Raw genomic sequence first — 111713 nt, 5'->3', positions numbered from 1 at the left:
CCGGGTGCGCGAGGCGCTGGCTCGCTGCGAGCTGCTGGTGGTCTCCGAGGTGACCGCCAACACCGACACGGCGCATCTCGCCCACCTGCTGCTGCCCGCCGCCGCCTGGGGGGAGAAGAGCGGCACCGTCACCAACTCGGAGCGCACCATCAGCCGCCAGCGCGCCTTCCTGCCCCCGCCGGGGGAGGCCAGGCCCGACTGGTGGGCGCTGACCCAGCTGGCTCGCCGGCTCGGCTTCGGCGAAGGGTTTGCCTATGAGCACGAGCACGACATCTTCTGCGAGCACGCAGCCCTGTCGGGTTTCGAGAATCAGGGGCAACGCCAGTTCGACATCTCGGGGCTGGCCCGCCTCAGCCGCGCCGAGTTCGAGGCGCTGGCGCCCCTGAGCTGGCCGGTCAACGCTGCCTGGCCTAGCGGCCGGGCCCGGCTGTTCGAGGATGGGCGCTTCGCCACCCCGGATGGCCGTGCCCGTCTGCTGCCCCTGGCTCAGTTCTTTCCCCCCGAGCCAGAAGCGGTGCAGCCGCCGGCGGGCCTCTCCTTGTTGCTTAACAGCGGTCGGCTGCGGGATCAGTGGCACACCATGACCCGCACCGGCCACGTGCCGCGTCTGCAGGAGGCCGAGCCCTGGCCCAGGGTGCGGCTCGGCGCCGCCAGCCTGCTGGCGCTGGGGCTCAAGGAGGGGGATCTGGTGCGCCTTCACAACGAGCTGGGGGAAGCGCGGCTGCTGGTCGGGCTGGACGAGGGGCTCAGGGAGGGGGAGGCCTTCCTGCCCATGCACTGGACCGACAGCCAGTGCAGTCAGGGGGCGGTCAATCGCCTCATTGCCGCCGTGGTGGATCCCCTTTCCGGCCAGCCCATGTTCAAGCAGGGCCGGGTGCGGGCCGAGCCGCAGCCGACCCGTTGGCAGGGGCTCTGGCTCGGTCGGCGAGACTGGGACGAGCCGCTGGACTGGTGGGCCAGGCGCCCGTTGCCGGAGGGCAGCTGCACCCTGCTGGCCTCCTGGTCAGAGGCGCCCGAAGCCCTGTGGCAGCGGCTGGCAACCCAGGGGCGCTGGCTGCGACTGCCGCTGGCGTCGGGTTGGCTCGCCGTGGCGCTGGCCGGGGATCGCATCGATGGCCTGTTGCTGGTGGGGGAGCGGCGCCCGGACATCAAGGTTGAGCTGCTGGCGAGCCTGCTCGGCACCCCGCTGCAGGCGGGGGCCCTGAGCCAGACCCTGAACGTGGCCCTGCTGGGGGAGAGCCGGCTGATCTGCTCCTGCCTGCGGGTGTCGGAGCAGCGCATCGTCGATGCCATCGTGCGACAGGGGGTGAGCGAGCTGGCGGGGCTGCAGGCCCTGCTCGGCTGCGGCAGCAACTGCGGCACCTGCCTGCCAGAGATCGACAAGCTGTTGATCAAACATGTTTTTATCGCCACCGCTTAAGACGGGATACAAGGAGTCTGTGATGAGCCAAATCAGTCTGGTAGGGGCCGGTCCAGGCCCGCTCGAATTGTTGACCCTGCGTGCGCTGCAGCGGATCGAGGCGGCGGAGGTGGTGGTCTATGACCGCCTGGTGGGGGAGGAGATCCTGGCCCGCATTCCCCAGGGGGCGGCCCGCTTCGACGTGGGCAAGCGCTGTGGCGAGCCGAGCCCGAGTCAGGCGCAGATCAACGCCCTGCTGCTGGCGCTGGCTCGCACCGGTAAGCGGGTGGTGCGGCTCAAGGGGGGCGATCCCCTGGTGTTTGGCCGTGGTGGCGAGGAGGCACTGCACCTGGCGCGCCACGGCATCGCCGCCGAGCTGGTGCCCGGCATAACGGCTGCGCTTGGCTGCGCCGCCAGCAGCCTGATCCCGTTGACCCACAGGGGGCTGGCCCGCTCCCTGACCCTGGTCACCGGCCACCTGATGGACGAGGGCGACTATCAGGGCTGGCAGGGGCTGACCCGGGCCGGTCACACCCTGGTGTTCTACATGGGGCTGGAGCGGGCGGCCGAGATCCGGCAGGGGTTGCTGGCGGCCGGTGCCTCACCGGATCTGCCGGTGGCGCTGGTGGTGGCCGGTTGCAGCGCCCGCCAGCAAGTCCATGAGACCCGGCTGGACGGGCTGGCGCAGGCCGCCTTGGCCCTGCTCGGCCAGAGCCCGGTGCTGATGATCATGGGGGAGGTGGTGCGCCTGCGGGCCGAGCTGCAGGGCCTGCTGGGACAGGCGCTGGAGCGGGTGGCCTGAGCCGCCGTTCCCTCTCTACCTCTACTACCTCCAGAGGAATAAAAAGGGGGTATATTCAAACAGTTGGCGCTCATGTTGCCTCTGTGGTGACAGACCACAGTGGTGGCAGACCAATCGAATGCCGTTGGCAAGGAGCGCCATGACCATTCTCACTTCAGGGGGCCCCGCTGGCCCCGTTTCCCGCCTGCTGATCCACGCCGACGAACCGGGTCAGGCCAACCGGCTGGCCCTCTTGGTCAGCCAGTATGGCCATCAGCCCAGGATCCTCGACGCTCGCCAGCTACTGAGCCCGGACGGGCAGGGAGATGCCCTGCTCATCAGCAGTCGCCAGTTCGGTGCCGAGGTGCGGCTCGGCCTCTCTCTCTGGCCCGGGGTACCGCGCCTGCTGTTTTGCGAGCGGATCGGCACCGAGCCCCAGATCGCCCTGTTGCAGCAGGGGGTGCTGCTGGTGCCCCATCCGTGTGGCGAGCGGGAGCCGGTCGAGCAGTGGCTGCGCCTCGCCCGCAGCCAGCTGGCCATGGTGCAGGCGCTGGCGCAGACCGAGAGCGAACTGCGTCGGCAGCTGGTGGAGCGGCGGCTGATCGAGCAGGCCAAGGGGCGGCTGATGCGCCATCAGGGGCTGGACGAGGAGCAGGCCTACCGGCTGATGCGCAGCACCGCCATGAGCCGCCACCTGAGCCTAGGGGAGCTGGCACGGCAACTGCTGTTGGCACTGCCCGCCTGAGAACCGGGTCCACGCTCCTACTGCGAGGCCGTGATCAAGGCTCATGTGCTGCTCGGAATCCTCATTTATGTCTATAAACTCCGGTTCCTGCGCTGCTCTTTACCTTGCTGACGACCTCTCGTGACAGATCGCGAACCGGTTCTGAAGGGACTGGCAAACCGTTTTGGTGCAACTGCGCCTCATTGAGGCGCATAAACGGGCAGAGGATGCGCCCCGAGCCGCTCAGGGCCCGCCAGCGGTGGTTCGGCCAGATTGGCACGGAAAGTGAATTAACGAACAGACAGAACAAGACGCAGTGGTGAGGCCGCAAGGCTTCACCGGCAACAGGGCAAAGAGGCCTCACCGATCCCGGATCGGTGGGGCTTTTTTTTGGTCGTCATCCTGCAACGAGGCAGGCGGGCGAGAGCCCGGAACAGGAACCGAGCGAGGGAATGGCATGAACAGACGACAAGGATGTGCGGGGATGCTGCTGGCGGTGCTGTCACTGCCGGCGCTGGCCGCGGTGGGGGCGCCCGAGCAGGAGGAGATCAAGCTCGGCTTCATCAAGCTGACCGACATGGCGCCACTGGCGGTGGCCTATGAGCGCGGCTACTTCGAGGACGAGGGGCTCTATGTCACCCTCGAGGCCCAGGCGAACTGGAAGATCCTGCTGGATCGGGTGATCGACGGCGAGCTGGACGGTGCCCAGATGCTGGCGGGCCAGCCCCTGGCGGCCCATATCGGCATCGGCACCCAGGCAGAACTGGTGACGGCGTTTGCCATGGATCTCAACGGCAACGCCATCACGGTGGCCAAGCCGGTGTGGGCAGCCATGGCGGCCCAACTGCCCAAGCCGGTGGCAGGCAAGGTGCCGGCGCCGGTGAGCGCCGCCGCCCTCAAGCCGGTGGTGGAGCAATACCGGCAGGCGGGCAAGCCGTTCAACATGGGGATGGTGTTCCCCGTCTCCCCCCACAACTACGAGCTCAGGTACTGGCTTGCGGCTGGCGGCCTCAACCCCGGTTTCTACGCACCCAAGCTCGGGGACAACTCGGGCCAGCGCCAGGCGGACGTGCTGCTGTCAGTCACCCCGCCACCGCAGATGCCCGCCACCCTGGAGGCGGGCACCATCGCCGGCTACAGCGTGGGGGAGCCCTGGAACCAGCAGGCGCTCGCCAAGGGGATCGGGGTACCGGTCATCACCGATCAGGAGATCTGGCGCAACAACCCGGAGAAGGTGTTTGGCGTCACCCGGGAGTGGGCAGAGCGCCACCCCAACACCCATGTCCGGCTGGTGAAGGCGCTGCTGCGGGCCGCCTGGTGGCTGGATGCAGAACAGAACGGCAACCGGCGCGAGGCGGCCAAGATGCTGGCGAGACCCGAGTACGTGGGGGCCGACGAGCAGGTGATCGCCAGCTCCATGACCGGCACCTTCGAGTACGCCAAGGGGGACAAACGCCAGCTGCCTGACTTCAACGTCTTCTTTCGCCACCACGCCACCTATCCCTACTACTCGGACGCCATCTGGTACCTGACCCAGATGCGGCGCTGGGGCCAGATCCCCGAGGCCAAGCCGGACGCCTGGTTCGAGCAGGTGGCCAAGGCGGTGTATCAACCCGAGGTCTATCGCCAGGCCGCCGAGGTGCTGATCGCCGAGGGCAAGCTCAAGGCGCAGGACTTCCCCGATTTTGCCAGCGAGCAGGGCTATCGCGGCCCTCAGGATGGCTTCATCGACGGCCTCATCTACGACGGCCGCCACCCCAACGCCTATCTGCAGCAGTTCGCCATCGGCCTCAAGGGCGATGAGCGGGTGCAATGAGCGAGGAACGCGCAATGAAACGACATCAGTGGAAAATCATGGATTGGAAAACCCTGGTGCAGCCCCTGCTGGGCGTGCTGCTGTTCCTCGGCCTCTGGCAGTGGGGGGCGAGCCAGGTGCAGACCAGCCTGGGCACTTTGCCGGGGCCGCTCGCTACCGCCAGTCAGCTCTGGTCGCTGGGTCAGGATCACCTGGCCGAGCGGGAGAAGGCGAGCGCCTTCCTCGAGCGCCAGCGGGTGCGCAACGCCGAGCGGCTGGCCGCGGATCCGGCGGCCGAGGTGAAGCTGCGCCCCTACACAGGGCGCCCCACCTTCTTCGATCAGATAGGGACCAGTCTGCTCACCGTGCTGTGCGGCTTTGGCCTCGCGACCCTGATCGCCATCCCGTGCGGGGTACTGCTCGGCATGAATCAGGGACTCTATCGCGCCGCCAACCCTGTGATCCAGCTGCTCAAACCGGTGTCGCCGCTGGCCTGGCTGCCGCTCATCACCCTGGTGGTGAGCGCACTCTACGCCAACCCCACTCCCTGGCTTGCCAAGTCCTTCCTCACCTCGGCGCTGACGGTGACCCTCTGCTCCCTCTGGCCAACCCTGATCAACACCGCGGTCGGGGTGGCGGGGCTGGACCGGGATCTGCACAACGTCAGCCGGGTGCTGCGGCTCTCTTTCCTGACCCACGTGCGGCGCATCGTGCTGCCCGGCGCCCTGCCCATGATCTTCACCGGCCTTCGCCTGTCCCTGGGGGTGGCCTGGATGGTGCTGATCGCGGCGGAGATGCTGGCCCAGAACCCGGGGCTCGGCAAGTTCGTGTGGGACGAGTTCCAGAGCGGCGGCTCGACCTCGCTGGCCCGCATCATGGTGGCGGTGATCACCATTGGCCTCATCGGCTGCGCCCTGGACAGGGGCATGCTGGCCCTGCAGCAGTGGTTGTCCTGGGACAAGCGCCAGGTGCTGCGTTAACAACAAATTCCATATTCAGGCGGGAGAAGAGCCAATGAAGAGTTATCTGCAGTTAAGCGACGTCGGCATCTCGTTCGAGACGGAGCAGGGGCGCTTCGAGGCCCTCAGCCGGGTCAACCTGCGCATCGAGCGGGGGGAGTTCGTCTCCCTCATCGGTCACTCCGGCTGCGGCAAGAGCACCGTGCTCAACCTGGTGGCCGGGCTGCTGGAGCCCACCACGGGGGGCATCATTCTCGACGGGCGCGAGGTGGCGGGGCCGGGCCCGGAGCGAGCCATGGTGTTCCAGAACCATGCCCTGCTGCCCTGGCTCAGCGTCCAGCAGAACGTGGCGCTGGCGGTGGGGCAGGTGGAGCCGAACCGGCGGGCGGCTTCGGAGCGGGTGGACTATTACCTCTCCCTGGTGCAGATGGAGCACGCCAGCCAGAAGATGCCTCATGAGCTGTCGGGGGGGATGAAGCAGCGGGTCGGCATCGCCCGTGCCCTGTCGCTCTCCCCCAAGGTGCTGCTGATGGACGAGCCGTTCGGTGCCCTCGATGCCCTGACCCGTGCCCATCTGCAAGATGCGCTGATGGCGATCCAGGCGGAGCTTGGCAACACCGTCATCATGATCACCCACGACGTGGACGAGGCGGTGCTGCTCTCCGATCGCATCGTCATGATGACCAATGGCCCCAGTGCCACTGTCGGGGAGATCCTGACCGTGGACCTGCCGAGGCCCAGAGACAGGGTGGCTCTGGCGGACGATGGTCACTATCACAAGCTGCGCCAGCAGGTGCTGCGCTTCCTCTACGAGAAGCAGCGCAAGGTGACTCCCCTCAAGGTGGCCGAGCCAGTTCGCAGTCAGCGCCGGGCCTGAGCCCATCGATTCAAGGAAGAGAAATATGGACAACAAGCAGAGAGTGCAGGTGGTGGGTAACGGGGGTAACGGCATGGATTTGCTCGATCATCACTTCGTCGAATCGTCCGAGAGGATTGAGAAACAGCGGTTGCTGGTGGTGGGCAATGGCATGGTGGGTCATCACTTTGTCGAGCAGCTGGTGGCAGCCGGCGGCCTCGAGCGCTTCGAGGTGACGGTATTCGGCGCCGAGCCGGACTCCGCCTACGACAGGGTGCACCTCTCCGAGGTATTCGGCGGCAAGGCGCCGGAGGCGCTGCGGATGGCGGATCCCGCCTGGTACGAGGCGCAGGGCATAGCGTTGCGGCTGGGGGCCGAGGTGGAGGTGCTGGACAGAGACACCCGCACCCTGACCCTGGCCTGTGGCGAGCAGTTCGGTTACGACCGACTGGTGCTGGCGACCGGCTCGGTCCCCTTCGTGCCCCCCATTCCCGGCCATCGGCGGGAAGGCTGCTTCGTCTACCGTACCCTGGGAGATCTCGCCGCCATTCGCGATGCCTGCGCCGGCGCGCGCAGCGGCGTGGTGATCGGCGGTGGCCTGCTCGGGCTGGAGGCGGCCAACGCACTGCGGCTGCTCGGGCTCAGCACCCGGGTGGTGGAGTTCGCCCCCAGGCTGATGCCGGTGCAGCTCGACGAGAGCGGCGGCGCCGTGCTGCGGGACAAGATCCGGGCGCTCGGGGTCGAGGTGCTGGTGGAGAAGGCCACCGAGTGCATCGAGGATGGGGAGCAGGCCCGCCACCGGCTGCGTTTCAAGGATGGCTCTCATCTGGAGACCGACGTGCTGCTGTTCTCGGCCGGCATCCGCCCCGCTGACGGCCTGGCCCGGCAATCGGGGCTGGCGGTCGGGGAGCGCGGCGGCATCTGCATCGACGACGGCTGCCACAGCTCGGATCCCGCCATCCTCGCCATCGGCGAATGCGCGCTCTGGCAGGGGCGCATCTTCGGGCTGGTGGCCCCCGGCTACCAGATGGCCCGGGCCGCCGTGGCCAGCCTGTGCGGCGGCGAGAGCCGCTTCGCGGGGGCGGACATGTCCACCAAGCTCAAGCTGATGGGGGTGGACGTGGGTTCCATCGGCGATGCCCACGCCAGCACCGCCGGCGCCCAGGAGCTGCTGTTGCTGGACAGGGTCAACGGCATCTACAAGAAGCTGGTGACCGACGGCGAGGGGAGCCGGCTGCTCGGCGCCATCCTGGTGGGGGACGGCGCCGATTATGAGCGGCTGCTGCAGTACTACCAGAACGGGGTGGCACTGCCCCAGCCGCCGCTCTCCCTGCTGGTGGGGGAGGCGGGCGGCGCGGCGGCGCCCCTGGTGCTGCCGGACAGCGCCATCCTCTGCTCCTGCCACAACGTCAGCAAGGGGGCCGTGGTGGCCGCGGTCAAGGCGGGCAATCACGAGCTGGCGGCGGTGAAGAGCTGCACCAAAGCGGGCACTGGCTGCGGCGGCTGCGGCAACCTGCTCAAGCAGGTGGTGGAGCAGACCCTGGAGGATCTCGGGGTCGAGGCGGACAAGGGGCTGTGCGAGCACTTCGCCCACAGCCGCCAGGAGCTCTATCACCTGGCCAGGGTCGGCGAGCTGAAGAGCTTCGAGGCGCTGCGCGACAAGCACGGCAAGGGGCTGGGTTGCGACATCTGCAAACCGACGGTCGCCTCCATCCTGGCGTCGCTGTGGAACGAGCACGTGCTGGCGCAGCCCCACCGCGCCCTGCAAGACAGCAACGATGCCTTCCTGGCGAACCTGCAAAAGGATGGCACCTACTCGGTGGTGCCGCGTATTCCGGGCGGGGAGATCACCCCGGACGGTCTCATCACCATCGGCGAGGTGGCGCGCAAGTACGGCCTCTACACCAAGATCACCGGCGGCCAGCGCATCGACCTGTTCGGTGCCAGGGTCGATCAGCTACCCGCCATCTGGGGCGAGCTGGTGGCGGCGGGGTTCGAGACCGGCCAGGCCTACGGCAAGTCGGTACGCACCGTGAAATCCTGCGTGGGCTCGACCTGGTGCCGCTACGGGGTGCAGGACTCCATGACCCTGACCCAGACTCTGGAGCACCGCTACAAGGGGCTGCGGGCCCCTCACAAGCTGAAGTTTGCGGTCTCCGGCTGTACCCGGGAGTGCGCCGAGGCCCAGAGCAAGGACATAGGCGTCATCGCCACTGAGCGCGGCTGGAACCTCTATGTATGCGGCAACGGCGGCATGCGGCCGCGCCACGCCGACCTGTTCGCCACCGATCTCGATGAGCAGACCCTGATCCGCTACATCGACCGGCTGCTGATGTTCTACGTGCGCACCGGCGATCGGCTACAACGCACCTCGGTCTGGATGGAGAGCATGGAGGGGGGACTCGACTACCTCAAGTCGGTGATCATCGAGGACCGGCTCGGCATCGGCGCCGAGCTGGAGGCCATGATGGAGGGGATAGTCGGCAGCTGGCAGTGCGAGTGGAAGAGCACCCTGGCGGATCCGGACAAGCTCAAACTGTTCGAGGCCTTCGTCAACCGGCCCGAGGACCAGACGCCGCCACGGCGGGAGGAGCGGGGTCAGTGGGTGCCGGATATCGCTGTCAAGGCGGTGGTATGAACCGGGTCAGTGGGTTGCACACCAGCCATCGGCATCAAGGAGAGGGTATGAGTGGGGCCAGCGGGTTGCAAGCCAGTCATCACTATCAAGGAGAGGGTATGAACGGGAGCTGTGAGTTGGGCAGCAGCCATAAAGAGCAGGAGGTTGAGATGAACAGACTCAAGGACGATATGTTGCCATCGGAGCATGGTGAATGGTTGCGGGCATGCGAGCTGGCGGCCCTGCCGGAGCAGGCGGGGCGTAGCGCCTGGCTAGGGGGCAGGGCGCTGGCGTTGTTCCGGCTCGGCGAGCGGGTCTATGCGCTGGACGCGGTGGATCCCCTGACCGGAGTAGCGGTGCTGGGCCGCGGCCTGGTGGGGGATTGCGATGGCGAGCCGGTAGTGGCCTCGCCGCTCTACAAGCAGCGTTACGCCCTGGCGGATGGTCGCTGTCTGGACGACCCGGCATTGCGGGTCGCCTGCTGGCCGGTGATGCACAGTGCCGGCGAGGTCTGGGTGTTGCTGGGGTGAATGGCACCATCTGAAAACCGTTTTCCTGTCACCGGGTTTTGCCCGGTGATTTTTTGTGCGCAAGCCGACAATTTTTGCACGAGGCGATGGCGGGTAAACGTTTTTCGGAAATAATGGACAAACGTTTGTAACTGGATGTTTGTCTATGACGGAACGTGAGCAAGAGATCCTCGCCCTGCTGCGCCAGGACCCCATGATTGCCCAGCAGGAGCTGGCAGACAGGCTCGGCATCAGCCGTTCGGCGCTGGCGAGCCATATCTCCAGCCTGATGCGCCAGGGCTATGTGCAGGGGCGCGGTTATGTGCTGCGGGAAGGGCCCTACGCCGTGGTGATCGGCGGCGCCAACATGGATATCTGCGGCTGCAGCCACGACAACCTGCGCATCGGTGACTCCAACCCCGGCAAGGTACGTACCTCGGCCGGCGGGGTGGGGCGCAACATCGCCGAGAACCTGGCGCGGCTTGGCACCGACACCCGGCTGCTGAGCGCGGTGGGCAATGATCAATACGGCCATCACCTGCTGGACGTGACCCAGCGCGCCGGCGTCGACGTGCGCCAGGTGCTGATGCTGGATGGCCAGGCGACCTCCTGTTACTTGAGCCTGCACGATGGCAGCGGCGAGATGAGCTGCGCCGTCAACGACATGGCGATCATCGAGCAGCTCACCCCGGCCCGGCTCACCCCCTTGAGCGGTTTTCTCGGCGCGGCCCGGCTCTGGGTGCTCGACACCAACCTCGCCACTCACACCCTCGACTGGCTGTTCGAGCGCCAGGGGGAGCACATCATCTTCGTCGACACCGTCTCGGTGGCCAAGGTGGAGAAGATCCGCCCCTGGCTGCACCGCATCCACACCCTCAAACCCAACCGCAGCGAGGCGGAGCAGCTGTGCGGCTTCACCATAGCGGGGCCCGACACCTGGCCCATGGCGGCGGCCTGGTTCCACCGCGCCGGGGTGCAGCGGCTGTTCCTGAGCCTCGGCGATCAGGGAATTTTCTATAGCGACGGGGAGTGCCAGGGCCATCTGCCCGTGCTTGGTAGCCCGGTCGTCAACGTGACCGGCGGCGGCGATGCCTTCATGGCAGGGCTGGCCCACGCCTGGTTGCAGGAGCAGGGCATCATGGAGACAACCCGGTTCGCCCTCGGTTGCGCCGCCCTCACCGTCAATTGTTCCGATACCGTCTTTTCCGGCCTATCCAAGGCCGCCGTTGAACGCATGCTGGAGGAGTACCCATGTTGAACGCTTACCTCGATATCCAACCGGTCGTCGCTGAAGCCCTTGCTGCCGGCAAGCCGGTGGTGGCCCTGGAGTCCACCATCATCTCCCACGGCATGCCCTATCCGCAGAACGTGGAGACGGCGCGCCAGGTCGAACAGGTGGTGCGCGACAACGGCGCCGTGCCGGCCACCATCGCCATCATCGATGGCCGCCTCAAGGTGGGTCTGGATGAGGGGGCGCTGGAGGCGCTGGGCCGGGCCGGTCATGCCGCCACCAAGTGCAGCCGCCGCGACATTCCCTTCGTGCTGGCCAACAAGGGGCTGGGGGCGACCACGGTGGCCTCCACCATGATCATCGCTGCCATGGCCGGGATCCGGGTGTTCGCCACCGGCGGCATCGGCGGCGTGCACCGCGGCGCCCAGGAGACCTTCGACATCTCGGCCGACCTGCAGGAATTTGCCCAGACCCCGGTGGCCGTGGTCTGCGCCGGCGCCAAGTCGATCCTCGACATCGGTCTGACCCTGGAGTACCTGGAGACCCAGGGTGTGCCGGTGATCGGCTACCAGACCGAAGAGCTGCCCGCCTTCTACACCCGCGAGAGTGGCTTCAAGGTGGATTACCGCCTCGAGAGCCCGGCGGCGATCGCGCAGGCGCTGCGCCTCAAGTGGGAGCTGGGGCTGGCGGGTGGCGCCGTGGTGGCCAACCCGATCCCGACCCAGTTTGCCATGCCCAAGGCCGACATCGATGCCGCCATTGCCCAGGCACTGCGAGAGGCGGACGAGCAGGGAGTGAAGGGCAAGGAGTCCACCCCCTTCCTGCTGGCCCGGGTGTGCGAACTGACCGGCGGCAACTCGCTGGCGGCCAACATCCAGCTGGTGTTGAACAATGCCGCGCTGGGGGCGCGCATCGCCGCCAGCCTTTGATCCGCTGTTGCAACAAAAAAAGAGGGCCCGTGGGCCCTCTTTTTTTCATCTCGGCTTTGTGAGTGGCCGGGGGCGTTATTGCAGTACCAGCCGACCGTGCAGCGGCTGCACGGGTCTGTTGTTGGGGTGGTGCATCACCGCCTTGAAGGCGTCGATCTGGCCCTGACTCACCTGCACCGGCTGCTTCATCACCAGCCAGCGCACCCCTTCCGAGCAGGGTGGGGTGGTCAGCGAGCCGCTGAAGCGGTAGTAGTCGCGTTTAGCGGGCAGCAGTTGTTCGGCCGAGATCGGTTCCTTGAAGGCGTGACTCTCTCCCGCCTTGGCTGGCAGCAGCTGCCAGGCCTGGCTCAGGGCAGCATTGGCCTGGCCCGGCTCGAACATCACCGCCACCACCGCCAGCTCACCCTTGGCGTTGGCATGCACCAGGTGCCCCTCCAGCGGATAGGAGTGGCCCTTGATGAGGTTTTCGCTGGGGGCGTGGAAGTGGAACTGCTTGAGCTCAAAGCGCATGCCGTCGAGCTCAAGGCTGCTGCCCAGGGCATAGTCGACCTGCACCGTGTGGCCGTTGTTGGTGACACTGCGGCCCCCCGCCAGGTAGTGAAACTGCAGCGGGGCCAGCTCGGCCTCGACCAAACCGTCGAGGTTGACCGGCGACTGGTTGCTGCCCGCGCACTGGCCAAATTCCGGGGTCAGTCTGGCCCACTGCGCCGGGCCGGCCTCACCGCTGTATTCCCAATGGGGGGTGGCGGCGAAGGCGGCGGGGCAGAGCAACAGGGCGGCGGCCAACAGGGACTTTCTCATCATGCATCCTTATCTTGATTGAAAAGCACGGCGATCCGTTTCCTGCATTGACGAGGAAATAACGGAAGGCATCATCTGAATTGCGGGATACAGAAGGTCAGACGGTATTTTTATTATTGGTTGGGTGATCGCCGACGATATTTATGATGTATTTAATATGAATCTAAATAATGGGCGGTCACGCCTGCATATTGAATAATCGCTTTATTCAATGACAGCAATCTAATTAATTGGCTGTTATCGCAGATGAATTTGCTCATAATTCACTCATCGGAATTCAGCTCTTTTTTGCCGCGCAAGTCCCCGCCACCAGTCCGTCTGTAATATATTAATTCATTGTTTTTAATGTGGTTTTTGTTGGTCTCATTTGATCTTGAGCAAATAACGCACAGACTTTCCCGGGCAGGCTGAGGCTGCTGTTATGCACAGCCACAAGGGAGAGAGAAAAAATGAATAAATATTGTCTGTTGCTGGCGCTGGGCCTGCCAGGGATGGGGTGGGCGAACGAGCCGATCCAGCCGGTGGAAGCGGCCAAGGTGAGCGCACCGGAAAAAGTCGAGCTGGGCAAGATGCTGTTCTTCGAGCCGCGGCTCTCGAAATCCAACGCCATCTCCTGCAACTCCTGCCACAACCTGGCGACCGGCGGGGTAGACAACCAGGTCAGTTCCCTCGGCCACAAGTGGAAGGAGGGGCCGATCAACTCGCCCACCGTGCTCAACTCCAGCCTCAACTTCGTGCAGTTCTGGGATGGGCGCGCCAAGGATCTGCAGGCGCAGGCAGCGGGCCCCATCGAGAACCCGCTGGAGATGGCCTTCACCCACAAGCTGGCGGTGGAAACCCTGCACACCCTGCCCGAGTACCGGACCCGGTTCAGCGCCGTGTACGGCAAGGCAGACTTCGGCATCGACGAGGTGACCGATGCCATCGCCGCCTTCGAGGAGACCCTGGTAACCCCCAATGCGCCGTTCGATCGCTGGCTGAAGGGGGATGCCAAGGCGCTGACCGCGCAGCAGCTGAAGGGCTATCAGCTGTTCAAGGAGAAGGGCTGCACCGCCTGCCACAACGGGGTGGCCATCGGCGGCAACTCCTACCAGAAGATGGGGCTGGTCAAGCCGTTCAAGACCGACAACCCGGCCCAGGGACGCGGCGCCGTGACCGGCGAGAAGCAGTTCATCGGCTGGTTCAAGGTGCCGACCCTGCGCAACATCGAGCTGACCTACCCCTACTTCCACGACGGCTCGGTGTGGGATCTGAAGGAGGCGGTGCAGATCATGGCTGACATCCAGCTCGGCCAGACCCTGAGCGAGCAGGAGGCGGACGACATGACCGCCTACCTCAAGAGCCTGACCGGCGAGCAGCCGCAGATAGTGTTGCCTATTCTGCCGCCCTCCCAACCCGATACCCCCAGGCCTCAGGTCAAGAGCTGAGCGGGAGTGATGATTGCAGCGGAGCCACCGGCTCCGCTTTTTTGTTCCTATCTATCTGATAAGCCTCTCGAAGTTACTGCACTACACAATGACAAAGGGATGACAATCCCCCAGCTGGCGGCGGCGATTTTACCGATTTGCAGCCCTCTTCACATTTCCGACACGCTCACAATTTGTTCGATTGCCTTACTCATCCGACCTGGTGTCAAATCACTCCGCCTAATACAAGGAGTGGCATAATAATGAACAATATCAATAAATTAGTTCTGGCTATCGGATTCACTCTCACCACCTTCCCGAGCCTGGCGGCGGGCTTCCAATGCAAGGATCACGTCAAGCTCGGGGTGCCCAGCCAATCCAGTCAACTGCTGTGCCGTGACGGCTATGCCGCCGGTTACAACTACGACACCAAGGTCTCTGACTGGGTCTCTTACCGGATGACGGCCGCCAGCGCCCAGGGCCAGGTGCCGCGCAAGGATGCCTTTGCCGAGGACAAGGAGGTGCCGGTGCAGTTCCGCGCCACCCTGGCCGACTACAAGGGCTCTGGCTATGACCGTGGCCACCAGGCGCCGGCGGCGGACATGCGCTCCACCGCCACCACCATGAAGCAGAGCTTTCTGCTGACCAACATGACCCCGCAGCTGCCGGCGCTCAACCAGGGGGCCTGGCGCATCCTGGAGGAGAAGACCCGGCAGTGGGCCATCGCCTATCAGGATGTCTATGTGATCACCGGCCCCATCTTCACCAACTCCGATGCCTCCATCGGCAACGGCGTGACCGTGCCCCACGCCTATTACCGGGTGGTGATGGATGTGGCCAACAAGGAGGCGATCGCCTTCATCTTGCCGCAGCAGAACGTGTCGGCCAGCAAGCTGGCAGACTACATAGTGACGGTGGATGCGGTGGAGGAGCAGACTGGACTGGACTTCTTCGCCGAGCTGCCGGATGAGCAGGAAGAGGCCATGGAGTCTCAGCTGATGGCCATGTGGGGCAACTGAGCCAGGTCATGAGCACCATGAAAACAGGGGCCGCGGCCCCTGTTTTCATTTGCTCAGTTCATCCCCGACCTTCTTGACGGTATCCCGGGTGCCGTGGCCGATCTCCCGGGTCACGTCGCGGGTGGTGTGGCCAATCTCGCGGGTCACGTTGCGAGTGGTGTGCCCCACGGTTCTGCCCGCCTCCTTGATGTCGGCGCAGCCGCCGAGCAGGCTGCCCAGGGTCAAGCCGAGGGCCATCAGGGTCATGCAGTCACGCCTCATGCCGTGCTCCTTCTCGTTTCATCATCATCTCCATGCCGATGGCGGCATTATGGCCTCGTGTGCAACGGGCGGGCAACCAGCAGGGTGTGGCCCGGCCCCGGGATCTCGTGCTCGGCCTCCACGTGAAAGTGGGCCTCGCGCAGGCACTGGTACAGCTGTTTGGAGTGGTAGAAGCGGCTGTTGCCGTTGGCCAGACAGGTGAAGTAGAGGGAGGTGGCGTTGAGACTGAAACTGGCGGCTTCAAAGGATTGTCTGTCCCAGAACAGCTCCAGGATGCAGACCCGGGCGTCCGGTTTCATGGCCAGCCGGACCCGGTTCAGGATGGCGACGATCTGCGCGTGGCTGAAGCAGTCGAGAAACTGGCTCATCCACCAGATATCCGCCTCGCCGGGCAGGGGGCCTGCCTGCAGCAGATCCACCGGGTGGCCATGCACCCGCGTCGCCAGCCCCGCCTCCTCGATGTTGCAGCGGGCCAGCGCCAGCTGCTCGGGCAAATCCAGGATGGTGACCTGCAGCGCCGGATCCCGCCTGGCGCAGGCGATGGCCCACTTGCCGGTGTTGCCGCCCAGATCGTAGAGGTGGCGCGGCTCGTAGCCGAACACCTTGTCCTGGGCCTGCTGGAAGGCCCAGTCGGAGTAGAAGTGATCGAAGGCGAACCAGCTGCGGCGGGCCGGTTCGGGCAGCTCGCTCAGGTGCGGATAGAGGGTCTGCCAGGGGCCGAACTCCTGCAGACCGGCCGGGGTGCCGTCACGGATGGCGTCGAGCAGGTGGGCGAGGGGCTGATAGCAGACGTGCTGGGTGAAGTCGAGATTGACCCGGCTCATGGCGTCGTGCAGCAGGTATTTGCCGACCCGGCCCAGCACATAGTGCTCCTCGCTCAGATAGCAGAGCCCGCCGCCGAGCCCCATGTCCAGCAGCACGCCGGCGCCGTATTCGCTGAGCTGACACGCCTGGGCGATGTCGGCCAGCGCGGCACCCTGCGAGCCGCGGGTCTCGAGATAAGCCAGCACCCCGGTTTCACGCAGGCACCAGCTGGCCTGAAACAGCATGGGCCCGAAGGCAATTTTCTGGGCCTCGCTGATGGCTTCCAGCGCGTTGTAGGGATCCGCCTGATAGTGATTCACGGGGTGGCTCCTGCCGGATCAGCGGCTCTGGGTGCGGGCGAGTTCCGCCTGAATGGCCTGGTTCAGACCCAGTACCCAGCGGTTATAACTGCGGTGGATGCTGCCCTTGCCTTTGTCGTCCAGATTGACGCTGCTCACATAATTAATGGAATAATCGCGAGCGCTATAAGGAATATTGATCACCGCCTGATGCTGGCGCACATTGACCTGGCCTCGAATTAGTCCTGGCTGCTCCTGGCGCATTACCCAGCTCTTGCTGATGCCGGCCGTAATAATGGCATTGGCTACCTGTTCTTCGGTCAGATTGAAGGGCACCGGATTGGCTGCCATATTGCGAATTGGCTGGCTGGTGGAGCAGGCGGCAAGCAGGGCACAGGCCAGCAGCAGGGATATTTTATTAATGAGTTTCATAATATTTTCCTTGGGAAGGATATTCATCAATTTGGGCGTGGCAATGAGACAACACAAATAGTTTATTTTCAATCACCAAGGCGGTTGATAATCTGCGCTGGCTATTATTTTTGATGAATAATGGTATTATCCGCCGGTATTAAGCCGATGACGCCATTCAATGTCGTGGAGCAGGCACTGCCCGCCGGGTGAGTGCCTTTTATCGTCTTCGCGTCCACCCATCGATCCGTCATTCCGCACCTGATTTTGCTATTTTCAGTGCTTGACGGCGATCGGCCGTTCTGATCTATTACTCTCTTTTGCAGGTAGATCATCATGGCCGCACCCGCTATCTCGATCCGTAACCTCGATCACCTTGGTTTGGTCGCCGCACTCTGCCAGGAACTGGGCATTGCCCGCATGATCGATGCCTTGCTCCCCAAAACCCCGCCTTTCAAGGTCTCACATGGTGAAGCCTTGGTCGCCATGATAGTGAACGGCCTCGGCTTTCACAGCAGCACCCTGCACATGTTCCCGCAATTCTTCGCTAACAAGCCGGTTGAGCGCCTGATTGGCCCCGGGATCTGTGCTGATGACCTCAATGATGATGTGCTCGGTCGCTGTCTCGATGCCCTCTTTGAGGCCGATGTCAGCGCCTTGTATCAGGTGATGGCGGCGCAAGTTGTCGAGCGGCTGGGGCTCAAAAGCACCGCAGTGCACCTCGATATTACCAGCTTCCACGTCGATGGCGCCTATGACTGTGCCGATGGGGATCTGGTCGGTAAGCTGCAACTGGTGCGTGGTTATAGTCGTGATCACCGGCCAGAGCTGAATCAAGTGATCCTTGAGCTCATCTGTGAAAATCAGGCTGGCCTACCTGTCTATATGCAGGCCCTGAGCGGCAATAGTAATGACACCAAAGCCTTTGCCCAGACCGTTCGTCGCCATTTGAGCAGTCTCAAGGCCGCGCAGGAGTGCCGTTATCTGGTCGGCGATGCCGCACTGTACTGCGCCGATACCTTGCAATTACTGGCGCAACAGCAGCAACTATTTGTGACCCGGGTGCCCGTCACTCTCAATGAGGCAAAGCAGGCCGTGGCAACCATAGGTGCACAACCGCTGACCGCTCTGGGCAATGGCTATCATGGCCGTTGGCAACACGCGAATTATGCCGGGGTCGCGCAACGTTGGTTGCTGGTGCGCAGCGAACAAGCCAGCCACCGCGAGCAGCAGACATTGGCCAAAAACCTGCTCAAAGACAGTACCCGCGAGCTCAAAGCCTTCGCCAAATTGTGTGCCCGACGCTTTGCTTGTGAGGCGGATGCCCAAGCTGAGTTGAGCTGTTTTACCGCCAGCTTGATGCTGCTGCAACTGGATGCCGAAGTGGTAGGTGAACCCGTTTATACAGGACGTGGCAGACCCAAGCGTGGCGAAGAGCCAATTGGCCATCAGTTTCAAATCACTGGGTTGGCGGCAACTAGCCTGGCTTGTGTTGAAGAGGCCCGCAACCAGACCGGGGTGTTCATCCTGGCGACCAATGACCACAGCGATACGCTGACCATGGCCGAACTTTTGGCCACCTATAAAGCGCAGCAGAATGTCGAACGGGGCTTTCGTTTTCTCAAGAGCCCGGAGTTTTTAACCTCCTCACTGTACCTGAAAAAGCCGGAGCGGATTGAAGCGTTGCTCATGGTGATGACCTGTAGCCTGATGATTTACGCAGCGTTGGAGCACCGGATCCGGCAGGGATTAGTGGAGCAGAATCGCAGTGTGGCGGATATGAAAAAGAAACCGACCCAGCAGCCGACGGCCCGTTGGATCTTTTTGCGCTTTGGTGGCATCCATGAATATCGACTGGGAGAAGCTCCGCCACAAGTAACGGAGCTAACAGGAGACCAGCAGATCATTTTGGAGGTATTGGGTGAGCGCTATCGGCAAATTTATTCCTAAATCAGGTGCGGAATGTCGGATCGATGTAAGGACAGGTTGCCCGAAACATGCTCTCTTTCTCGCTGCTGGATAGTCAGGCCCTGTCACCCGGTCTGGCCGATGAGGCTGCCTGGCAGGCGTGGGCGCAGCAGGGCCGCTGGCCGGTCGACCCGCCGTTTCCCGCCACCCCCTTGCTGCCGATGATGATGGCGCGCCGCCTGAGTCAGGGGGCCCGGCTGGCGGTGCAGGTGGGGCTGAGCCTGCTGGCCCGCCACCAGACAGACAGTGCCGTCTTCGTCAGCCGCCACGGCGAGCTGGCCCGCTCCATGACCCTGCTGCAGGCGTTGGCGGACGGGCAGGCGTTGTCGCCCACCGATTTCTCCATGTCGGTGCACAACACTGCCGCCGGACTCTGCTCCATTCAGGGCAAGGCCGCCATCCCCATGACCTCGCTGGCCGCGGGGGAGAACAGCCTGATGGCGGGTCTGACCGAAGCGGTCTGCGCCCTGCAGGCCGGTGCCCGTCGGGTGTTGCTGGTGGCCTTCGAGGGGCCGGTGCCCGCGTTTCACCGCCCTTGGCTGGCGGAGGAGGCGCCACCCCATGCGCTGGGGCTGGTGCTGACGGCGGGCGACCAGTGGCACTGTGCGGGGGCACGTCGCACCGCCGCGTCGGCCGCCCGCCCGCTGCCGCAGAGTCTGGCCTGCTGGCGTGCCCTGCTGCGAGGCGAGCCGACCCTGATCCTCGCTGATGACCGTCAGGAGTGGAGATGGCAGCGTTGCTGAACCGGGGCTGGCGACTTATCGGCACGGCTCTGGGCTTCACCCTGTTCGGGGTGGGGGGCTTGCTGCTCTCCCTGTTCTGGTTTCCGCTGCTGGCGCTCTGTCTGCGCGGCGAGCGGCGCCGTACCCTGGCCCAGCTCACCATTCGCCACAGCTTTCGGCTGTTTCTCGGCGTGCTGCGCGGCTGGGGAGTGCTCGATTACCGCGTGAGCGGCATGCCCACCCACTTGCGCGGCGCCCTGGTGGTGGCCAATCACCCCAGCCTGCTCGATTACGTCATGCTGGCGGCCGAGATGCCGGTGTGCGACTGCATCGTCAAGCAGTCCCTCTGGCGCAACCCCTTCATCGGCGGCGTGGTGCGGGCCGCCGACTACCTGCCCAACGTGGCAGGGGAGGATCTGCTGGCCCTGTGCCAGGCGCGGATCCGGGTGGGCGGCCTGCTCTTGGTGTTCCCGGAAGGAACCCGCACCACCCCGGGCGAACCCATCAAGCTGCAGCGCGGTGCGGCCCAGCTGGCGGTGCGCAGCCAGGTGCCGTTGCAACTGGTGCGGATCCACTGCAGCACCCGATTTCTTACCAAGCAGGACAAATGGTTCAAGATCCCGGAAAATAAGCCGATTTTCACCATAGAATTCCTGCAGCAAGTGGCGGCGGACGAGGTGGTCGCCACCGGCCAGAGCAGTGCGCTGGCCGCCCGCCAGTTGACCCGGTTTCTCACCCAGGCCCTGCAACCGGGGCCCCAATGACAGTATGTGGAACAGTTATGCAAGACCTGCATCTAGAGATAAAACAACTCATCATCGACAGCCTCAACCTCGAGGGGCTCACCCCTGACGACATCGACAGTCAGGCGCCGCTGTTCGGTGACGGCCTGGGGCTGGACTCCATCGATGCGCTGGAGCTGGGCCTTGCCATCAAGGGCCGCTACGGCATCGTGCTCTCCGCCGAGGATGAAAACACCCGTCGTCATTTTGCCTCCGTCACGGCCCTGGTCGCCCTGGTGCAGGCCCAGTCGAAAGGGGAGGCCTGAGCCATGACCCGTGACGACATCTTTGCCCAGATCAAGGCTGCCCTCGTCGAGCTGTTCGAGGTCGACGAAGAGGCCATCACCCCCGAGGCCCGTCTCTATCAGGATCTCGAGCTCGACAGCATCGACGCCATCGATCTGGTGGTGCACCTGCAGAAGTTGACCGGCAAGAAGATCAAGCCGGAAGAGTTCAAGTCGGTGCGCAGCGTAAACGACGTGGTGGATGCGGTCGAGCGTCTGCTGGCCGACGCCTGATGCCGGTGCGTGCCCTGCCATGATGCGCTGGCTCTCCTGGCTGGCCGGTGGTGCCCTGCTGCTCTACCCGCTGGCGGTCTACTGGGGGCTGACCCACGCCGGTCAGACCCCGCTGCTGCTCGGTCTGCTGCTTATCTTCTCGCTGCGGCTCTTGCCCGGCCTGCTCAAGGGGCGGGTTCGGCTCGGCCCCTTGCCGGAGTGGCTCTGGCTGGGCCGCCTGCTGGCCTGCATCGGCTTGGGGCTGACCCTGCTGTCGGCCCTGTTCAGTGCCCGGCACTGGCTGCTCTACTACCCGCTGGCGGTGAGCCTGGCGCTGCTCTGCCTGTTCGGCTGGAGCCTGACCCGTCCCATGAGCTTGGTGGAGCGGCTGGCCCGCCTGCAGGATCCCGCTTTGCCGCCGGCAGCCATCGGTTATACCCGGCGGGTGACCCAGGTCTGGTGCGGTTTCTTCGTCATCAACGGCGCGCTGGCGGCCTTCACCATCTGGCACGGGGATCTGGCGCTCTGGAGCCTCTACAACGGCCTCATCAGCTACGCCCTGATGGGCGGTCTGATGGGCGCTGAGTATCTGGTGCGCCGCCGCCTGCTCAAGAGGCAGGCCCCATGACCCTGCTGCAAACTATCTGGCAGCGGGACGGCGAAAGCGTGGTGGCGTTCGGCCCGGATGGCGAGGTGACCCTGGCCGAGCTGCGCCGCGGCAGCCAGCAACTGGCGTGGGCCATGGCCCGTCTGGCCGGCCCAGAGCGGCCAAGCATGCGCTGGGCGCTCTGTTTCGATGACAGCCTGCTGTTTGCCCAGGCATTGCTTGCCTGCGCCCTCGGCGGGCACCAGGCCATCCTGCCGGGTCATCAGCGGCTGGCCGGTCTGCAGGCGCTGCAGAGTCAGTTCGACGGCCTGCTCACCGACGGCGAGCTGCCGGGGACGGCGCTCACGGCGGCGCAGCTCAGGCTGCCGCTGCTGGTGGCGGATGACGAACCGGAGGCAGACGGGGCGGTCCAGCCGCCCGAGCTCCTCGAGCTCACCCTGTTCAGCTCCGGCTCCACTGGCGAGCCCAAGGCGATCCCCAAGGCCTGGCCCCAGCTGGAGGCGGAGTTGCGGGTGCAGATGGCGTTGTGGGGCGAGCGGCTGGCGGGCACCCGGGTGCTGGCCAGCGTCAGTCACCAGCACATCTACGGCCTGCTGTTTCGCATTCTGTTGCCGCTCAGCCTCGGTCTCCCCTTTGATCGCCGCAGCATCGACTACCCGGAGCAGCTGGCGCTGCAAACGGCCCCCTGGTGCCTGATCGCCTCGCCAGCGTTTCTGAGCCGGCTCGACCCGGCCATTGCTGCCGCGGGCTGCCGGCTGATCGTCTCCTCCGGCGGTCCCCTGCAGCCGGGCGATGCCCAGCAGGCCAGACAGCTGCTCGGTCAGCTGCCGGTGGAGATCTTCGGCAGCAGCGAGACCGGCGGCATCGGCTGGCGCCAGCGCCACCTGGTACATACCCCCTGGACGACGCTACCCGGAGTCGAGGTGCGGGTCGGCCCGGATCAGAGCCTGCTGCTGCGCTCCCCCTTCCTGCCGACGGCGGAGTGGCTGGCCTGCGCCGATCGCATCGCCTTGCACGAGGGCGGTTTCGAGCTGCTGGGCCGCCAGGATCGGGTGGTCAAGCTGGAGGAGAAGCGCATCTCCCTCGACGAGGTGGAGGCGCGCCTGCAGGCACTGGCGGAGGTGGAGGCAGCCGCCGTGCTGCCGCTGCAACAGGGCCAGCGCCAGATCCTCGGCGCCGTGCTGGTGCTGAGCGAATTGGGCGCCGCCCGCTGGGCTGAGCTGGGGCCCGGGCGTTTCCTGCTGGCCCTGCGCCAGCAGCTGCGTCCCTGGCTCGAGCCGGTCGCCCTGCCGCGCAGCGTGCGCCGGGTCGAGCAGATGCCCGTCAACACCCAGGGCAAGCGCCCCTGGCCACAACTCAAGGAGCTGTTCGATGCGCCTCTCGGTTGACTCTCTGCCAGCGAACACCTTGCCCACCGTGCTGGCCTGCGAGACGCTGGCCGACGGGGTGCGCCTGCAACTGCGGCTCGATCCCGATTTGCCCTGGTTTGCAGGCCATTTTCCCGGTGCGCCCCTGCTGCCCGGGGTGACCCAGATCCACTGGGTGATGCACTATGCCGCCAGCCTGCTCAAGCTGGCGCAGCCGTTTCACGGGGTGGATCAGCTCAAGTTCCAGCGCCCCCTGCGCCCCGGGGCCGAGTGCAGCTTGCACCTGCAGTGGCAGGCGGACAAGGGCCAGCTTCTCTTTCATTATCTGCTCGGCGATGAGCCGGCGAGCAGCGGACGGGTGCGACTGATCCCATGACGCCCTGCATTCTCATCCCCTGTTACAACCACGCCGGGCCGTTGGCCGCCGTGCTGGCACGGCTGGCCGAATACGGGCTGCCCTGCCTGCTGATCGACGATGGCAGCGAGCCGGTCGCCGCCGCCGAGCTGGCTGCGCTGGCTGCGCGTTACCCCTGGGTCACCCTGCTGCGCCACCCCCACAACCAGGGCAAGGGCGGCGCCGTGATGACGGGGCTGCGCCGCGCCCATGCACTCGGCTTCAGCCACGCCCTGCAGGTGGATGCCGACGGCCAGCACGATCTGGCGGACATTCCGGCCCTGCTGGCCGAGGCGGGCAAGCACCCGGCGGCGCTTGTCTCCGGCCGCCCGCTCTACGATGATTCCGTGCCCAAGGGGCGCCTCTACGGCCGCTACATCACCCATGTCTGGGTCTGGATCGAGACGCTGTCGTTCGCCATCAAGGACAGCATGTGCGGCTTTCGGGTCTATCCGCTGGCGGCCACCTGCGCGCTGCTCGATCGGGTGGCGCTGGGTCGGCGGATGGATTTCGACACCGAGGTGATGGTGCGCCTCTACTGGGCCGGGGTGGCGGTGCGTTTCGTACCGACCCGGGTCATCTATCCCGCCGATGGCAGCTCCCACTTCCAGCTCTGGCGCGACAACCGCGACATCTCCTGGATGCACACCCGGCTGGTGTGCCGCCTGCTGTGGGATCAGCTGCTGCGCATCGGCCGCTGGCCCCGCCGCCTCTGCGCCCGGGCGGCGCAGCTGTGGCGCGAGCGGCGCACCCACTGGTCGCGCACCCCGGAGCGGGGATCGCTGCTCGGCATGCAGATCATGCTGACCAGCTATCGCCTGCTGGGGCGGCGCGGCTTCTCCCTGCTGCTTTACCCGGTCATCGGCTACTTCTGGCTGACCGGTCGGGCCCAGCGCCAGGCATCCCAAGCCTATCTGACCCGCCTCGAGTCCTTCGCCGATGCGAGCGGTGTGACGTTGCCCCCTGAGCCGAGATCGAGCTTTCGCCACTTCCTGCGCTTTGGCGAGGCGGCGCTCGACAAGCTGGCGGGCTGGCGCGGCGACATCACCGAGCAAGAGGTGGAACTGGTGGGGGCGGAGCACTACCAGGCGGCCATCAACAGCGGTCAGGGGGTTTTGCTGCTGGGCTCCCACCTCGGCGATCTGGAGCTGTGCCGCGCCCTGGGCAGCCGCAAGCAGGGGCTGCGCATCAATGCGCTGGTGTTCACCCGCCATGCGGCCCGCTTCAACGCCCTGCTCAAACAGATCAATCCGGATTCGCACCTTAATCTCATCCAGGTGCAGGAGCTGGGGGCCGATACCGCCATCCTGCTCAAGGAGAAACTGGAGCGGGGGGAGTGGGTGGTGATCGTCGGCGATCGCACCTCGGTGACCCGGGAGAAACGGGTGATCTGGGCCGACTTTCTCGGCGCGCCGGCGCCCTTTCCGCTCGGGCCCTTCGTGCTCAGCAGCGTGCTGGGCTGCCCGGTCTACCTGATGTTCGGCCTCAAGGAGCAGGGCCGCTTTCGGGTACATTTCGAGCCCTTTGCCGACGGCCAACCCCTGCCACGGCAGGGGCGCCAGCAGATTCTTGCGTCCCGCGTGCAGGCCTATGCCGATCGCCTGCAGCATCACTGCCTGCAGGCCCCGCTGGACTGGTTCAACTTTTTTGATTTCTGGCAGCTGACCGATGAACAAGAGTGAGATGAGAAGGGTCACCTTCGGCGCCGAGCCGCTGACCATAGAGGACGTGGTGGCGCTGGCCGAAGGGCGCGCCACCCCCGCACTGAATCCGGATCCCGCCTTCATGGCCCGCATCCAGCGGGGCGCCGACTTTCTCGACCGGCTGCTGGCCGAGGAGGGGGTCATCTACGGGGTGACCACCGGCTACGGCGACTCGGTGACCCGGCCAGTGCCAACCGAGCTGGTGCCTGAGCTGCCGCTGCACCTGACCCGTTTTCACGGCTGCGGGCTGGGAGCGGATCTCGAGCTCGATGCCGCGCGCGCCGTGCTGGCGACCCGGCTCTGCTCGTTGGCGCAGGGGGTCTCCGGGGTCAGCCCGGCCTTGCTCGAGCGGCTCTGCTGGCTGCTGGAGCAGGATCTGGTGCCGCGCATTCCCGAAGAGGGGTCGGTGGGCGCCAGCGGCGATCTGACGCCGCTCTCCTACGTCGCCGCCGTGCTGGTGGGGGAGCGCGAGCTCCATCAGCAGGGCCGCCTGCGCCCCGCCGCCGAGGTCTATCAGGAGCTGGGGGTCACCCCCCTTACCCTGCGACCGAAAGAGGGGCTGGCGCTGATGAACGGCACCTCGGTGATGACGGCGCTGGCCTGCCTCGCCTATGCCCGCACCGATTACCTGATGCGGCTGGCGACCCGGATCACCGCCCTGGTGAGCGTCGCCATGGGTGGCAACGCCTTCCACTTCGACGAGCGGCTGTTTGCCGCCAAGCCGCATCCCGGCATGCAGGGGATCGCGGCCTGGTTGAGGGAAGACTTGGTGGCCGGCGAGCTGCCGCGCCACAGCAACCGGCTGCAGGACAGATACTCGTTGCGCTGCGCCCCCCATGTCATCGGGGTGGTGGCCGACAGCCTGCCCTGGTGGCGTCAGCTCATCGAAAACGAGCTCAACAGCGCCAACGACAACCCGCTGATCGACGGCGAGGAGGAGCACGTGATGCACGGCGGCCACTTCTACGGCGGCCACATTGCCATGGCGATGGACAGCATGAAGGCGGCCGTCGCCAACCTGGCTGACCTGCTGGATCGCCAGCTGGCCCAGCTGGTGGACAGCAAGTTCAACGGCGGCCTGCCGAGCAACCTCTCCGGCGCGCCGGATGAGCGGCAGATGATCAACCACGGCTTCAAGGCGGTGCAGATCGGTGTCTCGGCCTGGACTGCGGAGGCGCTCAAGCAGACCATGCCTGCCAGTGTCTTCTCCCGCTCCACCGAGTGCCACAACCAGGACAAGGTGAGCATGGGCACCATAGCGGCGCGTGATGCGCTGCGGGTGCTGACCCTGACCGAGCAGGTGGCGGCCGCCTGCCTGCTGGCGGCGGTGCAGGGTGTCGAGCTGCGTCTCGCCCGGCCTACCCCCTTCACCCGCCCGCTCGGTACGGCGCTGGCCGCCATGGTCGCGCAGGTGCGGGCCGAGTTTGCCCCGCTGCTGGAAGATCGGGGGCTCGAGCCCGAGCTGAGGGCGCTGATCGCCCGCATTCGCCAGCGTCACTATCCCCTCTATCAGGAATCTTCACTATGAGCCGTATCCAGACTACGCCTGAACCCTGGCAGATCAGCGCCGAAGTCGAGGTGACCATCCCATTCCACGATGTGGACATGATGGCGGTTGCCTGGCACGGCCACTACTTTCGCTACATCGAGCTGGCCCGCTGCGCCCTGCTCGATCTCATCGACTACAACTACCCGCAAATGGAGGCCTCCGGCTACCTCTGGCCCATCATCGACACCCGGATGAAGTACCTGGCGCCGCTGCGCTTCGGCCAGCGGGTACGGGTGCGCGCCACCCTGACCGAGTACCAGAATCGCCTGAAGATCGACTACCTGCTGAGCGACGCCGCGAGCGGCACCCGCACCAGCAAGGGTTACAGCATCCAGGTGGCGGTCAGCAAGGCGAGCGGCGAGATGTGTCTGGCCTCGCCCCAGGTGCTGCTGGACAAGCTGGGGGTGAGCCAATGAGCCGGCTGACAAGGCCGCTGCTGGCCAGTCTGATCCTGCTGCTGACATGGCCGCTGCTGGCGGCGCCCCTGAGCCGGGCCGAGGTGCAGCAGCTGCTCGCCCTGAACCAGGCCAAGCAGGCCAGTTTCGAGCAGGAGAAGCAGGTGGCGGGGCTGAGCCAGCCGCTCAAAGCCTCCGGCGAGCTGCTGCTGGTGCGCGATCAGGGGCTCTGGTGGCAGCAGCAGAAACCCTTCCCGCTGACCCTGGTCCTGACGCCGACGCGCATGGTGCAGCAGATGGCGGGCCAGCCCGCCACCGTCATCGACAACCCCCAGCTGCTGGAGTTCAGCCAGATGCTGCTGGCGTTGTTCGGCTCGGACGAGGCGACTCTGAGCCGCTACTTCAGCATCGATTTTGACAGCACGGAGGCGGGCTGGCAGCTGGTGCTGGTGCCGACCCTGGCACCGCTCGACAAGGTGTTTGCCAGCCTCACCCTGAGCGGGCAGGGGCAGCTGGATCAGCTGCTCATCGCCGACAAGCAGGGTGACAGCACCCGCATCCGCTTCACGGCCTGGCAAGATCGCTCCCTGCCATTAACCCCTGAGGAGCAGGCCCGCTTTGCTGCCCACTAGCACGATGACGCGCCAGCGCGGCGCCCCCGCCGGGACGAGGAGAGCCCCTCTTGCTGCAAGCTGAAACCACCTGGCGCTGGCTCTCCTGGCTCTGGCTGCTGCTCAGCGCGTTGGCGCTGGCGCTGCTCGGTTGGCAACTCTCCCACAGCCGCATCAACACCAGCCTGATGGATCTGCTGCCCCACGAGGAGCGATCCGCGCTGGATCCCGCCTTGCGTGAGGGTTTGTTGCGTCAGGTCGATAGGCAGCTGGTCTGGATGCTGAGCCTGCCGGCAGGGCAGGATGGGCTGGCCGCGGCGCAGGCGTGGGCAAAAGACCTGCAGTCCCTGCCCGAGCTCAGCGCGGTGCGCGCCGCCCAGCCGGAGCTGGCCGCCGCCTGGCAAGGTTTCATCTATGACTATGGCTGGCAGCGCCTCGACGAGGGCAGCCGGGCGCGCCTGGCCGCGGGGCCAGAGGCCTGGAGCCAGTGGGTGCTCGGCCAGATCTACAGCCCCTTTGGCGGCGTCTCCCGCACCGAGTGGCAGGCCGATCCCCTGCTGCTGACCCGGGCCGCGGTGCAGGGGCAGATGGCCAGCCCCCTGCGCCTCGATCACGGCTGGCTGATCAGCCGGGACGAGGCCGGGCGGCAGTGGTACCTGCTGCGCGCCGAGCTGGACTTGTCGGCCTTCGACCTTGCCCGCAACAGCGAGCTGCTGAGCCGGCTCAACGAGGCGGAACAACGCCTCAAGACCGAGTTTCCGGGGGTGGAGCTGCTGCGCCGTGGCACCCTCTTCTACAGCCAGCATGCCAGCGAGCTGGCCCAGCAGGACATCTCCACCATAGGGCTCGGCTCCACGGTCGGGGTCTTGCTGCTGATGTGGCTGGCGTTTCGCTCGTTGCGGGCGCTCTGGATCTCCCTGCTGCCCATCGCCGTCGGCCTCGCCTGGGGGGTATTGGCGGTGCTGCTGTGGTTTGGCGAGGTGCACATGTTTACCCTGGTTATCAGCTCCAGCCTGGTCGGCATCATAGATTACGGGATCCACTTCCTGACCGAGCGGCGCCTGCATGGCCGGCGGGAGAGCCCGCACCAGACCCGTGTCCGCCTGCTGCCCAGCCTCTCGATGGCGCTGTTCGCCACCCTGGTCGGCTATGGCCTGCTCTGGCTTGCCCCCTTCCCCGGCCTGCAGCAGATGGCCCTGTGCGCCCTGGTGGGGCTGACGGCGTCGTTCATCACCGTGCTCTGCCTGTACCCGCTCTGGCTCGGGGAGTTGCCCCAGCGGGAGGCCCGTGTGCTGGTGCCGATGGCGCTCTGGCTCAGATGGTGGCGCGAGTGGCGTCTCTTGCGCTGGGGCGTGCCCCTGCTCTGGCTGACCCTGATCGGCGCGGGCTTGAGCCGGCTGGCCGTCGATGACGACATCGCCCGCCTGCAACCGCTGCCCGTCGAGCTGCAGGCCCAGGAGCGGCAGATCCAGCGCCTCACCGGCCAGCAGGGGGGCATGACCGGCTTCCTGGTGACGGCGGCCGACGGTGAAACGGCGTTGCAGCGGCTCGAGACCATGAGCCGCAAACTGGCCGAGGCCAAGGCAGAGGGTCAGTTGACGGGCTTCGTGTCACTGGCCCAGTGGCTACCCTCGCTGGCGCGGCAGCAGGCGGATCACGCCGCCCTCACGGGCCTGTTGCCGGAGGTGGTGACGCGGCTCAACCAGGCCGGGGTGCCGGTCAAGGCCGAGCCTCGCCCCTGGCATCCTCTGACCCCGCAGCAGTGGCTGGCCAGCCCGGTCAGCGAGGGCAGCCGGCTGCTGTGGCATACCATGGCCGATGGCCGGGTGGCGCTCTGGCTGCCGGTCAACGGCGTGACCGATGCAGTTGCCGTGGCGGCCCTGGCCGAGGGGCAGGAGGGGGTGTTCTGGCAGGATCCGCGCAATCAGTGGAGCCAGCTGTTCGCCCACTACCGGGTCAAACTGACCGAACTGCTGCTGGTGGCGATCGCCCTGGTGGGGGGGCTGCTGTGGGCCCGCTTCGGTTGGCGCAAGGGGGGGCGGATCCTGCTGATCAGCGGGTTCTCGCTGGGGTCGGGGTTGGCCCTGCTGGCTGCCTGCGGCCAGCCGCTCACCCTGTTCGGCGTGCTGGCCATGAGCCTCATCTTCGGCATCGGCATCGACTACAGCCTCTTCTTCGCTTACAGCGGTGGGGATCCCCTGCGCCAGCGTTCGACCATGTTCGCCATCCTGCTGGCCAACCTGACCACCCAGCTCTCGTTCGGTTTGTTGGCGCTGAGCCACACCTCTGCCATCGCGGGCTTTGGTCTGGTGCTGAGTGGCGGTATCTTTACCGCCTTCCTGTTGTCGCCTCTGGTGCTGGATAAACAGGGATTGGACAAGCCGGCATGCCAGGGCCACCGGGAGCAGGAGCAACCATGAGACCACTGTTCGCCTTTATCATTCTCTTGCTGGCAGGCTGCAGCAGCCAGCCGACCCCCACCGCCTATCTCGACAAGGGGACCGTCATGACGCTGCCGGCCCCCGTGCTGGCCGCCCCCTTCTATCGCCAGCAGCTGTTGACCGCCAGCGTGGGGGAGAGCACTCACCAGCTGATGACGGTGCTGGAGGCCGACGGCCGCCAGCTGACCCTGGTGGGGCTGACCCCGAGCGGGGTGCGGCTGTTCCTGGTGCGCTATGACCAGCAGGGGATTTCAACTCGCCAGCTCAGCCCGCTGCTCACTACCGGCATGCCGCCTGTGAGCCAGGTGCTGGCGGACGTGATGCTCTGCTACTGGCCGCTCGCCAGCTGGCAGCCACAGCTGCCACCGGGCTGGACGCTGCGCGACGAAGGGCCGCTGCGCCGGCTGCGCGCCCCCGACGGCACTCTGGTCACCGAGATCCGCTACCGCGACGTCGACGGCGTGCGCGAGCCGGTCGGCCTGCAGCAGCACGTATTCCACTATCGCCTGCAACTGGAGACCCTGAGCCAATGAGCTGTTATATCGCCGCCTATGGCCTCGTCTCGGCATTGGGAATCGGGCGTGATGCCAGCGCCGAGGCGCTGCTGGCCTGGCAGCTGTCGGGCGTGAGCCCGCTGGATCGCCACCGGGCGCCGCTGCTGGATGGCCGCCAGACCCCGGTGGGACGGGTGGAGGGCGAGTTGCCGGCCATACCGGCGGCGCTGGCCCCCTACGCCTCGCGCAACAACCAGCTGCTGCTGGCGGCGCTGGCCCAGGTGCGGCCCGCCCTCGACGAGGCGCTGGCGGCACATGGCCCTGCGCGGGTGGGGCTGGTGCTTGGCACCAGCACCGCCGGGATCGGTGAGGCCGAGCTGGCGGTGGCGGCTGCCCGGCGCGGGGAGGCCGTGCCGCCCGCCTTTGACTATCGCCAGCAGGAGCTGGGCTCGCCGTCGGAATTTTTGGCCCGCCACCTCGGCCTGACCGGGCCGGCCTGGACTATCTCCACCGCCTGCTCCTCCAGCGCGCGCGCCTTCATCAGCGGCCAGCGGCTGCTGGCGGCCGGGCTGGTGGACGCCGTGCTGGTGGGCGGCGCCGACAGCCTGTGCGGGCTCACGCTCAACGGCTTCGACAGCCTGGAGTCCCTCAGCTGTGCGCGCTGCCAGCCGTTTGATGAGGTGCGCCAGGGGATCAACATCGGCGAGGGGGCCGCACTGTTCCTGCTGAGCCGCATGCCTGCGCCGCTGGCGCTGCTGGGAGCCGGGGAGTCCTCCGATGCCTGGCACATCTCGGCGCCCCATCCAGACGGTATCGGCGCCGAGGCGGCCATGCAGATGGCGCTGGCCCAGGCGGGCCTGACGCCGGCGCAGGTGGGCTACGTCAACCTGCACGGCACCGCCACCCGTCTCAACGACGCCATGGAGAGTCAGGCGGTGCATCGGCTGTTTGGTGCCGAGGTGCCCTGCAGCTCCACCAAGCCGCTCACCGGCCATGCCCTGGGGGCGGCGGGGTGCATCGAGGCGGCACTCGCCTGCCTGCTGCTGGAGCGCGCTCTGCCGCTGCCGCCCCAGCGGGTGACGACGCCGGATCCGGCGCTGGCGCCCATCCGGCTGGTGAACGGCGAGGTGCCGCTGGCGGCGCCCCGGGTGCTCTCCAACTCCTTTGCCTTCGGTGGCAACAATGTCAGCCTGCTGCTTGGGAGCGTCCACCATGAATGAGCCAAGTTCACTGCCCGCCATCGAGACCCTGTTGCCCCACCAGGCCCCCATGTTGCTGCTGGACCGGCTCTGCGCGGCGGATGCCCAGCAGGCGCGCTGCGAGACCCGCATCGGTGCCCGTCATGCCCTGCTGCTGGATGGCGAGGGCAACCTGCCCGGCTGGGTCGGCATCGAGCTGATGGCCCAGACCATCGCCGCCTGGGCCGGCATGCAGGGGCGGCTGCGCGGCGAGCCGGTGCGTATCGGCATGCTGCTCGGCAGTCGCAAATATCGCTGCCTGCGCCCCGCCTTTGCGGCCGGTAGCCTGCTCACCATCGAGGCGTGCTGCCTGTTGCAAGACGGCGGCATGGCCAGTTTTGATTGCCGGATCCTGCTGGCGGGGGAGGAGTGCGCCCAGGCGCGACTCTCCACCTACCAGCCGAGCCCCGGCGAATTGTCCGATTTGTTAGCCTGAGGAAGCTTCATGATCTCTAGCGTATTGGTCACGGGCGCCAGCAAGGGGATAGGCCGCGCCATCTCCCTCAAGCTGGCGGCCGACGGTTTTTCCATCGTGGTGCACTACCACAGCGATCGGGCCGGGGCCGAAGCCACCCTGGCCAGCCTGCAGGCGGCCGGTGGGCAGGGGCGCCTGCTCCAGTTCGACATCGCCGATCGGCAGGGCTGCCGCGCGCAACTGGAGGCCGACATGGCCGAGCACGGCGCCTATTACGGCGTGGTCTGCAACGCCGGCATCATCCGTGACGGCGCCTTCCCCGCCCTCACCGACGAGGAGTGGGACGGGGTGCTGCACACCAATCTGGACGGCTTCTACAACCTGCTCAAGCCCTGCATCATGCCGATGATCGGCCTGCGCCGTGGCGGGCGCATCGTGACCATCTCCTCGGTGTCCGGGCTGATGGGCAACCGGGGCCAGGTCAACTACAGCGCCGCCAAGGCGGGCATCATGGGCGCCACCAAGGCGCTGGCGCTGGAGCTCGCCAAGCGCAAGATCACGGTCAACTGCGTGGCCCCCGGTCTCATCGACACCGGCATGGTGGACGAAGAGGTGAAGGCGGAGGCGCTGAAGCTGATCCCGCTCAAGCGGATGGGGCAGGCCGACGAGGTGGCCGGGCTGGTCTCCTACCTGATGTCCGACATTGCCGGCTATGTCACGCGCCAGGTCATCTCCATCAACGGAGGCATGGTATGAAGCGGGTCGTGGTGACCGGCATGGCCGGGGTGACCGCCTTCGGGCAGGATTGGCCGAGCGTGCGGGCCCGCCTGCAGGCGGGGCGCAACGCCGTGGTGAACATGCCGGAGTGGGCCATCTACGACGGCCTCAACACCCGGCTGGCGGCCCCCATTCCGGACTTCACGCTGCCGGCCCACTATCCGCGCAAGAAGACCCGCGCCATGGGGCGGGTGTCCCAGCTGGCGACCGTCGCTACCGAGCTGGCGCTGGCGCAGGCGGGGCTGCTGGACAACCCGGCGCTCACTGACGGGCGCACCGGCATCGCCTATGGCTCTTCCACCGGCAGCACGGACCCCATCCGCGCCTTCGGGGTCATGCTCAACGACAAGAGCACCGCCAGCATCACGGCCACCACCTATGTGCAGATGATGCCGCACACGGCGGCGGTCAACACCGGGCTGTTCTTCGGCCTGCGCGGGCGGGTCATCCCCACCTCCAGCGCCTGCACCTCCGGCAGCCAGGGCATCGGCTACGCCTATGAGGCGATCAAGCACGGCTACCAGACCCTGATGGTGGCCGGCGGGGCGGAGGAGCTCTGCCCGTCGGAGGCCGTGGTGTTCGATACCCTGTTTGCCACCAGCCAGATGAACGACAACCCCGAACTGGCACCGCGTCCGTTTGACCGGCAGCGGGACGGGCTGGTGATAGGCGAGGGGGCCGGTACCCTGGTGCTGGAGGAGCTGGAACATGCGCAGGCGCGCGGCGCCACCATCCTCGCCGAGCTGGTGGGCTTTGCCACCAACTGCGATGCTGCCCACGTGACCCAGCCCCAGCAGGAGACCATGCAGCTCTGCATGGAGATGGCGCTGGCCCAGGCCGGGCTCACGGCCGCCGACATCGGCTACATCAGCGCCCACGGCACCGCCACCGAGCGCGGTGACATCGCCGAGAGCCACGCCACCGCCGCCATCTTCGGTGACCGTACCCCCATCTCGTCGCTCAAGAGCTACTTCGGCCACACCCTGGGGGCCTGCGGTGCCATCGAGGCCTGGCTGGCGCTCGAGATGATGCAGGAGGGGTGGTTTGCCCCCACCATCAACCTGACCGAGCCGGACCCGGCCTGCGCCCCGCTCGATCACGTGGTGGGCAGCGGCCGCACGCTGGCGGTGGAGTACCTGATGTCCAACAACTTCGCCTTCGGCGGCATCAACACCTCCCTCATCTTCAAACGCTGGTCCTGAGTATCGGTGCCCTGCCTGGCAGGGCGCCGGTACAGGCTGGGTTTAGCCTTGATGAATTAATATGTCCCCCGTTTTTTTCGGGAGGCATCATGTCTTTGTTATCTGGTTTTTCTTGTGCCGCCGCGCGGCTGCGCGTTCTGCAGGGCGTTCTGTTATCCGGCTTGTTGTGGGCGCTGGCCGCCCCCGCCATGGCCGATGATGAATTTCGGCTGGGCAAGACCATTCTGCTCGGGGTCGGCGATCATCCCGCCATCATTCCCATGCTCGCCTGCCGGCCGACCAAATCCATCATGGTCAAGGCAGGGCGGGAATTGACCCTGGAGCGGGTCAAGGTGTTTTATGGCAATGATCGCAGCAAGACCCTCTATTTCGACAAGGATCTGAAAGAGGATCAGGAGTCGGGGTGGAAATCCCTCGGCAGCCGGCTCTGCATCAAGCGGATCGAGGTGTACGGCAATTCGGAAGGGAGCAAGGCCGGGGTCAAGGTATACGGCCGCAAATAAGCAAAGGGCGGGGCAAATCCCCGCCCAGCTTTTATTTCTTCGGACGAAACGGCTTGATGACGGTCTCGTCGCACTCGAGATAGGGGCCTTCCATCAAATCGATGCAGTAGGGGATGGCGGGGAAGACCGCATCCAGGCACTCGCGGATCGACTTGGGCTTGCCCGGCAGGTTGACGATGAGCGAGCTGCCGCGCAAGCCGGCAGTCTGGCGCGACAGGATGGCGGTCGGCACAAACTTGAGGGATTCGGCCCGCATCAGCTCGCCAAAGCCCGGCATCATCCGATCGCACACCGCCTCGGTGGCCTCCGGGGTGACGTCCCGCTTGGCCGGCCCGGTGCCGCCGGTGGTGACGATGAGGCTGCACTGCTCCTGGTCCGCCAGCCGGATCAGGGTCGCTTCGATCAGCTCCTGTTCATCTGGGATCACCTGATAGACGGGCTCCCACGCCGAGGTCAAATATGCGTTCAGCGTGTCGATGATGGCCTTGCCGGACAGGTCTTCATAGATGCCTGCACTGGCGCGATCGCTGACGGTGACGATACCGATTCTTGCCTTGCTCATGGTCTGCTCTTGGTTGCCGCTATAAGTGGCAAATAAAATAACATAATCAGCAAGATATGTTAAACCAGCCGGATGGTGGCGCGAAGGCGAGCGTCAAATGGCAAACCATATTGGCAGCCTCCTTTCAATAAGACATAACATCGGCATATTGCCGTGCCAAAAATGTATAAACGAACCCACCATTGATATTCAGGAATAATCGGTTGATCCATAACGAATAACCCGCCAGAGGTCCCGCCGTGCCGTCATCTTTTGGCGCAAGAGGAGGGGAAAGCGGGCTGGGCAGATTGAACCGCGGCGGGGTTCGGCTTATATAACTCCATATGCGATTGGTGAAAATATGAACCGATTGTTGTTGTTTGAGTATCACCATGCAGCGGCTGGCCGCGGGAGGGCATATGGAGTTGCCTGATTTTGATACCTTGAAACGGTTGGCGGTGGCGGAGCCCGAGCGGCTCGACGAGTTGCTGCAGCAGCAGATTGAGGGGCTGATCGACCGGGTCAGCCCGCAGCAGCAAATGCGTCTGCGCGGTCTGCAATTTCGCATCGACTGTCAGCGTCAGCTGGCCAAAAACAACCTGGACAGCTGCATCCGGATTGCCGCCATGATGCACGACTCCTTTTATTCCATGCGTTGTGAAATGGTTCATCTCAATAGTCCTGATTACGCTGAACCACTGCCGGAATATAAGGAGGACAATGTCCTCTATTTCAGCGATTATTACCGCAAGAAAAAATAATATTATTCCAGAGTGATTATTGAAATATATTCCCGTTATTCTGCGCAGTTGCCGGGTGAGGCCGGCTGACGAACGTTGAACAGTTTGGCGTGATTTGTAATCCATTTGATGTATTTTTGTGTCGCCTTTTATTTTATTTGAGTTTGGTTATTGGCGTGATATGTGTAGATGTATGGCGCCGATTGTTAGGCTAATATGGCGAGACTTTTTTAATTTGCTACGACTCGAAGGGATTATGAGAAGTATCACACCAAGACGGGTGCTGTCGCGGGAGCAGCAGACGGAAATCACCCGCATTATCGTCAAGGTGGGCCAGATGCTGGCCCAGTTCGGCGCCGAGAGTCGCATAATCGAGCAGACCACGGTCCGGCTCGGCATGGCGCTCGGGCTGGAGAGCGTCGAGATGGCCATCTCCTCCAGCGCCATCGTGCTCACCAGCCTCTATCAGGGCAGTTGTGTCACCACCACCCGGCGGGTGCGCGAGCATGGCATCAACATGCAGGTGGTGTGCGAGATCCAGCGCATCTGCATCATGGCGGAGAAGGAGCTGATCGGGGCGCGGGAAGTGCGTCAGCGGCTCGATGCCATAGTGCCGTTTCACTATCATCCCTGGCTGGTGGTGCCCATGGTGGGACTCTCCTGCGGCGCCTTCAGCCTGCTGTTTGGCGGTGACTGGCCCATCTTCCTGGTAACCTGCTTCTCGGCCTCGGTCGCCATGCGGGTGCGTCAGCTGATCGCCCGCCATCACCACAGCCCCCTCATCAACTTTGCCGCCACCGGTTTCATTGCCACCCTGCTCGCCTCCAGCGCCACCTTCTTCAACTGGGGGGCGCAGCCCTATCTCGCCATGGCGGCCAGTGTACTGCTGCTGGTGCCGGGCTTTCCGCTCATCAACGCGGTCTCCGACATGGTGAAGGGTTACTTCAACATGGGGCTGGCCCGCTGGGGCACGGCGACCCTGCTGACCATCAGCGCGGCGATAGGAATTATTCTCGCCATGTCGGTGACCGGCATCTGGGGGTGGAAGGTATGATGGATTTCATCTGGCTGCTGGCCAAGGATGCCTTCTGGTCGGCCATTCCGGCGGTGGGGTTTGCCATGCTGTTCAACGTGCCGCCACGGATGTTGAAGTACTGCGCCATGGGCGGCGCGCTGGCTCACAGCCTGCGCACCCTGCTGATCCATCAGGGCATGCCCATCGAGTGGGCCACCCTGGCGGCGGCGACCACGGTCGGCTTTGTCTGCGTCTACTGGTCGCGCCGGCTGCTGGCACCGCGCCCGGTGTTCAGCGTTGCCTCCATCATCCCCATGATCCCGGGCAGCTATGCGTTCAAGGCGATGATCGCGGTGGTAGAGCTCAATATCTCCGGGGTGACCATGGAGCTTATCCAGAGCGCGGTGGAAAACGGCCTCAAGGCGCTGTTTATCGTGGGGGCCCTGAGTTTCGGTTTGGCGATCCCCTCTCTGGTCGTGTACCGTAACCGCCCCATTATCTGACCGACGGTTCGAGAGGTTGACCCCATGATGATTTCCATGATTGCCGCCATGGCCCACGATCGGGTGATAGGGCTGGACAACCAGATGCCCTGGCACTTGCCGGCGGATCTGGCCCACTTCAAGCGGGTGACCCTGGGCAAGCCGGTGCTGATGGGGCGCAAGACCTTTGAATCCATCGGACGGCCGCTGCCTGGCCGCCGCAATCTGGTGATCAGCCGCAACCCCGACTACCGGGCCGACGGCGTGGAGGTCATCGATTCGGTGGAGGCGGCGCTGGCGTTGCTGGCCGGCAGCGACGTGGCCGAGCTGATGGTGATCGGGGGCGGTCATCTCTACGGTCAGCTGCTGCCACGGGCCGACAGACTCTATCTGACCCGCATCGATCTGGCGGTGGAGGGGGATACCCGTTTCCCGGCCTTCGACGAGGGCGACTGGTCCTGCATCGAGCGTGAGTCACATCAGCCCGACGAGAAGAACCCCCACTCCTACTGTTTCGAGACCTGGCAGCGGCGCTGACGGGCGACGTTACCGCTCTGGCAGATAAAAGGCCCCTTGTGTTGCACAAGGGGCCTTTTTGTTGCCCTTAGCTGCCGCGCGAGGGATGAATGGAGCCGTTGGTCAGGGTATCGATTGACCTGCGCCCTGTCTGTTTTTCTCCCTAAAGTGGACCTAAAAAATCATTAGCCATCTAATTATTTTTTGCCATTGTCAGATGCGCGAGGTGCCTTCCTTGTTTGGCGCATATTCTTGGCCTTTTCCCGGCTTTATTTCTCAATCGTTCAGGTGTTTAGATTGAATTCATTTGCATTTCATGGCTTGATACAGGGTCTTTTACCATCTTTTGATGAATTTTTATGGTGTTAAATAACCCTTAAAAATCAATGAATTATGATTTTATCTTTTTGTTTGGACTCTTTTGGTTCTTTTGTTTTGGCTGAAAATTACTTAGTGTTAAAAGTAATTGGCTCACGTTCGACGGTTTGCCAGGCAAGTCGTCGGCCAAGAAAAAAGGACAATATGACAGTCAAACTCGAGGTTAAATCACTCTACAAAATCTTCGGCGATCAGCCGGAAAAAGCGTTCAAATTGCTGGCGAAAGGGCATGACCGCGCCAGTATCCTGCAAAAAACCGGGCAGACTCTGGGGGTCCAGGATGTCAATCTGGCCATCGACGAAGGGGAGATCTTCGTGGTGATGGGCCTCTCCGGCTCGGGCAAATCTACCCTAGTGCGTCTCTTCAACCGGCTGATCGAGCCGACCCGCGGCCAGGTGCTGATCGATGGCGAGGACATCGCCGCCATTTCCGACAGCGAGCTGCGTCAGGTACGGCGCAAGAAGATCAGCATGGTATTCCAGTCCTTCGCCCTGATGCCGCACCTGAGCGTGCTGGAAAACACCGCCTTCGGGCTGGAGCTGGCCGGTGTGCCGCTGGCGGAGCGCCAGCAGAACGCCCGTCAGGCGCTCCATCAGGTGGGTTTGGGTCAGTGGACTGATGCCTTCCCCGATGCCCTCTCCGGCGGTATGAAGCAGCGGGTCGGCCTGGCCCGGGCACTGGCCAACGACCCCGACATCCTGCTGATGGACGAGGCTTTCTCCGCGCTGGATCCGCTGATCCGCACCGAGATGCAGGACGAGCTGCTCAAGCTGCAGGCCAGCCAGCAGCGCACCATCGTCTTTATCTCCCACGATCTGGACGAGGCGATGCGCATCGGCGATCGCATCGCCATCATGCAGGACGGCCAGCTGGTGCAGGTTGGTACCCCGGACGAGATCCTCAACCAGCCCGCCAACGACTATGTGCGCGCCTTCTTTCGCGGGGTGGATCTGGCCAACGTGTTCAGCGCGCGCGATGTGGCCAGCCGCAAGCAGATGCCGCTCATCAAGAAGCACACCACCGACGGGCCGGGTAACGCCCTGCGCCAGCTCAAGGAGCAGGAGCGGGAGTTCGGTTACGTGGTGGATCGCCGGCGTCGCTTCATCGGGGTCGTCTCGGTGGAGTCGCTCGGTCAGGCGGTCAGGGCCAAAGGCAGCCTGGAGCAGGCGCTGCTGGCAGACATCCAGCCCATTCTGGCGGACACCGCCCTCAACGAACTGATCAGCCAGGTGGCGGCCGCCCCCTGTCAGGTGCCCGTGGTCGAGGAGGATGGCACTTACCTGGGCCTCATCTCCAAGGCCAACCTGCTGAACACCCTGGACAGGAGTACCCCGGCATGAAGCGGATGAATCCCCATTTTTTACTGAGCGGGCTGCTGGCCCTGGTGCTGCTGGCGAGCCCCTCCCTGCGTGCGGACGAGGCTGCAGCCGACCCCTGGGGGGCCAGTGCGGCCGCCACCGAGGTTGCCGATCCCTGGGGTAGTACCGACACTGAGGCGACCGACTGGCAGAACCAGATCGAGGCGGTCGACACCACTGCCGCCGTCGACTGGCTGGACCCCTTCCAGCAGGCGCTGGTGCCGCTGGATAGCTGGGTCGAGGGCGGTATCGGCTGGCTGGTGGACAACCTGCGTCCCGTGTTTCAGCTGATCCGTGCGCCGGTGGAGCTGGCGCTGGGCGGCATGACCCATCTGCTGCAGACGGTGCCCTCCACCCTGATGATCGGCCTGCTGACCCTGATCGCCTGGCAACTGGTGAACGGTCGCATGGCGCTGGGAACCCTGTTCTCGCTAGTGGTGGTGGGGCTGATCGGCGCCTGGTCCGATGCCATGGTGACCCTGTCGCTGGTGCTGACCTCGCTGTTCTTCTGCGTGCTGATCGGGCTGCCGGTCGGCATCCTGCTGGCGAGGAGCGAGCGACTGTCGCGCTGGACCCGGCCGCTGCTGGATGCGATGCAGACCACGCCGGCCTTCGTCTACCTCATCCCCATCGTCATGCTGTTTGGCATCGGCAACGTGCCCGGGGTGGTGGTGACCGTCATCTTCGCGTTGCCGCCGATGATCCGACTGACCATGCTGGGCATTCGCCAGGTGCCCGCCGATCTGGTGGAGGCGGCCCACTCGTTCGGCGCCAGCCCCTCCCAGCTGCTGTTCAAGGTACAGCTGCCGCTCGCCATGCCCACCATCATGGCCGGGGTCAACCAGACCCTGATGCTGGCGCTCTCCATGGTGGTGATCGCCTCCATGATCGCGGTGGGGGGCCTCGGCCAGATGGTGCTGCGCGGCATTGGCCGGCTCGACATGGGGCTCGCCTCCATCGGCGGCCTCGGCATCGTGCTGCTGGCCATCGTGCTCGACCGCCTGACCCAGGCCATGGGACAGCCGGATCGCAGCCGTACCGGCCGCTGGTATCAACGCGGCCCCGCCGCCCTGCTGCTGCGCCTGCTCGGCCGCGACAAGTCTATCGATTACAAAGGAGTAAATGCATGAGACTCATCACCAAGACGCTGACCCTGGGGTCCCTGCTGTTGAGCTCCCAACTGCTCGGCCCGCTCGCCATGGCCAGCACCGAGCTGCCGGGGGAGGGCGTGCGTGTCCAGCCCCTGCAGAGCTCGTTGCCGGAGGAGAGCTTTCAGACCCTGCTGGTCAGCAAGCTGATGGCGCGCCTCGGCTATGACGTCCAGCCGGCCCAGGAGGTGGATTACAACGTGGCCTACGCCTCGGTGGCGCAGGGGGATGGCACCTTCCTCGCTTTCAACTGGATCCCGCTGCAGAACAACAAATATGAGCAGGCGGGGGGCGACAAGGTGTTCTTCCGTGAGGGCACCTATGTGGCCGGGGCCGCCCAGGGCTATCTCATCGACAAGCAGACTGCGACCCGCTACGGCATCACCAACCTGGGTCAGCTCAAGGATCCCAAGCTGGCGGCGCTGTTTGACGGCGATGGCGACGGCAAGGCCGATCTGGTGGGCTGCAACCCGGGCTGGGGCTGCGAAGAGGCGATCAACCGTCATCTGGCCGGCTTTGGCCTGACCCCGACAGTCACCCACAAGCAGGGCAACTACGCGGCGCTGATCGCGGACACCCGTGCCCGTTACCAGGCCGGCAAGCCGGTGCTCTACTACACCTGGACCCCCTACTGGCTCAGCAGCGAGCTGGTGCCGGGCAAGGACGTGGTGTGGCTGGAGGTGCCCGCCGACGGCCCTGATGCGGCCAAGACCCGGCTGCCGAACGGCAAGAACTACGGCTTCCCGGTCAACACCATGCACATCGTCGCCAACAAGCAGTTCGCCGAGGCCAACCCGGCAGCCGCCAGGCTGTTCTCCATCGTCAAGCTGCCGCTCAATGACATCAACGTCCAGAACGGCCTGATGAACAAGGGGCAGAACAAGCCGGCGGACGTGGAGCGTCACGCCGACGCCTGGCTCAAGGGCCACGAGGCGCTGGTGAACGACTGGCTGACCCAGGCGCGCGCCGCCGCCAAGTAATGAGGGGTGGAATGCCACCCTTTTGCGAAAATTAAAACGCCCGGCAGTTGCCGGGCGTTTTTTATGGAGGCCGTGCGGGTGGACCCTCTGGCTCAGATGCCGGAGCCGTCGTTCTCGCCGTTCTCCTCGTGCAGGCCGCATTCGCGCTTGAGGCCGAAGAAGCGGGTCTGCTCCTCGCTCATGCCGGGCTCCCACTTGGTGGTGGTGTGCACGTCGCCCACCGACAGGTAGCCCTGCTCCCACAGCGGGTGGTAGGGCAGGTCGAACTCCTTGAAGTAGTAGAAGACGTCCTTGTTGCTCCAGTCGATCACCGGCAGGAACTTGAAGCGGCCGCGCTGGATGGCCAGCACCGGCAGCTTGCCCCGGCTGCCGGATTGCTCCCGGCGCAGGCCCGAGAACCAGGTGCGGGCACCCAGCTCGTTCAGGGCGCGGTCCATCGGCTCTACCTTGTTGAGCTGGTTGTAGCGGGTGATCCCCTCTACCCCCTGCTCCCACAGGAGGCCGAAGCGGGCCTCCTGCCAGGCCGGACTGAGCTCGGCCCGGTAGATTTTGAGGTTGAGGGCGAGCCGCTCGGTCAGCTCGTCGATGAAGCGGTAGGTCTCGGGGAACAGATAACCGGTATCGGTCAGCACTACCGGCACGTCGGCCCGCTCGCGGCTCATCAGGTGCAGCATCAGCGCCGCCTGGATGCCGAAGCTCGATGACAGCACGTGCTCCCCCGGCAGGTTGGCCAGCGCCCAGCGCACCCGCTCGGGGGCGCCCATGGCATCCAGCTGCCGGTTGAGGGGGGCCAGCGCCTCGACCTGCTCCTCGCGACTCAAGGCCAGCAGGGCGTCGAGGTCGAGCCGGCCGTCGGCGGTGCGCGCCAGCCGCTCTGTATCGGTCTGATCAGGCTGCATAGAAGTCCTTCGCGGAGTCGATGACCGGGGCTATGATGCCGGCGCGGATGACGAAGTCGCCGAAGCACTCGCCCGCGGTGCGATCCTTGGCCCAGCGGCCGATCAGGGCATCTAGCTCGGCCAGGATCTGCGGCTCGGTGATGTTCTCCAGGTGCAGGCGCGGGATGCGGGTTCCCTCGAGGTTGCCACCCAGGTGCAGGTTGTAGCGTCCCGGCGCCTTGCCCACCAGACCCACCTCCGCCAGCATGGCGCGGCCGCAGCCGTTGGGGCAGCCGGTGACCCGGAAGATGATGGCGTCATCGGCCAGGCCGTGCTTGGCCAGCAGCCCCTCGATGTCGGTGACGAAAGCGGGCAGCATGCGCTCGGCCTCGGCCATCGCTAGCGGGCAGGTGGGCAGGGCCACGCAGGCCATGGACTGCTTGCGCTGTTCGCTCACGCCGTCATCCAGCAGGCCGTACTGGCGTGCCAGCGCTTCGATGCGGGCCTTCTCGCCGGCAGGTACGCCTGCGATGATCAGGTTCTGGTTGGCGGTGAGACGGAAATCCCCCTGGTGCACCTTGGCAATTTCCAGCATGCCGGTCTTGAGGGGCTTGCCTGGGAAGTCCAGCAGACGGCCGCTCTCGATAAACAGGGTGAGGTGGTGTTTGCCGTCGATCCCCTCAACCCAACCGAAGCGATCGCCACGGCTGGTGAACTCATAGGGGCGTACCGGCCCGAATGGGATGCCGGCGCGGCTCTCCACCTCGGCCTTGAAGGCCTCGACGCCGACGCGCTCGAGGGTGTACTTGGTCTTGGCGTTCTTGCGGTTGACCCGGTTGCCCCAGTCACGCTGGGTGCTGACCACGGCGGCCGCCACTTCCAGCACGTGGGAGAGCGGCACGAAGCCGAAATCGCTCGCCTTGCGCGGGTAAGTGCTGGTGTCGCCGTGGGTCATGGCCAGACCCCCGCCCACCAGCACGTTGAAGCCCACCAGCTTGCCGTGATCACTGATGGCCACGAAGTTGAGATCGTTGGCGTGGATGTCCACGTCGTTGTGGGGCGGGATCACCACAGTGGTCTTGAACTTGCGCGGCAGGTAGTTGGAACCCAGGATCGGCTCTTCGTCACCCCCCAGCTTCTCGCCGTCCAGCCAGATCTCCACGTAGGCGCGGGTCTTGGGCAGCAGGTGCTCGGAGATCTTCTTGGCCCACTCGTAGGCCTCCTGATGCAGCTCGGACTCCACCGGGTTGCTGGTGCAGAGCACGTTGCGGTTCACGTCGCCAGCGGTGGCTATGCTGTCGATGCCGGTGCTGTTGAGGGTCTGGTGCATCATCTTGATGTCGCGCTTGAGCACCCCGTGGAACTGGAAGGTCTGGCGGGTAGTCAGGCGGATGCTGCCGTACAGGCTGTGATCCTCGGCGAACTTGTCGATCACCTGCCACTGGGCCGGGGTGATGATGCCGCCGGGCAGGCGGGCGCGCAGCATGACGTTGTGCAGCGGCTCCAGCTTCTGGGCGGTGCGCTCCGGACGGATGTCGCGGTCATCCTGCTGGTACATGCCGTGAAAGCGGATCAGCTGGAAGTTGTCGCCGTTGAAGCCGCCGGTGAGCGGATCTGTGAGATCCTGCGCTATGGTGCCGCGCAGGTGATCGCTCTCGCGTTTCAGACGTTCGTTGTCGGCCAGCGGTCCTTCCACCGGTCCCGGAATCACTTGTTTGCTCATCAATAGACATCCCTTTGATAACGTTTGGCACGACGCAATTCGCTCAAATACTCTTCTGCTTCCTCACGGCTCTTGTGGCCATGTTCCGCAATCACATCCAGCAGGGCTTCCTGCACATCTTTCGCCATCTGGTTGGCATCGCCGCACACATAGAAGTGAGCGCCTGCTTCCAGCCACTGGTAGAGCTCCTGGCCCGCTTCCCGCAGGCGGTGCTGTACGTAGACCTTCTCGGCCTGATCCCGGCTGAAGGCCAGCGAGATCTTGCTGAGCAGCCCGCTCTTTACATAACGCTGCCACTCCACCTGATAGAGGAAATCCTGGGTGAAGTGCGGGTTGCCGAAGAACAGCCAGTTGTTGCCTTCGGCCCCCTGGGCCTCGCGCTCCTGCAGGAAGGCGCGAAACGGGGCTATGCCGGTACCCGGGCCCACCATGATGACGGGGGTGTCGGGGTTTGACGGCAGGCGGAAGTTGTCGTTGTGCTCGACGAATACCCGTACCTCGGCATCTTCGGCCAGCCTGTCCGCCAGGTAGGAGGAGGCGGCGCCGCTGCGCACCGTGCCATCTTCCTGCGGGTAGCGCACCACGCCGACGGTCAGGTGCACCTCCTCTTCCACCTCGCTCTGGCTGGAGGCGATGGAGTAGAGGCGCGGGGTGAGCGGGCGCAGCAGGCCCAGCAGCTGTTCGGCAGTGAGCGCGGTCGGGAAGCGTTTCAGTACATCCACCACCTGGGCAGAGGCCACCAGCGCGTTGACCTGGGCCTTGTCGCCAGCCAGATCTTTGAGCGCCGCGTTGCCCGAGATCTCGGCAAGACCGGTGATGAAGCCGCCGTGCAAGCGGGTCAGCTCCAGCTCGCGGCTGAGCACTTCACGCAGGCTGCCGCGGGCGGTGGCCTCGTCGCCGGAGAGACCGGCCAGCGCCAGTATCTCGTTCACCAGTGCGGGGTCGTTGTCAAACCAGATGCCGAGGGCATCGCCCGGCTGGTAGCGGAGGCCGGACTCTTCAAGGCTGATCTCGATGTGGCGGATATCCTTGGTCGAGTCGCGGCCGGTGATCTTCTGATTGACCGAGAGTCTGGCCGGGAAGGGGTTCTCCTTGCTGTACTGGCTGTGGCCGACCGCCTGCTGTACCGCACTGGCCACGCTGCTGCCGGCGGGACCGGCGGAGAGGGTGGCGGCGATGGCATTGAGCGCCTGTTCACCCCACGCCTTGGCGGCATCCTGATAATCCACGTCCAGGCTGGCGAGTTCATGCACCCGATCGGCGCCGGCCTTGGTCAGCAGGCTGTCAAAGTCCTTGCCGGTCTGGCAGAAGAATTCATAGGAGCTGTCACCCAGCCCCAGCACGGCGAACTTGAGCCCTTCCAGCTTGCCGACCTTGCCCTTCTTGAGCTGCTCGAACAGATCGACTGCGCTCTCCGGCGGTTCACCCTCCCCGTAAGTGCTCACTACCACCAGCAGATGGGTCTCTTTCTTGAGCTGCTTGGGTTTGTAGTCCGCCATGGAGGTGAGGGTCACCGGCAGGCCACGGGCCTCGGCCTGCGCCTTGATGGCGCTGGCCACGCCCTTGGCGTTGCCGGTCTGGGAGCCGTAGAGAATGGTCAGATTGCCGCTGGGGGCAGTAGCGGCTGCGCCGGTCACGGCAGGCTGGCTGCCTGCCTGGGAGAGACCGTAGAGATAACCGCTGACCCAGGCCAGTTGCTGGGTGTTGAGGGTCGATAGCGCCTGACTCAGCTGTCGCTGCTGCTCGTCGGAGAGGGGAGTCAGGTTGGTCAGGGAGTCCTTCAATTGCATCACACACGTCTTCCATGGTCTGATTTTTGGTCAGGTTAAGGGGTGTGATGGATAACAACAAAGAATAAAAATGTCTTTTTTATTCTATTACTGCATTAAAACGGTGATGGAGAGGGGCGCAAAGCGACTCAGGTCGACAGGACTCTCATGGTATAAAGGGCGATGAATGAACCCGTATTACCCACACAGGAAGCGTGAATGTCGACCATCAGCTTGTTTCATGTCAATGCCTTCAGCCGGCAGCCCTTTGGCGGCAACCCGGCGGTAGTGGCGCTGGGGCCGAGCCAGCCGGATGTCACCCTGCTGGCCATGGCGGCCGAGTTCAACCTGTCGGAGACTGCCTTTCTGGTGCCCCTTGGCCATGCCCGCTACCAGTTGCGCTGGTTCACTCCCGAGCTGGAAGTGGATCTCTGTGGTCACGGCACCCTAGCGGCGGCACACGTACTGTGGCAGACGGGGGCGGTGGCAGAGGATGAGGTTATCCACTTCGAGACCCGCAGCGGCGAGCTGCTGGCCCGGCGCGAAGGGGAGTGGATCTGGCTTGATTTCCCGCGCATTGCCCCGGCGCCGCTCGAGCTGGATCCGGCCTATGCGGCGGCGGTTGGTTGCCAGCCGCTGCAAATCCTGGCGGCCGGCGCCAAGTTCTTGCTGGCGCTGGCCAGCGAGGAGGAGGTTCGTGCGCTCACCCCAGATTTTCACGCTCTGCGTGCGCTGCCCGGTCGCGGCCTGATGGTGACGGCGCCCTCGAGCGACCCGGACCATGACTTCGTCTCCCGCTACTTCGCCCCCTGGGTCGGGGTGGAAGAGGATCCGGTGACCGGCTCCAACCACTGCGCCCTGGTGCCCTTCTGGGCCGAGCGGCTCGGCAAACGGCAACTGCGGGCCCGTCAGATCTCGGCCCGCGGTGGCGAGCTGCGACTAGCACTGCAGGAGAATCAGGTGCTGATGGCGGGTCAGGCCGTCACCTTGTGGCAGGGGGAGTGGCTGCTGTCAGTGGCCTCATAAGCGGCAAGCTGGCGGCGTCTTGAAGGTTCGTCACCGGCTTGTGCCCACCATAAAAAACGCCCCGCGGTTGCAGGGCGTTTTGATTGTCATGGACGGCAGCTGTGCAGCTGCGGCCCTGTTTCTTCGGCTCTTACTTTTGTGGACGCAAGGCCGGGAACAGGATGACGTCGCGGATGGTGTGGCTGTTGGTGAACAGCATCACCAGACGGTCGATACCGATACCCTGACCGGCAGTCGGCGGCAGACCGTGTTCCAGCGCGGTCACGAAGTCGGCGTCGTAGAACATGGCTTCGTCATCGCCTGCGGCTTTCTGGTCAACCTGAGCCTGGAAGCGTTCGGCCTGATCTTCCGCATCGTTCAGCTCGGAGAAGCCGTTGGCCAGCTCGCGGCCGCCGATGAAGAATTCGAAGCGGTCGGTGACGTCCGGGTTCTGGTCGTTGCGACGGGCCAGCGGGGAAACGGCGGCCGGGTACTCGGTGATGAAGGTCGGTTGCAGCAGCATGTGTTCCACGGTCTCTTCGAAGATCGCGGTGATCACGTGGCCCAGTTCCCAGCTCTTCATCAGCTCGATGTGCAGGCGTTTGGCGACGGCGGTGGCCTTCTCCAGGGTCGCCAGATCGTCACGGGTCACATCCGGGTTGTACTTCAGGATGGAGTCAACCATGGAGAGACGCTGGAACGGCTGACCGAAATCGATGGTCAGGCCCTCTTCGCCCTCTTTGGCGTAACGGATCTTGGTGTCGCCCAGGATGTCTTGCGCCAGGGTGCGCAGCATCTCTTCGGTGAGATCCATCAGATCGATGTAGTCGGCGTAGGCCATATAGAACTCGAGCATGGTGAACTCGGGGTTATGGCGAACAGAGATACCTTCGTTACGGAAGTTGCGGTTGATCTCGTACACACGCTCGAAACCACCGACCACCAGACGCTTCAGATAGAGTTCCGGAGCAATACGCAGGTACATGTCGATGTCCAGCGCATTGTGGTGGGTGATGAACGGACGGGCAGAGGCGCCACCCGGGATGACCTGCATCATGGGGGTTTCCACTTCCATGAAGCGCTTGTCGTTCAGGAACTTGCGGATACCGGCCACGACCTTGGTACGGGTCACGAAGGTCTTGCGGGACTCTTCGTTGGCGATCAGATCCAGGTAACGCTGACGGCAGCGGGCTTCCTGGTCGGTCAGACCTTTGTGCTTCTCGGGCAGCGGGCGCAGGGCCTTGGTCAGCAGGCGAATGTCGGAGACATGAACGGAGAGTTCGCCTGTGTTGGTGCGGAACAGGGTACCTTCGACACCCACGATGTCGCCCAGATCCCACTTCTTGAACTGCTCGTTGTAGAAGCCTTCCGGCAGGTCGTCACGGGTGACGTAGACCTGGATCTTGCCAGCCATGTCCTGCAGGGTGGCGAAAGATGCCTTGCCCATGATCCGGCGGGTCATGATGCGACCGGCAATCTTCACCCGTTTACCCAGTGCGGCCAGTTCGTCGGCGCTCTTGTCACCAAACTCGGCGTGCAGATCGCCGGAGAGGCTGTCACGACGGAAGTCGTTGGGGAAGGGGTTGCCCTGGGCGCGCAAGGCGGCCAGCTTGGAACGACGCTCCTGCATCTCGTTGTTCAGATCGAGAGTTTGGTCGACTTCCGGAGTAGTGGTTTGTTCAGACATGGTGATTCCTGCTGTTCTGTTTTTTTACAGGCCTGATTTCAGGCTAGCTTCGATAAACTTGTCCAAGTCGCCGTCGAGTACCGCCTGGGTGTTGCGGGTTTCGACGCCGGTACGTAGATCCTTGATGCGCGCATCATCCAGCACATAGGAACGGATCTGGCTGCCCCAGCCGATATCGGACTTGGTCTCTTCGAGGGCTTGCTTCTCGGCATTCTGCTTCTGAATCTCCAGCTCGTAGAGCTTGGCTTTCAGCTGCTTCATACACTGATCTTTGTTTTTGTGCTGGGAACGATCGTTCTGGCACTGTACCACGACCCCAGTAGGAATGTGGGTAATACGTACCGCGGATTCGGTCCGGTTGACGTGCTGACCACCGGCGCCGGAGGCACGGTAGACGTCGATACGCAGGTCGGCCGGGTTGATCTCGATGTCGATGTCATCGTCGATCTCGGGGTAGACGAACACCGAGCAGAACGAGGTGTGGCGACGGCCACCGGAATCGAACGGGGATTTGCGCACCAGGCGGTGGACGCCGGTCTCGGTACGCAGCCAGCCGAAGGCATACTCACCGGTGAACTTGATGGTGGCGGACTTGATGCCGGCCACGTCGCCTTCGGAGCATTCGATGAGCTCGGGCTTGTAGCCGTGGGCATCGCCCCAGCGCAGGTACATGCGCAGGACCATGTTGGCCCAATCCTGCGCTTCGGTACCACCGGAGCCGGACTGGATGTCGATGTAGCAGTCGGAGGGGTCGTGCTGACCGGAGAACATGCGGCGGAACTCGAGATCCACCAGCTTGGTTTCCAGCACGTCGGCTTCGGCCACGGCTTCGTTGAAGGTGTCTTCGTCTTCACCTTCCACGGCCAGCTCGACCAGCATGGCCACGTCGTCGGCGCCCTGGGTCAGGGTGTCGATGGTGCCGACCACGTTTTCCAGCGCCACGCGCTCCTTGCCCAGCGCCTGTGCGCGCTCGGGTTCATTCCAGACGTCCGGCTGTTCCAGCTCGGCGTTGACCTCTTCTAGACGCTCTTTCTTGGCGTCATAGTCAAAGGTACCCCCTAAGCAGCTCGGTCCTCTCAGACAGCTCCTTAAGCTTGTTTAATACAGGATTGACTTCAAACATCGTGAAAACTCTCGGGGTCGATGTGATTTAAAAACGGGATATTCTAGCCAATTGTGGAAGGAATAAACAGGGTCGGCTGTCCTTGTGCGTGCCTCGTAGTCAATTTCTGGTGCAGTTTTCCCCAACTCGGTGGAAAATATCGCCCGCCGGCCCATTTTCCGGTTTAGTTTTGCGCCGACGGGTCGTTAATAACTACGCAGTGCTGTGCACTTTTTGGGAAATCCTGTTCCTGACCTCATAAGAAGAACGCATGATGAAAAACCTATCACTCAAGCAGAAGATACTGTTGTCGGTGGTGATCGCCCTGTCGCTGGTGATCCTGCTGCTCTCCTGGCAGAGCTATACCAGCCAGAAGTCCCTGTTGCTGCAAGGCAGTCAGGAACAGGTACAACGCCTCGGCAGCCAGCAGGCCGCCAGTGTCAGTGACTGGCTCGCGGCCCGTCGCGACGTGATTCAGGCGCTCGGCAACAAGGCCGGTGCCGAACCCCTCAACGCCCTGCAACAGGCGCAAGTCTCCGGTCGCTTCCAGCTCACCTATTTTGGCGAGAGCGGCGGCAAGATGAATGACTCCGATCCTTCCATCAACCGTGACGGTTACGATCCCCGCTCCCGTGGCTGGTATCAGGAAGCCATGAGCAAGGGCGGCCTGATCGTGACCAAACCCTATCTGGATGTGGCCTACAACATCATGGTGGTGACCCTGGCCCAGCCGGCTCAGGGCGGCGTGGTCGGCGGCGACCTCTCCATCGCCTCGCTGGTGGAAGACGTCACCAAGATGAAGCTGCCGGCCGACGGTTTCGCCATCATGATGCACAAGGATGGCACCGTCATAGCCTACAAGGACGCCGCCAAGGCGATGAAACCAGCCACCGAGATCGACAACGATCTGACCAATGCCCTGATCGAGCAGAGCAAGACCAGCAACAGTCTGGTGCCGGCCTACTTCGACAACGAAGGGCGCGACAAGCTGCTGTGGGCGGTGGACATCCCCGATACCGACTGGGAGCTGGTGCTGGTGCTGGACAAGGAGACCCTGGAGGCGCCGCTCTCTTCCCTGCTGATGACCCAGCTCGGCCTGGCCCTGCTGGTGCTGGTGGGCAGCATCCTCGCCATCTCCTGGCTGGTCAGCATGCTGCTCGGCCCGCTCAGCAAGGTCTCCCAGGCCTTGGCGCGCATCGCCGACGGTAACGGCGATCTGACCCAGCGCATCAAGATCGACACCAACGACGAAGTGGGTCAGCTGGCCAACAGCTTCAACCGCTTCGTCGGCAGCCAGCATCAGCTGATCGGCAATATCCGCAAGCTGGCCAACGAGCTGAACGCCGATGCCGAGCGCAGTCTGGTGACCAACCAGGCCGCCGTGGACGAGCTGCAGCGCCAGCAGCAGGAAGTGACCATGGTCGCCACCGCCGTCACCGAGATGGCGAGCGCCACCATGGAGATCGCCGGCAACGCCGAGAACACCGCCGCAGCGGCCCAGCAATCCGCCCAGAGCAGTGAGCAGGGCAAGATGCTGGTGAACCAGACCCGTCAATCCATCAACGGTCTGGCCGAGGAAGTGGGGCAGGCGACCGAGGTGATCGGCGAGCTGAGCCGCCACGCCCAGGCCATCTCCGGCATCCTCTCCACCATTCAGGGTATCGCCGAGCAGACCAACCTGCTGGCGCTGAACGCGGCCATCGAAGCGGCCCGCGCCGGTGAACAGGGTCGCGGTTTCGCGGTGGTGGCGGACGAGGTGCGGGTGCTGTCGCGCCGTACCCAGGACTCCACCCAGGAGATCCAGTCCACCATCGAGACCCTGCAGCAGACCACGGCCCGTGCGGTGAGCCTGATGCAGACCAGCCAGGGGCTGGCGGACAACAGCGTGAAAGACGCCGATGCCGCTGCCGCCGCGCTCGAAGAGATCACCCAGGCGGTGTCGCTCATCTCCGACATGGCAGGTCAGATCGCCACCGCCGCCGAGGAGCAGACCCAGGTGACCGGCGAGATCACCCAGAACACCACCGCTATCAAGGATGTGAGTGACGAGATCACCGCCGCCGCCATGCGCGATCTGGATCAGGCCGAGAGCCTCAAGGGCCGGGCCACCGACCTGAACCAGCAGGTCTCGACCTTTATCCTGTAAGTGTTTGAACGCGGCGAGCACGGCCGCCATGACAAAGCCCCGTACTCTGCCGAGTGCGGGGCTTTTTGTTTATGCGTCTCGCAGCGGGCAGCCATGAAGGGTGGGGTGTAGTGCCGCTGGCGAGCAGCAATGGCAGAGCCCACCAAGGGGTGGGCTCTGTTCATAGACGTCTGACGGGAAAGGAATTACAGGAAGGGCAGTGCCAGGAACAGCTTGATCACCATGGCGTTGATGATGTCGATGAAGAAGGCGCCCACCATGGGCACCACCAGAAACGCCAGGTGGGAGGGGCCGAAGCGCTGGGTGATGGCCTGCATGTTGGCAATGGCGGTGGGGGTGGCCCCCAGACCAAAACCACAGTGGCCTGCCGCCAGCACGGCCGCATCGTAGTTGCTGCCCATCACCCGGAAGGTGACGAAGATGGCGTAGAGTGCCATGGCCACGGTCTGGGCCGCCAGCAGGACGAAGATGGGCAGCGCCAGGTTGGCCAGATCCCACAGTCGCAGGCTCATCAGCGCCATCGCCAGGAACAGCGACAGGCTGACGTTGCCGAGCAGGGAGACTTCGCGGTCGCTCACTTCATGCCAGTTCAGCAGGGTCAGCACGTTGCGCAGCAGCACGCCGACGAACAGCACGCAGACGAACACCGGTAGCTCGAAGGCGCCGCCCTTGAGGTAGGCGGAGAGCATCTCTCCCCCCTTCAGGCTGATGGCGATCAGCGCCAGGGTCTCGATCAGGCTGAAGGTGGTGAGCGGGCGCTCCATGTCCGGCATCTCGAAGCCTTGCGGCGCGTCATCCCGGTTGTGCTCCTCGCCGGGTACTTTCACCTTTTTCACCAGATAGCGGGCGACCGGACCGCCGATGAGGCCGCCCAGCACCAGGCCGAAGGTGGCACAGGCGATGGCCAGTTCGGCGGCGGATTGCACCCCGTACTTCTCGGTAAAGGTGGCGCCCCAGGCTGCCCCGGTGCCGTGGCCGCCGGAGAGGGTGATGGAGCCAGCCAGCAGCCCCATGTGGGGATCCAGACCGAGCAGGGTCGCCAGACCCACGCCCAGGCTGTTCTGCACCAGCAGCAGACCGGTGACCACCAGCAGGAAGGTGAGCACCGCCTTGCCGCCGCGCTTGAGGCTGGCAAGATCGGCGGAGAGACCGATGGAGGCGAAGAACGCCAGCATCAGCGGGGTTTGCAGGCTGGTGTCGAACTGCAGCTCCATCTGCAGGGTGGAGCGCAGCAGCAGCAGCACCAGGGCGACCACCAGGCCGCCGGCAACCGGCTTGGGGATGTTGAAGGTTCGCAGCAGCCCGACTCGGGTCACCAGCAAACGACCGAGCAGCAACACCAGGGTGGCTGCGACCAGGGTGGCGTAGGAATCAAGTTGTAGCATTCAGTACTCCCATGTTGATTGGCTGTGTCTTTCGTTGATGCAGACTCACAGATTCAGCCGGGATAAAAACAGTGTGGCTCAGGTGCCAACAAAGAAGGGGCGACATGCCCCCGCCCCACGTAAAAATGGGACCAGTGCGGGCCTGAACGGATCAGGCTTCCAGATGAGATTTATGAAAAATCGAGCGGATAGTAGCAAAAAGCACCACTTATATCCACATTTGTCAGATAAATGGTCACTCTTGGTGTATCTTGTGACATTTAACACTATTGGGTTAGTCGCCGTTTAATACCGGCCGCAGGCCATTGTTTGGCTGTTATTTGGGGAGCCAGTCCCTATAATTCGGCGGTTTTAGGCCCGCCGGACGGCACTGGTGGGATGTGAGCCGGCGGCCCGGCGCGCTATCATGAGCGGGCTTTTGGCCCATGGCGAACGCGGCGGGCAGTCGATGCCGCCGTTTCGCCCCGGCTTAGCCACGATTCGCGGGTGTTGTGCCCATCAAAGAGGAGAGGGTGTGAAGAAGTCCATCTACATCGCCTACACAGGCGGCACCATAGGGATGCAGCGTTCCGACCACGGTTATGTGCCGATGGCGGGCTTCATGGAAGACTGTCTGGCGCGGATGCCCGAGTTCCATCGTCCCGAGATGCCGGATTACCATATTCACGAATATGCGCCCCTCATCGACTCTTCCGACATGACGCCGGCGGACTGGCAGCGCATCGCCGAGGATATTAAAGGCAACTACGACAAGTACGACGGTTTCGTCATTCTGCACGGCACCGACACCATGTCGTTCACCGCCTCGGCGCTCTCCTTCATGCTCGAAGATCTGCACAAGCCGGTGATCATCACCGGCTCCCAGATCCCGCTCGCCGAGCTGCGCTCCGACGGGCAGCAGAACCTGCTCAACGCCCTCTACATCGCGGCCAACTACCCGATCCACGAGGTGACGCTGTTCTTCAACAACCAGCTCTATCGCGGCAACCGCAGCAAGAAGGTGCACGCCGATGGCTTCCACGCTTTCGATTCCCCCAACTACCCGCCGCTGCTCAACGCCGGCATCGCCATCTCGCTGGAAGCGGGCGAGCTGGGCGTGCCGTCCGAGCGGCCGCTGGTGCTGCACGACATCACCCCCCAGCCCATCGGCGTGGTGACCCTCTACCCCGGCATCTCGGCCGAGGTGATCGCCAACATCCTGCAGCAGCCAGTGCGGGCGCTGATCCTGCTCTCGTTCGGGGTGGGCAATGCGCCGCAGAATCCGGCCATGCTGGCGCTGCTCTCCGAGGCGTCGGCCCGCGGCGTCATCATCGTCAACCTGAGCCAATGCCTGCACGGCAAGGTCAACATGGGGGGCTATGCCACCGGTAATGCCCTGTCCCGGGCCGGGGTCATCTCGGGCTTCGACATGACCGCCGAGGCGGCGCTCACCAAGCTGCACTTCCTGCTGAGCCAGGATCTGCCGGCGCCGCGCATCCGCGAGCTGATGCAGCTGTCGCTGCGTGGTGAGCTGACCCCCTGACTGGTTTCCCCCTCACCCTAACCCTCTCCCAGCGGGAGAGGGGATAGATCGAGGTGGCGAGGTTTGCCATGAAGATCGCCGGCAGGTGGCCCGCTTACTATTCACAGGTGCGAGCCTGCTCCCTTCTCCCCTGGCGGGAGAAGGGCCGGGGATGAGGGGGATATGTCAGGAAAAAGAGAAGGGAGCCATATTGGCTCCCCTCTCTGCTGTGGCCGCCGCGGGCGGCCTGGCGGGTCAGACTCAGTGGTTGAGGTCGACCCGCACTATCTCTTCCTCATCGCGATACTGACGCTTGAGCTCGCTCTTGCTCTTCATCACGATCTCGCCGTCACGACCGATGTTCATGTGCTCGGGGTTGTCGAGGTGCATCGCCTGCCAGGCCATCACCGCCTGCAGGGAAGTGGCCTTCTGCTCGTCGGTGAGCGGCTTGCCGTCCGGCCACTTGCCGAGCTCGACCGCCGTCTTGAGGCGCTCGTACACCTCTGCGGGCATCTGCCTGATTGCTTGTAGAAACTCACCTTGTTGAAACGACATCCGGCCTTCTCCTTGCACATTGAGCCATGACGAATCGGGATCAGGCCGGCAGATCCTGGCGAACTGCGCCAGCCATCTGCTCCATCACCCGCACTACCTGACAACTGTACCCGAACTCGTTGTCATACCATACGTAGAGCACGCAGTTATCCCCTTCGGCGATGGTGGCCTGGGAGTCGACGATGCCCGCAAAACGGGAGCCCACCATGTCGGAAGAGACCAGCTCGGTGCTGGCGCTGAAGTCGATCTGGCGATGCAGGGCCGAGCTCAGCGCCATCTGCTGCAGATAGGCGTTGAGGCTCTCCCGATCGGTGGTCTGTTCCAGCGACAGGTTGATGATGGCCAGTGAGACGTTGGGGGTGGGCACCCGGATGGCGTTGCCGGTCAGCTTGCCCTTGAGCTCGGGCAGCGCCTTGGCCACCGCCTTGGCGGCGCCGGTGCTGGTCATCACCATGTTGAGGGCTGCGCTGCGACCGCGTCGCTCGCCCTTGTGATAGTTGTCGATCAGGTTCTGGTCGTTGGTGTAGGAGTGGACCGTCTCCACGTGGCCGTGGCGGATGCCGTACTTGTCCTGCATCACCTTGAGCACCGGAGTGATGGCGTTGGTGGTGCAGGAGGCGGCGGAGATGATCTTGTCATCGGGACCTATCACCTCATGGTTGACCCCGAATACCACGTTCTTCATCTCCCCCTTGCCGGGAGCGGTCAGCAGCACCCGGGAGGCGCCGCGCGCCTTGAGGTGTTCAGACAGCCCCGCCTCGTCGCGCCAGACCCCGGTGTTGTCGACGATCAGCGCATCGTGAATGCCGTAGGCGGTGTAGTCGATGTCGGCCGGGCTGTTTGCATAGATCACCTGGATGAAGGTGCCATTGGCGATGATGGCGCTGCGTTCCACATCCACCTCGATGGAACCGTTGAAGGGGCCGTGCACCGAGTCGCGGCGCAGCAGGCTGGCACGCTTCTCCAGATCCCCGTCACGACCACCGCGTACCACGATGGCGCGCAGCCGCAGGGAGTTGGCGGCGCCGGTGCGCTCGATCAGCAGCCGGGCCAGCAGACGGCCGATGCGGCCAAAGCCGTACAGCACCACGTCGGTGGGGGCCGGCACGCCGCGACCCAGGGCCGGTGCCAGCTTGGCACGCAGGTAGTCGTCGATGCCAGCTTCATCCTGGTGATCCTGCCAGTAACCCACGGCCAGCTTGCCCAGATCGATCTCGGCGGCGGTCGGGTTCAGGGCCAGGATGGCTTGCAGCAGGGGAAAGCTCTGTTGGATCGGGAGGGGGGCTCCCTGGTGGCGGCGAACGACCCGGTGGGCCTTGAGGATATCGATGGTGGAGGCGTTTTGCAGCGGGCGGCCGTAGAGGGTGATCTCGATCCCCTGCTGGCGGTAGAGGCGACCGATCAAGGGTTGCATGGCTTCGGCGAGCTCCTGGCTCTCCTGCCACGCCTGCAGATAGTGCTCGTGGGTCATTAACCAGATCCTTTATTTCACGTTGTTGGGGCAAATAGAAATTCGTCGAATGCAGATCAGTGTAGGGGTGTATATTTCGTTATATTATTCTGCAGTCGCGGCCTTATACGGCGCGCGCATTGTAATGGATATGTAATCTGTTTGCTAGCCAAGGGTGGCCATGGCGGGCTGCAATTGTTACCAACAAGATATGAACCATGACCCCTTTTCCAGCTCGTTCCCTGTTGTTTGGCCTCTGTTGCGGCCTGTTGCTCACTGCCTGTGACGATGACAGGATCCACAACATCTGCGCCAATTACCCGGCCCTCTGTGAGGATCTGGTGGACGACGGCTGGTGTCGTTACGAGCGCAGCGACATCATCCGGGCCCGCTACTACCTGCAGGCGGAGGGGACGCAGCGGCGCCAGTACGAGTTGATGCGCAGCCTGGAGCGTTATCTCAAATGCGCCGAACGCTCCACCAACATCGAGTACAAGCGGGCCCGCGAGCAGAAGAGCCCGCGGGTGGAGGGGATGCTGGCGGCCGGCGAACAGCTGGCCCAGCTCGATGCCGCCACCCGCAACGCCAACGATCCCTACCTGCTGCTCTGGCACTGGACCAACAACACCAACGAGCTGGCTCGCCAGCAGTTTCTGGCGCTGGAGGGGCAACCCGTGCTGGAGGAGCCCGAGCTGCAACTGGCGCTCGGCGGCATCTATGCCAAGAGCGAGCCGCAAAAAGCCATCGCGCTGATGCAGCACGCCCTCTCCCTCTACCGGGAAGGGGATCAGGTCAACGGCCGGATCCTCACCTCCCTCAGCACCCTCTACATGGGCCAGAAGCAGTTCGGGCAGGCCTATCTGTGGGGCAAGGTGAGCGAGTCGTTCCAGAACGCGGCCGAGGTGTCGGCCACCCGTTTCAGCCTCTATCACTCCCTGAGCAAGCAAGAGCAGGAGAGCCTGGACAGCCAGGCCGCCACCCTGGTCGAACAACTGAAAAGCGGGACCTATCGTCCCTGAACCCTGATGAATCACATTGAATCTCTGGCCAGCGACTGGCCACACCCCTTCGACATCCGGCTTACCCACGGCCGGGTCAACACCGATGGCCGCCAGCTGGAGCGGGTCACCGTCAGGGCCGTCGTGCTGCGCGGCGATCAACTGCTGCTGGTGCACTCCCGGGTCAACGGCGATCTGATGTTTCCCGGTGGCGGCATCGAGCACGGGGAGTGTCATCGCACAGCCCTGGCGCGCGAGCTGCGCGAGGAGTGTGGCGCCGAGCTGGTGGCAGTCGGTGCCCTGCTCGGCGAGACGCGGGAGTACCGGCCGGCCCGCGAGGCTGACTACGACGCCTACTGCATCCGCTCCTTCTACTACCTCTGTCAGGTGGGGGAGGCGTGGTGCGAACCCCAGCCCCAGCCCTACGAGATAAGGCTCGGTTTCACCCCTGGCTGGTTCGAACTGGCCGAGGCGCTGCAGACCAACAAGACCCAGCTGGCGGGCCCTTGCCCCCAGTGGACGGTGCGGGAGACCCGGGTGCTGGCTGAGTTGCACCACTGGCACGAATCCGGCCTGCTGGCGTGACTCGGGCCCCTTGAGGCAGATGTAAAAAAACCGCCCCAAGGCGGTTTTTTGCGTTGGCTGCCGATCAGGGCGTACAGACCGGGCAGAGGGCGTAGGTGCCCTGCGGATCGTTGAAGCGGGTCAGCGGGTCCAGGCTGCGGTTTACCTCCACCAGCGCCTTGCCAAGCCCGGCCGGCAACCAGCTCTGCAGGTGGGAAGCCAGCACCTGGGCGCTGCTGTCGAACAGCTGGCGCAGGAACTTGTCTTTGGCCGACTCTTCCTGCTCGATGGGGGTGACCTGCCACTCCTTGAGGTTGGCCAGCTCGGCTGCCGCCTTGATGGCCGCCTCCTGATCGCCAAACTCGTCCACCAGTCCCAGCGCCTTGGCATCCTGACCGGTCCAGACCCGGCCCTCGGCCGCTTTCTCGGTCTCTTCCGGGCTCAGGCCACGGCCCTTGCTCACCAAGCCGACGAAACGCTGATAGGTATCTTCCACGCTCAGCTGGATCGCCTGACCGACGTGTTCCGGCAGGGCGCGGGTCAGGCCGACGCCGACATAGTCGGTGGTGCCGACACCGTCGGTGTGCACCCCGTACTGGGAGAGCGCCTTGTCGATGGTGGCGAACATGCCGAACACCCCGATGGAGCCGGTGAGGGTGGTGGGGGAGGCGAAGATCTTGTCTGCATCGGCGGAGATCCAGTAACCGCCGGAGGCGGCGTAGCTGCCCATGGAGATCACCACCGGCTTGCCGGCCTGCTTGAGGGCCAGCAGCTCGGCGCGGATCTGCTCGGCGGCGAAGGCGCTGCCGCCCGGGCTGTCGACCCGCAGCACCAGGGCTTTCACCTTGTCGTCGCGGCGGGCATCGGCCAGCAGGTCGGCGAGGCTGTCGCCGCCGATGGTGCCGGCAGGCTGAACGCCATCCATGATGGCGCCGCTGGCGACGATGAGGCCCACCTCATCCTTGCCGCTCTGGGGATACTGGCTCGGAATGGCGGCCAGGTACTCCTTGAGGCCTACGCCCTTCCAGCCGTGGTCATCGCTCTCGCCCACTTCCTTGATCACCGCCTGGGTCATCTCGTCGCGGGTCGCCAGCTGGTCCACCAGACCGTTGTCGAGGGCGTAGTTGGCGGCGTTGCCGCCGGCCTTGCGCAGCAGCTCGAGGAAGCGATCCTTGCCCGGTGCCACGGCGTCCGGTTCGATCTCCCGCTGCTCGGCCACGTCAGCCACATAGGATTGCCACAGCTGATCCAGCCAGCGCTGGTTCGCCTCCTTGCTCTCGGGGGACATCTCGTCGCGGGTATAGGGTTCGACGAAAGACTTGTAGGTGCCGACTTTGAACACGTGTGGGGTGATGTTGAGCTTCTCCAGCGCCGACTTGTAGTAGGTCTGGTAGACGCCGAGCCCCTCGATCACCACGGCGCCGCTCTGGTTGAGCAGCACGTGATCGGCGTGGGCGGCCAGCAGATATTGGCCCTGGGTGTAGAAGTCGGCCATGGCGATGACCGGCTTGCCGCTCTCCTTGAAGGCATCGATGGCGCTCGCCACCTCCTGCAGTTTGGAGAAGCTGGTGCCCTGCAGCCCCTGGGGCTTGATCACCAGCGCCTTGATGCGATCGTCATCCTTGGCACTTTTGATGGCCCACAGCAGATCGGAGAGGACGATCTCGCTGGGCAGCTCGTCGCTGTTGTCCACCTGGCGCAGCAGTTGCACGGTGGGATCGGTCTGCGAGCGCTGTTCCACCAGCACGCCGGAGAGATTGAGGGTGAGGGCCCCTTCGATGGGGGCGCTGGGCGCCTCTTTCTGGCTGACGCTGAAGACGATGATCAAGACCACGACGAGAAACAGCAGATTGACCAGCATCAGCCGGGTGAAATTGAGCAGGCGCCACAGGCTGCGAAACAGCCAACCCAGACCTTTGAAAATAGACATAGTCGCGTTATCGCCCTGTTAATGGGGAGGGAAGCGCCATTATTAACCAGTTGGCCGGTGAAATGCCATTTCCGCTTGGACAGGATCGGAGCCCGGTTGTTCGGAATACGTCTGTTCGCCGAAAAATTGTCCAAACATTTGTTTGAAAAAGCATTTTCGATTCTTTACTCTAGCCTCGGTTTGATAACAAAAAATTAACTGGAGGCCCTGTGAGCCGCCCACCCATCCTGCCGTCGTGTTCCGGGCTTGAGTCCGGACGGTGGAGAATGGGCGTGGTGCCATCCAGCCCGGCCCCGACAAGGAGTTCATGATGAGCCGTTACCCGACCCTGCTGACCCCCCTCGATCTCGGCTTTACCCAGCTGCGCAACCGCGTGTTGATGGGATCCATGCACACCGGCCTCGAAGAGGAGAAGGGGGGCTTTGACAAGTTGGCCGCCTTTTATGGCGAGCGGGCCCGGGGCGGGGTCGGCCTCATCGTGACCGGCGGCATCGCCCCCAACCTGCGTGGCCGGCTGGTGCCCCACGGCTCCCAGCTGAGCTTTCCCTGGCAGGTGGCCAAGCACAAGAAGGTGACCAGTGCGGTGCATCAGGAGGGGGGCAAGATAGCGCTGCAGATCCTCCATGCCGGCCGCTACGCCTATCATCCGTTCAGCCTGGCGCCGAGCGCCCTCAAGGCCCCCATCTCTCCGTTCAAGCCGCGCGCCATGAGCGAGCGCCAGATCCTAGGCACCATCCGCGACTTCGCCGCCACCGCGCAACTGGCCAGGAGCGCGGGCTACGACGGGGTCGAGGTGATGGGCTCGGAAGGCTATCTCATTAATCAGTTCATCTGCGAGCGCACCAACAAGCGCACCGATGGCTGGGGTGGCAGCAGTGAAAACCGCATGCGCTTCCCGGTGGAGATTGTCCGCGCCATCCGCGAACGGGTCGGGCCGGACTTCATCATCATCTTCCGCCTCTCCATGCTGGATCTGGTGGAGCAGGGCTCCTCCCTTGAGGAAGTGATCGCCCTTGGCAAGGCGCTGGAACAGGTGGGGGTCACCCTCATCAACACCGGCATCGGCTGGCACGAGGCGCGCATTCCCACCATCGCCACCAGCGTGCCGCGCGGCGCCTTCAGCTGGGTGACCGCCGAGTTGAAAAAACACCTCAAGGTACCGCTTATCACCACCAACCGCATCAACACCCCCGAGGTGGCCGAGCGCATTCTGGCGGGCGGTGAGGCGGATATGGTCTCCATGGCGCGCCCCTTCCTGGCGGACCCCGAATTTGTCATCAAGGCCGCCGAGAACCGGGCGGACGAGATCAACACCTGCATCGCCTGCAACCAGGCTTGTCTTGACCACGTCTTCAAGCAGAAGCGGGCCTCCTGCCTGGTCAACCCGCGCGCCTGCTTCGAGACTGAGTTGACGTTTGGTCGGGTGCCCCAGCCCAAGAAGCTGGCGGTGGTGGGCGCAGGCCCCGCCGGGCTGGCGTTTGCCTGTTATGCCGCCGAGCGCGGCCATCAGGTGAGCCTGTTCGATCAGGCCAGCGAGATTGGCGGCCAGTTCAACTTCGCCAAGCAGATCCCGGGCAAGGAGGAGTTTCACGAAACCCTGCGCTACTTTGCCAAGCGGCTGGAGAAGTGCGGCGTCGAGCTCTATCTGGGCCAGCGCCAGAGTGCCGAGAGCCTCTTGGGCGGCGGCTTTGACGAGGTGATCCTCGCCACCGGCATCCGCCCGCGCACCCCAAACATTCCGGGTATCGAGCATGCCAAGGTGATGAGCTACCTCGATGTCTTGCGGGATCACAAACCGGTGGGCGAGAAGGTGGCGGTGATCGGCGCCGGCGGCATCGGCTTTGACGTGGCCGAATACCTGGTAGAGGGCAAGGGGGATCGCAGTCGCGATCACTGGCTCAAGGAGTGGGGCATCGACAAGCAGCTCGGCGAGCGCGGCGGCCTGATGGCCCCGGTGATCGACGCCCCCGAGCGCCAGGTCTGGCTGCTGCAGCGCAAGGAGAGCAAGGTGGGTGACGGCCTGGGCAAGACCACCGGCTGGATCCACCGCACCGTGCTCAAGAACCGCAAGGTGGAGATGCTCTCCGGCGTGCAGTATCTGCGCATCGACGATGAAGGGCTTCACATTCAGGTGGGCGAACAGCAGCAATGTCTGCCGGTGGATCAGGTGATCATCTGCGCCGGCCAGGAGCCGCTCAAGGAGCTGCAGGCCGGTTTGCAGGCGGCGGGCAAGCCGGTACACATCATCGGCGGAGCCGACGTGGCCGCCGAGCTGGATGCCAAGCGGGCGATCCGACAGGGCGCCGAACTGGCGGCGGTCATCTAATCTCTCCCCGCCATCATGAATGAGATAAACCCCTGAGCATCAGGGGTTTTCTTCATTCGGCGCTGTGCTAAGGTAGCGCCATCATTGCCCAAGAAGGAATTGCCCATGGATGCCCTCACCCTGCTGCTCAACCGCCACTCCTGTGGCCGTCTCGCCGATCCCGCTCCTGCTGGCGAGGTGCTCGACAATATTTTGAAGGCGGGGCTGCGCGCGCCGGATCACGGCACCCTGACTCCCTGGCAGTTCATTCTGTTTGAAGGGGAAGGCCGCGAGCGGCTGGGCAAGCTGCTGGCCGAGGCGGCCCGTGCTCGTGGCGAGGATGAAGAGAGCATCAAGAAGTGCAGCGAGGCGCCGCTGCGGGCACCGCTGGTCATCGCGGTGGCAACCCGTTATCAGGAGCACCCCAAGGTGCCGAAGCTGGAGCAGGAGCTCTCGGCCGGTTGCGCCCTGATGGCGATGCAGATGGCGGCACAGGCGCAGGGTTTCAACGGCATCTGGCGATCCGGCTGGTTCATTTTCGACGAGCAGATCAATGAAGGGTTGGGACTGACACCGGAGGATCAGCTGGTGGGCTTCCTCTACCTCGGTACCCCCATGCTGGAGGCCCGCAAGCTGCGCGAGCTGCCGGTGAGCGAGTTCGTGCGCCGCTTCTAGTCTGCCTTATTACCGGCAAGGCCCTGACTCGTCAGGGCTTTTTTGTTTCTGGTGGTGGGCTGTACTGATATTTGGAAGATTGCCAAGAGGGCGGCCGTGGCAGGCAGGGAATTTTTTAAATAGTGAGATGCCGTTCTCAATCCTGGTTTATTACGCTATGTAAAACGTTTGCGCCTCGTTAATATCCCTGTGCCAGTTTAGAAGGTGACCCCTTCTAATTTTCTGCGATGAGAGTCGCAATTCCGTAGCACCTTTTTACAGCCCAACGTCTTGATGACATTGGGCTTCATTTTTATGGGTGTTTTTCAGATGTCGGTTCCCTTAACTCCCTGATACCGGCAAACCCACCTTTTTACAGGCCATCATGGTCTTGATGGCGTTGGCCTTCATTTTTATGGGCGTTTTTTCAGATGCCAATCCCCTTAGCCGGCAAACCCACCTTTTACGGATGGTTCTCGGTATGTGTTGCTAGCTCACCTGCGCCTTGCCTTTGACGGGCAGCACGCGGGCCGGGTTGCCCACCACCCGGGCGCCGGCCGGCACGTCTTTGGTGACCACGGCTCCAGCACCCACGATGGCCTCCCGCCCTATGGTGACGCCGGGTAGCAGGATGGCGCCGCCGCCAATCCAGACCCTGTCCTCGATGGTGACCGGCAGTGCTGTCTCGACCCCCTGTGTCCGTTCATCGGCATCCAGCGCGTGGGCGGCGGTGTAGATCTGCACGTTCGGCCCAATCATTACCTCGGCGCCGATGCGAATGGGGGCGTTGTCCAGCAGGGTGGCCCCCATGTTGATGTAGCTGCGCTCGCCAAGGTGGATGTGGCGGCCATAGGTGCAGTAGAGGGGCGGGCAGATGAAGGCACCCTGGGCCAGCTCGCCGACGATCTGCTGCAGCAGCGCCAACTGTTCATCCTCCTCGTCGCTGCGATTGAAGTGGCGGTACAGACGGGCCGTCTCCCGGCGCAACAGATCCAGTTCCGGCGCCATGCAGTTGTAAGGCTGGCTGGCGATCATCTTGTCGTACTCGGTCATGGCGGCTCCTGTGGCTTGTCTTGGTGGCGCATGGGGTTTACATGTTAGCGGTCCGGCCGCCGGATAACCGTGATCAGCGGCCCGCTACGGGCAGCACCAGATTGGTCGGACTGCCCTCGGCAAAGGCAATCAGGTTGTCAAAGGCGGCCTGAAAGTAGAGCTGGTAGCTGTTGCGCTCCACATAGCCGAGATGAGGGGTGGCCAGCACATTGGGCAGGCGCAGCAAAGGCTCGCTTTGCGCCGTGGCAGGCTCTGCATCGAACACGTCGAGCGCTGCGCGCCGGGTGGGGTTGGCGGAGAGTTCAGCATAAAGGGCGCCCGGCTCGACAAGCTCCGCCCGACTGACGTTGACCAGCAGGGAGTCGGCCTTCATCCGCGCGAGATCGGCGCGGGTCACACTGCCACGGGTTGCCTCGTGCAGGCGCAGATGCAAAGAGAGGATGTCGGCGTCACGAAAGAAGGCCTCCTTGTCGGAGGCGCTGGCATGGCCATCCCGCTCGGCCTGCTGGCGGGAGCCCTCGCTGCCCCAGATCAGCACCGACATGCCAAAGGCCCGGCCGTAACCGGCCACCAGTCTGCCAATCTTGCCGTAGCCCCAGATGCCGAGCGTCAGCCCCTGCAAGGTACGGCCCAGCCCCAGGGTGCCGGATTGCTGCCACTGCCCCTGGGCGAGGGCATGGCAATAGGCCGGGAGGTGGCGGGAGGCAGCCATGATGAGCGCCCAGCAGAGCTCGGCGGGCGCCACCGGGCTGCCGATGCCTTCGGCGACGGCCACCCCGTGGCGTTGGCACAGGAGGGGGTCGATATGCTGGCTGATCTTGCCGGTCTGACTGATGAGCCGAAGGGAGGGGAGCCTGCGCAGCAATGCCTCGTCGATGCGGGTGCGCTCGCGGATCAGCACCAGCGCCTCCACCCCTGTCAGTTTGGCGGCAAGGCACTCGGGGTCAGGTTCGCTCTGGGTGAGGATGGTGACGTCGTGGCCCGCCAGGCGGGTAAAGCAGGGCAGATGACGCACCTGATCCTGATAGTCATCCAGTATGGCAATCCGCATAAGCACTCCGTGTCACAAGGGGGGCTGGCGGCCTATCCTACCGGAAACGGGGGAGTCTGTGTGGTCAAATGAGCACTGATTGCAGTGCGGGTATGGATGGTGCTGGTTGGCCGTACCAGAGAGGTGGCTGCTGCCGGCGGGTTGAAAACAGACGGGGCTCCCGTGTGGGAGCCCCGTTGGCAACGGCTGTGTCGATGACTTAGCCGAGTTTGCGGCCGGAAAGGCGGCACCACTCTTCCTTGACGGCGGTCGGGTCCATCTCGAACCACTGGCCGTAGATGGTCTCCAGCTCCGGCGCCTGGCTTTCCAGCACGCCGGAGAGGGCCATCAGGCTACCCGCCTTGCCGTGGCCAGCGATAAGCGGTGCCAGCTCGCGCAGCGGGCCGGCCAGGATGTTGGCGACCACCACGTCCGCTTCGACATCTTGCGGCTGATCCGCCGGCAGGTAGAGCTCGATCTGATCGGCGACGCCATTGCGCTCGGCGTTGTCACGGCTGGCCTGAATGGCCTGCGGGTCGATGTCGATGCCGATGACCCGGGCGGCGCCCAGTTTCAGGGCGGCGATGCCGAGGATGCCGGAGCCGCAGCCAAAGTCGACCACGGTTTTACCGGCCAGATCCAGCCCGTCCAGCCACTGCAGGCAGAGCGCCGTGGTGGGATGGGTACCGGTACCGAAGGCCAGACCCGGGTCCAGCATGACGTTGACCGCATCGGGGTTCGGCACGTCGCGCCAGCTCGGGCAGATCCAGAGCCGCTCGCCGAACTGCATGGGGTGGAAGTGATCCATCCACTCGCGCACCCAGTCCTTGTCTTCCAGCTGCTCCACCTTGTAGCCCACGTCTTCACCGAAGATCTGCTGGAAGAAGGCGATGGTGGGCGCCGGATCGGTTTCGGCGTCGAACAACCCCATTACTTCGGTCTCGCCCCACAGCGGGGTTTCACCCGGCATGGGTTCATAGACGGGCACATCCTTGGCATCCATAAAGGTCACCGCCTGGGCACCACGCCCCAGCAGCATGTTGCTCACCTTGTCTGCGGTCTTGGCAGTGGCGTTGATTCGAATTTGTATCCAGGGCATGGCGTCGACTCTTCATAAATGTGAAACCGCGGGATTCTATCATCATGGGCGTGTGCTGTCGTGGTTTGCCCATGCAGTGTGGTGGAGGATGGGGACTTTGCCGAGTTGGCACGGTTCATGTATTCCTCATTGGGTGACGGGAAGCAACCTGTTCCCGCTGAATGCTTTGCTCTAGGAAAGTTCCGTCATCTTTTTCAGCCACCTTCGGGTGGCTTTTTTTTGCCCGCAGAGTGGCCGGGGGCTGCATACCCCGCTGGCAGGGGGTAATGTGGCAAGTAAGCGGGGAGGCGGGCGGGATTGGCACACTAGCTGCAAAGATACAGAGGTCCTGCATAAGGATATGTGTGTGATTGTTACCCCAACGTTCAGGTATTTAGGGCCATCCCGGCGGGATGGCCCCTTTTTTTGGCTCTTTTTATGGTGATGCTGCGTGGTGACTGTCTGTTGCCTGATGTGAGCTGTGCAGTGATGGGGCTTGCCACTGGTGAGTTCACCCCATGATGGTGCAGTTTTTACCTATAAGGGATTAGTTACCGAACCGACTCATGTCGATCACCAGCTTGCCCACCATGCGGCCGGCTTCCACCTCGGCATGGGCCTGAGCCAGGGTCGCCGGGGTCAGCTCGGCCACCACCTTGCTGAGGGTGGTCTTGACCACGCCCTGGTCCACCAGGGCGGCGACCAGTCCCAGCAGGTTGTGTTGCTCGATCATGTCCGGGGTCTGGAACAGGGAGCGGGTGAACATGAACTCCTGGCTGAAGGTGACACTCTTGCTCTTGAGCAGGGAGAGGTCCCAGGGCACGCTCGATTCGGCGATGGTGCAGATATGGCCGAACGGGCTGATGAGGCTGGCCATGGCATCCCAGTGCTGCTCGGTGGCATTGGTGCAGAAGATGGCGTCCACCTGAGTGATGCCGAGGGCGGTGAGCTCCTCCTGCAACTGGTGATGGCTCACCACCTGATGGGCCCCCATCTGCAGGCACCAGGCCCGGGTCTCGGGGCGGGAGGCGGTGGCGATCACCTCCATGCCGGTGAGCTGGCGGGCCAGCTGGATGGCGATGGAGCCGACCCCGCCGGCGCCGCCGATGATGAGCAGCTTGCCGCTGCTCTCGCGGGTGAGGCCCATGCGCTCGAACAGGGTCTCCCAGGCGGTGATGGCGGTGAGCGGCAGGGCCGCGGCTTCCACGTCGCTCAGGCTGGTGGGGGCGAGGGCGGCGATGCGCTCATCCACCAGTTGCAGGGTGCTGTTGCTGCCGGGGCGGCTGATGTCGCCGGCATACCAGACCCGGTCGCCCGCCTTGAACAGGGTTACCTCGCGGCCGACGGCGATCACTTCGCCCACGGCGTCCCAGCCCAGCACCCGCGGGCAGCTCTCGACCTTGGCCTTGGGGGCTCGTACCTTGGTGTCGACCGGGTTGATGGAGGTGGCCTTGACCCGCACCAGCAGGTCGCGCGGGCCCGGCGTCGGGTTGGCCAGATTGGCTTCGATGAAGCAGTGGGGGTGATCGCTCGGCAGATAGTGGGTCAGGGCGATGGCTTTCATGGCAGTTCCTTTCAAATCGGTTGGATGGGGATTGCCAGCCACTCTAGTCTGGTTGATTATTCAGATTAAGATGGGTAATTGGTAAAGACTGTTTGAATATATGAACAATGTCGAACTGGAGCTGATGGGGCTGTTCGCCACTGTGGTGGAGCAGGGCAGTTTTACCGGGGCGGCCGAGTTGCTCGGCATGCCCAAATCCTCGGTCAGCCAGAAGATCTCGCGGCTCGAGTCCCAGCTCGGGGTGCGCCTGTTGCAGCGCACCACCCGCCGGCTGAGCCTGACCCCGCAGGGGGAGGTCTATGTGGAACAGTGCCGGGCGCTGCTGGCGCTGGCCCGCAGCGCCAATTTGGCGATGGCGCGGCTGCGCGCGGCCCCGGCCGGCCGGGTGCGGATCACCGCACCGGAGGCGACCGGCACCCTGCTGCTCGGCCGGATCCTGGCCGAGTTTCGGGCTCTCTACCCCGAGGTGGTGCTGGAGCTGACCCTCTGCGATGAGCAGCTCGATCTGGTGGGGGAGGGTTACGATCTGGCGCTGCGGGCGGCACCGCTGAAAGATTCTAGCCTGATCTGCCGGCGCATCGGTCAGGTACCTCGGCATCTGGTGGCGGCGCCCGCCTATCTGGCGGCCCACGGCACGCCGCAACAGCTGAGCGAGCTGGGGCGATACGCCTGCCTGGTGCACACGTCGCTGCCGGTGTGGCCGTTGCAGGAGGGAGGTTGGCGGCCGCAGGGGGCTTGTCTGAGCAATAGCTTGCTGGCGCTGCGGGAGCTGGCGATCAACGAGGGGGGGATCGCCCTGCTGCCCCATCACGTCTGCGAGGGGGATCTTGCGGCGGGACGCTTGCAGAAGGTGCTGCCGAGTCACCCCATTCCGGCCAACCCCTTCTACCTCATCTATCCGAGCCGGGAGCACCTGGCGCCCGCCCTGCGCAGCCTGATGGACTTTGTCGCGGAGCGGTTGCCGTTTGCCTGAGGCTACCAGCCGCTCTGGCCGGCGGACTCCTGATTGGGTTTGAGGCCGAGCGGCACCGACTGGCGCTCTGCCAGCATGCGGATCTGCCCCTCGATCAGGCTGGCGTTGGGGCCCAGCACCAGCACCAGCTGATGGTCGTTGAGCTGGATCCAGGAGAGGCAGCCCAGCCCCAGCAGGCGGGATTGATCCACCAGCGAGATATCGCGTACCCGCAGGCTGAGGCGGGTGAGGCAGACGCTCATCGCCTGCAGGTTGTCCATGCCGCCCAGCACCTTGAGGTACTGGATCGCCAGCATCTGGGGATCGGAGGGGGCGACGCTGGCCAGGCGTGGGTGTTCCGGGGCGATGGGCTTGCTCGGCAGGCTGAGGGGCGTGCGCTCCAGCAGCTGATAGAACAGCAAGGTGTAGGCGACGAAGAACAGGATGCCGACCGGAATGAGCCAGAAGCTGTGCTCGCCGGCGTGGTAGCTCAGCACCAGATCCAGCAGGCCGGCGGAGAAGTAGCTGCCCACCTTGATGCCGAGCGCGCTGCAGGTGGCGAGCGACAGGCCGGTCAGCAGGGCGTGGGCCAGAAACAGCCAGGGGGCGGTGAAGGCGAACAGGAACTCGATGGGTTCGGTGATGCCCACCAGCGCCGAGGTGAGCGCCAGGGTGAGCAGCAAGCCCCCCTGCGGCAATCGCTGCATGCGCTGGCGGTGCAGCCAGATGGCGAAGCAGGCGCCCGGCAGGCCAAACATGATGATGGGGTAGAGCCCGGCCACATAGCCTTCGTGCAGCGGCTGGGCGCTGGCCAGCGCCTGCAGGTTGCTCTCCCCCAGCCCGATGAGGCTGCCCAGCACCTGATGCAGGCCGAGCGGGATCAGCAGCCGATTCAGCACGCCGTAGCAGAAGGCGCCGAACGGGGTGGTGAGCAGTTCGGAGGCGAGCAGGGTGATGCCCTGTTCCAGCAGCGGCCAGAGCAGCGCGAGGGGGAAGGCCAGCAGCAAACAGGTGAGCGCCGAGGCGAGCAGGCTGGTGAAATCGCCGTTGACCAGCCGCAGCCAGTGGGGCATGGGGTGGCGCTTGAGCCAGGGGTAGACGATGGCGGTGGTCAATCCCGCCAGCAGGCCGCAGATCATGTCGCTGTGCAGGCCGGGGGCCAGGGTGCCGAGCGCCGAGCTCAGCAGCAGAAAGTTGACCGCACCGGCCAGCGCCTGGGTGCCTTCACCCTGGCGGCTCAGCCCGAAGGCGATGGCCACCGCATAGATGAGCGGCATCTGGCTGAACAGGGCGCGGCCGGTGAGGGAGAGCACCGCCAGATCCAGCACGTCCGGCTGGCCGAGCCGATAGAGCAGCGCGGCCAGCGGCAGGATGGAGACCGGCAGCAACAGGGCGTAGCCGAGTCGCTGCAGGGCTTGGGTCAGGATCTGTCTGGCGTTCTGTACGGGCATAAGGGTGCGGCATTTTGTGACATGGCGCACAGTTTACCCGTAAAACACCCATTTTGGGATAGTTTCGGAACCCTTTATTAATCCATCGATGATTGCGGCTCAAACAAGCGCCGCACATGCTGGCTCGGGGCCGGGGTCAGCAGGCTGACCAGCACGAAGGCAATCAGCCCCAGCGCCAGGCTCGGCACGATGGCGTGCAGGCCGGCCGGCTTGATCTCCCACTGGCTCAGGATGGCGTAGCAGAGGATGCCGCACACCATGCTGGCCAGGGCCCCCGGGCCGTTGGCCCGCGACCAGTAGAGGCCGAGCACCAGCGGCCACAGGAACACCGCCTGCAGGCCGCCGAAGGCGAGCAGATTGAGCCAGATGATCATCTCGGGGGGCTGCAGCGCCGCCAGCAGCACTAGCGTGCCCAGGATCAGGGTGCAGAGCAGGGAGAGGCGCGGCACCCGCACCTCCAGCTTCTCTTGGCCGGCCTTCTCCGGACTCAGGTAGTTGAGGTAGAGATCCTTCACCAGGGTGGCGGAGGCCTGGATCAGCTGGGAGTCGATGGTTGACATGATGGCCGCCATGGGCGCCGCCAGGAAGACCCCGGCCAGCCAGGGGGGCAGCACTTCCATCATCAGGGAGGGCATGATTTTGTCTGGGCTGTCCATGCCGGGCAGGATGGCGCGGCCCAGGGCGCCGGCCAGGTGCATGCCGAACATCAGCAAGGCGCTGACGATGGTACCGATGAGGATGCCGCGGTGCAGCGCCTTGCTGTCGCGATAGCCGAAGCAGCGCAGCGCCGAGTGGGGCAGCCCCACCACCCCGATGCAGACCAGCACCCAGAAGCTCAGCATGAAGGGCTGGGTCAGCAGGTCGCCGGCCCCCTGCGGGCTCACCAGCTTGGGATCGATCACCTTGAGCTGGTGGATGAGGTTGGGCAGGCCGTCACCGGCCACCAGAATGCCCGCCAGCAGCGCGCCGGTGCCAATCAGCATGATGATCCCCTGCAGCGCATCGGTCATCACCACGGCGCGAAAGCCGCCGATCACCGTGTAGAGCAGTACGCAGCTGGCAAACAGCAGGAGCCCCTGCTGATAGCTGAGGCCGGTGGCGGTCTCCAGCAGACGGGCGCCGCCGATGAACTGCACCACCATGGTGGCGATGAAGGCGAGGATGATGGTGACCGAGCCCAGCACCACTACCGCCTTGCTCTGGTAGCGGGCCCACAGCATGTCGTTGATGGTCACCGCATTGACCCGGCGGGCGATGATGGCGAACTTCTTGCCAAGCACCCCCAGGGTGAGCCAGACGGTGGGCAGCTGGATCATCGCCAGCAGTACCCAGCCCAACCCGATCTTGTAGGCCGCCCCCGGCCCGCCGATGAAGGAGGAGGCAGAGGTGTAGGTAGCCACCAGGGTCATGGCCAGCACCAGCCCGCCCATGCTGCGGTTGCCGATGAAGTACTCCTGCACGAAGTCGCCGCCTACCCGGTGGCGGCTGGCCCAGAAGCCGACTCCCAGCACCAGCACCAGATAGATGCACAGCGGCAGCATCAGCTCAAGATTCATGGGAAGGCTCCTTGGCATCGAGGGGAGGGGAGTCGAGGGGGATGTCCACGAACAGACGATCCACCATCAGGCCGCACAGCACGATGAACAGCAGCGGCATCAGGATGCAGCTGAGCAGGAACCAGAGCGGCATGTCCCAGCATTCGATCTCTGCGGGGATGAAATAGGCCGTGCCATACCAGGCAAGGAAGTAGAGCAGGGTCAGCAGCAGGCAGAGGGCTGCTTCCCGGCGAGCGAGCGCGAAACGATTCACCTTGGCATCCGACAATTTTGAGGGGCGCAAGGATAACAAAAAAGGGCCATGTCGCCATGGCCCTTTTTCAACAGAGGCTCCTTGCGGAGCCGACGTCCACCGACATGGCGGTCTTCGTCAAGGATCCTTACAGACCGAGCTTCTTGTGCAGGTAGTGGATGTTGGTCCCACCGTGCTGGAAGTTTTCGTCCTTCATGATCTCTTTTTGCAGGGAGACGTTGGTCTTGATCCCTTCCACCACCAGCTCGTCCAGCGCCTGACGCATGCGGGCGATGGCGACGTCACGGTTTTCACCGTAACAGATCAGCTTGCCGATCATGGAGTCGTAGTAGGGCGGTACCTTGTAGCCGGCGTAGATGTGGGAATCCCAGCGTACGCCCAGACCGCCCGGCGCGTGGAAGCGCTGGATCAGGCCCGGAGACGGCATGAAGGTGGCCGGGTCTTCGGCGTTGATCCGGCATTCGATGGCATGGCCACGGATGCGGATATCCTGCTGGGTGATCGACAGGGGCTGACCGGCGGCAATGCGCAGCTGCTCCTTGATCAGATCCACGCTGGTGACCAGCTCGGTGACCGGGTGCTCAACCTGGATACGGGTGTTCATCTCGATGAAATAGAACTCGCCGTTCTCGTACAGGAACTCGAAGGTGCCCGCACCGCGGTAGCCGATCTCGATACAGGCGCGTACGCAGCGCTCACCGATGAACTTGCGCATCTCTTCGGTGATGCCGGGTGCCGGCGCCTCTTCGACCACCTTCTGGTGGCGACGCTGCATGGAGCAGTCGCGCTCGCCCAGATAGAGGGCGTTGCCCTGGCCGTCTGCCAACACCTGAATTTCAATGTGGCGCGGGTTCTCCAGGTACTTCTCCATGTAGACCATGTCGTTCTTGAAGAACTGGCCTGCTTCGGATTTGGTCAGCGCGATGGCGGCAGACAGCTCGGCTTCACTGCGCACCACGCGCATGCCGCGACCACCACCGCCACCGGCGGCCTTGATGATCACCGGATAGCCAATGCGCTTGGCGATGGCGGCGTTGTGCTTGGCATCGCTGTCGACCGGACCGTCGGAGCCCGGTACGCAGGGCACGCCCGCTTTCTTCATCGCCTCGATGGCGGAGACCTTGTCACCCATCAGGCGAATGGTCTCGGCGCGCGGGCCGATGAAGATGAAGCCGGATTTCTCGACCACTTCCGCGAAGTCGGCGTTCTCGGAGAGGAAACCGTAACCCGGGTGGATGGCGACGGCACCGGTCACCTCGGCGGCGGCGATGATGGCCGGCACATTGAGGTAGGAGTCGGTACTGGCCGGCTTGCCGATACAGATGGTTTCGTCGGCCAGCAGCACATGCTTGAGCTCCCGGTCGGCGGTGGAGTGAACGGCCACTGTCTTGATCCCGAGCTCTTTACAGGCGCGCAGGATCCGCAGGGCAATTTCACCGCGGTTGGCGATGACTACTTTGTCCAACATGGGTGGCGACTTCCCTTATTCGATGATGAACAGCGGCTCGTCGAATTCGACGGCCTGACCATTTTCAACCAGGATCGCTTTGATCACACCGGCCTTGTCAGACTCGATTTGGTTCATCATTTTCATGGCTTCGACGATGCACAGGGTATCGCCGACATTGACGTGCTGACCGACTTCCACGAACGGCTTGGCTTCCGGGCTGGAGGAGCGGTAGAAGGAGCCAACCATCGGGGAGCGCATCAGGTGACCGCTCGGGATGGCGTCGGCAGCCGGGGCAGCAGCAACCGGTGCGGCGGCAGGAGCGGCAACCGGGGCGGCAGCTTGTTGCATGATCATCTGCGGAGCAGCGGTCACCTGACCGGAGAAGTTGCGACTGATGCGAACGGACTCTTCACCTTCGGAGATCTCCAGTTCGGCGATGCCGGACTCTTCAACCAGTTCAATCAGCTTCTTGATTTTGCGGATATCCATTAGCATTCTCTTTCTTCTTTATCTGATCAGTGATTATCAAGCCGCGCGCAACTGGTGCACGGCCGCGGTTAAAGCGAATTGGTAGCCATCGGCCCCCAGCCCACAAATGACCCCCTTGGCGACATCAGACAGATAGGAGTGATGACGGAAGGGTTCCCTGGCATGGACGTTGGACAGGTGAACCTCGATAAAGGGGATGGCCACACCCAGCAGCGCATCGCGGATGGCGACGCTGGTGTGGGTGAAGGCGGCCGGGTTGATGATGATGAAATCCACCTGACCCATGGCCTGGTGGATGCGGCCGACCAACTCATGTTCGGCATTGGATTGCAGGTGTTCCAGTGTGACCCCGAGTTCGCCGGCGTTGTGCGTCAGATCGGCGACGATCTCATCGAGCGTCTTGCTGCCGTAGATGCCCGGTTCCCGTTTGCCCAGCAGGTTCAGGTTCGGCCCGTTGAGCAGGAGAATTCGGTGTTTTTGCGACATATTGAGTACATCCTCGATGATAATGCTGCTATCTGTCAGCCATCTTGTGGACTATCAGAAATCTAGTCATTTTCTGCGCAAATCGGTGTGCACTGGCACACAGATTTCGCAATTATATTGATTTCGTGAAAATTAGCAGCATTTTACTGGTCTAATCTCTACATCTGTCTATTTTTTGCGCTAACTGGTGCGTTGTTGAAACGCTCAGTAGCAAAGACGACAAAGCCGGCTCGAGGCCGGCTTTGGAGGCAGGAACGCAGTCAGGATCAGGCTGCTTCCGACTTCTCGCGGATCAGCTTGTCTACCACGCCCGGATCCGCCAGGGTGGAGATATCCCCCAGGCTGTCGGTCTCGCCGGTGGCGATCTTGCGCAGAATTCGCCGCATGATCTTGCCGGAGCGGGTCTTGGGCAGCCCCTCGGCCCAGTGGATCACGTCCGGGGTGGCGATGGCGCCGATCTCCTTGCGGACCCACTCCTTCACCTCTTTATGCAGCTCCCGGCTCGGCTCCTCGCCGGCGATCAGGGTGACATAGGCGTAGATGCCCTGACCCTTTATCTCGTGCGGCACGCCCACCACCGCCGCTTCGGCGATCTTGGGATGGGAAACCAGCGCGGATTCAATTTCGGCGGTGCCCATGCGGTGACCGGAGACGTTCAGTACATCATCCACCCGTCCGGTGATCCAGTAGTAACCATCCTCGTCGCGACGGGCACCGTCGCCGGTGAAGTAGCGGCCGGGGAAGGTGGAGAAGTAGGTCTGCTCGAACCGCTCGTGATCGCCAAACACGGTGCGCATCTGGCCCGGCCAGGAGTCGGTGATCACCAGGTTGCCCTCGGTGGCCCCCTCCAGTGGCTCGCCCATGTTGTCCACCAGCGCCGGCTGCACGCCGAAGAAGGGACGGGTAGCCGAGCCTGGCTTGAGATCGGTGACGCCGGGCAGCGGGCTGATGAGGATGCCGCCGGTCTCGGTCTGCCACCAGGTGTCGACGATGGGGCAGCGCTCCTCGCCTATGGTGCGGTAGTACCACTCCCAGGCTTCCGGGTTGATGGGCTCGCCCACCGACCCCATGATGCGCAGGCTTGAACGGGAGGTGCCGGCTACCGCCTCGTTGCCCTTGGCCATCAGCGCACGGATGGCGGTGGGGGCGGTGTAGAGGATGCTGACCTGGTGCTTGTCCACCACCTGGCTCATGCGGTTGGTGACCGGGTAGTTGGGCACCCCTTCGAACATGATGGTGGTGGCGCCGTTGGCAAGCGGCCCGTAGACCAGATAGGAGTGGCCGGTGACCCAGCCCACGTCGGCGGTACACCAGTAGATGTCCTCTTCGTGGTAGTCGAAGATGTACTTGAAGGTGAGGGTGGCATAGACCAGATAGCCGCCGGTGGTGTGCAGCACCCCCTTGGGTTTGCCGGTGGAGCCGGAGGTGTAGAGGATGAAGAGCGGATCTTCGGCCCCCATCGCCTCGGGCGGGCAGTCGGCGCTGACGGTGGCGACGGCGTCGTGCCACCAGATGTCCCTGTGGTTGTGCCAGGCGATGTTGCCGCCGGTGCGTTTGAGCACGATCACCTTGTTGACCTTGGTCTCCGGGTTGGTGAGCGCTTCATCCACGTTCTTCTTGAGCGGCACCGGACGGCCGCCGCGCAGCCCTTCATCGGCGGTGATGACGATGGAAGAGCCGGAGTCGATGATGCGACCGGCCAGGGCTTCCGGCGAGAAACCGCCGAACACGATGCTGTGCACCGCGCCGATGCGGGTACAGGCCAGCATGGCGATGGCGGCTTCCGGCACCATGGGCATGTAGAGGCAGACCACGTCGCCGCGATGCACTCCCTGCGCCTTCAAGACGTTGGCAAACTTGCACACCTCGGTGTGCAGCTCGCGGTAGGTGAGCTTGCGATCTTCGGCCGGGTTGTCCCCTTCCCAGATGATGGCGACCTTGTCGCCGCGCTGGGCCAGATGGCGGTCCAGACAGTTGGCAGAGACGTTGAGCAGGCCGTCTTCATACCATTTGATGGAGACGTGGCCCGGATCATAGGAGGTGTTCTTGACCCTGGTGTAGGGCTTCATCCAGTCGAGGATCTTGCCCTGCTCGCCCCAGAAGGCATCCGGATCCTGCACCGAGGCCCGGTACATGGCTTCATAGCCTGCCTTGTCCAGCAGGGCGCCGTTGCTGATGTGGGCTTTGACCGGGTAGACCTTGCTCTCGCTCATGTATCACTCCTTTGAATACATTCTTGTAATGATTAGGTAACAACTTATACCTTTGGCGGGGGAGGGCAATTAGACTTTTGGATAGATGGCAACATCCGCTTACAGTCGAGTCGATGACAATTAATCGCTGATTGGGTAAAAACGTCGTTTTATCGACGGAGATAGTCCCATGTTGACCCTGCTATTGTGCTCCTCCCTCTGGCAGTTCGAGGCCCCGCAGGCCACCGATGAGGCATTGGCCGCCCCCCATGCCAACGACCTTGCGTTGACACCGGCACAGCCCGCCTCGCCATCCCTGCGGGACCACATCAGCGGCCAGTTGAGCGAGGCCTGGCTGGCGCGCAAGCCGTCGGTGTCCGTCACCCTCGAAGAGAAAAAATCCTCCTATCCGCAGGACTCGTTGCTGGAAGAGTCACGCCGGCAGCAGGACGAAGGGTGGGATGCCAGGCTGACCTTCAACTGATGAGCGTCAACTGCGCCACTGGCGCGGCGCGGATCCCGGCACACCGCTAGCACCAGGCGCCCTTGCGCGAGTCCAGCTGCTCGGCCAGATGGGGCTCGGCCAGCGGGTGGCTGAACAGATAGCCCTGCCCCTCCTGGCAGTGCAGTGACTGCAGAAACTGGCGCTGGGCCTGGGTCTCGATTCCTTCGGCGGTGACCACCATGCCCAGGCTGTCGGCCAGGTTGATGATGGTACGACACAGCTCCCGGCTGTGTTTGTCATCGGGCAGTGCCTGCACGAAGGTGCGGTCAATCTTGATGCGATCGATGGGCAGGCTCTTGAGCAGACTCAAGGATGAGAAGCCGGTGCCGAAGTCGTCGATGGCGATCTGTACCCCCAGCGCCTTCAGGCGTCTGAACAGCTGCAGGCTCTGATCGACTCGCTGGATGATGCTCTCGGTGACCTCTATCTCCAGCTTCTCTGGCGGAAAGCCGGTCTCGGCCAGGATGGCGGCGACCCGCTCCACGTAACCTGCCGAGCGCATCTCCCGCACCGACACATTGATCGACAGCCTGGGTACCGCCAGTCCGGCGGCCAGCCACGCCTGTCCCTGCTGGCAGGCGGTGCGCATCACCCATTCGCCGATCTGCTCGATAAGCCCGCACTCCTCGGCCACCGGGATGAAGCGGGTGGGCCCTATCATGCCCTCGCTGGGGTGCTGCCAGCGCAGCAGGGCCTCCAGCCCGCTCATGCGGTTGCTGGCGAGTTCCGTCATGGGCTGATAGAGGACGCAGAGCTGATGCTGCTCGATGGCCTTGAACAGCCCCTGCTCCATGCTCATTCGCTCCTTGGTCTGCTCGGTCATGTCCGGGGTATAGAACAGATAGCCGTTGCGGCCCCGGTTCTTGGCCTCGTACATGGCGCTGTCGGCGGCGCTGACCAGGGTATCCGGACTGGTGGCGTGTTCCGGATAGAGGGCGATGCCGATGCTGGCGGAGACGGCCACCCGCTCGTGGTCGAGTTCGACCGGCTCGCGCAGGCTGGCCAGCAGTTGCTCGGCGAGCCGCTCCAGCTCCTGTGGCCGTTCAAAGAAGGGGATCAGCACCAGGAACTCATCGCCACCGAGCCGGGCGGCCACGTCGTTGTGGCGCAGGACGCGGCGGATCCGCTCGGCCAGCAGCTTGAGCAGTTCATCGCCGGCGCGATGGCCCAGGGTGTCGTTGATCAGCTTGAAGCCGTCCAGATCGATGAACAGCAGGGCCAGTTGCTGGTGGTTGAGCTGGGCTGTCTTGAGTTCCAGCTCCAGCCGCTCCTGCAGCAGGTTGCGGTTGCCGAGCTCGGTCAGGGGATCGTGATAGGCGAGGTGATTGAGCTGTGCTTCGGCCTTGCGAATGGCGCTGATGTCGGAGAAGGCGATGACGTAGTTGGTGGTGTTGTGGCGACTGTCGTGCACGGCGCTGACATGCTGCCAGGAGGTGAAGTAGCCGCCATCCTTGCGCAGGCACATCATCTCGCCATGCCAGGCGTGACTGCCGGGCAGCAGGGTATGCCAGGGATAATCGATGTCGGTGTGACGGCGTGGATGCATGATGGCCTCCGGCGACTTGCCCACGATCTCCGCCTCTTCATATTGAGTCATGCTGGAAAAGGCCGGATTGACCGAGATGATCTGGCGCTGGCCATCCATGATGATGATGCCTTCGGCGGCGGTCTCGAATACCACGTTGGCCTGGCGCAGCTTGTCCTCCTGGTTGCAGCGACTGGTGGCATCGTGGATCACCCCGGTGATGCGCCGCCCCTGATGGTCGGTGGCCGCCACGTGATCGGCGTGAATGTCGACCCAGCCCCGCAACTGATCCGGCCCGAGATAGCCGAGGGTGAGGTGAATGGGGGCCGTGCCGTTGACCGCCGCCCTGAACTGCTCGCCAGAGAGCGGGTCGAAGCGCTTGATGAACTGCTCCATCCCCCCCTGAAACTGGCTGGCCGTGGTGCCGAGCAGGCGCTCGACCTGGCCGTCAAACTGCAGCCTGTCCTCCGTCACATGCCACTCCCACACCCCGATCTGGCCGGCACTCATGGCCAGTTGCAGCCGCTGCTGTGCTTCGACCTGCTCGGTGACGTCCCGCACTATGGTGAGGATGCGGTCGGGCACCCCCTGTTCGTCCAGCATGGGGCTGTAAATCGCCTGCCAGTGGCGCTGCCGGCCCTGGTGGGCCGCGGTATGGCCGCTCAGGTTCAGCTCGACCCGGGGGATGCCGCTGCTGATGATCTGCTGGAACAGGGGTTCCAGCACCGGAGCCAGCGTGGGGACGATTTCGCGCAGGTATCTGCCGTAGTGCTCTTCTCGGGAGAGACCGTTGAGATCGGCCAGGGTCTGGTTGACGCTGCGGCAGCGGAAGTGGCGGTCAAACACACCTATGCCAAACGGGGCCAGTTCGAACAGCTGTTGCAGCTCGTTCATGTTCAATTGCCCCGCCAGCGGTGGATCCGGCATGGCATTGAAAGTCTCTTCGCCCATCGCGTACTCCTGAATTGACTTCTTTGTCATTTAAGCTGCTGTCAGTATGGCATGAAGCATTCTGGAGGGAAGAGAGGGGGCGTCATTCGCCCCCTTTTTGCGGTGTTACCAGCTGAAGTGATAACTCAGGGTCAGGTTGATCATCGGTTGCCAGTCGTGCTCCTTGATGAGCCACTGCTTGGCGCCGAACTCGGTGCCAAGGCGCCACTGCTGCCAGCGCCAGCTGCGTTCCAGCGTGACTCCCCAGTCCCGCAGGCCCTCGTTTGCCCCATAGGCGGCCATGTGGGCTTGACTGCCCCGGGTCAGCCAGAGGTTGAGGGAGATCTCGGCCGGCAGCGGCAGGCTGTGCTCCATGTACCAGAGCTGGCCATAACGGCCGCTGACGTCATAGAGCTGGCCCAAGGTGAGCTGGTGATCGTCGTCCAGTTGCCAGCCGAGGCGCCAGAAGGCGCTGAAGCGGTTGCGATCGACCACCTGCATGGGGGCGACGCCGACCGCGAAGAAGCTCTTTTTGTAGAGCGGCAAGGCCAGCCCGGCGCTCTGGCCATCGGCGAAAAGCAGGCCGACCTGGGTTTCCCGCTCATAGGCGAGCCAGAACTGCATGCTGGCATCGGCGCGGACCCCCGCCTGATTGCTGCCGAGCTGCCACTGACCGCCCAGCTGCCACTGGTTGTCCGGCTCTTTGGCCGACAGGGGCAGGGTCAGGAACAGCAGCGGCAGCCAGCACTTATTTGCCATAGAGCCGCGCCCAGTCCCGGTCCTGATGCATGCCCATCAGGTGGCAGATGATGCCGGAGCGCTGGAAGGCATAGATGAGCAGCACGCTGGTGGCGCTAAGCGCCATGATGAGGCCGAAGTTGTTGGGCAAGATGGTGCCCTGACGGGCGGTCCACCACAGCAAGAGCGGGCCCCACAGGTGCACGAAGATGCTCTTGTGGAAGATGAAGACGGTCAGCGAGTACATGCCGATCCAGTTGAGCGGTCGCCAGCACAGCCGGATGTTGCGCTGATGCAGCCAGAGCACGGCCCCGATCACCAGAAACTCCATGCCCCAGATGCCGGCGCGGCCGACCATGTCCATCGCCAGTTCGTGTTCGTTGGCGTAGATATCGCTGAGCTCGACCGTGCTGGTCTCGCCGAACATGAGATAGACGGCCAGCGCCAGCAGCGAGAGCGTCAGCACCAGGGCGTTGAGGCGATCCCGCCATTGGGGCCGCTGATGCCAGCACCAGCCATAGAGGAAGCCGAAGCAGCCGCTGGCCATGAAGAGGTCGAGGCGGGCATCCAGCTCGTAGTCGGGGTGCACGTGCAGCTTCATCCAGCTGTCGATGTGACCGAGCAGATCCTGCACGCCGAGCTGATCCAGCAGCAGGCTGAGCAGGGTCAGCAGCAGCATGCCGCGAATGCCGAACCAGGCATAGACCAGCGAGAAGAGCGCCAGCAGACACATCCACAGCATCACTGGATAGAACGAGATGGCCTCGCCGAAGTTGGGGGCGATCACCAGCCCTTCCACATAGAGCACCAGAATGATGCTGGCGAACAGCACCAGCTTGCCGCCCAGCTGCGGTCTGAAACTGGCCTGATCGCGGCGACTGAGGTTGAAGGCGGCCAGTGCCAGGTAGATCTGGCTGACCCAGGGAATGAGCCAGGCCGAGACCTGGGCCGTGGTGTGATCCATGGGCAGCAGCTGGCCGGCCATCGCCTTGTGCGACAGATAGAAGCTGTCCCACAGGGCGTGTTCCCGGTTGAAGAAGTCGATATACCAGTAGTTGAGGTAGCCGGTGTAGTGCTCGAAGACGGCCATGAAGATGACGAGCCCTCGCAACAGGTCGAGACCCGTGATGCGTGCATCCTGTGGAGGCATGCTGATGCTCCTGCATTGGTTGGAAAAGGAGCGGCACTATAACGGTTGCGGCGAAACTGAACGGGAGCTGAATGTAAGCGAATGTTACCAGCAATTGAGGGTCTGCCCTTGTGACAAGGGCGGATGGGCGGATCGGGCTGTCATGATTTGTAATATTTTTGGTGGTTTATCAGCCTTTCTGGCGGCCGAAGGCCTGGATGCCGCGCACCAGCACCAGCAGGCCGAGCCCGTGAAACGGCAGCGCCAGGGCGAGCAGCAGCAGCCAGTGGGCCTCGCTGCCGCTGCTGTTGATGAAGTCGACCCAGGCGGCCAGCAGGGCCAGCATGCCCGCTATCTGGAAGCGGCGGCGCAGCACCACCTCCACCCCGAGATTGGCGAGGTAGAGGGTCAGCAGGATGCCGGCGAAACCGGTGAGCTGGGCGGTACCGTAGAGGACGCGGTCCGGGTTGAACAGCAGGGTCACGAGGGGGGTAAGGCCCTGATCCAGCGGGATCAGGGCCAGCAGCCAGCAGGCGATCAGCAGCAGGGCCGTCTTCATGTCGAACTCAGTCGGCGGCTGGCGCCGGTTTGACCAGGCTGAGGTAGTTGGCATCCATGGTGAGGAAGACCCCCAGCAGGCGGGCGCTGGCGCCGTAGAAGCCAAACGGATCGGCGGCGCGGCAGGCGCGCTCGAAATGCGGGAACCAGGCCAGCAGATGGCCGTGCAGCAAGGCCTCCTGCTCGCCGAGCCACTGTTCGCGCAGATCGGCGCTGGCGGCTTCGGCGGCGCGGATGATGAGATTGCCCATCAGATCCAGTTCGACCCCCAGATGATCGACCGGTTGTTGGTATTTGGCGCTGACATCGATATTGAGCCGGCTCAGTCGCGCCTGCATGCGCTCGAGCGCTGCGGCGTCCTGGTGGGCGGATTCATGGGGAGAGACGGCGTCGTTGGCCAGGAACAGCTCATGGAAGTCGCCGGCCAGCGCGTTGGCCCGCTCGGGGCGCACCAGCAGGCGGGCGATGGCGTCATTGAGCTCGGCCACGGCCGGGCGCATCGGATCGAGCGTGGAGAGGCTCTTCAGGAAGCTTCGCACATCATAGCTGTCGTATTCGGCGATCTGTTCGTCGCTGAGCTGGGCGGTAAACAGGGTGGCAAACCACCAGTAAAGTTCGGCCCGACGTTCGCTAGTGGCCAGAAATTCCTGCATTTTTCCTCCGTGGATGGCAAGCGGGAAGCAGACTGAGCCCGATTCTAACGGCTTTGGCAGAAAAGTTAACCCATAGGTGACAATCCGCCGAACAAGTCGGGAAAAACGCCGCCAGAGGCGGCCTTTTCAGGGCATGTCGGCGACGGTGTCAGGCGGTGGGGCGAGTCTCGAACTGCGGCAGCTCATCGGTGATCTCGTGCCAGGGGGCCTTGGAGCCGACGAAAATGTGAAAGCCGGGCCGCTGGCTCGGCGCCGTGTCGAGAATGCCGAGGCGCAGGTTCAGCTTGCCGCTGCTGCGCTTCTCGCTGAACAGGCTGGAGCCGCAGTGGCGGCAGAAGGCGAGGGTGGTCTCGGGGGATTTCTGGAAGCGGCTGATGGCCTCCTCTCCTCGGGTGATGGTGACGAGCGCACCATCCAGGCCGCCCACCGGGGCGTAATCGGCGCCGGAAAATTTGCGGCACTCGGAACAGTGGCAGTTGCCCAGGTAGTCGAAGCGGTCGGGCAGGCTCAGGGCGACGGCGCCGCACAGGCAGCTGGCGGTCAATGATGTCATCTTGCGGATCCTTGGCTGATGGGTCAGAGCTCCTCGCGATAGAGCGTCTTCTTGCAGCGGGTGCAGATATGCTGGCGCCGGAAATCGGTCTGGTGCACCAGGCCCACATCCAGTTGCTGATGGTGGCCGCAATGAATGCAGAAGATGATGTCGCCATCGATGGCTTCCGGGTGCGCTGCCAGATACTGCTCGCGGGTGGGCAGTTGATCCCACTGCGTGACAAAGGGACTCTTGCGAGTGCCGGTATAGTAGATCCAATAGAACAGCGCGAATACCGAAATAATCAGAAACAGCATCAGGTTATCCAGCATGGCTTACTCCCGTGAGGTCTGCGGTGCAAAGAGGCAAGGGGATGACGTGAGCAGCAGTTGACCGAATGCGATGAGAGGGCCCTTCCGTTGCCGGTCGCGTCGTTGTTGCGCATGCCGGGCAACCGCTGTGCCAGCTAAAGATGTTATCTGTTAGTAAATGCTATATCCATGATCTGGCTCTGGTTTTGGTTGTTCGGCCAGTCCGGGCCCGGTCATGTTGCCCGAGCGGTGACAGGGGATGGCACGGCTGGCGTGGGTGTCGGGCGATGACGGGCCAGCCGATTGGGGGCCATGGTCATTGTGAATTTCGCGACACATTTTACATTTTTTAAACAAATTTTTGGGTGGTTGGACTGTCTCTTTGATCCGGCTCACGTTACAATGCGCCTGCCCACTTCACCTATCGCGCAAACGATTTTCAGGAGAGAAACGGATGTTGAAACGTGACATGACCATTGCCGGCTATGATCCAGAGCTGTGGCAGGCCATCACAGACGAGACCCGTCGTCAGGAAGAGCATATCGAGCTGATTGCGTCCGAGAACTACACCAGCCCCCGTGTCATGGAAGCCCAGGGCTCCCAGCTGACCAACAAGTACGCCGAGGGTTACCCCTCCAAGCGTTACTACGGTGGTTGCGAGTATGTGGATGTGGTTGAAACCCTGGCTATCGAGCGCGCCAAAGAGCTGTTCGGTGCCACCTACGCCAACGTGCAGCCGCACTCCGGCTCCCAGGCCAACAGCGCCGTCTACATGGCTCTGCTGCAGCCGGGCGACACCGTGCTGGGCATGAACCTGGCCCACGGCGGTCACCTGACCCACGGCTCCCCGGTCAACTTCTCCGGCAAGCTGTACAACATCATCCCCTACGGCATCGACGAGTCCGGCAAGATCGACTACGACGACATGGAATGTCAGGCCGTCGAACACAAGCCGAAGATGATGATCGGTGGTTTCTCCGCCTACTCCGGCATCGTCGACTGGGCTCGCATGCGCGAAATCGCCGACAAGGTCGGTGCCTGGCTGTTCGTCGACATGGCCCACGTGGCAGGCCTCATCGCCGCTGGTGTCTACCCGAACCCGGTGCCCCACGCTCACGTGGTCACCTCCACCACCCACAAGACCCTGGCCGGTCCGCGCGGTGGTCTGATCCTCTCCGCCGCTGACGACGAGGAGCTCTACAAGAAGCTCAACTCCGCCGTCTTCCCGGGTGGTCAGGGTGGCCCGCTGATGCACGTCATCGCCGGTAAAGCGGTGGCCTTCAAAGAGGCACTGGAGCCGGAGTTCAAGACCTACCAGGCTCAGGTCGTCAAGAATGCCAAGGCGATGGCAGCGACCTTCATCGAGCGCGGCTACAAGATCGTCTCCGGCGGTACCGACAACCATCTGATGCTGGTTGACCTGATCGGCCGCGAGCTGACCGGCAAAGAGGCCGACGCTGCGCTGGGTAAAGCCAACATCACCGTCAACAAGAACTCCGTGCCCAACGACCCGCGCTCCCCGTTCGTCACCTCCGGTGTGCGGATCGGTACCCCGGCCATCACCCGCCGTGGTTTCAAGGAAGCCGAGTCCATCCAGCTGACCAACTGGATCTGTGACGTGCTGGACAATCACGACAACGATGCCGTGCTGGCCACCGTACGTGAACAGGTGCTGGATATCTGCCGTCGTTTCCCGGTGTATGCCTGATAAGGGCCCTCACCCGGTTTGAGACCAATGCCACCCACGGGTGGCATTGTTTTTTGTGGCGTTTGGCAACACAGGAGGGCCTGATGACGCTGAAGGGCGAAGAGCATAGCGGGCAAGGCAATCTGACCATGGCCAGTGAACAGCAAGACCTGGCGCTGGAGGCGGCGCTCAGGCAGGCGATCCGTGCCCAGTACCACTTTCGCGCCAGCGAACAGGGGCTGCTGGCCTGGGACGTGCGCCGGCTGGTACGACTGAGCCGCGATCTGCCGGTGCAGGCGGTGGCGCTCGGCGACATTGCCGAGCTCGATCAGTTGCACTGGTACGGCCATGACGCCGCCCGCCCCACGGTGCGCAGCGTGGTGGAGCACTGCCAGTTGATGATGGCGGCCGATCTCGCCTATCCCATCCTGCTGGACAGCGCCGGTCGGGTGATGGATGGCATGCACCGGGTGGGCAAGGCGTTGCTGCTGGGTCACAGCCATATCGAGGCGCGTCGCTTTGCCGTCGATCCCGAACCCGATTATGAGGGCTGCGACCCCGATACCCTGCCTTATGATGACTGAGCCAGGGGCCGTCTGGGTGTATGCCGTCCCTTGTTTCCACGGGCTTTTACCGGTTCCGGATGGCCGTGCTACACTGGCCGGCCTAGAGCCAGCCCCCGGGGCCGGCGCCCTTTTCCGTCAACGCCGGAGGTCCGATGCATTGCCCTTTCTGTAGTGCGGTAGATACCAAGGTGATCGATTCCCGTCTGGTGGCCGAAGGTCATCAGGTGCGCCGCCGTCGCGAATGCCTGCTCTGCCACGAGCGCTTCACCACCTTCGAGATGGCCGAGCTGGTGATGCCCCGCGTCATCAAATCCAACGGCTCGCGCGAGCCATTCAACGAAGACAAGCTGCGGGCCGGCATCTTGCGGGCGCTGGAGAAGCGGCCGGTGAGCATGGAGGCCATCGAAAAGGCTGTCAACCACATCAAGTCCCGCCTGCGCGCCACCGGCGAGCGCGAAGTCGCCTCCCAGCTGGTGGGCAACCTGGTGATGGACGAGCTCAAGAGCCTGGACAAGGTGGCCTATATCCGCTTTGCCTCCGTCTATCGCAGCTTTGAAGATATTCGCGAGTTTGGTGAAGAGATCGCCAAGCTGGAGAAGTAAGTTTTTCTTCCAAACTAGGTTGCCGCGTTCGATTACGCTGCGCTAATCGAACCTACGATATTGCGTCAGCCTGGATGTGCTGTTAGAGGAGCCCAGATGTTTAGTCAAGACGATTACCAATGGATGAGCCGGGCCCTCGAACTGGCCCGCCGCGGCCGTTACACCACGGCCCCCAACCCTTGCGTCGGCGCCGTGCTGGTGAAGGCCGGCGTGGTGGTGGGAGAGGGCTGGCACCAGCGCGCGGGCGAGCCCCATGCCGAGGTGTACGCCCTGCATGCCGCCGGTGACAACGCCCGCGGCGCCACCGCCTACGTGACCCTGGAACCCTGCTCCCATCACGGCCGCACCCCGCCCTGCGCCGAGGCGCTGATCAAGGCCGGTGTCAGCCGGGTGGTCGCCGCCATGGTGGATCCCAACCCTCAGGTGGGCGGGCGCGGCCTGCGGATGCTCTCCGAGGCCGGCATCAAGACCGATTTCGGCCTGCTGGCGAGCGAAGCGGAAGCGCTCAACCCGGGCTTTTTCAAGCGGATGCGCACCGCGTTTCCGCAGGTGACGGTCAAGCTTGGCGCCAGCCTGGATGGTCGTACCGCCATGGCGAGCGGCGAGAGCCAGTGGATCACCTCCCCGGAGGCGCGTCGCGACGTGCAGCGACTGCGGGCCCGCCACGATGCGGTGCTCTCCAGCGCCGAAACCGTGCTGGCGGATAACGCCTCCCTCACCGTGCGCTGGGACGAGCTGCCTACCTCGGTCAAGGCCGCTTATCCCAAAGAGACTCTGCGCCAGCCGCTGCGGGTCATCGTCGATTCGCAAAACCGGCTCACCCCGGATCTGCCGCTGTTCCAGAGCGAGGGCCCGGTACTGCTGGCTCGCCACAAGGCATCCGGTGAGTGGCCCGCCTGGGTGCAGCAGCTGGAAGTGCCGCTGCTGGATGGCAAGCTGGATCTGGTCAGCCTGTTCATGCTGCTGGCCAAGCAGAACGTCAACTCTGTGCTGGTGGAGGCGGGACCGCGGCTGTGCGGCGCCCTGCTGGACAAGGGGCTGGTGGACGAGCTGGTACTCTATCAGGCGCCCAAACTGATGGGGGATGAGGGGCGCGGCCTGTTCCACCTGCCGGGGCTGACCCGGCTGTTCCAGGCGCCCAAGCTCAACATCAAGGATGTGCGCATGGTGGGGCCGGATATCCGCATTACGGCCAGACTGGCCTGACTTATCAATGTTAAAGGGGGCCGTGCCGCCCCCGTCATCAGCAAGGTGATCTGCATGTTTACCGGAATTATCGAAGCGGTGGGAACCCTGGCCGAGCTGCGCCGTCAGGGTGAGGACATGGCCCTCACCGTGCACGCACCGACCCTGGACTTTGGCGACGTCAAGCTGGGTGACTCCATCGCCACCAACGGCGTCTGCCTCACCGTGATCGCGCTCGGCGACAAGAGCTATACCGCCGACGTGTCGCTGGAAACCCTCTCCCGCACCGGTTTCGCCACCGCCAGGGTGGGGGATCGGGTCAACCTCGAGAAGGCGTTGATGCCCACCTCTCGCCTTGGCGGCCACCTGGTCTCCGGCCATGTGGACGGCATCGGCGAGGTAAAGAGCAAGTCCGCCAGCGGCCGCGCCATCGAGTACTGGATCAAGGCGCCGGGCGAGCTCTCCCGCTACATCGCCGAGAAGGGCTCGATCGCGGTGGACGGCATCAGCCTCACCGTCAATGCGGTGCAGGGGGATCTGTTCCGGCTGACCATAGTGCCCCACACCGCCCAGGAGACCACCATCGCCCAGTGGAAAGCTGGCTACAGGGTCAATCTCGAGGTGGATCAGATTGCCCGCTATCTGGAGCGGCTGATGACGGGCAAGCGTGAGGAGAGCAGCGCCTCCACCCTGACCCTGGAAAAGCTGGCCCAGTCCGGTTTCCTGTGATGGCCCCTCGGCGGGAAAAACGCTTTTCTGTGATCCCGCGCCGATTGAAATGGGGCCTCCTGTGCCCCATCTAGAGCACAATAGGCAGTATCAAGCCGAGCCGACTGGCTCAATCCCCGCAGCATGTTGATGGAGTAGCCCATGGCGCTAAGCACGACCCAGGAAATCATTGCCGATATCAAGGCTGGCAAGATGGTGATCCTGATGGATGACGAAGACAGGGAGAACGAAGGGGACCTCATCATGGCCGCCTCCTGTGTCCGCCCGGAAGATATCAACTTCATGGCCCGTTACGGCCGGGGGCTCATCTGTCTGACCCTGACCCGGGATCGCTGCAAGCAGCTGGCGCTGCCGCTGATGGTCGATCGCAACAATGCCCAGTTTTCCACCGCCTTTACCGTGACCATCGAAGCGGCCGAAGGGGTGACCACCGGCATCTCCGCCGCCGACCGCGCCGTCACCGTGCAGGCAGCTGTCGCACCGAACGCCAAGGCCGCCGATCTGGTGCAGCCCGGCCACATCTTCCCGCTGATGGCGCAGGATGGTGGCGTGCTGACCCGCGCCGGCCACACCGAGGCCGGTTGCGATCTGGCCCGGCTGGCGGGTTACGAGCCGGCGTCCGTCATCGTCGAGATCCTCAACGAAGATGGCACCATGGCGCGCCGCCCTGATCTGGAGCTGTTCGCCGAGCAGCACGGCATCAAGCTCGGCACCATCGCCGACCTCATCGAATACCGCAACCAGCACGAAACCACGGTGGAGAAGGTGGCCGAGTGCAAGCTGCCCACCGAGTTTGGCGAGTTCGACCTCATCACCTTCCGCGACACCATCGACAACCAGGTGCACTTCGCCCTGAAAAAGGGTGAGGTTCAGGCCGAACAGCCGACTCTGGTGCGAGTCCATCTGCACGACGTGCTGAGCGATCTGCTGTTGACCGATCGCCATAGCGCCCGCAGCTGGCCGCTGCCCAAATCCATGGCCCGCATCGCCGATGAAGGCGGGGTGCTGGTGATCCTGGGGGCGGAAGCTCACGGCGCCGAGCTGCTGGCCCGGGTCAAGGGGTTCGAGGCGGCGGACAAGGGGCTGGCACCGGAAGGGGCCAAGTGGCAGGGCACTTCGCGCCGGGTCGGCGTCGGTTCCCAGATCCTCAAGGCGCTGGGTGTGGGCAAGATGCGCCTGTTGAGCTCACCGAAGAAGTACCACGCCCTCGGCGGTTTCGGCCTGGAAGTGGTGGAGTACGTTGGCGAATAAGCCTGATGTAATGAAACGGAGATGAAACAAGGGATGACCTCGGTCATCCCTTGTTGTTTTGCCTCAGCGGCGCCGGCGCAACCAGGCCAGCGGCAGCAGCAACAGGGCTGCGAATCCGGTGGCGCCACCACCGCCACTGCTTGAAGTGGTCGTCGTGGTGGTCGTGGTGGTATCCGGAGTCTTGGTGGGCTCGCTGGTAAGACTGATCAAGGCCCCTTCAAGGCGCTGGCTCGCCCCCTGTTCATTGGTGGCGGTGAGTTCAACGCCCTGCACGCGAAGGGTACCGATGGTATTGTTGCCATCGGCGCGAAGCCGCAGAGTGCAGGTTTGACCCGCTTCCAGACGGGCGGCGCAGCCGTTGCTCATGGCGGGGGCATCGCTGTAGATGCCGCTCAGGGTGACCGCCTGGTTGCTGCGGTTGGCCAGCAGGTAGTCGGCCCAGCCACTGGTGCCTGAAGGCAGGATCAGGCCGCGGACCGTGGTCAGGGTGACGCCTTGCTGCTGCTCGGCGATCCAGTCACTGAAGGCAGGGGCGTAGACATAGCCACCGGCGCTGCCGGTGGCGCAGGGGAAGGCCCCGTAGCTGGTCACGCCGACCAGTTGTCCACCATAAGTGAGCGGGCCACCGCTGTCGCCTTTGCAGGTGTCCTGACCGGCCAGCTTGCCGGCGAAGATATGGGTCGTGGTCGGGTCACCGTACCAGAAGTCCCGGTCTCCCCGATAGGCGAGATCCACCGCCAGCAGTTGCGGGCTGGCTTTGGTCGCGCTGGGGTCGATGCCACCGTACCCCAGGGCATGCAGCATGGTCGTGTTCTGCTGCCAGGTATCCTTGATGACGGGGTCGGCGATGGCGATCGGTGCCTGGGTAACGGGCGTGGCAAGGTGCAGCAGGGCCACATCCGAGGCGTTCGGGGTGTCGCGATAACCCAGATTGATCAGCAGGTTGACGTAATACTCCGGGTGCATCAGCACCTGGTCTACCTTGCTGCGAAGGTGGGGGCGGCTGAGATCACTCACTCCGATGGCCACTTCCATGGGGCCGGACTGGGCCTCGGCGACGCAGTGCGCTGCGGTGAGTACCCACTGCTTGTCGATGAGGGTGCCGCCGCAGAAATTGCTCCAATTGCCGTTGACGACTTCGCCGACGGCCACCATCCAGCTGGGGGCTGTCACGGCGCTGCCGCCGATGATGCGCGGGCTGCCAGCATCGGCCTGAGCAGCCAGCGGCAGCAGGCAGGCGAGTGCGACGCCACTGCGTTTGAAATCCAACATACTGAACTCCTTGGTGTTATTATTTTAACCCGTAGTAGGGTGGCGTATTATTATCAGGTCGGATCAGTTAAGCAAAAAGTCAATTGTGCTGTCGTTGCCAGAATTGTGATGCATGTTTTTGTCCGATTCCCCTTTGTGCTAGAATGTGCGCACTTTTGACTCCGGCCCCTTTTGATTGCACAGAGACAGGATTTCCCATGAAGGTTATCGAAGGAAATATCGCCGCTCCTGAGGCGCGCGTTGCTATTGTCGTTGCCCGTTTCAACAGCTTCATCAACGAAAGCCTGGTGGACGGTGCGGTAGACGTACTGAAGCGTCAAGGTCAAGTCCAGGACAGCAACCTGACCCTGGTGCGAGTGCCGGGCGCAGTCGAAATCCCCCTGGCCATCAAGAAGCTGGCCAAGAGTGGTCAATATGACGCCATCGTGGCGCTGGGCACCGTCATCCGTGGCGGCACCTATCACTTCGATCTGGTGGCAAACGAGAACAGCAAGGGCATGGCCCAGGTAATGATGGAATATGAAATTCCGGTTGCCTTCGGCGTACTGACCACTGAAAACATTGAACAAGCCATCGAGCGTGCCGGTACCAAGGCGGGTAACAAGGGTGCAGAGGCAGCATTGAGCGCGCTCGAAATGATCAACGTCCTGAAACAGCTGGACGTGTAACGAGGAGAAATGCATTGAAACCGTCCGAGCGCCGCAAGGCCCGCCATTGTGCCACCCAGGCCATCTACCAGTGGCAGATGACCAAGGCCAACGTGGGCGACATCGAAGAGCAGTTCAAGATCGATCAGGACACCAAGGGGGTGGACCTGAACTACTTCCGCGATCTGCTGTTCGGAGTAGCCCTCCACTGCAACGAGCTGGACAAGGTCTTCACACCTTTCCTCTCCCGTCCGCTGGAAGAAGTGGACATGGTGGACAAGGCGATCCTGCGTCTGGCGACCTATGAGCTGACCCGTCGTGATGATGTGCCGCCGCGCGTGGCCATCAACGAAGCGATCGAGCTGGCTAAATCCTTTGCTGCCGATGACAGCCACAAGTTTGTCAACGGTGTACTGGACAAGGTGATCAAGTCGCTGAACAAGCGTTGATCCTGCTGTCCGTCAACAGCATCTAAGAGAGGAGCCAGCTTATTGCTGGCTTTTTACTGTATGGGTGAATTCGAGCTGATTGATAAGTACTTCAAGGTCCCCCACGCCCGCAAGGACGTGGTGATGGGCCCTGGAGATGATTGTGCCCTGCTGACCCTGCCCCCCGACACCCAGCTGGCGGTGAGCACGGATACCCTGGTGAGCGGCGTCCACTTCTTTCCCGACATGGATCCGGTGGATCTGGGCTACAAGGCGCTGGCGGTCAATCTCTCCGATCTGGCTGCCATGGGTGCCGAGCCGCGCTGGGTCTCACTGGCGCTGACCCTGCCCACCATCAACGAGGCCTGGGTAGCCGGTTTTGCCGAAGGGTTCCTGGAGCTTGCCGAATACTACAATGTGGCGCTGGTGGGCGGCGACATGACCCGCGGCCCGCTCTCCATCACGGTATCGGTGAAAGGGTCGGTGCCGGCTGGCCGTGCCCTGCTGCGCAGCGGCGCCAAGGCAGGGGACGGAGTCTATGTGACCGGCACCCTGGGCGATGCCGCCCTGGCGCTCTCCCATCTGCTGGCCAAGCGAACCCTCAACGAGAACCAGCTGGCGGCCGTGCTGCCGCGCCTCGACCATCCCCATCCCCGCATTCTGGCCGGACAGGCCCTGCGCGGGCTGGCTGGCAGCGCGCTGGATCTCTCCGACGGGTTGGCCTCGGATCTCGGCCATATCCTCAAGGCCTCCGGCGTGCGGGCCCAGATCGATCTCGATCTGCTGCCGCTCTCGCCGGTGCTGCAGGATGCGGTGAGCGAACAGGATGGCTGGCAGCTGGCACTGGCCGGTGGCGATGACTACGAGCTCTGTTTCACCGTGCCGGAGGAGCATCGCGGCGCGCTGGACACGGCGCTGGCCAACTGCGGCGTCAAGTTTACCCGCATCGGCCGCATCGTTGCCGGCGAACCGGGTATCGACTATCTGCGGGGCGAACAAACGGTGGCGCTGGAACTGAAAGGGTGGGACCACTTCGCATGAGTCTGTTGATGATAAAGCCCGAGCTGAAGCGGCTGAACCTGAAGCATCCGCTGCACTTTCTGGCGGTGGGCTTTGGCTCCGGCCTCTCGCCCAAGGCGCCGGGCACCATGGGGACGCTCGCCGCCATCCCCCTTTACCTGCTGGTGAGCGGTCTGTCGACGCCCTGGTTCATCGGGCTGCTGATAGTGGGCTTCGTGGCGGGCATCCGGATCTGCCAGAGCGCCACCGATGCCATCGGCATGCCGGATCACGGCGCCATCGTCTGGGACGAGGTGATCGGTTTTGGGGTCACCATGATAGCGGCCCCGACCGGCTGGGAGTGGGTGCTGGCCGGCTTCGTGCTGTTCCGGTTGTTCGACATCCTCAAGCCCTGGCCCATCTCCTGGTTCGACCGCCGTATCCATGGCGGCCTCGGCATCATGCTGGACGATCTCATCGCCGGCCTGTTCGCCCTGTTTTGTATGCAATCGCTGGCATACTGGCTGGGTTGAGGGTGACAGCAAGGGGGAGCGCCATGCTGGCATCCCCCTATATATCTCTGTTTAGTTTTCATTCATCGGCATATGCTGCCGTTAAAAAATCATTTCACATAAATATTCACTACTCATTCGAAGCTTAAGACTATTGTGTCAATAGTGAATATTCCCGCCTGTTACGCCATTGTTGAAAGTAAAAGCACTAGTAATGCATTTTATCGGTCATATAGTCTGTATATGTGATGCTTGTCATGATTTATAACTACTGGCTTGGCTGCTAACTGAGCAAAGTATTGCGAAATTGTATAACCCGATCATTTACACTCGCCGCCAAACCGTCTAAGTTACTCGCGGGTTATTCCAAAAAAATGCAAAAAACCCGCCCGGATCGCTGGTTTCGTTGTCTCATGGATTGAGCGTTTTGCAGTCATATCAAGCACTCAAGATCACCCCAAGGCACGACCGGCATCTGCGGCCGATTTACGGACGAATTATTTGGGACGGATGTCCCCCGCAGAGGTAAACATGTCCTTGCTCGAAGTGAAAAACTTGCGGATCGAGTACCCCTCCCGCTACGGGGTGCTGGCCGCAGTGAAGGATCTCTCTTTTTCCGTTGAAAAGGGGGAGATAGTCGGTGTGGTAGGCGAATCCGGTGCCGGCAAGTCCACCATAGGCAACGCCGTCATCGACCTGCTGAGCCCCCCTGGCCGTATCGCCCGTGGCGACATCTATCTCAATGGCGAACTCATCTCCGGCAAGAGCCAGAACGAGATGCGGGCCATTCGAGGGTCGCGCATCGGCTTCATCTTCCAGGACCCCATGACCTCCCTCAACCCGCTGTTCACCGTCGAACGGCAGCTGGTTGAAACCATTCTGGCCAATACCGACCTCACCCGTGAGGCGGCCTTTGCCAAGGCGCTTTCCCTGATGGCTGCGGTGGGCATCCCGCAGCCTGAGCTGCGCATCAAGCAGTATCCCCATCAGTTCTCCGGCGGCATGCGCCAGCGGGTGGTCATTGCCATCGCCCTCTGTGGCGATCCCGAGCTCATCATCGCCGACGAGCCGACCACGGCGCTGGACGTCTCCATTCAGGATCAGATCCTTCAGCTCATCCGCAACCTCTGTAAAGAGCGGCAGGTGGGCTGCATGCTGGTGACTCACGATATGGGTGTGGTGTCCAACGTCACCGACAAGGTGGCGGTCATGTATCGCGGCGATCTGGTGGAGTTCGGTACCACCGAACAGGTGCTGGGTCGCCCCAACCACCCCTATACCCGCAGCCTCATCTCGGCGGTGCCCCGCTCGGATGTGAAGCTGGTGCGCTTCCCGCTGGTCTCCTATATCGAGGACGCCGGTGCGGCGGATACCAGCATCGATCTCAAGACCCATTGGCTTGGCCAGAGTCAGGACGAGCGTGCCTATGAAGGGGCGCTGCTGCGGGTGGAAAACGTGGATCTGAAGTTCGTCACCAAGGATTCCCTGTTCCCGAGCCGCCGCCAGTACGTGCGGGCCTGCAACAACATCAGCTTCGAGATCTTCGAGGGTGAAACCTTCGGCCTGGTGGGGGAGTCTGGCTCCGGCAAGTCGACCATCGCCCGTGCCATCACCGGCCTCTATCCGCCCGATACCGGCAAGATCTTCTTCGAGGGGATCGATCTGACCGCGCTCAAGGGTGAGCATGAGCGGCGCCCGCTGCGTCGCCAGATGCAGATGGTGTTCCAGAACCCCTACTCCTCGATGAACCCGCGCATGAAGGTGCGCGACATCATCGCAGAGCCGATCCGCTTTCATAAGCTGGCCGGCAGCGAGAGCCAGATTGAGGGGATCGTGGGGGATCTGCTGGATCACGTCGGTCTTGGCCGTGGTGCCGGGGTCAAATATCCCCACGAATTCTCCGGCGGCCAGCGTCAGCGCATCTCCATTGCCCGCGCCCTGGCGACCCGGCCACGCTTCCTCATCTGCGACGAGCCCACCTCGGCGCTGGATGTCTCGGTGCAGGCCCAGATCCTCAACCTGCTCAAGGATCTGCAGCAGGAGCTTGGCCTCACCATGCTGTTCATCAGTCACGATCTGCCGGTGATCCGCCAGATGTGCGATCGCATCGGGGTAATGCAGCACGGTCATCTGGTGGAAGTGGCGGAGACCGAGAAACTCTTTACCAATGCCGAGCATGAGTACAGCCGCAAGCTGATCTCCCTCATGCCGGAGTTCAAGGGAATGTCCCGCGAGGGGCTGGAAATCGCAAGCTAGGAAAGGGGCGGCCCGCCGCTCTGCTTGTCAAAAAAAGTGTCAATAAAAAGCCAAAAGCATGGAGAAAGACATGAAGAAAGGATTATCCAAGATTGCCCTGGCGCTGTTTGCCGCCGGTTTCGCTTTTAACGTTTCCGCCGTCGACATCAAGGTCGCCGTCGCCTCCGACGCCACCTCGCTGGATCCGCAGGAGCAGCTCTCCGGTCAGACCCTGGAGATGTCCCACCTGGTGTTCGATCCGCTGATGCGTTACACCCAGGACCTGAAATTCGAGCCGCGTCTGGCCGAGAAGTATGAGCGCATCGACGACAAGACCGTGCGCTTCTTCCTGCGCAAGGGCGTCAAGTTCCACTCCGGCAACGACTTCACCGCCGACGACGTGGTGTGGACCGTCAACCGTCTGAAGTCCTCCGTTGACTTCAAGGCCATCTTCGACCCCATCGCCGAAGTGAAGAAGGTCGATGAGTACACCGTCGATCTCGTCACCGCCAAGCCGTTCCCGCTGGTGCTGCAGACCGTCACCTATATCTTCCCGATGGACTCCAAGTTCTATACCGGCAAGACCGAGGCTGGCAAAGACAAGGCCGAGATCGTCAAGAACGGCGACTCCTACGCCTCCACCCACGTCTCCGGTACCGGCCCGTTCAGCGTCAAGTTCCGCGAGCAGGGTGTGAAGCTGGAGTACACCCGCAACGCCAACTACTGGGACAAGGCCTCCAAGGGCAACGTCGACAACCTGACCGTGGTGCCCATCAAGGAAGACGCCACCCGCGTGGCGGCCCTGCTGGGTGGCGACGTGGACGTGATCTACCCGGTTGCGCCGAACGATCTGGAGCGCGTGAAGAACGGCAAGGACACCCAGCTGGTGACCCTGTCCGGTACCCGCGCCATCATCATCGAGCTGAACCAGAACACCAACCCGGCGCTGAAAGACAAACGCGTGCGTCAGGCGATCAACTACGCCATCAACCAGGTGGGCATCGTCGAGAAGATCAACAAAGGCTTCGGCACCCCTGCCGGCCAGCTGAGCCCGAAAGGCTATGCCGGTCACAACGAGGCGCTCAAGCCCCAGTATGATCTGGCCAAGGCCAAGCAGCTGATGAAGGAAGCCGGCTATGAGCAGGGTTTCAAGATGAGCTTCATCTCCCCGGCTGCCCGTTACGTCAACGACGTCAAGATTGCCCAGGCCGTCTCCGCCATGCTGGCCAAGATCAACATCAAGGTGGATCTGAAGACCATGCCGGTGGCCCAGTACTGGCCTGAGTTTGACAAGTGCGCCGCTGACATGCAGCTGATCGGCTGGCACTCCGACACCGAAGACAGTGCGAACTTCTTCGAGTTCCTGACCTTCACCAAGGATGCCAAGACCGGCATGGGTCAGTACAACTGCGCTGGTTATGCCAACGCCGAGGCTGACAAGCTGGTCGAGCAGGCCAACGCCGAGACCGATCCGGCCAAGCGTGCCGAGATGCTGAAGAAGGTCGAAGCCATGCTGATCGACGACGCTGCCTATGTGCCGCTGCACTGGGAAGATCTGGCCTACGGCGCCAAGAAGAACGCCGACATCAAGCCGGTGGTCAACGTGATGAACTTCCCTTACTTCGGCGACCTGGTGGTCGGCAAGTAAGCGAAGGTTGCAAGGAAGGACGGGGCGGGGTGGTCAGCCGGCCACCCCGCCTGCTAACAGAAGCCTGTGCCATGACACAGGCCACGTAGAAGGACAAGCATGTTTACATTCCTGCTGAAACGGTTCTATCAGGCCGTGATAGTGATGTTCGTCATCAGCCTGGTCGCCTTCTCCATCCAGGACAACCTGGGGGATCCGTTGCGCGAGCTGGTGGGACAATCCGTCTCCGAAGCCCAGCGCCACGAATTGCGCGAGAAGATGGGCCTCAACGATCCTTTCCTCGTCAAATACAGCCGCTTCTTGAAGAACGCGGTACACGGGGATCTGGGTACTTCCTACTTCTTCAAGCGACCAGCCCTCGAGGTTATCCTCGACAAGCTGGTGGCTACTCTTGAGCTGGTGTTTGGCGCTGCGCTGATCATCGTGGTGGTCTCCATTCCGCTTGGGGTCTACTCGGCGATCCGCCCGCACAGCATACCGACCAAGATCATCATGGCGGGGAGCAGCATCGGCATCTCGATCCCGGTGTTCCTGACCGCCATCATGTTGATGTACCTCTTCTCCATCCAGCTGGGCTGGCTGCCGGCCTATGGCCGCGGCGAGACCTACAACCTGCTGGGCTGGGAGTCGGGCTTCTTCACCTGGGACGGCATCAAGCATTTGATCCTGCCCTGCGTGGCGCTCTCCTCCATCATGCTGCCGCTGTTCATCCGGCTGGTGCGCTCCGAGATGCTGGAGCAGCTCTCCTCCGAGTACGTCAAGTTCGCCCGTGCCAAGGGGCTGGACAACAACAAGGTCTACTACAGCCACGCTCTGAAGAACACCATGCTGCCGGTCATTACCGTCGGTGGTGTGCAGATCGGTACCATGGTGGCCTACACCATCCTGACCGAGAGCGTGTTCCAGTGGCCGGGGACCGGCTTCCTGTTCCTTGAGGCGATCCACCGGGTCGATACGCCTCTCATCACCGCCTACGTCATCTTCGTCGGGCTCATTTTCGTGGTGACCAACACCCTGGTCGACCTGCTTTACGGGTTGATCAACCCGACCGTCAACCTGACCGCCAAGGGGTAACAGATGACCAATGCTGTGACTGCAAGCCCAAGCCGTTGGGCTCGTTTTAAAAATTCCGACATCGTCTACTACTTCCTGCGGGACAAGGTAGCCATGTTCAGCTTTGCGGTGTTCGTGGTGTTCGTACTGGCGGCGCTGCTGGCACCCTGGCTGGCCCCGTACAATGTCTATGACCAGACCAGCTTCGATCTGATGGATGCCGAATTGCCGCCCTCCTGGCTGGAAGGAGGCGAAGAGCGCTTCTGGCTCGGTACCGACAACCAGGGTCGCGACATCTGGAGCACCATCCTCTATGGCGCCCGCATCTCGCTGACCATAGGTCTGTTCGCGGTGGCGCTGCAGCTGGTGCTCGGTATCGTCATCGGGCTGATGGCCGGTTACTTCGGTGGTCGCATCGACAGCCTGTTGATGCGCTTTGCCGACGTGCAGCTGTCGTTCTCCACCATGATGGTGGCGATCATCATCTCCGCCATCTTCCAGGCGACGTTTGGTTCCGAGTTCTACTCGAAGTTCGCCATCCTGATGCTGGTGGTGATCATCGGTATCGCCGAGTGGCCGCAGTACGCCCGAACCGTGCGCGCCTCGGTACTGGCGGAGAAGAAGAAGGAGTATGTGGAAGCGGCCAAGGTGATGGGTTTTCGCGCCCCGCGCATCATGTTCCGCCACATTCTGCCCAACTGCCTGTCGCCGATCCTGGTCATCTCCACGGTGCAGGTGGCCAACGCCATCATGAGCGAGGCAGCGCTCTCCTTCCTCGGTCTGGGGATGCCGGTGGATCAGCCGTCGCTGGGCTCGCTCATCAGCGTGGGCTTCAACTATATCTTCTCCGGTTCCTGGTGGATCACCGCCTTCCCGGGCATCTGCCTAGTGGTGCTGGTGCTGGTCATCAACCTGTTGGGTGACTGGCTGCGGGATGTGTTCAATCCCAAGCTCTACAAGGGCTGATGGTCACAGATAAACCAACGAGACAGACAAACAAAAAGGGCGCCATAACGGCGCCCTTTTGCTGTGTGCTGAGGGGTCAAGCCTGCAGCCACTGTTCGATGCTGCGCTGGATGCCGGCGCCATCGAGCCCCAGCAGAGCGTAGATCTCCTCCTGGGTACCCTGTTCGACGAAGCGATCCGGCAGGCCGAGGTTGAGCAGCGGCTTGCACTGTTTGCTGCGCATCAGCAGCTCGTTCACCGCAGAGCCCGCGCCGCCCATGATGGCGTTGTCCTCGAGGGTGACGAACTGATCGTGAGTCGCGGCCAGGGAGAGCACCAGCGCCTCGTCCATCGGTTTGACGAAGCGCATATCCACCAGGGTGGCATCGAGCGCCTCGGCTGCCGCTTTGGCCTGTTGCAGCAGGGTGCCGAACGCCAGAATGGCGGTGCCCTTTCCTTGACGCACAATGCGGCCCTTGCCGAGCGCCAGCGCCTGCATCTCGCTCTCGACCTGGATGCCGGTGCCGCTGCCGCGGGGGTAGCGTACCGCCGCCGGCCCGTTGCACTGGTAGCCGGTGTAGAGCATCTGGCGGCATTCGTTCTCGTCGGACGGGGTCATTATCACCATGTTGGGCACGGTGCGCAGGAAGCTGATGTCGAACGCCCCCTGATGAGTGGGGCCATCGGCCCCCACCAGACCGGCCCGGTCGATGGCGAACAGTACCGGCAGCTCTTGCAGCGCTACATCGTGGATCAGCTGGTCGTAGGCACGCTGCAGGAAGCTCGAGTAGATGGCGACCACCGGCTTCTGGTCGGCGATGGCGAGACCGGCGGCGAAGGTGACTGCGTGCTGCTCGGCGATGGCCACGTCGAAGTAGCGATCCGGATACTGCTGGCTGAACTTCACTAGGCCGGAGCCTTCGCGCATAGCCGGGGTGATGCCGACCAGCCGCTCATCCTTGGCCGCCATGTCGCACAGCCACTGGCCGAAGATGGCGGAGAAGCTCGGCTTGCCGCCGCTCGCCTTGGGCAGGGTGCACTCGTCCGGATTGAACTTGGGCACGCCGTGATAACCGATGGGGTCCTTCTCGGCGGGCTCGTAGCCCTTGCCCTTCTTGGTCTTGACGTGCAGCAGCTGCGGCCCCTTGAGGTTGCGCATGTTACGCAGGGTCTCGACCAGGGCGTTGATGTCGTGGCCGTCGATGGGGCCTATGTAGTTGAAGCCGAACTCCTCGAACAGGGTGCCGGGCACCACCATTCCCTTGAGGTGTTCCTCGGCCCGCTTGGCCAGCTCCTTGACCGGCGGCAGGCCGGCCAGCACCTTCTTGCCACCCTCGCGGATGGTGGTGTAGAGCTTGCCAGACATGATGCGGGCCAGGTGGTTGTTGAGCGCCCCGACATTTTCGGAGATGGACATCTCGTTGTCGTTGAGCACCACCAGCATGTCCTTGTGGACATCGCCGGCGTGATTGAGCGCCTCGAACGCCATGCCGGCGGTGATGGCGCCATCGCCGATCACCGCCACCACCTTGCGGCCAAGCCCTTCGCTCTCGGCCGCCACGGCCATGCCGAGCGCCGCACCGATGGAGGTGCTGGAGTGGCCGACCGAGAGCACGTCATATTCGCTCTCACCGCGCCAGGGGAAGGGGTGCAGACCGTCTTTCTGGCGGATGCTCTGCATCCGATCGCGGCGACCGGTGAGGATCTTGTGGGGATAAGCCTGGTGGCCAACGTCCCACACCAGCCGATCGAACGGGGTGTTGTAGACGTAGTGCAGCGCCACCGTCAGTTCGACGGTGCCGAGCCCGGAGGCAAGATGGCCACTGGAGCGACTCACCGAACGCAGCAGATATTCACGCAGTTCGTTGCACAGCACGGGCAGTCGCTCGAAGGGCAGGGATCGCAACTCGACCGGCGTATCCGCGAGGGCCAGGTTGGGGAAATTGCTTATATCAACGCTCATATTGTTACTGTTATCCAGCGTTTAGTGGGTTCGCTCGATGATGTAATCGGCAAACGCTTCCAGAATGTCGGTATTGTAGGGCAAAGATTGCAAGGCTGTTAAGGCTTTACCATGCAGTTCGCGAGCCAGCTCACGGGCATTGTCGAGCCCCAGCAGCGCCGGATAGGTACTCTTTTCCAGCGCCAGATCGGAACCTTGCCGCTTGCCGAGGGTGGCGGTATCGCCCGTGATGTCGAGGATGTCATCCTGCACCTGGAAGGCGAGACCGATGGCGGCGGCATAGGTTTGCAGCGCGCTCAGGGTGGTTTCATCCACGTCGGCCTTGCACAGGGCGCCAAGCGCCACGGCGCACTCGATGAGAGCCCCGGTCTTGTGGCGGTGTACCTGTTCCAGCTCGGCGAGGGAAATCTGGCGCCCCTCCGCCTGCAGATCCAGCGCCTGACCGCCGCACATGCCGAGATAACCCGAGGCGCGGGCCAGCCGGCTCAGCATCCGTACCCGGTTGGCCAGCAGCGAATCCGGCATCGGGTGATCGGCCAGAATGGTGAAGGCCAGGGTTTGCAGGGCATCGCCGGCCAAAATGGCGGTGCCTTCATCGAAGGCCTTGTGCACCGTCGGCTGGCCGCGACGCAGATCGTCGTCATCCATGGCGGGCAGGTCGTCGTGCAGCAGGGAGTAGGCGTGGATGCACTCTACCGCGGCGGCCGGGCCGTCCAGCAGTTCGCTCTTTACGCCCAGCATCTCGCCGACGGCGTAGACCAGGAAGGGGCGCACCCGCTTGCCGCCCAGCAGCAGGCCGTAGCGCATGGCATCGCGCAGGCGGGGGGCCATTGCGGGCAAGGATTCAAGTTGTGCAGACAGACAGTCGTCAATACGTTGCCGGTGCAGGCGGGAAAAATCGTCCAGCGTCACTCACTCCTCTCCTTGCTCTGGCTGGAAGGGGACGGCTTGCTCGCTGCCATCGGCCTGAGTCAGCAGGATCTGGATCTTCTGCTCGGCCTGCTCCAGCTTCTGCTGACCGGCCCGCACCAGATAAATGCCCTGCTCAAACTGCTTGAGGGCCTCTTCCAGCGGCAGAGAGCCCTGTTCCAGTTGATGAACTATGGTTTCCAGCTCTTCCAGAGTGGCATCAAAACTCAGGCGGTCGATTTTTTTACTGGCCATGTCCATCCTCGGGGATTGAAAAAAACGGCTTATCTTAACATCGACGACGGGCAGGGGGGAGGCAGAAAAATGCCGTCGGCTTAAACTCTCGGAAAAGTGGCCGATAATAAGCCATCTTCCAAGCGGGGAAAATTGTGGCAACCCTTGCCGCTGATGAGCCAATAGCAGAAAATTCAACAAACTGCAGATACAACAAATTTCAGCTGACAGGAGTAGGGATGTGGATTTAGGCAGTCTGATAGGCATAGTGCTGGGGTTCGGGGTGGTGGTGTACGGCATGCTGCTGGGTGGCCCCATGAGCATGTATGTGGATATGCCCTCGGTCTATATCACCATTTTGGGTTCTCTGTTCATCTGCATGATGAAGTTCAACCTCGGCCAGTTTCTGATGGCGTTCAAGGTGGCCGGCAAGGCATTCATGTACAAGGGGGACAAGCTCGATGACCTGATTGCCAAGGCGGTGGAGCTGGCGGACGCGGCCCGCAAGGGGGGCTTCCTGGCCCTGGAGGCGGCGGAGATCCCCAATACCTTCATGAAGAAGGGCATCGACATGCTGGTGGACGGCCATGACGCCGACGTGGTGCGGGCCGTGATGGAGAAGGATATCGAGTTGACCTCGGAGCGCCACGTCATCGCCGTCAAGGTGTTCCGCTCCCTGGGGGATCTCGGCCCTGCCATGGGGATGATAGGTACCCTGGTGGGGCTGGTGGCCATGTTGGCCAACATGAGCGATCCCAAGTCCATCGGCCCGGCCATGGCGGTGGCCCTGCTCACCACCCTGTACGGGGCGATCGAGGCCAACATGATCGCCATCCCCATCGCCGACAAGCTGGAGCTGCGCAGCGGTGAGGAGCAGCTGAGCCGTACCCTGATCCTCGACGCCATCATGGGGATCCAGGATGGCCAGAACCCGCGGGTGATCCAGGCCATGCTGCAGAACTACCTGAACCAGTCCAAACGCAACAACGGGACGGAATAGGAGCGCGCATGGCAAAGTGCAAATGCCCACCTCCCGGTCTGCCCGGCTATATGGGAACCTTCGCCGACCTGATGTCGCTGTTGATGTGCTTCTTCGTGCTGCTGCTCTCGTTTGCCGAGATGGACGTGCAGAAGTTCAAGCAGATTGCCGGCTCCATGGAGAAGGCGTTCGGGGTGCAGAATATTCTCGAGGTGAAGGACATCCCCAAGGGAACCTCCGTCATCGCCCAGGAGTTCAGGCCGGGTCGCCCGGAGCCGACCCCCATCGATACCATCATGCAGCAGACCATGGACATGACCCAGACCGAGCTGGATTTCCAGCCCGGCGATGCCGATCAGGCCGGCGGTCATGACAAGAGTGAAGAGAAACTGGTGGGGGGCGACACTCAGCAGGAGGCGCAGAAACAACAACAGCAGGAGCAGTCCAACGCGCTGGCCAAGGCGCTGGCGGATCAGATGAAGGCGCAGATCCAGGATGGCGCCATCGAAGTGGAGGCGCTGGGCCAGCAGATCATCATCCGGATCCGGGAAAAAGCGGCCTTCCCGGCGGGGTCTGCCTTCCTGCAGCCCCAGTTCTGGCCGGTGGTGCGCAAGGTGGCGGCCCTGCTCAAGGATGTGCCCGGCGAGATCACCATTTCGGGTCACACCGATGATGCCGCCACCGAGGATGAGCTGTTCCAGTCCAACTGGGAGCTCTCCTCCCAGCGAGCGGTGGCGGTCGCCCACCAGATGATCAAGGTGCCTGGCTTCGATGGCGGCCGGCTGGTGGTACAGGGCATGGCCGATTCCCAGCCGCTGGTGCCCAATACCAGCCCGGAAAACCGGCGCATGAACCGGCGGGTGGAGATCTCCATCATGCAGGGCAAACCGACGGTGTCAGCCCCGATCAGCGCGCAGGAGCAGAAGCAGGAGCAGAAATAGTTCCGGCAAATTCTGATGAGAAAGCGCGATCCCGCTCGCAGGGACTGACATGGATTTTGTGCCGGCTTCATATTAAGATGCCTCATCCGAACCGACAGCTGCGGCTCTCTCTGATAGCCGCAGCTTCTCTTTTCAAGCAACCCAGGTTTCGACTATGAATCATACTCCGATGACTGTTCGCGGCGCTGAAAAGCTGCGTGAAGAGCTCGAATATCTCAAGACCGAGCTGCGTCCGCAGATTATCGAAGCGATTGCAGATGCCCGTGAACATGGTGATCTGAAAGAAAACGCCGAATACCATGCTGCCCGCGAGCAGCAAGGCTTCTGTGAAGGCCGTATCCAGGAAATCGAGAGCAAGCTCTCCAACGCCCAGGTGATCGACATCACCAAGATGACCAACAATGGTCGCGTCATCTTCGGGGCAACCGTGACTCTGCTCAAGAGCGAGACGGAAGAAGAGGTGGTCTACCGTATCGTGGGTGACGACGAGGCGGACATCAAACAGAACATGATCTCCGTGAATTCCCCCATCGCCCGTGCCCTGATCGGCAAGGAAGTGGACGATGTGGCCATCGTCAAGACGCCGGCAGGCGATGTGGAGTACGAGATCCTGGAAGTTGCCTACCTCTGAGGTAGGTGGATGCCAGAACAGGGGAGCCCCGGCTCCCCTGTTTGTATTTAGCGGGGCTGGTAAGCCTGGGTGAAGGCGTCCTGATGACGCTGGAACATCCAGTTGCGCAGCAGTTCAAGGTCCGCTTTGGCCATCTGGAAATGCAGTGCCCAGCCCTGAATGCCGTTGCGACGATGAATGTGCCTGACCAGCTCTGCGCTGAGCGGCAGGGGGGCGAGATCTTCAATGAGCAGGCTGCCCGTCAAGGTGGCGCCGACAGCCAGCCCGGGCGGCAGGCCCTCGACGACCAGGCCATCGAGCGACAGGCTGTGCACCAGATACTCGTGCTCATCCATCCTGAAGCTGGCCTGCTCGTCCAGCCGCCAGGTGCGCGGATGGGGATAACCCAGCTCCTTGATGACGGGGGCGGCGATGCGTGGCTCGACGAAGCCATCATCCCCTTGAGTGAAGCGCAGCGGAAAACGGAGCTGATGCCCGGCAAAACGGGCTTCCAGCACCAGCTGGTCGGCGCGTTGCAGCAGGCCTAGCAGGGGAGTGGCGAGATAACCGCTCAGGGATTGACCGGCGGCCGTCTCCTGATCGCTTCCCAAGTCCCGTAGCATGGCCAGTTCATCTTCGGTGAGAATCTGATGGTGATCCATAGCGGGTATCCACGAGTATTCATCGCAGGTTAAGGGCCTGGCGACTACTTTGGCAAGCGACTTGGGAAGAGGGGAAATGAAGGAAAGAGCGATGCTCTTTCCTGTTACTTGCGGGGCAGTTGGATTTTCGGCTCGTTGGCCTGACGATAGATGGTCAGCACGTGGCCGATGCTCTGTACTTTCACCGCGCCGGTTTCACGGACGATGGCATCCATAACCAGCTGTTTCATCTCACGATCTTCAGACGCAACCTTAACCTTGATCAGCTCGTGGTGGTTGAGCGCCAGATCGATCTCGGCCAGCACACCTTCGGTCAGACCGTGTTGTCCCAGCAGGACGACCGGCTTCAGACTGTGGGCAAGGCCCTTGAGGTACTGTTTCTGTTTATTGTTGAGAATCATGGCAATTTCTTCATAAGTCAGGGTTGAAAGGGGCGTATTCTACCCCCACTTAGCCCTTAATACTAATAACCCTTGTGGTTTTTTAAAGTCGACGATCATGACCCAGAAAAAACATTCCCCCAGTTCAACCCGCTGGTTAAAAGAGCATTTTGACGATCAATACGTCAAAAAAGCCCAGAAGTTGGGACTGAGATCCCGTGCCGTGTTCAAGATCGACGAGATCCAGGGCAAGGACAAACTGCTCAAGCCGGGCATGACGGTGGTGGATCTGGGGGCGGCCCCCGGTGGCTGGTCCCAGTTTGCCATCGACCAGGTCGGTGACAAGGGGCGAGTGATCGCCTGCGATATTCTGCCGATGGATTCCATCGCCGGTGTCGATTTCCTTCAGGGCGACTTTCGGGAGGAAACTGTACTGGGCGCTCTGCTTGAACGGGTAGGTCCGGACAAGGTTGACGTCGTCATGTCCGACATGGCGCCCAACATGAGCGGTACCCAGCAGGTGGATCAGGCCCGTTCCATGTATCTGGTCGAGCTGGCGCTGGACATGTGCAACCAGGTCCTGCGGGCCAACGGCAGCTTCGTGGTCAAGGTGTTCCAGGGGGAGGGGTTTGATATCTATCTCAATGAAATCCGTAAACTTTTCACTGCCGTCAAGATTCGTAAACCAGACTCGTCTCGTGCCCGTTCACGAGAAGTCTACATTGTGGCTACCGGTTTTAAACTGTAGTACCCTAACCTTCATCGTTAACTGTCAGTCTGCGAGGTTACTGATTTGAGTGACATGGCGAAAAACCTAATCCTGTGGCTGGTCATCGCCGTCGTGTTGATGTCGGTGTTCAATAGCTTCAGCCCCAGCGATACCACCAGTCGCCAGCTGGACTATTCCAGCTTCGTTAAAGAAGTGACCCAAGAGCAGATCCGTGAAGTGCGGATGGATGGCAAGGTCATTAATGGCGTCAAGCGCACCGGTGAACGCTTCACCACCATCATCCCGGCGCCGGATCCCCAGCTGCTCAACGACATGCTCAATCACAATGTCAAAGTGATGGGCGAGAAGCCGGAAGAGCCGTCTCTGCTGACGTCCATCTTCATCTCCTGGTTCCCGATGCTGTTGCTGATCGGTGTCTGGGTCTTCTTCATGCGTCAAATGCAGGGCGGTGGTGGCAAGGGTGCCATGTCGTTCGGCAAGAGCAAGGCTCGCCTGATGAGTGAAGATCAGATCAAGACCACCTTTGCCGACGTGGCTGGCTGTGACGAGGCCAAGGAAGAGGTGAAGGAGCTGGTCGACTATCTGCGCGATCCGAGCAAGTTCCAGAAACTGGGCGGCAAGATCCCCACCGGCGTGCTGCTGGTTGGTCCTCCCGGTACCGGTAAGACCCTGCTGGCCAAGGCCATTGCGGGCGAGGCCAAGGTGCCGTTCTTTACCATTTCAGGTTCAGATTTCGTCGAAATGTTCGTGGGTGTCGGTGCCTCCCGGGTACGCGACATGTTTGAGCAGGCCAAGAAGTCTTCTCCCTGCATCATCTTCATCGACGAGATCGATGCGGTCGGCCGCCAGCGTGGCGCCGGTCTGGGCGGTGGTCATGACGAGCGTGAGCAGACCCTGAACCAGATGCTGGTCGAAATGGATGGTTTTGAAGGCAATGAAGGCATCATCGTCATCGCCGCCACCAACCGTCCTGACGTATTGGACCCCGCCTTGCTGCGTCCGGGTCGTTTCGACCGCCAGGTCGTGGTCGGTCTGCCGGATGTGCGTGGTCGCGAACAGATCCTGAAAGTGCATATGCGCAAGGTGCCGTTGGCAGATGATGTCAATCCGGCGCTGATTGCCCGCGGTACCCCCGGTTTCTCCGGTGCCGATTTGGCCAACCTGGTCAACGAAGCCGCCCTGTTCTCGGCCCGCGAGAGCCGTCGAGTGGTCTCCATGGCCGAGTTTGAAAAGGCCAAGGACAAGATCATGATGGGCGCGGAACGTCGCTCCATGGTGATGAAAGAGTCCGAGAAGGAGATGACGGCCTATCATGAAGCCGGCCACGCCATCATTGGTCGTCTGGTGCCGGATCATGACCCCGTCTACAAGGTCTCCATCATTCCGCGCGGTCGTGCGCTGGGTGTGACCATGTATCTGCCGGAGCAGGATCGCTGGAGCCACTCCAAGCAGCATCTGGAGTCCATGATCTCCAGCCTGTACGGCGGCCGTCTGGCGGAAGAGCTGATCTACGGTGCCGAGAAGGTATCGACCGGTGCGTCCAACGACATTGAGCGCGCCACCGACATAGCTCGCAAGATGGTGACCCAGTGGGGTATGTCCGAGCGTCTCGGCCCCATGCTCTACGCGGAAGAAGATGGCGAGGTGTTCCTCGGTCGCAGCATGGCCAAGGCCAAGCACATGTCCGATGATACTGCGCGCGTCATCGATGCCGAGGTCAAGCAGGTCATCGATCGCAACTACGCCCGCTCCAAGCAGATCCTGCTGGACAACATGGACGTGCTGCACAGCATGAAAGATGCGCTGATGAAGTACGAGACCATCGATGCCAAGCAGATCGACGATCTGATGGCTCGCCGCGAAGTGCGTGCCCCCAGCAACTGGCATGATGAGCACGGTGATACCCCGCAAGGCGGTGCCACGGTTGCTGCAGAGGCCAAGCCGGCGGTAGCCGAGACCGAGCAGGTGGCTGATGTCGATATCGACAAGGCCAACGATCTGCCGGCCAAATAAATCGTGATGATACAAACCCCGGGCTGGCCCCGGGGTTTTTCTTTATGTCAACGGAAGTAACGATGCAGCTAACCAGCAAGGGGCTCAGCCTCTCCCTCGAACGTCCCCACGTCATGGGGATCCTCAATGTGACACCGGACTCCTTCTCCGACGGCGGTCATTTCAATCAGCTGGAGCGGGCGATGACCCATGTGCGCCAGATGGTGGCGGAGGGGGCGACCCTCATCGACATCGGTGGCGAGTCGACCCGTCCCGGTGCTCCCGATGTGAGCGAGCAGGAGGAACTGGACCGAGTCATTCCCGTGGTGGAGCGCATGGTCGCCGAGCTGGAGGTGATGATCTCCCTGGATACCTCCAAGGCGGCGGTGATGCGGGAAGGCTGCGCGGCGGGTGCCCATCTTATCAATGACGTACGAGCCCTGCTCGAGCCGGGGGCCCTGGCCGCGGCCGCCGTTGCCAACGTTCCGGTGTGCCTGATGCACATGCAGGGGCAGCCCAGAACCATGCAGGCAGAGCCGTATTATGACGATCTGCTGGGGGAGGTGAGGGCTTTCTTCGACGAGCGGATCGCCGCCTGCCTGGCAGCGGGAATAGAGAGGGAGCAGTTGTTGCTGGATCCCGGTTACGGTTTCGGCAAGACGCTCGCACACAACTATCAGCTGCTTGCGCAGCAGGAGAAGTTGCTCGATTACCAGCTTCCGCTCTTGGTCGGTATGTCGCGAAAGTCTATGATAGGCAACCTGCTTGGCCGCCCGGTTGATGAACGGCTGGCCGGCAGTCTGGCCTGTGCGCTCATCGGGATGCAGCGCGGTGCCCGGATCATTCGGGTGCACGATGTGCGAGCGACCATGGATGCCTTGCGTACCGGCTGGATGGTCATGACGGGACAAGATTTCATATCCAAATAAAAAAACGAGAACAGACAATGGCAAGAAAGTATTTTGGCACCGACGGTGTACGCGGCAAGGTGGGTGAATACCCGATTACCCCGGATTTCGTGATGAAACTGGGCTGGGCCGCGGGCAAGGTGCTCTCCAAGAAGGGGACTCGCAAGGTGCTGATCGGCAAGGATACCCGCATCTCCGGCTACATGCTGGAGTCCGCACTGGAGGCTGGCCTGTCCGCCGCGGGTCTCAAGGCCATTCTGATGGGCCCCATGCCCACCCCGGCCGTCGCCTATCTGACCCGCACCTTCCGGGCCGAAGCCGGCATCGTCATCAGCGCTTCCCACAACCCCTATTACGACAATGGCATCAAGTTCTTCTCCGCCGATGGTACCAAGCTGCCTGACGAAGTCGAGATGGCCATCGAAGCCGAGCTGGACCACGAGCTGAAGTGCGTGGAGTCCGCCGAGCTGGGCAAGGCACTGCGCATCGACGATGCCGCCGGTCGTTACATCGAATTCTGCAAGAGCACTTTCCCCTCCAATCTGAGCCTGGAAGGGTTGAAGATGGTGGTGGACTGCGGTCATGGTGCCACCTACCACATTGCGCCTTCCGTGTTCCGCGAGCTGGGGGCAGAAGTGATCGCCATCGGCTGCAGCCCGGATGGTCTCAACATCAACGACGGTGTCGGTTCGACCGCCCCCGAAGCCCTGGCGGCCAAGGTGCTGGAGTGCAAGGCGGATCTGGGGGTGGCCTTCGATGGTGATGGCGACCGTCTGGTGATGGTGGACAACACCGGCTATATCATCGACGGCGATGAAATCCTCTACATCATCGCCCGCGATGCATTGCGCAACGGTCGCCTCAAGGGCGGCGTGGTGGGCACCCTGATGGCCAACATGGGTCTGGAACTGGCGCTGCAGACCCTCGGCATCCCGTTCGCCCGTGCCAAGGTGGGTGACCGCTACGTGCTGGAGATGATGAACGAGAAGGGCTGGCGCATCGGCGGCGAGAACTCCGGTCACATCATCTGCCTGGATCAGACCACTACCGGGGATGGCATCGTCGCCGCCCTGCAGGTACTGACAGCCATCTGCACCGCCGAGATGCCGCTGGCCAAGCTGCGCTCCGGCATGAACAAGTTCCCGCAGGTGCTGGTCAATGTGCGTTTTGCCGAAGGCAAGGATCCGCTGGCGGCCGACGCCGTGCAGCAGGAAGTGGCCAAGGTGGAACAGGAGCTGGCTGGTCGTGGTCGTGTGCTGCTGCGCAAATCCGGCACTGAACCCCTGATCCGCGTGATGGTGGAAGGGGAACATGAACAGCAGGTGCGTGATATGGCCCAACGCATCGCACAACAGGTTGAATCGGCGTTTTAATGAACAAAAAGGGCGGCTTTTAAGCCGCCCTGGTTGTATCTTGTTCAAACGATTCAAAAATTTGAAAATAGCGCTTGTCAGCTGACAATCCTCTGGATATTATCAGCCCCGCTTTCGCAAGGGAGTTGCCGATGGGACATCGCAAGCCGTTTGTAGCCGCCAACTGGAAGTTACACGGTAGTAGGTCGCAGTTAGAGCAGTTTACTGGTCAATGTCTGAAGGATGTTGATGAACGAGTAGACGTGGTCTTGTGTCCATCCCATGTGCATCTCGACTTTACGGCCGCACTGCTCGGTGAGCAGCGGACAATGAAGTTGGGGGCTCAGAATGTGAGCCAGCACAGACAGGGCGCTTACACGGGAGAAATCTCGTGTCAGATGCTGGTCGAGGCAGGGTGTCGATACGTACTGGTAGGGCACTCCGAGCGCAGGCGTCTCTTTGGTGAGACCAGTTTTATCGTCGCAGAGAAGTTTGCGGCAGCCAGAGCGGCAGGTCTGATTCCCATCCTCTGTTTGGGTGAATCAGGGGCGGCGAGGCAGGCGAGAAGAACCTTCGAGGTGA

Annotated in this window: 108 protein-coding genes (2 of these 108 running past the window's edge); 69 read left to right on the top strand and 39 right to left on the bottom strand. The window is 63.2% G+C overall.

All coding sequences use genetic code 11. From position 1 onward, the window contains the following. From ACPW75_RS15645 to ACPW75_RS15600, 10 genes are all read left to right on the top strand, one after another. Positions 1–1420, top strand: the 3' portion of a protein-coding gene (locus ACPW75_RS15645) for a nitrate reductase (protein ID WP_077095673.1). It extends 1205 nt beyond the left edge of the window; 1420 of the gene's 2625 nt are visible here — the last part of the coding sequence; the start codon falls outside the window, past its left edge; the stop codon is at positions 1418–1420. 22 nt (positions 1421–1442) lie between these two features. Further along, positions 1443–2201, top strand: coding sequence for a uroporphyrinogen-III C-methyltransferase (gene cobA / locus ACPW75_RS15640; RefSeq protein ID WP_077095672.1), 759 nt, complete (start codon positions 1443–1445; stop codon positions 2199–2201). A 139-nt stretch (positions 2202–2340) separates the two neighbouring features. Then, the gene (locus ACPW75_RS15635) at positions 2341–2925 is read left to right on the top strand and encodes an ANTAR domain-containing response regulator (RefSeq protein ID WP_077095671.1); all 585 of its coding nucleotides are present in this window, start codon (positions 2341–2343) and stop codon (positions 2923–2925) included. Between the two features lie 436 nt (positions 2926–3361). After that, positions 3362–4720 (top strand): CmpA/NrtA family ABC transporter substrate-binding protein, encoded by a 1359-nt coding sequence (locus ACPW75_RS15630; protein WP_232105282.1) that lies wholly within the window; start codon positions 3362–3364, stop codon positions 4718–4720. A gap of 38 nt (positions 4721–4758) precedes the next feature. Then, the gene (locus ACPW75_RS15625; protein WP_252411279.1) at positions 4759–5679 is read left to right on the top strand and encodes an ABC transporter permease; all 921 of its coding nucleotides are present in this window, start codon (positions 4759–4761) and stop codon (positions 5677–5679) included. A 34-nt stretch (positions 5680–5713) separates the two neighbouring features. After that, entirely contained in the window at positions 5714–6535 is an 822-nt protein-coding gene (locus ACPW75_RS15620) for an ABC transporter ATP-binding protein (RefSeq protein ID WP_077095668.1), read from the top strand. Positions 6536–6560: 25 nt separating this feature from the next. Beyond that, positions 6561–9152 carry a nitrite reductase large subunit NirB gene (gene nirB, locus ACPW75_RS15615; protein ID WP_077095667.1) on the top strand — a complete coding sequence of 864 codons (2592 nt, stop codon included), beginning with the start codon at positions 6561–6563 and terminating at the stop codon, positions 9150–9152. Positions 9153–9301: 149 nt separating this feature from the next. Beyond that, positions 9302–9661: a nitrite reductase small subunit NirD gene (gene nirD / locus ACPW75_RS15610; protein ID WP_024943588.1), complete on the top strand. Its 360-nt coding sequence runs from the start codon at positions 9302–9304 to the stop codon at positions 9659–9661. A 145-nt stretch (positions 9662–9806) separates the two neighbouring features. Continuing rightward, positions 9807–10898: a PfkB family carbohydrate kinase gene (locus ACPW75_RS15605; protein ID WP_024943589.1), complete on the top strand. Its 1092-nt coding sequence runs from the start codon at positions 9807–9809 to the stop codon at positions 10896–10898. Further along, entirely contained in the window at positions 10892–11800 is a 909-nt protein-coding gene (locus ACPW75_RS15600) for a pseudouridine-5'-phosphate glycosidase (RefSeq protein WP_077095665.1), read from the top strand. The genes ACPW75_RS15605 and ACPW75_RS15600 overlap by 7 nt, the downstream gene beginning before the upstream one ends. Before the next feature lie 75 nt (positions 11801–11875). Here ACPW75_RS15600 and ACPW75_RS15595 read toward each other — a convergent pair whose 3' ends face one another. Then, the gene (locus tag ACPW75_RS15595) at positions 11876–12601 is read right to left on the bottom strand and encodes a carbonic anhydrase (RefSeq protein ID WP_103828069.1); all 726 of its coding nucleotides are present in this window, start codon (positions 12599–12601) and stop codon (positions 11876–11878) included. Positions 12602–13050: 449 nt separating this feature from the next. On the opposite strand from ACPW75_RS15595, the gene ACPW75_RS15590 reads away from it, so the two are divergent. Together ACPW75_RS15590 and ACPW75_RS15585 are read left to right on the top strand one after the other, a co-directional pair. After that, positions 13051–14028 (top strand): cytochrome-c peroxidase, encoded by a 978-nt coding sequence (locus ACPW75_RS15590; RefSeq protein WP_077095664.1) that lies wholly within the window; start codon positions 13051–13053, stop codon positions 14026–14028. Positions 14029–14270: 242 nt separating this feature from the next. Beyond that, on the top strand, positions 14271–15026 hold the full coding sequence (locus tag ACPW75_RS15585) for a DNA/RNA non-specific endonuclease (RefSeq protein WP_011707167.1): 756 nt from the start codon (positions 14271–14273) through the stop codon (positions 15024–15026). Positions 15027–15071: 45 nt separating this feature from the next. Here ACPW75_RS15585 and ACPW75_RS15580 read toward each other — a convergent pair whose 3' ends face one another. Genes ACPW75_RS15580 through ACPW75_RS15565 form a run of 4 tightly spaced genes read right to left on the bottom strand, consistent with a single transcriptional unit; the run spans position 15072 to position 17139 of the window. Continuing rightward, positions 15072–15287: a hypothetical protein gene (locus ACPW75_RS15580; protein ID WP_017409353.1), complete on the bottom strand. Its 216-nt coding sequence runs from the start codon at positions 15285–15287 to the stop codon at positions 15072–15074. 47 nt (positions 15288–15334) lie between these two features. Then, a complete protein-coding gene (locus ACPW75_RS15575) occupies positions 15335–16411 on the bottom strand; it encodes a methyltransferase (protein WP_077095663.1) in 1077 nt (358 codons plus the stop codon). Between the two features lie 18 nt (positions 16412–16429). After that, positions 16430–16894, bottom strand: a complete 465-nt coding sequence (locus tag ACPW75_RS15570; RefSeq protein WP_011707164.1) for a hypothetical protein — start codon at positions 16892–16894, stop codon at positions 16430–16432. Between the two features lie 32 nt (positions 16895–16926). Then, positions 16927–17139, bottom strand: a complete 213-nt coding sequence (locus ACPW75_RS15565) for a hypothetical protein (protein ID WP_425904322.1) — start codon at positions 17137–17139, stop codon at positions 16927–16929. Here ACPW75_RS15565 and ACPW75_RS15560 point away from each other — a divergent pair. From ACPW75_RS15560 to ACPW75_RS15470, 19 genes are all read left to right on the top strand, one after another. Continuing rightward, positions 17138–18751, top strand: coding sequence for an IS1634-like element ISAs25 family transposase (locus ACPW75_RS15560; RefSeq protein ID WP_010674210.1), 1614 nt, complete (start codon positions 17138–17140; stop codon positions 18749–18751). The two genes, ACPW75_RS15565 and ACPW75_RS15560, sit on opposite strands and share 2 nt — an antisense overlap. Positions 18752–18798: 47 nt before the next feature. Then, positions 18799–19512 (top strand): beta-ketoacyl synthase chain length factor, encoded by a 714-nt coding sequence (locus tag ACPW75_RS15555; protein ID WP_077095662.1) that lies wholly within the window; start codon positions 18799–18801, stop codon positions 19510–19512. Next, complete coding sequence (locus tag ACPW75_RS15550) at positions 19497–20255, top strand: lysophospholipid acyltransferase family protein (protein WP_077095661.1); 759 nt, start codon at positions 19497–19499, stop codon at positions 20253–20255. Before ACPW75_RS15555 ends, ACPW75_RS15550 begins: the two co-directional genes overlap by 16 nt. 17 nt (positions 20256–20272) lie before the next feature. Beyond that, the gene (locus ACPW75_RS15545) at positions 20273–20539 is read left to right on the top strand and encodes a phosphopantetheine-binding protein (RefSeq protein WP_029299230.1); all 267 of its coding nucleotides are present in this window, start codon (positions 20273–20275) and stop codon (positions 20537–20539) included. Positions 20540–20542: 3 nt separating this feature from the next. After that, entirely contained in the window at positions 20543–20791 is a 249-nt protein-coding gene (locus ACPW75_RS15540) for an acyl carrier protein (protein ID WP_011707160.1), read from the top strand. A 19-nt stretch (positions 20792–20810) separates the two neighbouring features. After that, complete coding sequence (locus ACPW75_RS15535; protein WP_179101339.1) at positions 20811–21398, top strand: hypothetical protein; 588 nt, start codon at positions 20811–20813, stop codon at positions 21396–21398. Beyond that, positions 21395–22765, top strand: a complete 1371-nt coding sequence (locus tag ACPW75_RS15530; protein WP_077095658.1) for an AMP-binding protein — start codon at positions 21395–21397, stop codon at positions 22763–22765. The genes ACPW75_RS15535 and ACPW75_RS15530 overlap by 4 nt, the downstream gene beginning before the upstream one ends. Beyond that, positions 22749–23120, top strand: a complete 372-nt coding sequence (locus ACPW75_RS15525; protein WP_077095657.1) for a 3-hydroxyacyl-ACP dehydratase FabZ family protein — start codon at positions 22749–22751, stop codon at positions 23118–23120. The genes ACPW75_RS15530 and ACPW75_RS15525 overlap by 17 nt, the downstream gene beginning before the upstream one ends. Continuing rightward, positions 23117–24820, top strand: a complete 1704-nt coding sequence (locus tag ACPW75_RS15520) for a glycosyltransferase family 2 protein (RefSeq protein ID WP_077095656.1) — start codon at positions 23117–23119, stop codon at positions 24818–24820. Before ACPW75_RS15525 ends, ACPW75_RS15520 begins: the two co-directional genes overlap by 4 nt. Further along, positions 24807–26369 carry an HAL/PAL/TAL family ammonia-lyase gene (locus ACPW75_RS15515; RefSeq protein ID WP_077095655.1) on the top strand — a complete coding sequence of 521 codons (1563 nt, stop codon included), beginning with the start codon at positions 24807–24809 and terminating at the stop codon, positions 26367–26369. Before ACPW75_RS15520 ends, ACPW75_RS15515 begins: the two co-directional genes overlap by 14 nt. Then, the gene (locus tag ACPW75_RS15510; RefSeq protein WP_016351786.1) at positions 26366–26806 is read left to right on the top strand and encodes an acyl-CoA thioesterase; all 441 of its coding nucleotides are present in this window, start codon (positions 26366–26368) and stop codon (positions 26804–26806) included. The genes ACPW75_RS15515 and ACPW75_RS15510 overlap by 4 nt, the downstream gene beginning before the upstream one ends. Then, positions 26803–27417, top strand: coding sequence for an outer membrane lipoprotein carrier protein LolA (locus ACPW75_RS15505; protein WP_077095654.1), 615 nt, complete (start codon positions 26803–26805; stop codon positions 27415–27417). Before ACPW75_RS15510 ends, ACPW75_RS15505 begins: the two co-directional genes overlap by 4 nt. 50 nt (positions 27418–27467) lie before the next feature. Beyond that, positions 27468–29816, top strand: a complete 2349-nt coding sequence (locus ACPW75_RS15500; protein WP_077095653.1) for an MMPL family transporter — start codon at positions 27468–27470, stop codon at positions 29814–29816. Continuing rightward, on the top strand, positions 29813–30370 hold the full coding sequence (locus ACPW75_RS15495; RefSeq protein ID WP_077095652.1) for a DUF3261 domain-containing protein: 558 nt from the start codon (positions 29813–29815) through the stop codon (positions 30368–30370). Before ACPW75_RS15500 ends, ACPW75_RS15495 begins: the two co-directional genes overlap by 4 nt. Further along, positions 30367–31551: a beta-ketoacyl-[acyl-carrier-protein] synthase family protein gene (locus tag ACPW75_RS15490; protein WP_077095651.1), complete on the top strand. Its 1185-nt coding sequence runs from the start codon at positions 30367–30369 to the stop codon at positions 31549–31551. Before ACPW75_RS15495 ends, ACPW75_RS15490 begins: the two co-directional genes overlap by 4 nt. Continuing rightward, positions 31544–32005 carry a hotdog family protein gene (locus ACPW75_RS15485; RefSeq protein WP_029304317.1) on the top strand — a complete coding sequence of 154 codons (462 nt, stop codon included), beginning with the start codon at positions 31544–31546 and terminating at the stop codon, positions 32003–32005. The genes ACPW75_RS15490 and ACPW75_RS15485 overlap by 8 nt, the downstream gene beginning before the upstream one ends. 9 nt (positions 32006–32014) lie before the next feature. After that, positions 32015–32740: a 3-ketoacyl-ACP reductase FabG2 gene (locus ACPW75_RS15480; RefSeq protein WP_077095650.1), complete on the top strand. Its 726-nt coding sequence runs from the start codon at positions 32015–32017 to the stop codon at positions 32738–32740. Then, positions 32737–33963 (top strand): beta-ketoacyl-ACP synthase, encoded by a 1227-nt coding sequence (locus ACPW75_RS15475; RefSeq protein ID WP_029299249.1) that lies wholly within the window; start codon positions 32737–32739, stop codon positions 33961–33963. The genes ACPW75_RS15480 and ACPW75_RS15475 overlap by 4 nt, the downstream gene beginning before the upstream one ends. 164 nt (positions 33964–34127) lie before the next feature. Beyond that, positions 34128–34466 (top strand): DUF2541 family protein, encoded by a 339-nt coding sequence (locus ACPW75_RS15470; RefSeq protein WP_017409337.1) that lies wholly within the window; start codon positions 34128–34130, stop codon positions 34464–34466. 31 nt (positions 34467–34497) lie between these two features. Here ACPW75_RS15470 and mog read toward each other — a convergent pair whose 3' ends face one another. Further along, complete coding sequence (gene mog, locus ACPW75_RS15465) at positions 34498–35028, bottom strand: molybdopterin adenylyltransferase (protein ID WP_077095648.1); 531 nt, start codon at positions 35026–35028, stop codon at positions 34498–34500. A gap of 398 nt (positions 35029–35426) precedes the next feature. Here mog and ACPW75_RS15460 point away from each other — a divergent pair, with 398 nt between their 5' ends. The 7 genes from ACPW75_RS15460 (at position 35427) to proX (ending at position 41625) form a co-directional block, all read left to right on the top strand. Beyond that, on the top strand, positions 35427–35768 hold the full coding sequence (locus ACPW75_RS15460) for a DUF3135 domain-containing protein (RefSeq protein WP_077095647.1): 342 nt from the start codon (positions 35427–35429) through the stop codon (positions 35766–35768). 235 nt (positions 35769–36003) lie between these two features. Then, entirely contained in the window at positions 36004–36801 is a 798-nt protein-coding gene (locus tag ACPW75_RS15455) for a threonine/serine exporter family protein (RefSeq protein ID WP_011707144.1), read from the top strand. Beyond that, positions 36798–37265: a threonine/serine exporter family protein gene (locus ACPW75_RS15450; protein WP_011707143.1), complete on the top strand. Its 468-nt coding sequence runs from the start codon at positions 36798–36800 to the stop codon at positions 37263–37265. Before ACPW75_RS15455 ends, ACPW75_RS15450 begins: the two co-directional genes overlap by 4 nt. Positions 37266–37289: 24 nt before the next feature. After that, positions 37290–37781: a type 3 dihydrofolate reductase gene (gene folA, locus ACPW75_RS15445; RefSeq protein ID WP_029299255.1), complete on the top strand. Its 492-nt coding sequence runs from the start codon at positions 37290–37292 to the stop codon at positions 37779–37781. Positions 37782–38282: 501 nt separating this feature from the next. Continuing rightward, positions 38283–39479, top strand: a complete 1197-nt coding sequence (gene proV, locus ACPW75_RS15440) for a glycine betaine/L-proline ABC transporter ATP-binding protein ProV (RefSeq protein ID WP_077095646.1) — start codon at positions 38283–38285, stop codon at positions 39477–39479. Next, a complete protein-coding gene (gene proW / locus ACPW75_RS15435; RefSeq protein WP_044800644.1) occupies positions 39476–40627 on the top strand; it encodes a glycine betaine/L-proline ABC transporter permease ProW in 1152 nt (383 codons plus the stop codon). Before proV ends, proW begins: the two co-directional genes overlap by 4 nt. Beyond that, positions 40624–41625, top strand: a complete 1002-nt coding sequence (proX, locus tag ACPW75_RS15430) for a glycine betaine/L-proline ABC transporter substrate-binding protein ProX (protein ID WP_011707139.1) — start codon at positions 40624–40626, stop codon at positions 41623–41625. Before proW ends, proX begins: the two co-directional genes overlap by 4 nt. A gap of 92 nt (positions 41626–41717) precedes the next feature. On the opposite strand, the gene ACPW75_RS15425 is transcribed toward proX, so the two are convergent. The 3 genes from ACPW75_RS15425 to ACPW75_RS15415 are packed head-to-tail and all read right to left on the bottom strand — an operon-like array spanning position 41718 to position 46016. Continuing rightward, on the bottom strand, positions 41718–42524 hold the full coding sequence (locus ACPW75_RS15425) for a phosphoadenylyl-sulfate reductase (protein WP_077095645.1): 807 nt from the start codon (positions 42522–42524) through the stop codon (positions 41718–41720). After that, positions 42514–44226: an assimilatory sulfite reductase (NADPH) hemoprotein subunit gene (cysI, locus tag ACPW75_RS15420; RefSeq protein ID WP_077095644.1), complete on the bottom strand. Its 1713-nt coding sequence runs from the start codon at positions 44224–44226 to the stop codon at positions 42514–42516. The genes ACPW75_RS15425 and cysI overlap by 11 nt, the downstream gene beginning before the upstream one ends. Then, positions 44226–46016, bottom strand: coding sequence for an assimilatory sulfite reductase (NADPH) flavoprotein subunit (locus tag ACPW75_RS15415; RefSeq protein ID WP_179101342.1), 1791 nt, complete (start codon positions 46014–46016; stop codon positions 44226–44228). Before ACPW75_RS15415 ends, cysI begins: the two co-directional genes overlap by 1 nt. Before the next feature lie 198 nt (positions 46017–46214). Between ACPW75_RS15415 and ACPW75_RS15410 the strand changes: the two genes are divergently transcribed. Beyond that, on the top strand, positions 46215–47021 hold the full coding sequence (locus ACPW75_RS15410; protein WP_077095642.1) for a PhzF family phenazine biosynthesis protein: 807 nt from the start codon (positions 46215–46217) through the stop codon (positions 47019–47021). 130 nt (positions 47022–47151) lie between these two features. On the opposite strand, the gene lysS is transcribed toward ACPW75_RS15410, so the two are convergent. Then, on the bottom strand, positions 47152–48687 hold the full coding sequence (gene lysS, locus ACPW75_RS15405; protein ID WP_011707134.1) for a lysine--tRNA ligase: 1536 nt from the start codon (positions 48685–48687) through the stop codon (positions 47152–47154). Positions 48688–48711: 24 nt separating this feature from the next. Then, a protein-coding gene (gene prfB, locus ACPW75_RS15400) for a peptide chain release factor 2 (protein ID WP_011707133.1) occupies positions 48712–49810 on the bottom strand; the annotation gives its coding sequence in 2 pieces (ribosomal slippage) (positions 48712–49734 and positions 49736–49810; 1098 coding nt in all). Positions 49811–50063: 253 nt separating this feature from the next. Between prfB and ACPW75_RS15395 the strand changes: the two genes are divergently transcribed. Continuing rightward, a complete protein-coding gene (locus ACPW75_RS15395; protein WP_011707132.1) occupies positions 50064–51935 on the top strand; it encodes a methyl-accepting chemotaxis protein in 1872 nt (623 codons plus the stop codon). A 185-nt stretch (positions 51936–52120) separates the two neighbouring features. Here ACPW75_RS15395 and gltS read toward each other — a convergent pair whose 3' ends face one another. Next, positions 52121–53320 carry a sodium/glutamate symporter gene (gene gltS, locus ACPW75_RS15390; RefSeq protein ID WP_016351764.1) on the bottom strand — a complete coding sequence of 400 codons (1200 nt, stop codon included), beginning with the start codon at positions 53318–53320 and terminating at the stop codon, positions 52121–52123. A gap of 514 nt (positions 53321–53834) precedes the next feature. Here gltS and ansA point away from each other — a divergent pair. Then, positions 53835–54842, top strand: a complete 1008-nt coding sequence (ansA, locus tag ACPW75_RS15385; protein ID WP_077095641.1) for an asparaginase — start codon at positions 53835–53837, stop codon at positions 54840–54842. Positions 54843–55082: 240 nt separating this feature from the next. On the opposite strand, the gene ACPW75_RS15380 is transcribed toward ansA, so the two are convergent. Both ACPW75_RS15380 and ACPW75_RS15375 read right to left on the bottom strand, forming a co-directional pair. Beyond that, positions 55083–55376 (bottom strand): YeaC family protein, encoded by a 294-nt coding sequence (locus ACPW75_RS15380; RefSeq protein ID WP_011707127.1) that lies wholly within the window; start codon positions 55374–55376, stop codon positions 55083–55085. Positions 55377–55416: 40 nt separating this feature from the next. Continuing rightward, the gene (locus ACPW75_RS15375) at positions 55417–56847 is read right to left on the bottom strand and encodes a glyceraldehyde-3-phosphate dehydrogenase (RefSeq protein WP_077095640.1); all 1431 of its coding nucleotides are present in this window, start codon (positions 56845–56847) and stop codon (positions 55417–55419) included. A 197-nt stretch (positions 56848–57044) separates the two neighbouring features. Here ACPW75_RS15375 and ACPW75_RS15370 point away from each other — a divergent pair, with 197 nt between their 5' ends. Beyond that, entirely contained in the window at positions 57045–57845 is an 801-nt protein-coding gene (locus ACPW75_RS15370) for a DUF2989 domain-containing protein (protein WP_077095639.1), read from the top strand. Positions 57846–57851: 6 nt separating this feature from the next. Continuing rightward, positions 57852–58409, top strand: a complete 558-nt coding sequence (locus tag ACPW75_RS15365; protein WP_016351759.1) for an NUDIX domain-containing protein — start codon at positions 57852–57854, stop codon at positions 58407–58409. A gap of 64 nt (positions 58410–58473) precedes the next feature. On the opposite strand, the gene sppA is transcribed toward ACPW75_RS15365, so the two are convergent. Further along, positions 58474–60318 (bottom strand): signal peptide peptidase SppA, encoded by a 1845-nt coding sequence (sppA, locus tag ACPW75_RS15360; RefSeq protein ID WP_043162024.1) that lies wholly within the window; start codon positions 60316–60318, stop codon positions 58474–58476. Between the two features lie 310 nt (positions 60319–60628). Between sppA and ACPW75_RS15355 the strand changes: the two genes are divergently transcribed. Both ACPW75_RS15355 and ACPW75_RS15350 read left to right on the top strand, forming a co-directional pair. Further along, entirely contained in the window at positions 60629–62644 is a 2016-nt protein-coding gene (locus ACPW75_RS15355) for an NADPH-dependent 2,4-dienoyl-CoA reductase (RefSeq protein WP_077095683.1), read from the top strand. A 105-nt stretch (positions 62645–62749) separates the two neighbouring features. Beyond that, positions 62750–63298 (top strand): NAD(P)H nitroreductase, encoded by a 549-nt coding sequence (locus ACPW75_RS15350; RefSeq protein WP_077095638.1) that lies wholly within the window; start codon positions 62750–62752, stop codon positions 63296–63298. 468 nt (positions 63299–63766) lie between these two features. On the opposite strand, the gene ACPW75_RS15345 is transcribed toward ACPW75_RS15350, so the two are convergent. The 4 genes from ACPW75_RS15345 to ACPW75_RS15330 form a co-directional block, all read right to left on the bottom strand. After that, positions 63767–64330 carry a sugar O-acetyltransferase gene (locus ACPW75_RS15345; RefSeq protein WP_077095637.1) on the bottom strand — a complete coding sequence of 188 codons (564 nt, stop codon included), beginning with the start codon at positions 64328–64330 and terminating at the stop codon, positions 63767–63769. Positions 64331–64403: 73 nt separating this feature from the next. Then, positions 64404–65381: a D-2-hydroxyacid dehydrogenase family protein gene (locus tag ACPW75_RS15340; RefSeq protein ID WP_077095636.1), complete on the bottom strand. Its 978-nt coding sequence runs from the start codon at positions 65379–65381 to the stop codon at positions 64404–64406. Between the two features lie 199 nt (positions 65382–65580). After that, entirely contained in the window at positions 65581–66459 is an 879-nt protein-coding gene (gene prmA, locus ACPW75_RS15335; RefSeq protein WP_010675412.1) for a 50S ribosomal protein L11 methyltransferase, read from the bottom strand. 526 nt (positions 66460–66985) lie between these two features. Continuing rightward, complete coding sequence (locus ACPW75_RS15330; protein ID WP_077095635.1) at positions 66986–68002, bottom strand: zinc-binding alcohol dehydrogenase family protein; 1017 nt, start codon at positions 68000–68002, stop codon at positions 66986–66988. Positions 68003–68102: 100 nt separating this feature from the next. On the opposite strand from ACPW75_RS15330, the gene ACPW75_RS15325 reads away from it, so the two are divergent. After that, the gene (locus ACPW75_RS15325; RefSeq protein ID WP_016351752.1) at positions 68103–68975 is read left to right on the top strand and encodes a LysR family transcriptional regulator; all 873 of its coding nucleotides are present in this window, start codon (positions 68103–68105) and stop codon (positions 68973–68975) included. A gap of 2 nt (positions 68976–68977) precedes the next feature. Here the strand turns inward: ACPW75_RS15325 and ACPW75_RS15320 are convergent, their stop codons facing one another. The 7 genes from ACPW75_RS15320 to acs all read right to left on the bottom strand — a co-directional run bounded on the left by ACPW75_RS15320 (position 68978) and on the right by acs (position 76852). Next, positions 68978–70405: a PTS transporter subunit EIIC gene (locus ACPW75_RS15320; RefSeq protein ID WP_024944285.1), complete on the bottom strand. Its 1428-nt coding sequence runs from the start codon at positions 70403–70405 to the stop codon at positions 68978–68980. A gap of 77 nt (positions 70406–70482) precedes the next feature. Next, positions 70483–71961, bottom strand: coding sequence for a sodium/pantothenate symporter (gene panF, locus ACPW75_RS15315; RefSeq protein ID WP_043120971.1), 1479 nt, complete (start codon positions 71959–71961; stop codon positions 70483–70485). Next, positions 71951–72229 carry a YhdT family protein gene (locus ACPW75_RS15310; RefSeq protein WP_179101341.1) on the bottom strand — a complete coding sequence of 93 codons (279 nt, stop codon included), beginning with the start codon at positions 72227–72229 and terminating at the stop codon, positions 71951–71953. Before ACPW75_RS15310 ends, panF begins: the two co-directional genes overlap by 11 nt. A 112-nt stretch (positions 72230–72341) precedes the next feature. Continuing rightward, positions 72342–73682, bottom strand: coding sequence for an acetyl-CoA carboxylase biotin carboxylase subunit (gene accC, locus ACPW75_RS15305; RefSeq protein ID WP_011707113.1), 1341 nt, complete (start codon positions 73680–73682; stop codon positions 72342–72344). 15 nt (positions 73683–73697) lie between these two features. After that, positions 73698–74153, bottom strand: a complete 456-nt coding sequence (gene accB / locus ACPW75_RS15300; protein WP_029304298.1) for an acetyl-CoA carboxylase biotin carboxyl carrier protein — start codon at positions 74151–74153, stop codon at positions 73698–73700. A 36-nt stretch (positions 74154–74189) separates the two neighbouring features. After that, complete coding sequence (gene aroQ, locus ACPW75_RS15295; RefSeq protein WP_016351748.1) at positions 74190–74639, bottom strand: type II 3-dehydroquinate dehydratase; 450 nt, start codon at positions 74637–74639, stop codon at positions 74190–74192. A gap of 266 nt (positions 74640–74905) precedes the next feature. Continuing rightward, positions 74906–76852: an acetate--CoA ligase gene (acs, locus tag ACPW75_RS15290; protein WP_077095634.1), complete on the bottom strand. Its 1947-nt coding sequence runs from the start codon at positions 76850–76852 to the stop codon at positions 74906–74908. Between the two features lie 169 nt (positions 76853–77021). Between acs and ACPW75_RS15285 the strand changes: the two genes are divergently transcribed. Beyond that, the gene (locus tag ACPW75_RS15285) at positions 77022–77315 is read left to right on the top strand and encodes a hypothetical protein (RefSeq protein WP_077095633.1); all 294 of its coding nucleotides are present in this window, start codon (positions 77022–77024) and stop codon (positions 77313–77315) included. A gap of 46 nt (positions 77316–77361) precedes the next feature. Here the strand turns inward: ACPW75_RS15285 and ACPW75_RS15280 are convergent, their stop codons facing one another. From ACPW75_RS15280 to ACPW75_RS15250, 7 genes are all read right to left on the bottom strand, one after another. Next, positions 77362–79812 (bottom strand): sensor domain-containing protein, encoded by a 2451-nt coding sequence (locus ACPW75_RS15280; protein ID WP_077095632.1) that lies wholly within the window; start codon positions 79810–79812, stop codon positions 77362–77364. A gap of 105 nt (positions 79813–79917) precedes the next feature. Next, the gene (locus tag ACPW75_RS15275) at positions 79918–80550 is read right to left on the bottom strand and encodes a hypothetical protein (RefSeq protein WP_077095631.1); all 633 of its coding nucleotides are present in this window, start codon (positions 80548–80550) and stop codon (positions 79918–79920) included. Beyond that, positions 80540–81679, bottom strand: coding sequence for a hypothetical protein (locus ACPW75_RS15270; RefSeq protein WP_077095630.1), 1140 nt, complete (start codon positions 81677–81679; stop codon positions 80540–80542). The genes ACPW75_RS15275 and ACPW75_RS15270 overlap by 11 nt, the downstream gene beginning before the upstream one ends. A 169-nt stretch (positions 81680–81848) precedes the next feature. Beyond that, entirely contained in the window at positions 81849–82217 is a 369-nt protein-coding gene (locus tag ACPW75_RS15265; protein ID WP_016351742.1) for a hypothetical protein, read from the bottom strand. Between the two features lie 7 nt (positions 82218–82224). Beyond that, positions 82225–82869 (bottom strand): molecular chaperone TorD, encoded by a 645-nt coding sequence (gene torD, locus ACPW75_RS15260; protein ID WP_017409304.1) that lies wholly within the window; start codon positions 82867–82869, stop codon positions 82225–82227. A 148-nt stretch (positions 82870–83017) separates the two neighbouring features. Then, positions 83018–83422, bottom strand: a complete 405-nt coding sequence (locus ACPW75_RS15255; RefSeq protein WP_024944278.1) for a GFA family protein — start codon at positions 83420–83422, stop codon at positions 83018–83020. Positions 83423–83445: 23 nt separating this feature from the next. Further along, entirely contained in the window at positions 83446–83733 is a 288-nt protein-coding gene (locus ACPW75_RS15250) for a hypothetical protein (protein WP_017409302.1), read from the bottom strand. A gap of 433 nt (positions 83734–84166) precedes the next feature. Between ACPW75_RS15250 and glyA the strand changes: the two genes are divergently transcribed. The 6 genes from glyA to ribBA all read left to right on the top strand — a co-directional run bounded on the left by glyA (position 84167) and on the right by ribBA (position 89732). Further along, positions 84167–85420, top strand: a complete 1254-nt coding sequence (gene glyA / locus ACPW75_RS15245; RefSeq protein ID WP_077095629.1) for a serine hydroxymethyltransferase — start codon at positions 84167–84169, stop codon at positions 85418–85420. 83 nt (positions 85421–85503) lie between these two features. Continuing rightward, positions 85504–85983, top strand: a complete 480-nt coding sequence (locus ACPW75_RS15240; RefSeq protein ID WP_077095628.1) for a hypothetical protein — start codon at positions 85504–85506, stop codon at positions 85981–85983. A 134-nt stretch (positions 85984–86117) separates the two neighbouring features. Continuing rightward, positions 86118–86567: a transcriptional regulator NrdR gene (nrdR, locus tag ACPW75_RS15235; RefSeq protein ID WP_010675395.1), complete on the top strand. Its 450-nt coding sequence runs from the start codon at positions 86118–86120 to the stop codon at positions 86565–86567. A 96-nt stretch (positions 86568–86663) separates the two neighbouring features. After that, positions 86664–87773, top strand: a complete 1110-nt coding sequence (gene ribD, locus ACPW75_RS15230; protein WP_077095627.1) for a bifunctional diaminohydroxyphosphoribosylaminopyrimidine deaminase/5-amino-6-(5-phosphoribosylamino)uracil reductase RibD — start codon at positions 86664–86666, stop codon at positions 87771–87773. 54 nt (positions 87774–87827) lie between these two features. Then, a complete protein-coding gene (locus ACPW75_RS15225; protein WP_077095626.1) occupies positions 87828–88481 on the top strand; it encodes a riboflavin synthase in 654 nt (217 codons plus the stop codon). A 141-nt stretch (positions 88482–88622) separates the two neighbouring features. Then, on the top strand, positions 88623–89732 hold the full coding sequence (gene ribBA / locus ACPW75_RS15220) for a bifunctional 3,4-dihydroxy-2-butanone-4-phosphate synthase/GTP cyclohydrolase II (protein ID WP_016351734.1): 1110 nt from the start codon (positions 88623–88625) through the stop codon (positions 89730–89732). A gap of 63 nt (positions 89733–89795) precedes the next feature. On the opposite strand, the gene ACPW75_RS15215 is transcribed toward ribBA, so the two are convergent. Next, positions 89796–91004, bottom strand: a complete 1209-nt coding sequence (locus tag ACPW75_RS15215) for a S1 family peptidase (protein WP_077095625.1) — start codon at positions 91002–91004, stop codon at positions 89796–89798. Positions 91005–91201: 197 nt separating this feature from the next. On the opposite strand from ACPW75_RS15215, the gene ribH reads away from it, so the two are divergent. The 8 genes from ribH to ACPW75_RS15175 all read left to right on the top strand — a co-directional run bounded on the left by ribH (position 91202) and on the right by ACPW75_RS15175 (position 99492). Continuing rightward, a complete protein-coding gene (gene ribH, locus ACPW75_RS15210; RefSeq protein ID WP_016351731.1) occupies positions 91202–91672 on the top strand; it encodes a 6,7-dimethyl-8-ribityllumazine synthase in 471 nt (156 codons plus the stop codon). A gap of 14 nt (positions 91673–91686) precedes the next feature. Then, entirely contained in the window at positions 91687–92100 is a 414-nt protein-coding gene (nusB, locus tag ACPW75_RS15205) for a transcription antitermination factor NusB (protein ID WP_077095624.1), read from the top strand. A 60-nt stretch (positions 92101–92160) separates the two neighbouring features. Continuing rightward, on the top strand, positions 92161–93120 hold the full coding sequence (gene thiL / locus ACPW75_RS15200) for a thiamine-phosphate kinase (RefSeq protein WP_011707094.1): 960 nt from the start codon (positions 92161–92163) through the stop codon (positions 93118–93120). Further along, positions 93117–93611 carry a phosphatidylglycerophosphatase A family protein gene (locus tag ACPW75_RS15195; protein ID WP_077095623.1) on the top strand — a complete coding sequence of 165 codons (495 nt, stop codon included), beginning with the start codon at positions 93117–93119 and terminating at the stop codon, positions 93609–93611. Before thiL ends, ACPW75_RS15195 begins: the two co-directional genes overlap by 4 nt. Positions 93612–94121: 510 nt before the next feature. After that, positions 94122–95846 (top strand): dipeptide ABC transporter ATP-binding protein, encoded by a 1725-nt coding sequence (locus tag ACPW75_RS15190; RefSeq protein WP_077095622.1) that lies wholly within the window; start codon positions 94122–94124, stop codon positions 95844–95846. A gap of 70 nt (positions 95847–95916) precedes the next feature. Next, positions 95917–97473: an ABC transporter substrate-binding protein gene (locus tag ACPW75_RS15185; protein ID WP_011707091.1), complete on the top strand. Its 1557-nt coding sequence runs from the start codon at positions 95917–95919 to the stop codon at positions 97471–97473. Positions 97474–97572: 99 nt separating this feature from the next. Beyond that, positions 97573–98547, top strand: coding sequence for an ABC transporter permease (locus ACPW75_RS15180; RefSeq protein ID WP_011707090.1), 975 nt, complete (start codon positions 97573–97575; stop codon positions 98545–98547). Between the two features lie 3 nt (positions 98548–98550). Beyond that, positions 98551–99492: an ABC transporter permease gene (locus ACPW75_RS15175; protein ID WP_011707089.1), complete on the top strand. Its 942-nt coding sequence runs from the start codon at positions 98551–98553 to the stop codon at positions 99490–99492. 76 nt (positions 99493–99568) lie between these two features. On the opposite strand, the gene dxs is transcribed toward ACPW75_RS15175, so the two are convergent. The 3 genes from dxs to xseB are packed head-to-tail and all read right to left on the bottom strand — an operon-like array spanning position 99569 to position 102598. Continuing rightward, complete coding sequence (gene dxs / locus ACPW75_RS15170; RefSeq protein WP_077095621.1) at positions 99569–101434, bottom strand: 1-deoxy-D-xylulose-5-phosphate synthase; 1866 nt, start codon at positions 101432–101434, stop codon at positions 99569–99571. A gap of 21 nt (positions 101435–101455) precedes the next feature. Then, entirely contained in the window at positions 101456–102346 is an 891-nt protein-coding gene (ispA, locus tag ACPW75_RS15165; RefSeq protein ID WP_077095620.1) for a (2E,6E)-farnesyl diphosphate synthase, read from the bottom strand. Beyond that, the gene (gene xseB / locus ACPW75_RS15160) at positions 102347–102598 is read right to left on the bottom strand and encodes an exodeoxyribonuclease VII small subunit (protein ID WP_179101338.1); all 252 of its coding nucleotides are present in this window, start codon (positions 102596–102598) and stop codon (positions 102347–102349) included. A gap of 220 nt (positions 102599–102818) precedes the next feature. Here xseB and pomA point away from each other — a divergent pair, with 220 nt between their 5' ends. From pomA to greA, 3 genes are all read left to right on the top strand, one after another. Beyond that, the gene (gene pomA / locus ACPW75_RS15155; RefSeq protein ID WP_011707085.1) at positions 102819–103577 is read left to right on the top strand and encodes a flagellar motor protein PomA; all 759 of its coding nucleotides are present in this window, start codon (positions 102819–102821) and stop codon (positions 103575–103577) included. An 8-nt stretch (positions 103578–103585) separates the two neighbouring features. Continuing rightward, positions 103586–104497 carry a flagellar motor protein MotB gene (locus tag ACPW75_RS15150; protein ID WP_077095619.1) on the top strand — a complete coding sequence of 304 codons (912 nt, stop codon included), beginning with the start codon at positions 103586–103588 and terminating at the stop codon, positions 104495–104497. Positions 104498–104651: 154 nt separating this feature from the next. Next, the gene (gene greA, locus ACPW75_RS15145) at positions 104652–105128 is read left to right on the top strand and encodes a transcription elongation factor GreA (RefSeq protein WP_011707083.1); all 477 of its coding nucleotides are present in this window, start codon (positions 104652–104654) and stop codon (positions 105126–105128) included. Positions 105129–105175: 47 nt separating this feature from the next. Here greA and ACPW75_RS15140 read toward each other — a convergent pair whose 3' ends face one another. Both ACPW75_RS15140 and yhbY read right to left on the bottom strand, forming a co-directional pair. Further along, the gene (locus ACPW75_RS15140) at positions 105176–105769 is read right to left on the bottom strand and encodes a PilZ domain-containing protein (protein ID WP_077095618.1); all 594 of its coding nucleotides are present in this window, start codon (positions 105767–105769) and stop codon (positions 105176–105178) included. A gap of 104 nt (positions 105770–105873) precedes the next feature. Continuing rightward, a complete protein-coding gene (yhbY, locus tag ACPW75_RS15135; protein ID WP_005298134.1) occupies positions 105874–106170 on the bottom strand; it encodes a ribosome assembly RNA-binding protein YhbY in 297 nt (98 codons plus the stop codon). Between the two features lie 97 nt (positions 106171–106267). Between yhbY and rlmE the strand changes: the two genes are divergently transcribed. From rlmE to tpiA, 5 genes are all read left to right on the top strand, one after another. Further along, entirely contained in the window at positions 106268–106897 is a 630-nt protein-coding gene (gene rlmE / locus ACPW75_RS15130) for a 23S rRNA (uridine(2552)-2'-O)-methyltransferase RlmE (protein WP_011707081.1), read from the top strand. 45 nt (positions 106898–106942) lie between these two features. Then, the gene (ftsH, locus tag ACPW75_RS15125; RefSeq protein ID WP_011707080.1) at positions 106943–108892 is read left to right on the top strand and encodes an ATP-dependent zinc metalloprotease FtsH; all 1950 of its coding nucleotides are present in this window, start codon (positions 106943–106945) and stop codon (positions 108890–108892) included. Positions 108893–108954: 62 nt separating this feature from the next. Then, entirely contained in the window at positions 108955–109800 is an 846-nt protein-coding gene (folP, locus tag ACPW75_RS15120) for a dihydropteroate synthase (RefSeq protein WP_045528315.1), read from the top strand. 17 nt (positions 109801–109817) lie between these two features. Further along, a complete protein-coding gene (gene glmM / locus ACPW75_RS15115; RefSeq protein ID WP_016351721.1) occupies positions 109818–111152 on the top strand; it encodes a phosphoglucosamine mutase in 1335 nt (444 codons plus the stop codon). Positions 111153–111283: 131 nt separating this feature from the next. Next, on the top strand, positions 111284–111713 hold the 5' portion of the coding sequence (tpiA, locus tag ACPW75_RS15110; protein WP_077095617.1) for a triose-phosphate isomerase. Its footprint extends 335 nt past the window's final position; the window shows 430 of its 765 coding nt (coding positions 1–430); it begins with the start codon at positions 111284–111286; its stop codon lies beyond the right edge, outside the window.

This window comes from Aeromonas sp. FL131 (assembly GCF_049860615.1).
In the GTDB taxonomy this organism is placed as follows: Bacteria; Pseudomonadota; Gammaproteobacteria; order Enterobacterales; family Aeromonadaceae; genus Aeromonas; species Aeromonas hydrophila.
Note: the sequence above shows the minus strand (reverse complement) of the source record. Positions and strands in the feature narration are given on the sequence as shown.

Excerpts from the sequence above, each read along its gene's own strand:
- ACPW75_RS15515 (WP_077095655.1), top strand. The coding sequence starts at position 24,807 with ATGAACAAGAGTGAGATGAGAAGGGTCACCTTCGGCGCCGAGCCGCTG.
- aroQ (WP_016351748.1), bottom strand. The coding sequence starts at position 74,639 with ATGTCGCAAAAACACCGAATTCTCCTGCTCAACGGGCCGAACCTGAAC.
- glmM (WP_016351721.1), top strand. The coding sequence starts at position 109,818 with ATGGCAAGAAAGTATTTTGGCACCGACGGTGTACGCGGCAAGGTGGGT.
- ACPW75_RS15490 (WP_077095651.1), top strand. The coding sequence starts at position 30,367 with ATGAGCTGTTATATCGCCGCCTATGGCCTCGTCTCGGCATTGGGAATC.
- lysS (WP_011707134.1), bottom strand. The coding sequence starts at position 48,687 with ATGTCTGAACAAACCACTACTCCGGAAGTCGACCAAACTCTCGATCTG.
- torD (WP_017409304.1), bottom strand. The coding sequence starts at position 82,869 with ATGCAGGAATTTCTGGCCACTAGCGAACGTCGGGCCGAACTTTACTGG.
- ACPW75_RS15395 (WP_011707132.1), top strand. The coding sequence starts at position 50,064 with ATGAAAAACCTATCACTCAAGCAGAAGATACTGTTGTCGGTGGTGATC.
- ACPW75_RS15380 (WP_011707127.1), bottom strand. The coding sequence starts at position 55,376 with ATGTCGTTTCAACAAGGTGAGTTTCTACAAGCAATCAGGCAGATGCCC.
- rlmE (WP_011707081.1), top strand. The coding sequence starts at position 106,268 with ATGACCCAGAAAAAACATTCCCCCAGTTCAACCCGCTGGTTAAAAGAG.
- ACPW75_RS15410 (WP_077095642.1), top strand. The coding sequence starts at position 46,215 with ATGTCGACCATCAGCTTGTTTCATGTCAATGCCTTCAGCCGGCAGCCC.
- ACPW75_RS15460 (WP_077095647.1), top strand. The coding sequence starts at position 35,427 with ATGGAGTTGCCTGATTTTGATACCTTGAAACGGTTGGCGGTGGCGGAG.
- ribBA (WP_016351734.1), top strand. The coding sequence starts at position 88,623 with ATGGCGCTAAGCACGACCCAGGAAATCATTGCCGATATCAAGGCTGGC.
- ACPW75_RS15505 (WP_077095654.1), top strand. The coding sequence starts at position 26,803 with ATGAGCCGGCTGACAAGGCCGCTGCTGGCCAGTCTGATCCTGCTGCTG.
- ACPW75_RS15320 (WP_024944285.1), bottom strand. The coding sequence starts at position 70,405 with ATGCCCGTACAGAACGCCAGACAGATCCTGACCCAAGCCCTGCAGCGA.
- ACPW75_RS15480 (WP_077095650.1), top strand. The coding sequence starts at position 32,015 with ATGATCTCTAGCGTATTGGTCACGGGCGCCAGCAAGGGGATAGGCCGC.
- cobA (WP_077095672.1), top strand. The coding sequence starts at position 1,443 with ATGAGCCAAATCAGTCTGGTAGGGGCCGGTCCAGGCCCGCTCGAATTG.
- ACPW75_RS15495 (WP_077095652.1), top strand. The coding sequence starts at position 29,813 with ATGAGACCACTGTTCGCCTTTATCATTCTCTTGCTGGCAGGCTGCAGC.
- ACPW75_RS15175 (WP_011707089.1), top strand. The coding sequence starts at position 98,551 with ATGACCAATGCTGTGACTGCAAGCCCAAGCCGTTGGGCTCGTTTTAAA.
- xseB (WP_179101338.1), bottom strand. The coding sequence starts at position 102,598 with ATGGCCAGTAAAAAAATCGACCGCCTGAGTTTTGATGCCACTCTGGAA.
- ACPW75_RS15535 (WP_179101339.1), top strand. The coding sequence starts at position 20,811 with ATGATGCGCTGGCTCTCCTGGCTGGCCGGTGGTGCCCTGCTGCTCTAC.
- ACPW75_RS15625 (WP_252411279.1), top strand. The coding sequence starts at position 4,759 with ATGGATTGGAAAACCCTGGTGCAGCCCCTGCTGGGCGTGCTGCTGTTC.
- ACPW75_RS15365 (WP_016351759.1), top strand. The coding sequence starts at position 57,852 with ATGAATCACATTGAATCTCTGGCCAGCGACTGGCCACACCCCTTCGAC.
- ACPW75_RS15450 (WP_011707143.1), top strand. The coding sequence starts at position 36,798 with ATGATGGATTTCATCTGGCTGCTGGCCAAGGATGCCTTCTGGTCGGCC.
- ACPW75_RS15240 (WP_077095628.1), top strand. The coding sequence starts at position 85,504 with ATGACGCTGAAGGGCGAAGAGCATAGCGGGCAAGGCAATCTGACCATG.
- folA (WP_029299255.1), top strand. The coding sequence starts at position 37,290 with ATGATGATTTCCATGATTGCCGCCATGGCCCACGATCGGGTGATAGGG.
- ACPW75_RS15620 (WP_077095668.1), top strand. The coding sequence starts at position 5,714 with ATGAAGAGTTATCTGCAGTTAAGCGACGTCGGCATCTCGTTCGAGACG.
- panF (WP_043120971.1), bottom strand. The coding sequence starts at position 71,961 with ATGAATCTTGAGCTGATGCTGCCGCTGTGCATCTATCTGGTGCTGGTG.
- proV (WP_077095646.1), top strand. The coding sequence starts at position 38,283 with ATGACAGTCAAACTCGAGGTTAAATCACTCTACAAAATCTTCGGCGAT.
- ACPW75_RS15630 (WP_232105282.1), top strand. The coding sequence starts at position 3,362 with ATGAACAGACGACAAGGATGTGCGGGGATGCTGCTGGCGGTGCTGTCA.
- ACPW75_RS15280 (WP_077095632.1), bottom strand. The coding sequence starts at position 79,812 with ATGGGCGAAGAGACTTTCAATGCCATGCCGGATCCACCGCTGGCGGGG.
- mog (WP_077095648.1), bottom strand. The coding sequence starts at position 35,028 with ATGAGCAAGGCAAGAATCGGTATCGTCACCGTCAGCGATCGCGCCAGT.
- glyA (WP_077095629.1), top strand. The coding sequence starts at position 84,167 with ATGTTGAAACGTGACATGACCATTGCCGGCTATGATCCAGAGCTGTGG.
- ACPW75_RS15585 (WP_011707167.1), top strand. The coding sequence starts at position 14,271 with ATGAACAATATCAATAAATTAGTTCTGGCTATCGGATTCACTCTCACC.
- ACPW75_RS15190 (WP_077095622.1), top strand. The coding sequence starts at position 94,122 with ATGTCCTTGCTCGAAGTGAAAAACTTGCGGATCGAGTACCCCTCCCGC.
- ACPW75_RS15595 (WP_103828069.1), bottom strand. The coding sequence starts at position 12,601 with ATGAGAAAGTCCCTGTTGGCCGCCGCCCTGTTGCTCTGCCCCGCCGCC.
- ACPW75_RS15525 (WP_077095657.1), top strand. The coding sequence starts at position 22,749 with ATGCGCCTCTCGGTTGACTCTCTGCCAGCGAACACCTTGCCCACCGTG.
- nirD (WP_024943588.1), top strand. The coding sequence starts at position 9,302 with ATGAACAGACTCAAGGACGATATGTTGCCATCGGAGCATGGTGAATGG.
- ACPW75_RS15375 (WP_077095640.1), bottom strand. The coding sequence starts at position 56,847 with ATGACCCACGAGCACTATCTGCAGGCGTGGCAGGAGAGCCAGGAGCTC.
- ACPW75_RS15415 (WP_179101342.1), bottom strand. The coding sequence starts at position 46,016 with ATGCAATTGAAGGACTCCCTGACCAACCTGACTCCCCTCTCCGACGAG.
- ACPW75_RS15565 (WP_425904322.1), bottom strand. The coding sequence starts at position 17,139 with ATGATGATCTACCTGCAAAAGAGAGTAATAGATCAGAACGGCCGATCG.
- ACPW75_RS15265 (WP_016351742.1), bottom strand. The coding sequence starts at position 82,217 with ATGAAGACGGCCCTGCTGCTGATCGCCTGCTGGCTGCTGGCCCTGATC.
- accB (WP_029304298.1), bottom strand. The coding sequence starts at position 74,153 with ATGGATATCCGCAAAATCAAGAAGCTGATTGAACTGGTTGAAGAGTCC.
- ACPW75_RS15150 (WP_077095619.1), top strand. The coding sequence starts at position 103,586 with ATGGCAAAGTGCAAATGCCCACCTCCCGGTCTGCCCGGCTATATGGGA.
- ACPW75_RS15590 (WP_077095664.1), top strand. The coding sequence starts at position 13,051 with ATGAATAAATATTGTCTGTTGCTGGCGCTGGGCCTGCCAGGGATGGGG.
- ACPW75_RS15180 (WP_011707090.1), top strand. The coding sequence starts at position 97,573 with ATGTTTACATTCCTGCTGAAACGGTTCTATCAGGCCGTGATAGTGATG.
- ACPW75_RS15555 (WP_077095662.1), top strand. The coding sequence starts at position 18,799 with ATGCTCTCTTTCTCGCTGCTGGATAGTCAGGCCCTGTCACCCGGTCTG.
- nrdR (WP_010675395.1), top strand. The coding sequence starts at position 86,118 with ATGCATTGCCCTTTCTGTAGTGCGGTAGATACCAAGGTGATCGATTCC.
- ACPW75_RS15635 (WP_077095671.1), top strand. The coding sequence starts at position 2,341 with ATGACCATTCTCACTTCAGGGGGCCCCGCTGGCCCCGTTTCCCGCCTG.
- ACPW75_RS15355 (WP_077095683.1), top strand. The coding sequence starts at position 60,629 with ATGAGCCGTTACCCGACCCTGCTGACCCCCCTCGATCTCGGCTTTACC.
- ACPW75_RS15485 (WP_029304317.1), top strand. The coding sequence starts at position 31,544 with ATGAATGAGCCAAGTTCACTGCCCGCCATCGAGACCCTGTTGCCCCAC.
- ACPW75_RS15195 (WP_077095623.1), top strand. The coding sequence starts at position 93,117 with ATGAGTCTGTTGATGATAAAGCCCGAGCTGAAGCGGCTGAACCTGAAG.
- nirB (WP_077095667.1), top strand. The coding sequence starts at position 6,561 with ATGGACAACAAGCAGAGAGTGCAGGTGGTGGGTAACGGGGGTAACGGC.
- ACPW75_RS15520 (WP_077095656.1), top strand. The coding sequence starts at position 23,117 with ATGACGCCCTGCATTCTCATCCCCTGTTACAACCACGCCGGGCCGTTG.
- ACPW75_RS15425 (WP_077095645.1), bottom strand. The coding sequence starts at position 42,524 with ATGCAGCCTGATCAGACCGATACAGAGCGGCTGGCGCGCACCGCCGAC.
- ribH (WP_016351731.1), top strand. The coding sequence starts at position 91,202 with ATGAAGGTTATCGAAGGAAATATCGCCGCTCCTGAGGCGCGCGTTGCT.
- ACPW75_RS15605 (WP_024943589.1), top strand. The coding sequence starts at position 9,807 with ATGACGGAACGTGAGCAAGAGATCCTCGCCCTGCTGCGCCAGGACCCC.
- folP (WP_045528315.1), top strand. The coding sequence starts at position 108,955 with ATGCAGCTAACCAGCAAGGGGCTCAGCCTCTCCCTCGAACGTCCCCAC.
- ACPW75_RS15350 (WP_077095638.1), top strand. The coding sequence starts at position 62,750 with ATGGATGCCCTCACCCTGCTGCTCAACCGCCACTCCTGTGGCCGTCTC.
- ACPW75_RS15225 (WP_077095626.1), top strand. The coding sequence starts at position 87,828 with ATGTTTACCGGAATTATCGAAGCGGTGGGAACCCTGGCCGAGCTGCGC.
- gltS (WP_016351764.1), bottom strand. The coding sequence starts at position 53,320 with ATGCTACAACTTGATTCCTACGCCACCCTGGTCGCAGCCACCCTGGTG.
- acs (WP_077095634.1), bottom strand. The coding sequence starts at position 76,852 with ATGAGCGAGAGCAAGGTCTACCCGGTCAAAGCCCACATCAGCAACGGC.
- ACPW75_RS15370 (WP_077095639.1), top strand. The coding sequence starts at position 57,045 with ATGACCCCTTTTCCAGCTCGTTCCCTGTTGTTTGGCCTCTGTTGCGGC.
- ACPW75_RS15185 (WP_011707091.1), top strand. The coding sequence starts at position 95,917 with ATGAAGAAAGGATTATCCAAGATTGCCCTGGCGCTGTTTGCCGCCGGT.
- ACPW75_RS15455 (WP_011707144.1), top strand. The coding sequence starts at position 36,004 with ATGAGAAGTATCACACCAAGACGGGTGCTGTCGCGGGAGCAGCAGACG.
- cysI (WP_077095644.1), bottom strand. The coding sequence starts at position 44,226 with ATGAGCAAACAAGTGATTCCGGGACCGGTGGAAGGACCGCTGGCCGAC.
- proW (WP_044800644.1), top strand. The coding sequence starts at position 39,476 with ATGAAGCGGATGAATCCCCATTTTTTACTGAGCGGGCTGCTGGCCCTG.
- yhbY (WP_005298134.1), bottom strand. The coding sequence starts at position 106,170 with ATGATTCTCAACAATAAACAGAAACAGTACCTCAAGGGCCTTGCCCAC.
- sppA (WP_043162024.1), bottom strand. The coding sequence starts at position 60,318 with ATGTCTATTTTCAAAGGTCTGGGTTGGCTGTTTCGCAGCCTGTGGCGC.
- ACPW75_RS15270 (WP_077095630.1), bottom strand. The coding sequence starts at position 81,679 with ATGCCTCCACAGGATGCACGCATCACGGGTCTCGACCTGTTGCGAGGG.
- ACPW75_RS15580 (WP_017409353.1), bottom strand. The coding sequence starts at position 15,287 with ATGAGGCGTGACTGCATGACCCTGATGGCCCTCGGCTTGACCCTGGGC.
- ACPW75_RS15340 (WP_077095636.1), bottom strand. The coding sequence starts at position 65,381 with ATGCGGATTGCCATACTGGATGACTATCAGGATCAGGTGCGTCATCTG.
- ACPW75_RS15545 (WP_029299230.1), top strand. The coding sequence starts at position 20,273 with ATGCAAGACCTGCATCTAGAGATAAAACAACTCATCATCGACAGCCTC.
- ACPW75_RS15475 (WP_029299249.1), top strand. The coding sequence starts at position 32,737 with ATGAAGCGGGTCGTGGTGACCGGCATGGCCGGGGTGACCGCCTTCGGG.
- ACPW75_RS15285 (WP_077095633.1), top strand. The coding sequence starts at position 77,022 with ATGTTGACCCTGCTATTGTGCTCCTCCCTCTGGCAGTTCGAGGCCCCG.
- proX (WP_011707139.1), top strand. The coding sequence starts at position 40,624 with ATGAGACTCATCACCAAGACGCTGACCCTGGGGTCCCTGCTGTTGAGC.
- ACPW75_RS15560 (WP_010674210.1), top strand. The coding sequence starts at position 17,138 with ATGGCCGCACCCGCTATCTCGATCCGTAACCTCGATCACCTTGGTTTG.
- thiL (WP_011707094.1), top strand. The coding sequence starts at position 92,161 with ATGGGTGAATTCGAGCTGATTGATAAGTACTTCAAGGTCCCCCACGCC.
- prmA (WP_010675412.1), bottom strand. The coding sequence starts at position 66,459 with ATGCCCTGGATACAAATTCGAATCAACGCCACTGCCAAGACCGCAGAC.
- ACPW75_RS15325 (WP_016351752.1), top strand. The coding sequence starts at position 68,103 with ATGAACAATGTCGAACTGGAGCTGATGGGGCTGTTCGCCACTGTGGTG.
- ACPW75_RS15140 (WP_077095618.1), bottom strand. The coding sequence starts at position 105,769 with ATGGATCACCATCAGATTCTCACCGAAGATGAACTGGCCATGCTACGG.
- ACPW75_RS15275 (WP_077095631.1), bottom strand. The coding sequence starts at position 80,550 with ATGGCAAATAAGTGCTGGCTGCCGCTGCTGTTCCTGACCCTGCCCCTG.
- ACPW75_RS15215 (WP_077095625.1), bottom strand. The coding sequence starts at position 91,004 with ATGTTGGATTTCAAACGCAGTGGCGTCGCACTCGCCTGCCTGCTGCCG.
- ACPW75_RS15550 (WP_077095661.1), top strand. The coding sequence starts at position 19,497 with ATGGCAGCGTTGCTGAACCGGGGCTGGCGACTTATCGGCACGGCTCTG.
- ACPW75_RS15255 (WP_024944278.1), bottom strand. The coding sequence starts at position 83,422 with ATGACATCATTGACCGCCAGCTGCCTGTGCGGCGCCGTCGCCCTGAGC.
- ACPW75_RS15345 (WP_077095637.1), bottom strand. The coding sequence starts at position 64,330 with ATGACCGAGTACGACAAGATGATCGCCAGCCAGCCTTACAACTGCATG.
- accC (WP_011707113.1), bottom strand. The coding sequence starts at position 73,682 with ATGTTGGACAAAGTAGTCATCGCCAACCGCGGTGAAATTGCCCTGCGG.
- ACPW75_RS15330 (WP_077095635.1), bottom strand. The coding sequence starts at position 68,002 with ATGAAAGCCATCGCCCTGACCCACTATCTGCCGAGCGATCACCCCCAC.
- ribD (WP_077095627.1), top strand. The coding sequence starts at position 86,664 with ATGTTTAGTCAAGACGATTACCAATGGATGAGCCGGGCCCTCGAACTG.
- ACPW75_RS15510 (WP_016351786.1), top strand. The coding sequence starts at position 26,366 with ATGAGCCGTATCCAGACTACGCCTGAACCCTGGCAGATCAGCGCCGAA.
- ACPW75_RS15250 (WP_017409302.1), bottom strand. The coding sequence starts at position 83,733 with ATGCTGGATAACCTGATGCTGTTTCTGATTATTTCGGTATTCGCGCTG.
- dxs (WP_077095621.1), bottom strand. The coding sequence starts at position 101,434 with ATGAGCGTTGATATAAGCAATTTCCCCAACCTGGCCCTCGCGGATACG.
- ACPW75_RS15600 (WP_077095665.1), top strand. The coding sequence starts at position 10,892 with ATGTTGAACGCTTACCTCGATATCCAACCGGTCGTCGCTGAAGCCCTT.
- ACPW75_RS15540 (WP_011707160.1), top strand. The coding sequence starts at position 20,543 with ATGACCCGTGACGACATCTTTGCCCAGATCAAGGCTGCCCTCGTCGAG.
- greA (WP_011707083.1), top strand. The coding sequence starts at position 104,652 with ATGAATCATACTCCGATGACTGTTCGCGGCGCTGAAAAGCTGCGTGAA.
- ACPW75_RS15530 (WP_077095658.1), top strand. The coding sequence starts at position 21,395 with ATGACCCTGCTGCAAACTATCTGGCAGCGGGACGGCGAAAGCGTGGTG.